Here is a 114,725-nt window from a genome sequence, read left to right as displayed (position 1 = left end):
GCACGACGCTGTTCGCCGTACCGACCACGATGTTCGAGCCGATACCGACCGAGTTCTGGTTGCCGACCGACACGCCGCTACCAATCGCGACGGCATTTGCCGCGCCAGTGTTGACTTCGGTGCCGTTGCTACCGATAGCGACGGAGTTCTCCGATGCGACCGAGGTCGCAACACCGATCGCCACGGCCGAATCCGCGCCTACTGCGATGTTCTGGCCGACGGCGACTCCGTTCGAGCCGAGCACGCTGACGTTCTGGCCGGCAGCGACAGCGTTGTCTGCGTTGGCGTGGGAGTTCAAGCCGATTGCAATGGCGTTTCTGCCACTGGCGTCGGTTGGCGTCGACAGCGAGGTCGGACCCGAGACGATGAGTTGATCGGGCGTTTTGCTTGACTGCGTCGCGCCGAGCATCATCGTCGAAGCGCCGAGCATGCCATTATTTTTCACGCCGTTGCTGACGATCGCTGCACCAATGGCCGTGTTCATCTGGCCAAGCGTGACCGCATCGCTGACGCCGGTTGCGTCAGCGACGTTCACAATGCGGCGCCTGGACGTGCTGGAGCCTACTGCGAAAGTGTTGGCTTGCGTGGTGGACGAACCGTAGCCGATTGCGACTGCATTCGAAGCGATGGCGCGAGCGTTGGCACCGATCGCGAGCGCGTTGTCACCCATTGCCTGGGAAAGGCCGCCGATGGCGACTGCATTGAGACCGGAAGCATTTGCGTCGGGCGCTGAGGTCTCACCGAATTTGATGTACTTGAGCTTCTCGGCGAGACCGTCGGCCCCGGCCGACGTGGCATTGGTAATGCGCGTGTCGAGCGCGCTAACCGCGCCATCGACGCCACTGACCGAGTTGCCGCCTACGGTGTATGACGGCTTGGAAATGGTGCCGTTTGCGTTGACTACGGAGCCGCCACCCATGGCATTTGCCTGGCTTGCGGCGAGTGCATAGAGTTGCGAGCCATTCACCGCGTCATTGCTCGACGAATTAATCGCGCCTGCTTTCAGGTTTGCAATCCTGGTGCCGTTCGTACCGCCATTGAGCGTCACGGTGCCTTTAGTCGAATCATCGTAGGTGACGAACGAGTTCGTCACTTTGCCCAACGTGTCGACGTTCAGACCCGCTGCTCTCAGCTGCGAGACGTTAACTGCGTCTTTGTCAGCTGAACCTGAACCCACATTTGTGACTTTGTTACCGGACATGCTCAAAGTGTCGTACATGGTCACAGCGCCGTACAAGGCCGATTTTCCGGATGTCATCACATCACCGTACAACGCGATTCCAGCATTACCATAAAGCGCAAGCGAACCAGATTTGTAACCCAGAATACCCGCTGTCATGGCACCGGATGCCAACCCTCCGGTTCCATCCGAGTTTCCATTGTTGGACATACCAAACGCAGTCACACTACCGTTACCACCGGTATTACTGTTACAGTCGGTGCTACCGTAAGTCACGCTCTTTGCGGCACCGAAAAAGTTACCCGAAGTCCCGTTACACACCCACATCGTACCGTTTCCATTCGCAGCGGCAGCGGCGTTCACCATGTGCCCCAACAGGCTCACGCCCAAAACACCGGCGATCGTAGTAGTGACTAATCTTTTCGAGGAAGCTCCGCCCTTTTTCTTTCCACTTGCATTTTCCTGCACAGCGACCCACGTACCGGTGGACTCATTCCAAACTGACCGATAAGACTTATTCATCACACAATCCTGAAAATATGGGGATTTTTCAAGCGTCAAAGTGTGAGGATTAACCACACGAAAAAGACGCAAAAACATCCCACGGCGCCGATTTAGCGGCACCTTTTGACTAATAAAAATGAACACTTCAGACCGGCCTCGGGACACGAGAACTCGTGCTCCGCTTTCGCGTGTCAATCGGCCGAAGCCGGCAGTTGGGATAGGAGAAATTTGGAATAGAGAGAAATCGCCAAGCCCACCAACCGTGATGTGAACTTTATTTGTCGCAGTCTTAAGCGCATATCGGACTAGTCCGAATCGATAGCTGTCAGGCCTAAAACCGCACGTAGGATGAGGAGAATTCCGATGGATACAAGCCGCAAGCCGATGGTATGCAAACAGAGCTCATGGCCAGAGCGATGTGAATAGAGACGTCGCAGACCAGATGCGTCTGCGTCGATAGTCTAGAGAGGTGGGGGGAAAACGAGACGCCCGAGCGTCTTTCAGACAGCGGCGATCAGACGGACCGGCAGCAGAAGAAGATGGGAATTGAAAAACAAGATGTACAACAGAACGCGCAAGGAAAACAAACTCCTCGCACCAAACAAGGCAGCGCGTTCGCACGCCGCTGCCCGGACATCATCAAACTAAAACGGCTTGATCACCACCAACGCCACTGCCGCTAACATCCCCAGCACCGGCAGTTCATTAAACATCCGATACCACTTATGCGAGCGACGGTTTTCCCCGCGCTCGAAGGTCCGCAGCAAGACGCCGCAATACGCGTGATAGATGATCAGCAGCACCACCACGCCAACCTTCGCGTGAATCCACCCTTGCCCGCGCCCGATACCAACCGCGAGCCACAACCACAACCCGCAAGCCAGCGCCGGCACCGCAATAAACGTCATGAATCTGAACAGCTTGCGCGCCATGAGCAGCAACCGGGCAACTGCGGCCGGCTCAGTCTCCATCGCCAGATTCACAAAAATCCGCGGCAAATAAAAGAGCCCGGCAAACCACGAAGCGATCAATACGATGTGAAACGTTTTGATCCAGAGCATCGATAGTCCTTATTCTTCGTTCGAACGCAGCGCTTTATTGGCGACCTTCGCCATGCCCCAGCACAACATATTTCAACGACGTCAAACCTTCGAGGCCAACCGGGCCACGCGCATGCAGTTTGTCGTTGGAAATACCGATCTCCGCGCCGAGGCCGAATTCGAAGCCATCGGCAAACCGCGTCGAGGCGTTCACCATCACGCTCGCCGAATCCACTTCGCGCAGGAAGCGCATCGCACGGTCGTGGTCTTCGGTGACAATTGCATCGGTATGCGCGGACCCGTATGTATTGATGTGCTCGATCGCCTCATCGATACCGTCAACGATTTTCACCGCCAGCACAGGTGCGAGGTATTCGGTACGCCAGTCTTCTTCAGTCGCATCGACAAGCGGTGCGACACCTGCTGCCTCGAGCACCTCGCGCGCCGCGGCATCGACACGCAATTCCACTTCTTTCTCGCGATACAACTTGCCAAGCTTCGGCAACACTTCCGTTGCGATACCACGCGCCACGAGCAGCGTCTCCATCGTGTTGCAGGTGCCGTAACGATGCGTCTTCGCGTTGTCGCAGACATTCATCGCTTTGGCGAAATCCGCGCGATCGTCCACGTACACGTGGCAGATGCCGTCCAGATGCTTGATCATCGGCACGCGCGCTTCTTCCATCAGGCGTGCGATCAGGCTCTTGCCGCCGCGCGGTACGATCACGTCGACGTATTCGGTCATCGTGATCAGCTTGCCTACAGCCGCGCGGTCCGGCGTCGCAACTACTTGCACCGCATCTTGCGGCAACCCCGCCGTATCGAGCCCTTCGCCAATCAGCTTCGCCAGCGCCGTATTGCATTCAAGCGCTTCTGAGCCGCCACGCAAAATCGTCGCATTGCCTGACTTCAGACAAAGCGCCGCCGCATCGATGGTCACATTTGGCCGCGATTCATAGATGATCCCGATCACACCCAACGGCACCCGCATCTGCCCAACCTGAATGCCGCTCGGCCGGTACTTCAGATTGCTGATCTCACCGATCGGATCTGATAGCGCGGCAACTTGCCGCAAACCTTCGACCATCGTCTTCAGTGCTTTGTCCGAAAGCGTCAGCCGGTCGACGAACGCCGCGTCGTGGCCTTTGTCGCGGGCTTTCGCGACGTCGCGTGCGTTCGCTTCTTTGAGCAGCGCGGCATCGCGCTCGATCGCGCGCGCAACTGCTTCGAGTGCGGCATTTTTCGCCGCCGTCGACGCCCGCGCCATCGCACGCGATGCGTGACGCGCGCGGCGGCCGAGGTCGGTCATGTACTGGTCGATATCCATGGTGATTCCCGTCTGTCCGCGCCGATTCGTAGTGCGCGGACCCTGTCAGTTTGCGAATGTTGGATGGATTGTAAGTCGGGTCGAAAATGTCTGCGCCGCGACTCGATGTCTCGCTGGGAAGCACGTGTGGCATGTGCTGCACTCGTGCCGCCTATGTTGCCTTGCAGCGCAAGAAGAAGCGCGCCATCAGCAAAAAGGAACGCCGAAGCGGTCGCTCCCTCAGCATGCATGCTGGGCTTGCGCGAACAGCCGCCTAGGAAGGTCGCCGCGCAGGCGCCGCGGTCGACGGTCGGCCGCCTGCCGCTGGCATTCGTGGGATACCGCCGGCCGCCGGTGCCACAGGCCTCGCAGCGGGCGCAGGCGCCGCCGCAGCAACGGTCATCGCCAGTTCGAACAAGCCGGCCCACGGATCAGGCGGCGGATCGCTCTGTCGCCTGCCCGGCGTACTGCCGGACAGGCCCTTCACCTGCCGATCGAGCTTGGCCGCCAGCACCAGAGCCTTTTCCAGCGCCGCTTCGGTCACGCGCGACAGCGCCGGCCCGATGAGCCGCTCGCGCGGCCCCCAAACCCGGTTCTCGCGCACCAGCATCGCGAGCGGCTTGCCCGCCGCAACGCCTCGTTTGATCCGCAGCAGCGTACGTACTTCTTCGACAACCGCCCACAGCACCAGCACAGCTGCCTCACCTTCACCGCGCAAACCATCGAGCATTCGCGACAGCCGCGCGACATCGCCGGCCAACATCGCTTCATTGAGCTTGAACACGTCATACCGCGCGACGTTCAGCACCGCATCCTGCACCTGTTCAAACGACAGCGCCCCTTCCGGATACAGCAGCCCCAACTTCTGAATTTCCTGATGCGCCGCGAGCAGGTTTCCTTCCACCCGCTCCGCGATGAACTGCAGCGCGCGCCGGCCTTCTTCACCTGCTGCGACGCGCTGCCCTTGCTGCGACAGCCGCTGGCCGACCCAGTTCGCCAATTGCGCGCGCTCGACCGGATCGATCTTCAACGCGACGCCTGCATCCGACAGCGCCGTAAACCAGCCAGATTTCTGCGTCGCTGCATCGAGTCGCGGCAGCGTCACCAAAGTCAGCGTATCGGGATTCACCGCATCGGCGAGTATCTTCAGCGCCTCGGCGCCTTCCTTGCCGGGCTTGCCGGTCGGAATCCGCAATTCGACCAGTTGCTTGTCGCCGAACAGCGACATCGACTGGCTTGCCCCCAGCAGCGAGCTCCAGTCGAAGCCGCGCTCGACCGTGAACACATTGCGGTCAGTGAATCCCGCCGCCCGCGCAGCCGCGCGAATGCGGTCGCACGCTTCCATCGCGAGCAGATGCTCGTCGCCGTACACGACGTACAGGCCGGCAAGACCCTTCGCGAGATGCGTTTCGAGCGCGTCAAGTCGCAGTTGCATGGCTAACGGTTACGAAAATGCGGTGAGTAAGACTGAAAACTGAAACGGCAAACTGCAACCACCGCGCTCAAAGCGGCGGTGGCGGCAACGGTGCACGCGGCGACACCGCCGGCACACCTTGGCCCGGCGCCGGATGCAGCGACTTCACAATCGCCAGCCGTCGCCACAGTTGATCGACCGCATCGCTGCGCATATCCGCGTACAGAATGTCCGCTTCGGCAGACTTCGATTGCGAGAACTGATCGCTATAGGTCATTGCGCGATTCAACGCGATCGCGCTGGGCGGAATCAGCACAGTGCCATCCTTGCCAACGAGCGAGTAGCTCACCCCATAAGTCAGCGCATATTCCTCAACTACACCGAGCGAGTTCAGCGTCAGCACGCTGTTACCCAGCGACTCGCTCACCTGCAGGATCGCATCGGCATTCGCGACCGAATCCACGACGACCGTATCGCTGCCGCCCTGCACAATGCGCGTGAGGCGCGCCGAAAATGCCGGCGGGGCTCCGGAGATGGCGAGGCGCTTGAACGCGTAGTCCTGCTGGCCGCGCAGCTGGAAGCCGCACGCGGACAACATCGCTGCGCTCAACGTCAGCGTCAAAAACGATCTGCGAGTCACATTGGCTCCCGGTTTGCAGCAGTCGATTGCTGGGCGAGCGGCGGCGGGTTGTCTAACGGCATGCCGCTGCTCAGCCACTCCTTCAGTTCCTTCGTTTTGCAACACCGTCATACGACGATGTTGACGAGACGTCCCGGCACAACAATCACCTTCTTCGCCGGCCGGCCTTCGCTGAACTTCGCGAACATCTCGTGTGCCAGTGCGGCCTGTTCGATCGCTTCGCGCGGTGCATCTTTCGCGACGGTCACCGCGCCGCGCACCTTGCCGTTCACCTGCAGCACGAGTTCGATTTCGGCCTGCTCGAGCGCCTTTTCGTCGACCTTCGGCCACGGTGCGTCGAGCAATGCGCCGAATTCGTCCGCGTAGCCTAGTTCCTGCCACAACTGGAACGTGACGTGCGGCACCACCGGATACAGCGCGCGCAACAGAATGCCATAGGTCTCGCGCAGCACGGCCGGTTGCGCATCGCGCGCGCCTTCGATCGCGTTGAGCATCTTCATCGCCGCCGACACCACCGTGTTGTACTGCAGGCGCTGATAGTCGAAATCGGCCTGCTTCAGCACGCTGTGGATTTCGCGGCGCAGTGTCTTGTCGGTATCGGCAAGCGTGGCTGCGTCGAACGGCGCGCGTTCATGCAGCGCTGCCGCGTTGCCATGCGCAAACACCCACAAGCGGCGCAGGAAACGGCTCGCGCCTTCGACGCCCGCGCCCGACCATTCGAGCTGTTGCTCCGGCGGCGCAGCGAACATCGTGAACAGACGCGCCGTATCCGCGCCGTGCTGATCGATCAGCACCTGCGGGTCGACACCGTTGTTCTTCGACTTCGACATCTTCTCGACGCCGCCCAGCACCACCGGCTGGCCATCGCCATTCAGCGTCGCGCCGACCGGACGCCCCTTGTCGTCGTGCGTGACGGTGACGTCGGCCGGGTTGTACCAGGTCTTCTTGCCCGCTTCGCTTTCGCGGTAGAAGGTTTCGTTCAGCACCATCCCTTGCGTGAGCAGATTCTTAGCCGGTTCGCCAAACTTGATGATGCCGAGGTCGCGCGACACCTTCGCCCAGAAACGCGAATACAACAGGTGAAGAATCGCGTGCTCGATGCCGCCGATGTATTGATCCATCGGCATCCAGTAATCGGTGCGCTCGTCGACCATCGACTTCGCGTCAGGCGCAGCGTAGCGGTAGAAGTACCACGACGAATCGACGAACGTATCCATCGTGTCGGTTTCGCGCTTTGCGGCCGCGCCGCATTTCGGGCACGTGCAGTTCACGAACGCTTCGGACTTCGCGAGCGGATTGCCCGTGCCGTCCGGCACGAGGTCTTCCGGCAACACCACCGGCAAATCTGCTTCCGGCACCGGCACGTCACCGCACGAAGGGCAGTGGATGATCGGAATCGGCGTGCCCCAGTAGCGCTGGCGCGAGATGCCCCAATCGCGCAGGCGATAGGTGATCTGCTTGTCGCCGAAGCCGAGCGCCTTCAGATCGGCGGCGATCGCATCGACCGCTTCCGCGTACTTCATGCCGTCGTACTTGCCGCTGTTCACGCAAACAGCGCTTTCCTTGTCGCCGTACCACTCCTGCCATGCGTCGGTCGAATACGTCTGGCCTTCGGCCGTCACCACCTGAGTGATCGGCAAGCTGTATTTCTTTGCGAACGCGAAATCGCGCTCGTCATGCGCCGGCACGCCCATCACCGCGCCTTCGCCGTAGCTCATCAGCACATAGTTGCCGATCCACACTTCGACTTGCTGCTTCGTGAGCGGATGCGTGACGTAGAAACCCGTCGCCATCCCCTTCTTTTCCATCGTCGCCATGTCGGCTTCAGCGACGCCGCCATGCTTGCATTCGTCGATGAATGCCTGCAGCTCCGGCCGGCCCTGCGCGAGGTGCGTGGCAAGCGGATGCTCGGCGGCGACCGCGCAGAACGTGACGCCCATGATCGTGTCGGCACGCGTGGTGAACACGCGCAGCAGCTTCTGCTCGCCGTCGAGTTCGTACGGAAAGCCGAAGTTCACGCCGAAGCTCTTGCCGATCCAGTTCTGCTGCATCACCTTCACGCGCTCGGGCCAGCCGAGACCTTCGAGATCGTTCAGCAGTTCATCCGCGTACTGCGTGATGCGCATGTAGTACATCGGGATTTCGCGCTTCTCGATCACCGCGCCCGAGCGCCAGCCGCGACCGTCGATCACCTGCTCGTTGGCGAGCACGGTCTGGTCGACCGGGTCCCAGTTCACGGTGCCGGTTTTCTTGTACGCAATGCCCTTCTCGAGCATCTTCAGGAACAGCCACTGGTTCCAGCGGTAGTAATCCGGCTTGCAGGTGGTGACTTCGCGCGACCAGTCGATCGCGAGGCCCATCGACTGCATCTGCTTCTTCATGTACGCGATGTTGTCGTACGTCCACTTCGCCGGCGGCACGTTGTTGGCCATCGCGGCGTTCTCGGCAGGCATGCCGAACGCGTCCCAGCCCATCGGCATCAGCGTGTTGTAGCCGTTCATCCGCAGATAGCGGTACATCACGTCGTTGATCGTGTAGTTGCGCACGTGCCCCATGTGCAGCTTGCCCGACGGGTACGGCAGCATCGACACGCAATAGAACTTCGGCTTGCCGGCGGTTTCCGTCGTCCTGTACGCGTCGCTGGCGCGCCATTGCGCCTGGGCGGCGGATTCGACGTCGGAGGGAACGTATTTTTCGTGCATGGTGTGATGGGATCGCGGGTTCGGTGCTGAAGGCACCGGCCGGTGCTGTCCGGCCTGATGAAAATTCGTCGTTTCCCCCTTTTCAGGGGAAAGCGCAGATTATACCGTTCGGTGGAGGGTGTGCCCCAGCCGTTGCGCTAGGGATGTGTAGCTGCCGGCTGGGGTTGCGGTTGCGCGGCGCCGGTATTGGCGCCCTTCGGCGGCTCCGTCACGAAGCCGATTCGCTCGAGCCCCGCCTGTTGTGCCGCGCCCATCACCTGCGCAATCACCTCATAACGCGTCGAGCGCTCCGCACGCAGGTGGATCTCCGGCTGGTCTTGCTGCTTGCCCGCTTCGGTGAAGCGCGTGCGCATCTCGTCGAGCGTGATCGGCTTGTCGTTCCAATATAGCTTGCCGGCTGCGTCGATCGACAGCGTGACGGTCTGCGCGGTCTCGCGCGATTCTTGCGCTGCCACACGCGGCAAATCCAGCCGGATCGCATGCGTGAACAGCGGCGCGGTGATGATGAAAATCACCAGCAGCACCAGCATCACGTCGATCAGCGGCGTCATGTTGATGTCCGCCATCGGCGCAGCCGTCTTGTGCTTGTCGAGTCCGCCGAATGCCATGGGATGCTCCGTTGCGGGTCGTAGTCAGGCGGGGGTTTTAGGCTGCTCGCCCGGCGCACACACATACGCGTGCAGATCATGCGCAAAGCCGTCGAGTTCCTCCGACAGATGCCGCACCATTCGCCCAAGCACGTTATACGCAAGCACCGCCGGAATCGCGACGACCAGGCCGAAGGCAGTCATGATCAGCGCTTCGCCGACTGGCCCGGCGACATTCTCGATCATCGCCTGACCACTCGCCGCGATGCTGCCCAGCGCGTGATAGATGCCCCATACGGTACCAAGCAGCCCGACGAACGGCGCCGTGCTGCCCACCGAAGCCAGCAGCACCTGGCCGAACTCCAGCCGCCGCTGCGACTTGCTGAGCGCGTTGCGCAACGCACGCAGCACGCGTTCGCTGCGTTCGACGCGCGCCAGCAGCGCGCCCGGTGGCTCCGCTTGCGTAACCTGCAGCGCGGCTTCGGCGAGCGGCGCGAACACGCGCTCGCGGTCGACGCGGCGCAACGCGGTCACGCCATCCGAGAGCGTCGACGCCTGCCAGAACAGGGCCAGCGCACGCGGCCCCTGACGCTTTGCGCGCCCAAGCATCCAGCTTTTGACGATCAGGAAGCACCAGCTCGCAATCGACATCGCCGCCAACACATAGGCGACGCCGTGCGTGATCGCGTCACTGGTTTGCAGGTAATGGATGATGCCGGTGCTTGCCATCGGACCTCGCTGTTGAACGACTTAACGCAAGCCGAGCACGTCCTGCATATCGTAAAGGCCCTTCGCATGGCCTTCGAGAAAGCGTACCGCGCGCAGCGCGCCTTGCGCATACGACAACCGGCTCGCCGACTTATGCGTGATCTCGATACGCTCACCGATCCCCGCAAACAGCACCGTATGATCGCCGACAATATCGCCGCCGCGAATCGCGGCAAAGCCGATCGTCGAAGGATCGCGCTCGCCGGTCACGCCTTCGCGACCGTACACCGCGCAATCTTCGAGCTTGCGGCCGAGCGCATTGGCAACCACCTCGCCCATCATCAACGCGGTGCCCGACGGCGCATCGACCTTATGACGGTGATGCGCCTCGACGATCTCGATGTCGTAGCCCTGGTCGAAGTGGCGCGCCGCCAGATCGAGCAGCTTCAATGTGACATTCACGCCGACGCTCATATTCGCGGAGAACACGATGCCGATCTTGTCGGCGGCGGCACGCATGCTCGCCTTCTGCGCTTCGTCGAAACCGGTCGTGCCGACCACCAGCTTCACGCCGTGGCGCTGCGCGGCGTCGAGGTGAACCATCGTGCCCGCAGGCCGCGTGAAATCGATCAGATACTCGGATTGGGCCAGCACCGCGTCGATATCGTCCGACAGCACGACGCCAGTCTGCTTGCCGAGAAACGCACCGGCGTCCTGCCCAAGCTGCGGCGTGTCCGCGCGATCAAGCGCGCCCGAAAGCGTCATGTCGGGTTGGTTCAGAACGGTTTCGATGAGCATGCGGCCCATCCGGCCCGATGCGCCGGCAATGGCAATTTTCATGGCTGACTCGACAACGAACGACGTGGCAAAGGAAGACGTAATTCTCGCCGCGCGACGCGGCACGGCAAACAACGCCGCAAGCTAGCTAATGCGTATGACGCATAGAAAGAACGCACGGACCGCGCGGCGCGCGAAACTCGACGCACGACTTCACGAATGAAACGCGCGCGGCGCGAAGCGACCGCGGCACGCAAGGTGCGGCAGCATGAACGCGGCCTGCACCCTACGACATACGCACCGTAGCGCACCTCAGGAACGGACAACGCAGCGCGTCAGCCGTTCCCTGCATCGATCACGACGCTGGCTGCGTCTGCACCGGCGCCTGCGGGCTACTGCTTTGCGGACCCGTCGGGCCGACCGGATTGCTATCCGGCCCCTGGATCTGCGGCGGCGGCGGGCGATGGAACTGGAATTGCGGCTGGCCTGGCGCCGTCGCGTTCTGCGGCACCCCACCATTCGACTGCGGCGTATTCGCGCGCACCGACGGCGTCGCGCCCGGCGCGGGCGCCTGCACCGCATTCGTCAGCCGGTTGGCCGCCTGCGCAGCCTGCGCGTTCGGATCTTCTGGCGGCAGATTGCCGGCCTGCGACGCATCGGACGAAGGCGTCAACGCGGCATCCGGCACGGTAGGCAGCGCCGGCGCAGCGGCCGCCACGCCAGAAGCTGCAGCCGCGCCCGAAGCACCCGACGGCGCGCTTGCACCGCTAGCCGACAGCAACGCAGCCGCCTTCTTCTTGCCTAAGCGGTCGCCGTCGATATCCGCCAGCAGTTCCAGATTCGACGGCAGATCTTCGCCACCCGACCAGCTGGACACGCGATCGTTCTGAAACAACACGATGAAATCGCGCTGCTGAACAATCGACGTCGACCCGCGCTTGAAATAGAACAGGTAGTCCCAGCGATCCGCGTGGAACATGTCGGACAACAGCGGTGTGCCAAGCAGTTGGCGAACCTGCGCGCGCGACATGCCGACCTGCATCTGCGCCGCCGCTTCCTTCGATACGAAGTTGCCTTGCACGACAGTAATGCGATAGGGCGTAATGCTTTGCGCGATGCGCTGCGTAACGTTATCGTAGGTAGAACATCCTGCAACCAGTGCAACCGCTGCCGCGGCCAGCAAGGTACCCCGCATGCGGCTCCCCCGGTAGAACAATACAGATTTTGGAATCATTTCCCTCACCGTGCGGGCTCCGTGAGCCGCCACTTGACCGCGCAGTTCGCGTCGAAGATGACCGAATCGGCAAATCACATTACTATGAGAACCCTGCATTGTACTCTAGGGATCCCTTGCCATGACCAATCCAGCCGATCTGAAGAATATCGGGCTCAAGGCGACCCTACCGCGCCTCAAGATTCTGGAGATCTTTCAACATAGTGCGGTACGCCACCTGACCGCCGAAGACGTCTACCGCAACCTGCTGCATGAAGAACTCGATATCGGCCTTGCAACCGTGTACCGCGTGCTGACGCAGTTCGAACAGGCGGGCCTCCTCACGCGCAGCAACTTCGAATCGGGTAAAGCCGTTTTTGAGCTGAACGAAGGGACTCACCACGATCACCTCGTGTGCATCGATTGCGGCATCGTCGAGGAATTTTTCGACCCCGAAATCGAAAATCGCCAGCAGGCGATCGCCAAGCAGCGTGGCTTCAAGCTTCAGGAACACGCGCTCGCGCTGTACGGCGCCTGCACCAAGGAAAACTGCCCGCATCGCAAGCATTGAGTCGCTAAGTTTGTGACGCTTCGGCAGGCGTCGCAGCGCAGATCGTAAAAAAACCCGTCTGACGCAAAACGTCAGACGGGTTTTTTGTTGCAGTCGCAGATGCGAGTATTTCTCGTTACACCGCGCGCTGCGCTTTAATTACTTCGCGTTCGCGAACGCCACCGCCGTATCCAGCATGCGATTCGAGAAGCCCCACTCGTTGTCGTACCAGCTCGACACCTTCACCAGACGGCCCGACGCCTTCGTCAGCGTCGCATCGAAGGTCGACGAAGCCGGGTTGTGGTTGAAGTCGATCGACACCAGCGGCGCAACGTTGTAGCCAAGGATGCCCTTCAGCGAGCCTTCCGCTGCTTCCTTCATGATCGCGTTCACTTCCTCGACCGTCGTATCGCGCTTGGCGATGAACGACAGGTCGACGATCGACACGTTGATGGTCGGCACGCGAATCGCGTAGCCGTCCAGCTTACCGTTCAGTTCCGGCAGCACGAGGCCGATTGCCGAAGCCGCGCCGGTCTTGGTCGGAATCTGGCTGTGCGTAGCCGAACGCGCGCGACGCAGATCTTCGTGATACACGTCGGTCAGCACCTGATCGTTCGTGTACGAGTGGATCGTCGTCATCAGGCCGTTTTCGATGCCGATCTTGTCGCTCAGCGGCTTCACCAGCGGCGCGAGACAGTTCGTCGTGCACGAAGCGTTCGAGATCACCGTGTGTTCGGCCTTCAGCGTGTGATGATTCACGCCGTAGACGATCGTCGCGTCGACGTCCTTGCCGCCCGGCGCCGAGATGATCACCTTCTTCGCGCCGCCCTTCAGGTGCGCGCTGGCCTTTTCCTTGGTCGTGAAAAAGCCGGTGCATTCCATCACCACGTCCACGCCGAGATCGCCCCACGGCAGTTCGGCCGGATTGCGGTTCGCCAGCACGCGGATCTTGTCGCCGTTGACGACGAGGTTTTCGCCATCCACCGACACTTCGCCCGGGAAGCGGCCATGTGCCGTGTCGTACTGCGTCAGATGCGCGTTCGTGTTGGCATCGCCAAGGTCGTTGATCGCCACGATTTCGAGGTCATGCTTCTTGCCGTTCTCGTAGAACGCGCGCAGCGTGTTGCGGCCAATCCGGCCATAGCCGTTGATTGCGACGCGAATCGTCATTGCTATCTCCTGTGGACTAAAAAAATCTGCACGTTGCGGCTGAAGACCGCGCCGCGCCGCCGCGGCGCACCTCGTGGGGCGCCCATGTGGCGGCTACGGCGCGAAAACCGTCAGCCCAGCGTGGCCTTGACCGTCTCGACCACCTTCTCGACGGTAAAGCCGAAATACTTGAACAGCACACCCGCGGGCGCCGATTCGCCAAACGTGTCCATACCGATCACGTCGCCTTCGAGGCCTACATACTTGCGCCAGAAATCCTTCACGCCCGATTCGATCGCAACGCGCCGCACGCCAGCCGGCAGCACGCTGTCGCGATACGCCTGATCCTGCCGGTCGAACACGTTGGTCGACGGCATCGACACGACGCGTGCCGCGATGCCTTCAGCCGCCAGTGCGTCGACCGACTTCATCGCCAGTTCGACTTCCGAGCCGGTCGCGATCAGGATGATCTTGCGGGCCGGCACGTCTTCCTTCCAGTCGCGCAGCACGTAGCCGCCCTTCGCGACGTTCGCGATCTGCGCGTCGGTGCGCTCCGAGAACTGCAGGTTCTGGCGCGTGAAGATCAGGCACGACGGGCCCTTGTGCGCGATCGCCTGGGTCCAGGCCACCGCGGTTTCGACTGTATCCGCCGGACGCCACACCGTCATATGCGGAATCAGACGCAAACTCGCAGCATGTTCGACCGACTGGTGCGTCGGGCCGTCTTCGCCGAGACCGATCGAATCGTGGGTGAACACGAAAATGGTCGGCGCCTTCATCAGCGCGGCGACGCGCAGCGCGTTGCGGCTGTAGTCGGAGAAGGTCAGGAACGTGCCGCCGAACGCCTTGTAACCGCCGTGCAGGTCCAGACCGTTCAGCGCGCCGCTCATGCCGAATTCGCGCACGCCGTAGTTGATGTGGTTGCCCCACTGGATGCCGCTCGAACCTTCCTTGCGTGCGCGCACCGGCTTCGACGTCTTCCAGTTGGTGAGGTTCGAACCGGTCAGGTCAGCAGAGCCGCCGAGCAGTTCCGGCAGCGCCGCGGCCAGGCCGTCGAGCGTTTGCTGCGAAGCCTTGCGTGTGGCGATGGTTTCCTTGCGCTCGTTCGCGCCGGCGATAATCGCCTGGGCTTTCTGCGCCCAGTCGTCGGGCAGCTTTTTCGCCATGCGGCGCTCGAATTCGGCCGCTTCCTTCGGATACTTCGCCTTGTAGTCGGCAAAGCGCTGGTTCCACTCGCCTTCTGTCTTCGCGCCCGATTCCTTCGCATCCCAGGCCGCGTAGACTTCCGGCGGAATCACGAACGGCTCGTAGTGCCAGCCGATCGCGTCGCGGGTTGCCTTGATTTCGTCCGGGCCGAGCGGCGAGCCGTGCGCATCGTGCGAACCCGCCTTGTGCGGCGAACCTTCACCGATGATCGTCTTGCAGCAGATCAGCGTGGGCTTGTCGGATTGTTTGGCTTGCTTGATCGCGGCGTCGACTGCGTCGACGTCGTCGCCCTTCACGGCGCGGATCACGTTCCAGCCATAGGCTTCGAAGCGCTTGGGCGTGTCGTCGTGGAACCAGTTGACCACTTCGCCGTCGATCGAAATGCCGTTGTCGTCGTAGAACGCGATCAGCTTGTTCAGCTTCAGCGTGCCGGCAAACGAACAGGCTTCATGCGAGATGCCTTCCATCAGGCAACCGTCGCCGACGAACACGTACGTGTGGTGATCGACGATCTTCGCGTCCGGCTTGTTGAATTCTTCCGCGAGCAGCGCTTCCGCAAGCGCCATGCCGACCGAATTCGACAGGCCCTGGCCGAGCGGGCCGGTGGTCGTTTCCACGCCCGCGGTGATCCCATACTCCGGGTGGCCCGGCGTCTTCGAATGCAGTTGACGGAAATTCTTCAGCTCTTCCAACGGCAGGTCGTAGCCGGTCAGATGCAGCAGCGAGTACAGCAGCATCGAGCCGTGCCCGTTCGACAGCACGAAGCGGTCGCGATCGGACCACAGCGGATTGGTCGGGTTGTGGCGCAGATGGCGCGACCACAGCGCGACACCGATCTCGGCCATGCCCATCGGCATGCCGGGGTGACCCGAGTTGGCTTTCTGAACGGCGTCCATGGCTAGCGCACGGATTGCGTTGGCCATCAGGGAGGTAGGAGCGGGAGAGGAGGTCGTCATGTCGAGTTCCGGGAACGAGTCCAAAAAACGAGGAGCGGGCGAGCGATCCGGAAGCTTGGCCGCCAGTCAGCCTCGGCGCAGTGCAGCGCCCAGAATTGCGAATCTGGACAGAAAACAGAACAGCCAGGCAATCGGACGAGGCTAGAAAGCGGAATATTCTAACAGAGGATCAGCGTAATCCCTTGCCAGCAAGCGGCTTCCAGCCAAAGCACGGCCTCTATAATCCGCTCATTCGCCACTTGATGCGCATGACCTGCGCGCCGCCCAGCCGTGAGCGCTTCGCTTCTTTTCGCCCCCACGCCCGATGTCGTTTACGGTTTTCCGAACGCGCGTCGCATCGCGCACGTCGATTCGCCGTTTCAGCGCATCGAAGTCTGGGACACCGAGCAACTCGGGTGCCTGTTCACGCTCGACGGCCGGCCGATGACATCGACGGGCGATGAATTCATCTATCACGAATGCATGACGCACCCTGCCGCGCTCGCGCATCCGGCGCCGCGTGCGGCGCTGGTGCTGGGCGGCGGCGACGGCGGCGCGGCGCGCCAGTTGCTGGCGCACCGGTCGATTGAGCGCATTGTGGTCGCGGAACTGGATGCCGAGGTGGTGCGCCTGACGCGCGATCATTTGCCGCAGGTACATGGCGGTGCGTTCGACGATCCGCGCGTGGAGCTGGTGATCGGCGATGCTGCGCAGTATGTCGAGCGTGCGCAAGCTACATTCGATCTTGTCGTGTTCGACCTGACGCCGCCGGATTCGCCCGCCGCGGGGCTGTACACGCCTGCGTTTTACGCGCGTCTGAAGCGCCTGCTGGCGCCGCAATCGGCGATCTCGCTGCATCTGGGCTCGCCGTTTTTTCACGCGGAGCGCATCGCTGCGTTGCTGGGCGATCTGCGGCAATCGTTCGTGATTGTCCGGCCGCTCGCCGCATACGTGCCGCTCTATGGGTCGTTGTGGCTGATGGCCGTCGCGAGCGACACACTGGATGCGGCCGCCATCGCGCAGGTCGAGCTCGCTGAGCGCACCGCGCAACGCGGCCTGCAGGCGCTGCGCTTCTACGATGCGTCGCTGCACGCTGCGCTGTTTGCCGCACCGTACGCGGTGCGCGATAAACTAGGCCGATTCTTAAATCCGTTGCCGTGACAGTCATGCACAATGCCCCGCTGCGCGCTTCGCCGAGCCGCGGCACGCTCACGCGCGGGGCGCTGATGCGCGAGGCGTTATCGTATCGGGCACCGATGCACGGGGTGCCGATGCACGAGGCGTTGTCGCATCGGGAGCCGATGCGCGGTGTGCCGACGCACTGGGCACCGATCCACTGGATGCCGATGCACCGGGAACCGGTGCGTGGAGCGCCGCCGCATCGGGCACCGCAGCACTTCCGGCCGCGCATGACGACAACAGCAACGACGACACACCCAAGGTTCAGGAGAGCACCATGACTTCCCCACGCCCCGCCGGAGTGCCGTGGTTGACCCCTTATCTGACGGTGCGCAACGCGCGCACGTCGATCGGATTCTACGAAACCGCGTTCGGTTTTCGCGTGCGCGACAGCATGCATGAAGACGGCGCACTGATGCACGTCGAGATGACGTATCAAGACCAGCTGATCGTGATGTTCGCGCCGGAAGGCGCGTTCGGCTCGACGGCCAGAACGCCGAAAAGCGCGAATGCCCTCGCGCCGCAATCTTTTTATCTGTATGTCGACGATGTCGACGCGGTCTATGCTCGCGCGATCGCCGCGGGCGCGAAATCGCTGAGCGAGCCACAGGATCAGTTCTGGGGCGACCGCTTTGCGCAGATCGAGGACCCGGACGGCTATCGTTGGGCGCTCGCGCGCCACCTGTCATGATTCGATGAGAACTTCGCTTATGCCCCGCTTTTTCGTCGGCACGCCGCTCGCGTGCGGCGACGTGATTCAACTGCCCGATGACGTGAACCGGCACGTTCAGGTACTGCGTCTGCAACCCGGCGACACCATCACGCTGTTCAACGGCAATGGCGGCGAATTCAGCGCTGAAGTCGTCGATATGGAGCGACGCGGCTCGACGGTGCGTATCGACGATTTCCGCGACGCGGAAGCCGAGCCGCCGTATCAGCTGACGCTCGCCCAAGGCATCGCCGGCAGCGACAAGATGGACTGGTTGATCGAGAAGGCGGTCGAACTCGGCGCGTCCGCGTTTGCGCCGCTGACCACCACGCGCAGCGTCGTGCGCCTGTCCGGCGAGCGCGCGCAACGGCGCCAGGTGCACTGGCAACGGATCGTGCAGTCGGCGTGCGAGCAATGCGGACGCAACCGGCTGCCGGAAGTGCTGCCGACCCGCGAACTCGCGACATGGCTCGGCACGATGCCGAAGACACCCGAAGACGGCGAGTTGCGGCTGCTGTTGTCGCCGCGCGCGAGCGTGCCGTTCGCCGCGCTGACCACCGAGCCGCCGAAGCTGCGCGCGCTGGTGCTGATCGGCCCGGAAGGCGGTTTTTCGGCTGCCGAGGAAGCGGCCGCGACGAGTCACGGCTTCACCGCCGTCGGCCTCGGCCCGCGCGTATTGCGTACCGAGACGGCCGGCATCGCGGTACTGGCCGCGCTGGCAGCTCGCTGGGGCGGCTGGTAAGCCGTAGCGGAAGCGGCCTACGCGCACCACTTCGCCTCAAAAAGATAAAGCCTGCCGGTGCACAGCAGGCTTTATCTTGATCAAGACACAACCGGGCGGTTCAACCACTCAACCGCTCAGGTTCACGCAGAACCTGGCGCAACCGGCGCGTTTCACGCAAACGAGTAAAAAACCCGGAACGTCACCTTGCGCTCGGCCCAGAACTCGGCCGCCTCGCGGAACACGTCGAGCAGCGTCTCGCGCCCTTCCTTGTCGAACTTCTGCGCCACCGGCAGCGCCTCGAGCACGATCACGAAGCCCGGCTGCGCGCCGGCCTTATGCACGAGATCGGTCAGACAGTCGTATAGCGCGTCGTAATTTTTGCCGAAGTGCTTCGGAAACAGGAACGACGTCGCGATGGTTTCCATCACTTCCTGTTTGCTCTGCGCATTCGCGCAGAACGCATACAGGAAATGCTGGTTGAGCTTGCTCGCTTCGTCGGCGAGATCCTGTACGCGGAACGCGCGAATCGACTGCACGATGTTCGGTCGTACGGTCGCGAAAAGATCCATGGATCCCTCGTTCGATGAAGGCGGCATGCTGGCTTCGTTCTCGGTAGGGCGGTCTTGTCCGGCATCGCGCATCTGCATGACGCGCTGGAACAGATTGCCGTCGCCGGCCGCAAAGAGATCTCTCGCGACTTTGCGGTCGTGCGCGTAGATGTTGTCGCTCATGCCGTATGTCCCGATGTCATTCAATGATGCGATTAAAACTGGCGTAGTGATCGTCGCTGTAGTAACAGTTGTCGGTTTGCCTCAACGGACCGCCGCAAACGATGCGGCGCGCCCCCCGATTGCGGGCACGCGGCGTGGGAACAGTGTATTCGTGGTAGTAGCCGCGCTGGCGCGAAGGCAGCAACCGCTCGCGGTTGCCGAACACGACGCCATCCTTTTCATACGGGTAAGGCCCGCCGGCCGCGATCAAGTTCAATGTCTTGACCGCCTGCGGCGGCAACTGCGCCACCGCGACGGTGCCCGGCTGCACGAACTCGCGGCCGAATGCCTCAGGAGCCAAACCGCTGCACAGAGCGCCGACCGACAGGACGGCGATCAGCACGCCGTTGCGAAGCCACCTGCGTGCCATGAATCAGGGTTCCCGCTGTTAGATCACGAGTTTGACGACCATGAAAGTCGTAAGGGTATCGCTAATGGACCCCAGAAGCAACGTTCGTGCGGGAAATGAAAGGTTTAGCGACGATTTACGCTGCAAGTTGCGTGCAACGCGCGGCTTCCGCGCGGTTTGTCATTTGACAACTCTTTACAGATAGATTTAGCTTGATCAAGATAAAATTAGCCCAAGGCGAGATGCGGGGCAAAACCTCATGCCTCCTTGTCCCCGGCGTTCTGCAAAACGGAGTGCCAGCATCCGGCCTTTTTGGGTGGCTAATCCCCTGCGCACCCTGAGGGCGTGCCCGTTGCGGGCACGCCCTTTTTTTCAGGGCAAGGCGGTGCTGAAAAGAGACGTGAAACTTAGCGCGTCGCGGCGGCGACGTCGGCGACCAGCAGCGCGGTCATGTTGACGATGCGGCGCACCGTCGCCGAAGCGGTCAGCACGTGCACCGGCTGGGCCGCGCCGAGCAGCATCGGACCAATCGCGATGTTGTTGCCGGCCGCCGTCTTCAGCAGGTTGTACGAGATGTTCGCGGCGTCGATGTTCGGCAGCACGAGCAGGTTCGCGTCGCCTTCGAGCGTCGAGTCCGGCAGGATCTCGCGACGCAGATTCGCGTCGAGTGCGACGTCGCCGTGCATTTCGCCGTCCACCTGGAGGTCCGGCGCGCGCTCTTTCAGCATCGCCAGCACCGTGCGCATCTTCTGCGCGGAAGGCGCGTGGCTCGTGCCGAAGTTCGAATGCGACACCAGCGCGATCTTCGGCTCGATGCCGAAGCGGCGCACTTCTTCAGCGGCCATCAACGTGATTTCGCACAGCTGTTCCGGCGTCGGATCGACGTTCACGTGCGTATCGACGAGGAATATCTGACGGTTCGGTAGCACCAGCGCGTTCATCGCCGCGTACACGCTGCAGCCTTCCTTCTTGCCGATCACCTGATCGACGAAATGCAGATGGCGATGCGTCGTGCTGATCGTGCCGCAGATCATGCCGTCGGCTTCGCCCTTCTTCACCATCATCGAGCCGATCAAGGTGGTGCGGCGGCGCATTTCGAGCTTGGCCATCTGCTCGCTGATGCCCTTGCGCGACATCATCTTCGCGTAGGTTTGCCAGAAGTCGCGATAGCGCTCGTCGTGATCGGTGTTGACCACCGTGTAGTCCTGGCCCGCGACGAGACGCAGACCATAGCGCGTCATGCGCTGCTCGATCACGGCCGGGCGGCCGATCAGGATCGGCTTGGCGAGCTTTTCGTCGACGATGATCTGCACCGCGCGCAGCACGCGCTCTTCTTCGCCCTCGGCGAACACGATGCGCTTCTTCGTTGCCTCGACACTGCGCGCGAGCTGGAAGATCGGCTTCATCGTCGTACCGCTGTGGTAGACGAACTGCTGCAGATGCTGCTCGTACGCGTCCATGTCCTCGATCGGACGGGTCGCGACGCCCGAATCCATCGCAGCCTTCGCGACGGCCGGCGCGACCTTGACGATCAGGCGCGGATCGAACGGCTTCGGAATCAGGTACTCGGGGCCGAACGACAGATCCTGAATGCCATAAGCGGTCGCGACGATATCGCTCTGCTCCTGGCGCGCGAGTTCCGCGATCGCGTTCACCGCGGCGATCTCCATCTCACGCGTGATGGTGGTTGCGCCCACATCCAGCGCGCCGCGGAAGATGAACGGGAAGCACAGGACGTTGTTCACCTGGTTCGGATAGTCGGTGCGGCCGGTGGCGATCACCGCGTCCGGGCGCACTTCGCGCGCGAGTTCCGGCAGGATTTCCGGCGTCGGGTTGGCGAGCGCGAGAATCAGCGGCTTGTCGGCCATCTGCTTGACCATGTCCTGCTTCAGCACGCCGGCAGCCGACAGGCCGAGAAACACGTCCGCGCCGCCGATCACTTCCGACAGCGAGCGCGCGCTGGTTTCGCGTGCGTAGTGCTCCTTGTCCGGATCCATCAGTTCGGTGCGGCCTTTGTAGACCACGCCCGCGAGATCGGTCACCGTGATGTTGTCGAGCGGCAGGCCGAGGTCGACCAGCAGTTCCAGACACGCCAGCGCCGCGGCACCCGCGCCCGACGTCACCAGCTTCGCTTCGCGGATGTTCTTGCCGACCACCTTCAGCCCGTTCAGGATCGCCGCGGCGACCACGATCGCGGTGCCGTGCTGGTCGTCGTGGAACACCGGGATCTTCATCCGCTTGCGCGCTTCACGTTCGACGATGAAGCAATCGGGTGCCTTGATGTCTTCGAGGTTGATACCGCCGAAGGTCGGTTCGAGCGCAGCGATCACGTCGACCAGCTTGTGCGGGTCGGACTCGTTCAGCTCGATGTCGAACACATCGATGCCCGCAAACTTCTTGAACAGCGCGGCTTTGCCTTCCATCACGGGCTTCGACGCGAGCGGGCCGATGTTGCCGAGGCCGAGCACCGCGGTGCCGTTCGTCACGACGCCAACCAGATTGCTGCGCGCGGTGAAGCGCGCTGCGTTCAGCGGGTTCTCGACGATGGCCTCGCACGCGAACGCGACACCCGGCGAATACGCCAGCGCGAGGTCGCGCTGATTGATCATCTGCTTGGTGGGCGAGACGGCGATCTTTCCGGGAGTGGGGAATTCGTGATAGTCGAGCGCGGCTTCACGGAGTTTGCTGTTGGCGGAATTCGACATAAGCGAGCCTGAATTGGCGGATTAGAATAGATGTTCGACGGGCATTGTAGCGCCAATCCCACAATTCAAGCCTTTCATTCGAGGTACAGGGGCCGCGACTGAAACCCCGCTGAACGCGCGCCGCCGCGCATCGCAGTGCAGCATTTTCAGGACATCGTGCTGCAATCTTTTTGCAAACAAGCGGCTTCGTTTGCCTAACGTCTTCCGAACCAATCGACATGCTTTCCGAGTTCTCGCTGATCGACCGCTTCTTTGCGCGCCGTGCGTCGCGCACGCGTCCGGGGTCCGCCGCCGCGCTTGGCATCGGCGACGATTGCGCGCTGATCACGCCGCCTGCCGGCGAATTGCTCGCGATATCGACGGACATGCTGGTCGAAGGCCGGCACTTTTTCGCCGACGTCGATCCACATGCGCTTGGTCACAAAGCGCTTGCAGTGAACCTGTCGGATCTCGCCGCAATGGGCGCGCGGCCGCAAGCATTCACGCTCGCGTTCTCGCTGCCGCGCGCCGACGAAGCGTGGCTATCGGCATTCAGCGATGGCCTGTTCGAGATCGCCGAGCGGTTTGGCTGCGAACTGATCGGCGGCGATACGACGGGCGGTCCGCTGAACCTTTGCATAACCGTGTTCGGCTCGGTGCCGGCACAAGTCGCACTACGCCGCGACGCAGCAAAAGCGGGCGATGACATCTGGGTTTCGGGCGTGCTCGGCGATGCGCGCGCGGGCCTCGGCGTGCAGCGCAAAGAATGGAACGCCGATGCCGAAGACACCGTGGCATTTCGCCGCGCCCTCGAGCGGCCGGAACCGCGTGTCGCACTCGGGCTCGAACTGCGCGGTCTCGCGCATGCGGCACTCGACCTGTCGGACGGACTGGCGGGCGACCTGCTGCATATCCTCGAACGCTCGCAGATGAACGCGACCGTCGATGCCGATGCACTGCCACGCTCAGCCGCGCTGTCGCGTCTGCCGCGCGACGTGCAGTTGCGCTGCACGGCGGCCGGCGGCGACGACTATGAACTGTGCTTCACTGCTTCGGCCACCGCGCGGGCGTCAATTGAAAAAGTCGGTGACAAGCTGGGTGTGCCGGTAACCCGCATCGGTACAATAAGCGCTCCGGAATCGGCCGCAGCCGTACCGGCCATCGCGTGGCGCGATGCGGCCGGCACTCCGCTTACATTGACGTTGCAAGGCTTCGATCATTTCCATGCAGACTGAACCCTCGCTCGGCTCCGACGACGGTCGTGCAGCTGGCGTACCGGCCACCGGCGTGCCGGCCACCGGCGCCGCCGCACCCGACGGCCCAGCCTCCGGCGCCGCGGCGAGCCGCTATCCGAACGACATCGGCGGCCCCGGCCCGCGCGAGCCGCAGCCGCGCCGTGCCACCGCTCGCTTCATGTTGTCGCACCCGCTGCATCTGCTGTCGCTCGGCTTCGGCAGCGGCCTGTCGCCGATCATGCCGGGCACCGTCGGCACGCTGTTCGCGTGGGCTTCATTTGCGGCGTTCAGCAATCGTCTTACCGTCATCGAATGGGCTGTGCTGATCGTTGCGGGGTTCTTCGGCGGCATCGCGGTCTGCGCGTTCACGGCGAAGCGGCTCGGCACCGACGATCCGTCGCCGGTCGTGTGGGACGAGATCGTCGCGTTCTGGCTCGTGCTGCTGATGGTGACCCCCGCCACGTTTACCGGCCAGCTATGGGCCTTCATCGTGTTCCGCTTTTTCGACATGCTGAAACCTCCGCCGATCCGTTACTTCGACCGCAGACTGAAAGGCGGTTTCGGCATCATGTTCGATGATCTCGTCGCCGCGTTCTTCACGTTGCTCGTGATCGCGCTGTGGCGCATGTCGGTCTGACCGGCGCTGATTGCGCCACCTGCAAGTCCATAACCGCGGACCCCTCGCATGCCTACCGCTACCGTCGTTCATCAACTCGCCATCCGCGTCGGCAACCGCCTGCGCGACGAACGTCTGATGCTGGCGACCGCCGAGTCCTGCACGGGCGGCATGGTCGCGATGGCGATCACCGATATTTCGGGCAGCAGCGGCTGGTTCGAACGCGGCTTCGTCACGTACTCGAACCAGGCGAAGAGCGAAATGATCGGCGTGCCGGCCGACATGATCGAGAAGCACGGCGCGGTCAGCGAACAGGTGGCGCGCGCGATGGCCGACGGCGCGCTGCGCAACAGCCGCGCGCAGGTATCGCTGTCGATCACCGGCATTGCCGGGCCGGGCGGCGGCACGGAGACCAAGCCGGTCGGCATGGTGTGCTTCGGGTGGAGCAACCGGCTGCATACGCTGGTCGAGACGCACGTATTCAAAGGCGACCGCGAACGGATTCGCGTGCAGGCCGCCGAGCAGGGCTTGCGCGGACTGCTGAAATTGCTGGATGAACGCGAGCGCTGAAGCGTTCTGTTCGATGTTGCGTTTTCTTCGTGCGCCGTGCACGGCTCAACCATGCCGACCATCAATCAAACCCAGCTTTCCAAAGAAGACCTGATCCGCCGCTTCGAACTGATTCCGCATCCGGAAGGCGGGTACTACCGTGAAACTTATCGCGCCACGCAGACCGTGCATCGCGCGGGCGCCGACGAACCGCGTTCGGCATCGACCGCGATTTACTACATGCTGTGCGACGGTGCGCACTCGACGTGGCATCGGCTGAAGTCCGACGAGGCGTGGCATTTCTATGCCGGCACGCCGCTACTCGTGCACGTGCTCGATCGGGACGGCAAGCTGACGACGCACCGGCTCGGCAATGCGCTGACGCATGCAGATACGGTGTTTCAGGCGATCGTGCGGGCCGGCGACTGGTTCGCCGCCGAATGCGAGGATCCGCAGAGTTTCGCGGTGGTCGGCTGCACAGTGGCGCCGGGCTTCGAGTTCAGCGAATTCGAAGTGGGCGATGTGGCCGCACTGCAAGCGCAATATCCCGCGCATCGGGAGTTGATCGCGCGGCTTGGTCCGGCGGCTTAACGCCGCCAATACCGCGCTCACTCGAACGAACCGTTGCGGGCCTTGAAGTCGCGCGTGGCGGTTCGAATCATTTCGCGGCTGCGATCGCTTCAACGATATGCGTTGATCGTATCGCGCGTCTTCTGCGCAGCCTGCGCCGCGGCCTCCGCATAGTGGTCATCCTTGCCCGCGTAGATGATCGCCCGCGACGAGTTGATCAGCATCCCCGTTCCTGCTGCCGTGCGCCCGGCGTGCACCGTCGCTTCGACGTCCCCGCCCTGCGCGCCGATGCCCGGAATCAGCAGCGGCATATCGCCGACGATCCCGCGCACCACCTCGATTTCCTTCGGGAACGTCGCGCCGACCACCAGACCCAGTTGCCCGCTGGCATTCCACTTCTGCGCCGCGAGCCGCGCCACCGTCTGATACAGCGGCTGCCCGCCCGTCTCCAGGAACTGCAGATCGGAGCCGCCCGGATTCGACGTGCGGCACAGCACGATCACGCCCTTGCCTTGATGTTCCAGATACGGCTCGATCGAATCGAAGCCCATATACGGATTCACCGTCACCGCATCCGCGCGATAGCGGTCGAACGCTTCGCGCGCGTACTGCTCGGCGGTGCTGCCGATATCGCCGCGTTTCGCGTCGAGAATCACCGGCAGTTGCGGGTGCTTCAGATGGATATGCGCGATCAACTGCTCGAGCTGGTCTTCGGCGCGATGCGCGGCGAAATACGCGATCTGCGGCTTGAACGCACACGCATACGGCGCCGTGGCATCGACGATCTTGCGGCAGAAATCGAAGATCGCATCCGAACGGTTGGCGAGTGCGCCCGGAAATTTCGCGGGCTCGGGATCGAGCCCGACGCACAGCAGCGAGTTCGTGTTTTGCCAGGCGAGATTGAGCGTCTGAATGAAGGAGGACATGATGAGACCCGCAGCGGGCGTGAGGAGCAGATGAGGCGCGTATTTTACTCGCGTCTTTCATCTGCGCCCGTCGCCGGGTCGCGCGGGCGGCACGCACACGCATCACATCCACCGCATGAAGCACGCCGCTGCCGCCACGCGGCACCTGGCGCCATCCTCACGACTGCCGCTTCGCACCGCGCCCACCGGCTACCGCGCGCAGCCCGGTATGTTCGACCGTGAAGCGGAACGTGCGCGACAGGCGCGCGCCGCGCGCCAGCATCGTCATGCCGTGTTCGGCCGCGCCGCCCGGCAGGTTCATCGCGTTGATCGGATGATCGACCGGCTCGAAGCAGAAGAAGTCCTTGCCCGGCGGCGTGTACAGCACGTAGTAGTCGGTATCCGACGACACCGTCAGCGACAGCCGCCGCTTCGGCCAAACGATCGTCGCGCGGCCGCTCCACTCGGTGAACGCGTGATTGACCAACGTGTCCGGCAACGGATACGCAACGCCAAACTGCCAGGCCGGCGGCACCGGCACATGCCGCACCGGCAGCCAGTCGTCGTCGGACAGCCACAAGCCAGCGGCGGCCGCCGCCAGTTGCGTATCGGCATCGCGCACGAGGAACGGATGCACGCCGAGACCGAACGGCATCAGCTCGCGCCCGACATTTTCGACTTCGAGCGTCATCACGAGCGTCGGCCCGTCGAGCGCATAAGTCTGCGTGGCGCGAAATGCATACGGCTTGCCGTCGCTGCGATCGAGCGTCAGCCGTACGCTGTGCTGGTCCGCATCGGCAATCTGCCAGGCGGCGAGCCAGCCGTCGCCATGCAGCGGCAGCTCTTCGCCGGCGCGGTTGCACGGCACCTCGACCGTGCGCGCGCCGACGCTGAAGCGTCCGCCGCCGATCCGGTTCGAATACGGCAGCAGCGCGTAGCACGCGAGTTCGTTCGCATCGGTATCCGCGCCCAGATGGCGGCAGCGCCGGAATACCGGCACCAGATTGCCGTCGCTGCGCCAGTCGAAGCGGGTCACGCCGCCACCTAAGCGAGGCGCGACGTCGAGCCGCAAATGGATATTGGCGAGCGTCACGCACGCAAGCTCGCCGGCGCTGGCCGCGCCGATGGCCACCGCCGACGTGCTCGGTCCAGCTAACACCGGATGCGCGGCCGCTTCGAGCCGCGCCTGGCGGGTTCGTACAGGTGAAGAAGACGGCACAGCAGAATTCGCCACAGTCATATCAAGCTCCCTCGAGAGGCATCGAATGTCGCCGTCGATTGCCGACGGCTGCTTCTGTGCGGGCAGCGCGGGAAACCGGCCACCTCTTTGGGTCTGTGCTGCATGCTGCGAACTGCCCTGCTTCTGGCGATCAAACCAACACAAGCGGTTAAAGCACGGCGGCACAGTGCGCACCGCCGAAAAAACGTCGGCACGCTACGCGATAGCGCGCGTGGTGGGCGCGCCTGCGAAAAGCGGTTCTGGCACACCGCGGCGCGCGGGCGTCGCGATGAATACCGCGCCGGCGCGCGAATCGTCGCGCAGCGCGGCGGCGTCCAGCCCGACGCGCGCGCTCGTTACGTAAAGCGTGCCGAGCCGGGCGCCGCCCAGCGCGACGCAGCTCGGCTGCGCGGTGGGCACCAGCACGCGCTCGGTCTCGGTGCCATCCGGCGCGTAGCGCACCACCCGGCCACCGCCCCAGTGCGCATTCCACAAGCCGCCTTCGGTATCGACGGTCGAGCCGTCGGGCTCGCCGGTCGGGTCGGCCAGCTTCACGAACAGCCGGTCGTTGCGTACGCTGCCGTCAGCGCCGTAATCGCAGGTGCGGATTTCGCGGGTCGGCGAATCGCAGTAGTACATCGTCGCGCCATCGGGACTGAACGCAATACTGTTCGAGATTGCCGGCGCCGGCAATGGCAAGCGCTCGAGCGTCAGGTCGCGATTGAGCCGGTAGAAGCCGCCGATCGGCTGCACCGGCGCGGCTTCGTCCTTGGTACCGAACACAAAACGGCCCTGGCGATCGCAGCGGCCGTCGTTGAGACGTGTATTCATACCGGGTTCGACGTCGACGATAGGCTCGATCTCGCCAGTCGCCAGATCGAAAAACGCCAGCCGCGACGCAAGCCCAAGCAGCAAATAATGCGGATCGGCGCACAGCGCGAAACTCGCAAGCCGCTCAGGCATCGGCCAGAACGTACTGCGCCCGTCGCGCGGATCGTAGCGCCACAAGCGCGCGCCTTCGATATCGGTCCAGTAGAAGCGGCCGCTTCTCGCACACCACGTCGCGCCTTCGCCCAGCTTGCATTTGACGTCGATCGCGAGCGCCGCCACCTGTTGCCGCGCGGCGCCGCTCATGCCCAGCCTCCGTCGACGATCAGATCCTGCGCGGTGATCATCCGGCTGTCGTCCGCGGCGAGGAACAACGCCATGCGTGCGAGATCGTCCGGCATCAGCTCCGCATCGAGGCACTGCCCTTCCTTGATCGCGCGGCGTCCCGCATCGGTGAGCCACAAGCGCTGCTGTTTTTCGGTCATCACCCATCCCGGCACGAGTGCATTCACGCGAATATGAAACGGACCGAGTTCGCGCGCAAGCCCCTTCGTCAAACCTTGCACCGCGGCTTTCGCCGTCACGTACACCGGATAGTTGCCGTTTTTCAACATCCAGCTGATCGAACCGAGATTGATGATCGAGCCGCCGCCGGAAGCTTTCATATCGTCAGCTACGGCCTGTGCGGCGAAAAACTGATGCCGCAGGTTCACTGCGATGCCTGCATCGAACGATTCCGGCGTTACTTCGGCCAGCGTGTGGCGGCGGTCGTTCGCCGCGTTGTTGACCAGCACCGCAAGCGGTCCGACGGCCGCGCGCACGTCGTCGACCGCTTTTTTCAGCGCATCGAGATCGGTCACGTCACAGCGCACAAACAGCGGCTTGTGGCGCGCATCGCCGAGCTGATCGGCCAGCGCCTCGGCGGCGCTGTCGTCGATATCGACGAACGCGACGCGCGCGCCCTGCGCGACGAAGTGCTCGACGAACGACGCGCCGATGCCCGTCGCGCCGCCGGTGATCAGTACTGTGCGGTCGGTGAGACTCGGATAGTGCGCGTACGCGCTGGCGGCTTGCCGGGCGTTCGCGTTGGCCGGAGACGACATCGTTCGGTTCCTCAGGTCGGGTTGCAGCGTGCGTATTGAGTCAGCGGCATCAGCGGCAGATGGGCGGCTTCAATCGCGCGAACCGCGGTTCTTCAACTGGTCGAGCAGCACCGCCGCAAGCAGGATCGCACCGCGCACCAGGTACTGATAGAACGCGTCGATGTTCAGCAGGTTCATCACGTTCTCGACGGTGCCCATGATCAGCACGCCGATCACCACGCCGGAAATCGTCGCGCGGCCGCCGAGCAGCGACACGCCGCCCAGCACGCACGCGGAAATCACGTTCAGTTCGAAGCCTTCCGCTGCATTCGGCTGACCCGACGTGATGCGCGACGCGAGAATCACGCCGGCTAGCGCCGTCACCGCGCCCTGGATCAGGAAGATGTACACGCGGGTACGCTCGACGTTGATACCGGCCAGCCGCGACGCTTCCGGATTGCCGCCGATCGCCAGCGTATTGCGGCCGTACACGGTCTGGTTGAGCATCACGCCGAACGCGATGAAGCACAGCAGCGTGACCCAGATCGGCAGCGACACGCCGAAAAGCGACAGGCCGCCGAGCGCGATAAACGTGTCCGACGACACACCCACCGCCTGGCCGTGCGACACGATAAAGCCGAGGCCGCGCACGATTTCCATCGTGGCGAGCGTCGTGATCAGCGCATTGATGCGCAGATACGCGATCACCGCGCCGTTCACGAAGCCGATCGCGGCGCCCGCGCACACCGCGGCGACGATCGCAATGAAGGTATTGCCAGTCGCGTTGAGCACCATCGCGCACAACACGCCGGCGAACGCGACGATCGAGCCGATCGACAGGTCGAAATCGCGCGACGCGAGACAGAACATCATCGTGCACGCCACCATACCGATCTGCGAGATCGACAGCGCGAGACCGAGCATGTTCTCGATCGAGAAGAAGTGCTCGACGGTCAGCGACATCGTGGCGAACATCACGACGAAGATCACGATCAGGCTGTATTCGGTGATCTGCTGCCACCATTTCTGGCGGTCGTTGCCTTGCGGAATCAACGCTTCCGCGGTGCTTTTCGCGGCCTGCTGCGCGAGGTTTTCTCTAGCTTGTTGCATTTGCCTGGCTCCTACCGTTTTGTGCGGTTCGGTCCCGCTTCGTGCCATCGGGCGCGGGTTACCGACCTTCGTATCCGTTCGTCGAATTCACGCGGCCTGTTGGCGGCCAACGCGAGCGTGCAGCTTGCTGCCCTACGATGCCGTCAGGCCGCCTGCGCCGCGGCGGGCGTAGTCGAACTCTGCGGCAACGCGAGGCTCAGCACCGATTGCTCGGTCGCGTCGCCACGCGCCAGTTCGCCGGAAATGCGGCCTTGCCGCATCACGACGATGCGGTCGGACACGCCGAGCACTTCCGGCAGCTCCGACGAAATCATCACGATCGCGCAGCCGCGTTCGGCCAGCTGGTAGATCACGTTGTAAATCTCGTGCTTCGCGCCGACGTCGATGCCGCGGGTCGGTTCGTCGAGAATCACGACTTTCAGGTCCGGTTCAGCGAGCCAGCGCGACAGGATCGCCTTCTGCTGGTTGCCGCCCGACAGGAAGCGGATTTTCTGGCGGCGGCTCGGCGTCTTGATCTTCAGCAGCTTGATGAAGCGATCCGCGGTGGCGGCTTCCTTCTTGCGGTCGAGGAAAATGCCGGCGCGCAGATAGTGGCGCCGGCAACTGATGTTGATGTTCTCCGACACCGAAGCGATCGCGACAATGCCCTCTTCCTTGCGATCTTCCGGGCACAGCACGATGCCCTTGCGGATCGCATCGCCGGCGCTTTTCACCTTGATGGTCCGGCCGTCGAGCATCAGCTCGCCGCCCTTCTTCGGGTCGTCGCCGTAGACCAGATGCATCAGTTCGCTGCGTCCCGCGCCAACCAGCCCGAAGAAGCCGACGATCTCGCCGCGCCGCACTTCGAAGCTGGCCGGCTCGGCGAGCGGTTTTCCTTCGATGCCCTTCGCCGCAAAGCGCACTTCACCGAGCGGCCGCGGCGTGTAGTTGTAGATATCGGAAATTTCGCGGCCCACCATTTCGCTGACGATCGTGTCGCGGCTCACGCCTTCGAGCGTCGCGTGCGAAGCGATCTTGCGACCGTCGCGGAAAATCGTGCACGAGTCGCACAGCTGGTAGATCTCGTCCATCCGGTGCGAGATGTAGATCAGCGCGCGGTTATCGGCGCGCAGGTCGCGCACCAGCTTGAACAGCACCTCGGTTTCGCGGTGCGACAGCGAGCTGGTCGGCTCGTCGAGCGCGATCACGCGCGCATTGCGCATCAGCGCCTTGCAGATTTCCACCATCTGCCGCTGCGCGATCGACAGCTTGCGCAGCTTCGCGTCTGGATTGAGGTCGACGCCCATCGCCGCGAGCTGCTCGCGCACGTGCCGCTTGGCGAAGCGCTTGTTGACGAAGCCGAGCGCGTTCGGCAAACGGCCGAGCAGCAGGTTCTCCGCCACCGTCAGATCCGGCACGTACTGCAATTCCTGGTGAATCACCGCGATGCCGGCCGCAATCGACGCACCCGCACTCGCGAAGTGCACTTCGTTGTCGTCGATCAGCACGCGCCCGGAATCGGGCTGATACTCGCCGCCGAGAATCTTCAGCAGCGTCGATTTACCCGCGCCGTTCTCGCCCATCAGGCCATGCACCTGCCCCGCATGCACGTCGAAGGAAATGCCGTCGAGCGCGCGCACACCTGGGAACACCTTGCCGATATTGTCAAAACGCAGCGTCGCTGACACTTCGCCTCCTGTTGCTTCTGGGGTTACATGAGCGGTTGCATGAGCCATCACACGAACTTCGTTCGCGGCTCATGCAACCGTTCGCACGACACGCGCGGATGCGGAACTGCCCGTGCAAACTGGCGCTTGCCGTTTTGCCGTTCCGCAGTGTGCATCCACGCGTGTTGCGCCTTGCCGTTATGACCTCTTGCGTCGTGCGTTGCCGCCTTAGTTCGACGCGAGACCCATTTCCTTACGCACCGAACCGACGTTGTCGCGCGTGGCCAGCATGCCGCTGGTCAGCGTCAGCTTCGGCGGTTCCTTGCCTTGCGTGATCCACGCGTACATCAGGTCCGAGGTTTCTTCGCCATGGCGCTTCGGGCTGATGATCACCGTGCCGTAGAAGCCGGTCGGCGCTGCCTTCTTGAACTCGTTCAATGCCGAATCCGAACCGCCGATGCCGATGCCGATCATGTTGTCGGCCTTGAAACCACGCGCTTCCGCTGCACGCACGGCGCCCAGCACGGCTTCGTCATTCAGGCCGTAGGCAACCCAGTGCTTGAACTGCGAGTTCTTGGTCAGCGCGATGTTGGCGGCGTTGAATGCGTTTTCCGTGTCGGTCTTCGCTTGCGGCGCAGCGATGACGTTGGCCTTCGGGAAGCCCGCGGCGATCAGCGCGTCGGTCGCGCCGCCGGTGCGGTCATGCGCGGTCGGCAGCTGCTCGTAGGTCACATCGATTGCGCCGACGTCCTTCATGTCCCAGCCGCGCTTCTTGATCTCAGCCGCGATGCCGTCGCCGACCTGCTTGCCGATGTTGTACGCCGAGATGCCCATATGCGGCACCGCTTCGATCGGCTTGCCCGCGCCGTCGACGAGGCGGTCATCCACCGTCATCATCTTCAGGTTGTCGGCCTTCGCCTTCGCGACGATGCCCGGCCCGAGCTTCACGTCCGGCGTGCAGATCACGAAGCCTTGCGCCTTTTGCGCAGCGAGGTTGTCGATTGCGCTCATCACCTTCTCGCCCGACGGCGCGCCGATCTTCACCAGCGTGAAGCCCTTTTCCTTGGCGGCCGCTTCAGCAAACTTCCACTCGTCCTGGAACCACGGTTCTTCGGGTTGCTTCACCAGAAAACCGATCTTGACCGGATCGGCGGCCTGCGCGACCGGTGCATTGAACAGCACGCCGGCTGCCGCTGCTGCGAGCGTGAGGAAGATTCTGCGTTTCATAATGCGTGTCTCCTGAGTAACGAGAAGGTTATTTGGCCGCGTCTTGTACCGGGACTGACACACGCGGCCAGCGCGTCAACCGGTTGATGCTGTGTGCCGCAGTGCGTGCGGCTTGTTGCAGAAGTTCGCGGGGGTGGGAAAGGCTGCACCCGTGAGTACTTGCTGCGCCTCCTTGCTTCAAACTTCTTTAGTCGTGATACAGCGCCGAACGGCCACCGTCGATCGTGATGCAGCTCGCGTTGATGAACGGCGCTTCGTCCGATGCAAGAAATACGGCGGTCATCGCGACTTCTTCCGGCCGGCCGATGCGCTTCATCGGCTGCAGGTCGAGCGTGGCCTGCTGCGCGGCTGCCGGGTCGGGCTGGTTGTCCCACCAGTCGCGCGTCAGTTGTGTTTCGATGTAGCCCGGTGCGATCGCGTTGACGCGCACGCTGCGCGGCGCGTACTCGATGCCGAGCGCACGCGTCAGTCCGATCACGCCGTGCTTGGCAACCGGGTACGGAAAGCAGCCGGGAATGATCTTGAACGAGTGCGTCGATGCGATATTCACGATGCTGCCCCGGCCCCGCTCGACCATCCCCGGCAGCACCGTGCGGCAGCCGTTCCAGACACCGTCGAGGTCGACCGCGAAGCAGCGGCGCCAGTCGTCGTCGCTCATCGTCAGCGGGTCGCAGAACACGTTGATGCCGGCGTTGTTGATCAGTACGTCGAGCGGGCCGAACGCGCGTTCCGCTTCGCTGACTGCCTGCTGGACAGAGGCCGATTGCGTGACGTCGGTGTGCACCGCGAGGACGCGAGCGCCGCTGCCGCCACTGCTACCGCTTTGCGCGCGGATGTGTTGCGCGGTGCGCTCGGCCGTTTCGATATCCAGTTCGGCTAGCACCACCGCGGCGCCCTCGCGCGCGAACGCCAGCGCGATCGCCGCGCCGATGCCGCGGCCGGCGCCTGTCACCAGTGCGACCTTGCCTTGCAGCCGATTCATTTCTTTGCACCCGCACGGGCGATGCGCAGGCCGTTGATGAACGCCTTTGCATGCGACGCCGTCACTGCGGCGCTCTGGCCCGGCTTGAACAGCGCGGAGCCGAGGCCGAAGCCGTTCGCACCGGCGGTGAGGAACGGGCCCATGTTGTCCGGCGTGATGCCGCCCACCGGCAGCAGCGGCACTTCGTTCGCGATTACCGCGCGCCATGCCTTGACGACCTGGCAGCCGAGTTGTTCGGCCGGGAACATCTTCAGCACGTCGGCGCCGTTCTTCAGCGCGATAAAGGCTTCCGTCGGCGTCGCAACGCCCGGCGCACAGGCCATCCCCAGCGACTTCGCCGCGCGCACCACATCCGGGTCCGCATGCGGCATCACGATCAGCTCGCCGCCCGCCTGCTTTACCTCGCGCACGAAGTCGGCCTGCAGCACGGTGCCGGCGCCGACGATCGCGTCCGGCGGCAGCGCCTGACGGATCGCCGCGATGCTGTCGAACGGTTGCGGCGAGTTCAGCGGCACTTCGACGATGCGAAAGCCCGCTTCATAGAGTGCGCGGCCGTGGTCGACCGCGTCGGCGGGCGTCACGCCGCGCAGGATCGCGACCAGCGGACACGCTTCGAAAGCGGCACGCAAACCGGCATGGGGCTGGTACGGACCGGGCAGATTCAGTTGGGCTTGCATGTCGATTCCTTTTTGCTGATTCGTGATGCCGCGTTATCCGACGCGTGCTGCCGGCGCCGCATCCGCGGCCGGCTTGACGAGGCCCGCCTGCACCGCCATGCGCCACAGGCCACGCTCGGTCGCCTGCTTGACGAGTTCGGCCTGCTGGCAGCCGTATTGGGTGAGTGCAAGGCGATAACGCTCGCACAGCGCTTCGTTGCCGATCAGCCGCAGTGCGCGGCCGGCAAGCGTCGATTGCTGGCGTGTCAGCACGGCTTCAAGGCCGTTCAGTTCATGGCCGATCAGCAGGCCGGACAGATAGTCGGGCTGCTCTTCGCGCGCGAGCTGCGCGGTCAGGCCGAGCGTGCGGGTGCTGAAAATGGTCGCGAGCATGCCGGCGTGACCGTGGCTGCGCGCGACGCTGACGCCGCGCAGAAACGCTGCTGTATCGGGGCGATCGGGCGTCGTCATGGTGCGGCCGAGAATCGTATGCTCGGATAGCGCGGCGAATACTTCGCCGGTCATGAACGTGTAGAAGCGCTCGATGCGTGCGTCGCGCACCAGCACCCACTTCGCGTGCGTGCCCGGCAGGCCGATCAGCGCGCCGACGGATGTTTTCGCGGCGTCGGTGGATGCGGCTGCTGCGTTTGCGGCTTCGCTTTTAACCGCGCTTGCCGTTGAAGTCGCATCGACAAGCGCACCGAGAATCTGTGTTTCTTCGCCGCGCATCACGTTCGGCAGTTCGCCGCGCTCGAGCACGCCCGGCAAGATATTCAGCACGGCGCCGCACGCGGTTTGCACACGTACGATGCCGCGCACGATCGCATCCGGGCTGGCCGGGGTTTCGACGTAAGGCGCTTCCTGCCAGCCCTGCGCACTGCCCACCATGCCTGCCGCGACGACCGGTAGCTGCGGCGTGTGCTTGAGCCAGGCGCCGCACACCGCGTCGAACGCGGCGTCGAAGCCGCCGTCTTGCGCCGCCAGCGGCAAATTCATGATGCCCGCGGTCGACGCGCGCGTATCGAGCACCTCGCCCGCTGCATCGAACAGATACGCGCGCAACGCCGTCGTGCCCCAGTCGAGCGCGATCAGCGCCGGCGCGCCGCGCGCCGCCGTGCGCGCGGCCGCACCACCCGGTTCGCCTTCGGCACCCGAGCGAAGCTTGGCCCGCGCCGGAAAGGCGCATGAACCCAGTCCGATCATCGTTTGATCCTGCGGGTTGCCGGTTGCGGCGCACGCCAGCCGAGCTCTTCGGAAATCGCGCGCGCTTCGCGCTGCAACACCGGAATCAGTTCGTCCATCCGTTCGAGCGACATATACGGAATCGTGCTCGCCACCGACAGCGCCGCGACGATCGCGCCCGACGCGTCGCGCACCGGCGCGGCCACACAGCGGATCGACGCCTCGTTTTCTTCGAGGTCGAAGGTGAAGCCCCCTGCCGCGTAGTTCGTCATGCGCTGCATGAAGGTCTGCAGGTCGGGCCGGTTATCCGGCTTGAAGCTGACCTCCGCCAGCGCACGGCGCGATGCATCGAACAGCGAGTTCCAGGCTTCCGGCGCGAGGTCGAGCATCATCGCCTTGCCGATGCCGGTCGACGCGAGCGGCATCCGGTGGCCGACCCGCGAGCGCATTTCGAGGCCGCGCGTGCCGGGAATCTTGTCGATGTACAGCACGTCGTCGCCGTCGCGCACGCCGAGGTGAATCGTGTCGTGCGTCAGTTCGGCGAGCGTCGCGAGGTGCGGATGCGCGACGGCGGTCAGCGGCATCTGTTCAAGCGCAATGGTGCCGAGCTCGATCAGTTTCGGGCCGAGCAGATAGCCGCCCTGCACCTGGCGCAGATAGCGCGCCTGCACGAGGCTGCTGACGAGCCGGTGCGTGGTGCTGCGCGTCGTGCCGAGCGCCGCGCCGAAGGTGCGCAGGTCGCGCACGCCGGCTGCGGCGGCTTCGAGAATCGCGAGGCCGCGCAGCAACGTCTGCGTGCCGGCCTGCTGTGGCGTGATGTCGAGCAGCGTGCTCGGCAGCGCAATCGTGTCGCGGTCGACGGGCGGCAGTGCCGCGCCGTTGGCCGGGCGCGCGACCGGTTTCCTGAGGGTGTCCGCTTCGGACCCGGCGTGAGTAGGCATCGCTTTATTCATGGCGATCGTGCAAACAGGTTGGGGGTTTAGAGCGCGGCGCCGGACAAGCGGCGGGCAGACGCGACGACGAGCGCGATGGCAGACGTTCGGATGCGACTGGCGCACGCGTACTGCCGGAATGGGTATGAGGCCATGGCGGGTTGTCTCCGATTTGTTTTGCGTTTCGTCGCGCCTACGCTGTGGCGGGCGGGCGAAGCTTTTCCGTGTTCTGCCGGAGTGCGCTGGGCACCCCGGTCTAATTGGTGCCGATTGTAGATTGCTTTTTTGGTACACACCAATATGTGAGTGTGGCATTCAGATATTGGGATAACACTCTCGGGCGACAGTCGTGTGATTCCGCTTTGTATCCCAATTTAACGGTGCTACAGTGGCTCAAAACCCAACAAGATAGGTTTTGTATGCTGCTGTGGAAAACTGGAACTGTCGAAATGCGAATCTGGCCGAACGATCATTGCCCACCTCACGTGACGGCGGTATGCCGTCCGGACAGCTGGACTGCCCGCTTCGTGTTCTCAATGCTCACAGACGACGTTTCGCTGTGGGACATCAAGCCGAAGCAGAACGCCCCAAGTTATGGGGTGGTTTGCCAGTTGGCGAATGACATACACGCGAACCGGGTTCAGTGTCGGGAAAGCTGGTGGAAATACCAGCAGCACAACTGCGGCGTGTGCCTCGACAACGTGCCTGTGGTCGGCAAACAAGGCGGAGAGATCGCGTTGTTCGATCAAAACCAGGCCGACGAGCCGGACGGCTCGATCGTTCCCGAGACAGGCATCTATGTGCCCGGCTTAGGCGTCCGCGCTCAAATCAACTGGGGTAATCAGGTGACCACCGAGCTTCTTAAGGAAGTGTGAGCATGCCAGTCAAGATCACCAGCAGTGACTATCAACAAGCCCTCGAACGTGGGCGCCGCGAGCTGGATCGGCCCCACGTTACCGACGCGCGCTATAGCGCATCCGATCGTCTGATGGAGTTGCAATACAGCAGCGGATGGGTGCTGCGTTTCAACCCCAAAGAAATCGAAGCGTTGAAAGCGATCCCGGAAGAGGCCTTGGCTCGCGCCTATGTCACGCCAGGCGGAGACGGCCTGATTTTCGATGACGCGAATGCGTCGATCAGCATTCCCGGCCTCGTCGCGCAGCTGATTCCGCTTGATGTAGCGCGGTCGGTCGTTGCGTCGGCGCGGGGGAAAGTCACATCGGCAGCGAAAGCGGAAGCGGCGCGGCTCAATGGATCGAAGGGCGGCCGACCTCGCAAAGCTGTCGTGTAATTAAGTTTGGAGCATTTGTTATTCGGGCAATTCCGCCGCACCCATGCGTCGCGCGATCACGCGTGCGCGTTGCGTCAGGTAGGCGGAGTTGCGATGCTCATCGAAGTACCTGGGCCGCGGCAGCATCACCGCTAGCCGCGCCGCCTGGGCGATGCTCAGCTTCGCCGCCGGCGTCTTGTAGTAATACTGCGCGGCCGCTTGCGCGCCATACACGCCGTTGCCCCATTCGACGGAGTTCAGATAGATCTCGAAGATGCGCTCCTTATCCATCAGCAACTCGAGCATCCACGTGATGATCAGTTCCTGCCCTTTGCGGATGTAGCTCTTTTCACGCGACAGGAACAGGTTGCGCGCCAACTGCTGCGTGATCGTCGAGCCACCGGCGACGATCTTGCCGCGCGCCTTGTTTTTCTCCCACGCCTGCAGGATCGCGTCGGTTTCGTAGCCGTTGTTGTTGACGAAGTTCGCGTCCTCGGAGGCGATGATCGCGCGTTTCAGATTGCGCGAGATCTGATCGTACGGCACCCAGCTGTGCTGGATCGATTGGCCCGGATGGTCTTCTGCGACGCGCCACGCATCGGAGCGCATGAAGGCGGTCGACTGCGGATCGACCCAGTTCCAGATCGCGATCTGCGCGAAGTAGAACGCCTGCAACGCGAGCCAGGCGACGGCGATCACCGCGGCGACATAGAACGCCCAGCGCCCTGCGCTGACCCGCTCGACGCTTTTCGGGCGGTTCATGGTCGGATAGTCGATCGCCAAGGTCGGAGGTCCGTACGCGACGCGTGAGCGTCAGACGCCGGCTGGCGCAGCAAGCTGCTTGCGCAGTTCGGCAAGCACCGGCGCGCCATCGGGCCGCACGCCGCGCCATACGTAGAACGATTCCGCGGCCTGTTCGACCAGCATGCCGAGGCCGTCGGCGGCGCGTGCGCCGAGCTTTGCCGCATGTTGCATGAAGACCGTTGGCTGCGCGCCGTACATCATGTCGTACGCGAGCGTCTGGGCACCGAATGCGCGATCGTCGCATTCGGGCAGCGCGGCATCGAGGCTGCCGGCGGTCGCATTGACGATCACGTCGTACGCGTGCGCCTGCACGGCTTGCGGGCCACCGCCCGACAACCCGCAAGCGGCATCGCGCGCCGCCTGCGCAAACTGTGCGACGAGCGCCTCAGCCTTCGCGGCGGTACGGTTGACGATCGTAATCGACTGCGGTGCGCGCTCGAGCATCGGCAGCACCACGCCGCGCGCCGCGCCTCCCGCGCCGAGCAGCAGCACGCGCACGCCGCGCAGCGACACGCCGAGATTCACTTCGATGTCGCGCACGAGGCCGAAGCCATCCGTGTTGTCGCTGTAGATACCGTCCGCATCGAAGCGCAGCGTGTTGACCGCACCCGCCGCAGCCGCGCGCGGCGACAGCTGGTCGGCCAGCGCGTGCGCTTCGAGCTTGAACGGCACCGTGACGTTGATGCCGCGGCCGCCCGCCGCGATGAACTCGCGTACGTGCGTGGCGAATCCATCGAGCGGTGCCAGCACGCGGCCGTATTCGATCGGCTCACCGGTCTGCTCGGCGAAGCGCGCGTGAATCAGCGGCGACTTGCTGTGCGCAACCGGATTGCCGATCACCGCGTAACGGTCGCGCGGCAAGTCGGTCGCGTGAGCGGCGCCGGTGGCGTTCATCGGTTGGACTCCGTTGCGTGCTCCTCGCCGGAAACGCCCGATGCACCCGGCGTGTCGGACGCATCCACCGCGCCTTCGTCGCCGTCGGATTCGCCGCTGCTGCTGGCCGCCTGCTCATCCGGCTGCGCCCCGTCACCGTCCAGATCCGCTTCGGCCTGGGCCTCCGCTTCGCTTTCCGCCGATTCGTCAGCCGCGTCGACCGGCTCTTGCGCGCGCTCGTCCGCTTCTTCGGTTTCTTCAGCCTCTTCCGCTTCCGCGCCGCCCGTGACAGTCGGCGCATCGAGCACATTCAACGGCCGCACCGATGCCTCGATCGTCAATTCGTCGACCGACACCACGTCGAGCAGCAGCCGTGTGCCGCGCGCATGCACGCCGAGACCCGGCACATGCAACAGCAGCGGCACTTCTTCGAGCCGCACGAGGTCGCCCTTCACCACCGAAGCCACCACCTGCTTGCGGTTCTCCTGCGTGAGCCAACGCAAGCACCAGAAGTACTCCATGCGGCGCTGGTGATCTGCATACGCGGTGTAGGTGTCGTCGAAGCCTTGCACCACCGCGAACAGGTCTGCGTCCTTCGGCTTGAACGGCGCGGCAAGCTTGGCCGTCACACCGTGCTGCACGCAAGCGAGCAATTGCCACTGGTTGACCAGATCGACGTAGCGCCGTAGCGGCGACGTGCTCCACGCGTACTGCGCGACACCCAGGCCCTCGTGCGGCGCTGCGCTGGTCTGCATGCGGGTGCGCTTCGGGCCGGTCGGCGCGCCGAACGCACGCTGCGAGCGGTAGATACCCGGCACGCCGTGATCGTGCAGAAACGCGCCCCACGTCGAGTTCGCGAGAATCGCCAGTTCCGCGACGATCAGGTCGAGCGGCGAGCCGCGCCGGCGCGGCGTAATCGTGACGTGCTCGCCATCGACGTAGAAATTGAAATCGGTATTGCGCTGCACTTCGCGCTTCAGGCCGAAACTCGCGCGCATCACCTGACGCTTTTCGAACAGCGCCTGCGCGAACGGCCACAGCATCGCGATGTCTTCCTTGTGCGGATACTCGCCGGTGCCGGCTTCGAGCGCGGCTTCGGTCACCTGTTCGTCAAGCGTGTTGTGGCGCAGGTTGCTCTTGACGAACACCATCTCGGCGCGGGTTTCGCTTGCGACGATCTCCTGCGTCTCACGGTTCACGATGCTGTACAGCGACAGTGCCGGCCGCAAACCGCCCTCGGCCAGCGTGAACACGTTGACCACTTCGTCGGGCAGCATCGTGATCTTGTCGCCCGGCATATAAACCGTCGACAGCCGGCCGCGTGCGATCGTATCGACCGCGTCACCGCGCGCGATGCCGAGCGCCGGCGCCGCGATGTGCACGCCGATCCGCACGCGCCCGTCCGACAGATGCTCGACCGAGAATGCATCGTCGATTTCGGTGGTCGTGACGTCGTCGATCGAAAACGCCTGGACGTCGGCCTGCGGCAGATCGTCCGGCAGCGCGCCCGGCATGGCTGGCGGAAAACCGGTGCCGTGCGGGAAGAACTCGGACAGAAAACGCGCCTCGTGCAGGGCGCGCGCCGACGGGATGCCGCCGCAGTCGAGCATCAGCCGCGCCTGCGACATACCGCGCGACGCGGCCGCCGCTTCGAGCGCCTTGTATTCGATCGAGTTCTTGTCCGGCTTCGTCAGCAAGCCGAGCGCCTTGCCGGCGAACGCCTCAGGCAGACGGCCTGCGACCAGTTCCGCTTCGTAGCCGGCCTGCACCAGCGCCTGCTGGCGCTTGCGTTCCAGCGATGCGAGCGCCATCTGCAGTTGCTCGTGCGGCGTACGCTGATACTGGCCACGCCCCTTGCGACGGAAATAGACCGGCGCACCATGCATGCGCAGCACGAGCGCCGCGCGCTCGATCGCGCCGAATGTGGTGCCGAAATACTCGGCGCCGAGCGCGGCAAACGGAAACTCGTCTTCCGGCGCGCACTCCCACAGAAAATCCAGGTCGATCTGCTGCGCAGCCGCGTCGGCCTGCTCCATCAGTTCGCCGGCAGCCGGCTTGTCGAATTCGATCAGCACGTCTTTCGCGCGCACCTTCGCGCGCCGGCCGCCCGGCAGCTCGACCTGGAAGGCGTCGCCCTGCTTCGACAGCACGCTGCCCGCCTTGAAACTGCCCGATTCCTCAAAGAAAACGTTCACTCAATACTCTCGTTCTGGCTTGCATCGTCTGCCGCGGATGGCTTCGCGCTATGCGCTTGCGCATTCGGCGCTGCGCCGCGGCACTAATAGGTGTTCGTGAGAAGGTTCGCTGCGTGGGTCCCGCGTGTCAGTGCTGCGCCGCGCCGCTGCGACCCGCATCCGCCGCGCCCGGTGCCGTGAAGCGTCCGGTCGCGGCCTCGTCGCAAAAGGCAAGCACGTCGTCGACGTATTGCGGAAACTCGCTGATCGAATGATCGCTACCGTCGATCAGCCGGGTGCGCGCGCCCGGATAGTGCGCGAGCATTTCGCGGTAGTCGAGCACTTCGTCGCCGGTGGCCGCAAACAGATAATAGCGTTCGGGCCTCGTGACCGATGTGACGGCGAGCGCGCGCAGTTCATCCAGATGCTGCGGTTCGACGACGATGCTGCCGCCGCCGCTGTAGCGCTTCTGCTCGCCGAGATAGCCGGACAGATCGCGCTGCGGCATGACCGCCGGGTTCAGCAGGATGGCCGGCCAGCCGTGCTTTTCGGCCAGATGCGTGGCGAAGAAGCCGCCCAGCGAGCTGCCGATCACCGTGACCTGCGCGGGCCCGGCTTCCTTGACCAGTGCTTCGGCCAGTGCAATCGTCTCGAACGGCGAGACCGGCAGCAGCGGGCAACACCACTCGGCGCTGCGGCCGAGCGCTGCCAGCCGTTCGGCGAGCAGGCGCGCCTTGAACGAATCCGGCGACGATAGAAAACCGTGCAGATACAGGATCATGCGGCGCCTCGCGCATCCGCGGGGCGCGCCGACAGCGCATCGAGCAGCTTCTGGTGCACGCCGCCGAAGCCGCCGTTGCTCATCACGAGCACGTGGTCGCCCGGCCGTGCCGCGGCGACCACGGCCTGCACCAGCTGGCCGAGATCGTCGAACGCGCGCGCCTTGTCGCCGAGCGGGGCGAGCGCTTCGGCCAGATCCCAGCCCAATGCGTCGCGGCCGGTCGGTGCGCCGTAGCCGAATACGAGGTCGGCATCCGTAAGCGCGGACGGCAGTTGCGCCTTCATCACGCCGAGCTTCATCGTGTTCGAACGCGGCTCGAGCACCGCGAGAATCCGGGTGCGCTCGCGGCCCACGCGCGTGCGCAGGCCGGCGAGCGTCGTGTCGATCGCGGTGGGGTGATGCGCGAAGTCGTCGTAGACGGTCACGCCGTCGACGCTGCCGCGCACTTCCATCCGGCGCTTCACGTTGCGGAAAGTTGCGAGCGACTGCGCCGCCTGCGCGGGCGGCACGCCGATGTGGCGCGCCGCGGCAATCGCGGCGAGCGCGTTTTGCCGGTTGTGCTCGCCCTGCACCAGCCAGTCGACTACGCCGACACGTTCGCCCTGATGGTAAACAGCGAAGCGCGCGTCGACCGGCACGCCGTCTTCCGCGGGCAGTGCCTGCCAGCCGCCGTCGACCCCGAAACGCTCGATCTCGCTCCAGCAGCCGCGCGTCAGCACACGATCGAGCGAAGCCTCGCGGCCGTTGGTCACGATCCGGCCGATGCCCGGGATGGTACGCACCAGGTGATGAAATTGCGTTTCGATCGCGGCGAGATCCGGGAAGATATCGGCGTGATCGAACTCGAGATTGTTCAGGATCGCCGTGCGCGGCCGGTAGTGGACGAACTTCGAACGCTTGTCGAAGAACGCGGTGTCGTACTCGTCGGCTTCGATGACGAAGAAACTCGAATCGGTGAGCCGCGCCGACACGCCAAAGTTCAGCGGCACGCCGCCGATCAGAAAGCCCGGGTTCATGCCGGCGTCTTCGAGCAGCCATGCGAGCATCGAACTCGTCGTGGTCTTGCCGTGCGTGCCGGCTACCGCCAGCACCCATTTGCCGTTCAGCACGTGCTCGCCGAGCCATTGCGGGCCCGACACGTAAGGCAGGCCGCGGTCGAGAATCGCTTCCATCAGCGGATTGCCGCGCGACACCACATTGCCGATCACGAACAGGTCCGGCTGCAGATCGACCTGCCCGGCGTCGTAACCTTCGATCAGACCGATGCCTTGCGCCTCGAGCTGCGTGCTCATCGGCGGATAGACGCCGGCGTCGCAACCGGTCACCTTGTGGCCGGCGCTGCGCGCCAGCACCGCCAGTCCGCCCATGAACGTGCCGCAGATGCCGAGAATGTGAATGTGCATAAAAAAGCTGTCGCGCCGCGAAAGGCGTAGTTGCTGCGTCGGAGAGTAGGACGGAGGGCTGAGGCTTCGGTGCCCGGATTCGCGAGACCGCGCGCGACCGCGGTCGTCACGAAGGCCCCGGCGAGATTAAGCGTATAAGGCTATTTCAAGCCGTATCAGGCTATTGTACCCGACGGTCCGCACCATCCCGGTACGCATGCGCGCGCTCGCGAGCGCGGTCGTCCGACGACCCTGGCGAGGTTAGTCATATAAGGTGAGTTCTAGCTACGATTGAGTATTGACCCGACGGGTCCGCACCGCGCGGCGCACATGCCGGGCCTCTCTACGGCGCCGCGAAACACCCCTGCCCGGGGCCGGAAGAGCCCCCGACATTCTCTAGTATGATTGCCGGATGGTCCGCAAACTACACTTCGACCCGACCCGCGTGCGCGAGGAAATTGCCATGGCGGCCGCGCGAATGATCGCGGAAGACGGTCTCGACTACGCGACGGCCAAGCGCAAAGCTGCGCGGCAAGTCGTCGGGGAGCCGCGCGTTTCCGGCGAATGGCTGCCGGATAACGACCAGATCGAAGCAGAAATTCGCGAATACCAGTCGCTGTTCCAGGGCGACACGCAGCCCGTGGTGCTGCGGCGGCTGCGCGAAATCGCGCTCGACTGGATGCAGCGGCTCGCGCCGTTCAACCCGTATCTGACCGGCGCGGTGCTGGGCGGCACAGCAGGCGAACACTCGGACATCCATTTGCAGATGTTTTGCGACGATCCGAAAGAAGTCGCCATTTACCTGCTCAATGGCAACATGCAGTACGACGTTTCTGAAACAAGGCATTTTGCTGGCCGCGGCTACGTCGAGACGCTCAGCTTCATGTGGCGTCCGCCCAGCGAAGGACGCGACGCGGAACCGGTCGGCATTCACGTCGCGCTGTACGGTACCGACGACCTGCGCGGCGCGGTGCGCGCCGATGCGAAGGGCCGGCTCGCGCGTGCCGGCATCCAGACGGTGCAGGCGCTGCTCGACAAGAGCGACGCCGCGCCTTCCACCAATTGAACAGACCTCAGATGAACACGAAGCGTTTTCTGGCAGGCGTAACGGTCGCCCTCGTAGCGGGCATCGGCGGCACGGTGGCGAGCCATTGGTTGCTCGGCACCACCTTGACCGAAGTCGCGCATGCGGCGACGCCGGCCTCGCCGAGCCCGGTCGACCAGCTGTGGTCGGCCACCGTCACCAATGCCGACGGCAAGCCGCAATCGCTGAGTCTGCTGAAGGGCCACCCGATCGTCGTGAATTTCTGGGCGTCGTGGTGCGGCCCGTGTGTCGAGGAAATGCCGTCGCTGAGCGCACTTCACCGCGAGTACGCGAAAAAAGGCATCGAGTTCGTTGGCCTTGGCGTCGACTCGGACAAGAACGTAAAGAATTTCCTGCAAAAGGTCCGGGTGGACTATCCGGTGTACGTGATCGGCTTCGGCGGCGCCGACCTCGCGCGTGCGTTCGGCAACAGCGCCGGTGCTTTGCCCTTCACCGTTGTAATTGATGCAAAAGGCGTCGTACGGTCGACAAAATTGGGGCAGATTCAGCCAAATGAGCTGAAGGCAACCCTCGACGCGCTCTGATCCCGACAATTTATCGACGTTTAATTAAGGTCGGAACGGCGCGATTTATGCACTAATCGACTGAAAATGAGAGAAGTTGCCCTGCGGCGCGTGATCCCGCCTGCACGCCGGAGCAGTCCGTGCGTTCGAGAAACTAGACAAATTTCTCTAATCAGCGCTAAAGTGCGCCGAATTCCACGGAAATGAAGCGACCATGACGCGACTGCTGGTTCTGCACGGCCCCAACCTCAACCTTCTCGGCACCCGGGAACCGGAGGTATATGGTCGTGTTACGCTACCGCAGATCGATCAGGCGCTGGCCGACCGTGCAGCAGAAGCCGGCGCGCAACTCGCATCCTTCCAGAGCAATCACGAAGGCGCGCTCGTCGACCGGATTCAAGCCGCACGCACCGAAAACACCGATTTCATCCTGATCAATCCCGCTGCGTATACGCATACCAGCGTGGCAATCCGGGATGCATTGGCGGGCGTCGGCATTCCGTTCGTCGAGGTTCACCTGTCGAACATACATCGCCGCGAAACGTTCCGGCATCACTCGTATTTGTCCGAGCTGGCTGAAGGCGTGATTTGCGGCCTCGGCTGGAAAGGATATCTGTACGCACTCGAATTCGCGCTCGACCGGCTCGCCCCTGCGGCTGCCGGTTCGCCGCGCAGCTGACTCCAGAACACGAATCGAGCGCCGGCCGCGGTAGCGGCGGCGCACCACGCATTGAAAGGGGTATGCCCATGGATCTACGTAAACTGAAGACTCTGATCGACCTCGTCTCCGAGTCAGGTATTTCGGAACTTGAAGTGACGGAGGGCGAAGGTAAAGTGCGCATCGTCAAGAACGCGCCGCCGGTTTACGTGCAGCAGCAGCCCCAGTACGCGCCGCAAATGGGGATGGGCGGGATGGGCTATCCGACCGGCCCGGCCGCCGAGGCGCCCGCTGCAGGCGCACCGGCCACGCCGGCCGCCGTTGCACCGCAAGGCCATGTCGTCACGTCACCGATGGTCGGCACGTTCTACCGCGCGCCGTCGCCGGGTGCCGATCCGTTCGTGCAGATCGGCGATACGGTCAAGGAAGGCCAGACCATCTGCATCATCGAAGCCATGAAGCTGTTGAACGAGATCGAATCCGACGCGGCCGGCGTGATCAAGGAAATCCTCGTCGACAACGGGCAAGCCGTCGAATACGGCCAGCCGCTCTTCGTGATCGGCTGACGCGGCGCGACACCGCATAGTCCGCGCGCGCCGCCTTCCCTTTAGCGCAGCGCGCCACCGGTCCAGAGGGGCCGCCGCCGGCCACCAACCCGCCGCGGCGCCCCATAGATGAGTCGAATATCCGCCATGTTTGAAAAAATCCTCATTGCCAATCGCGGTGAAATCGCGCTACGAATCCAGCGCGCGTGTCGCGAGCTGGGCGTCAAGACGGTCGTCGTCTATTCGGAAGCCGATAAGGAAGCCAAGTACGTGAAGCTCGCCGACGAGGCGGTCTGCATCGGCCCGGCTCCGTCGCCGCTCAGCTATCTGAATATGCCGGCGCTGATCAGCGCGGCCGAAGTGACCGACGCCGAAGCGATCCACCCCGGCTACGGTTTTCTGTCCGAGAACGCGGACTTCGCCGAGCGCGTCGAGCAGTCCGGCTTCGTGTTCATCGGCCCGCGTCCGGAAACGATCCGGATGATGGGCGACAAGGTGACCGCCAAGCAGACCATGATCAAGACCGGCGTGCCGTGCGTGCCGGGTTCGGAAGGCGCGCTGCCGGACGATCCGAAAGAGATCGTCAAGATCGCGCGCGCGGTCGGCTATCCGGTGATCATCAAGGCGTCGGGCGGTGGCGGCGGGCGCGGCATGCGCGTCGTGCACACCGAAGCGGCGCTCGTCAACGCGGTCAACATGACGCGTGAAGAAGCGGGCCGCGCGTTCGGCAACCCGCAGGTCTATATGGAGAAGTACCTCGAGAACCCGCGCCACATCGAAATCCAGGTGCTCGCGGATTCGTTCAAGAATGCGCTGTGGCTCGGCGAGCGCGACTGCTCGATGCAGCGCCGCCACCAGAAGGTGATCGAGGAAGCGCCGGCGCCGGGCATCGCGCGCCGTCTGATCGACCGTATCGGCGACCGCTGCGCGGACGCGTGCAAGAAGATGGGCTATCTCGGCGCGGGGACCTTCGAGTTCCTGTATGAGAACGGCGAGTTCTACTTCATCGAGATGAACACGCGCGTGCAGGTCGAGCATCCGGTCACCGAGCTGATCACCGGCATCGATATCGTGCAGGAGCAGATCCGCATCGCGGCGGGCGAGAAGCTCGCGTTCCGTCAGCGCGACATCCAGTTCCGCGGCCACGCGATCGAATGCCGGATCAACGCGGAAGATCCGTTCAAGTTCACGCCGTCGCCGGGCCGGCTGACGTCGTGGCATATGCCGGGCGGCCCCGGCATCCGCGTCGATTCGCATGCGTATAACGGCTACTTCGTGCCGCCCAACTACGATTCGATGATCGGCAAGCTGATCGCCTACGGCGCGACCCGCGAGCAGGCGATCAAGCGGATGCGCATCGCGCTGTCCGAGATGGTGGTCGAAGGGATTCAGACCAACATCCCGCTGCACCGCGAACTGATGCTCGATGCGAAGTTCGTCGAAGGCGGCACGAGCATTCACTACCTCGAAAACCGGCTCGCCGCGAAGCAGCAGGTCGCGCCGGAAGAAGCGTAAGCAATGAGCTATCGGGAACTGATCGTCGAGCTGGCGCGCGAGCACGCGGAGGCATTGTCCGACGCGCTGCTGGAACTGGGCGCGCTGTCGGTGTCCGTCGAAGATGCGGATGCCGATACGCCCGACGAGCAGCCGCTGTTCGGCGAGCCCGGGCTCACGCCCGAGCGCACCGCGTGGCAGCATTCGCGCGTGATTGCGCTGCTTGCCACCGAGCACGATCCGGCGCTGCTGCTGACGGCGGCGGCCAACGAGCTTAAGCTCGCGCCGACGCCGTCGTTCACCGTGCGTGACGTCGAAGACCAGGACTGGGTGCGGCTCACGCAGTCGCAGTTCGATCCGATCCCGATCGGCAAGCGCATCTGGGTGGTGCCGTCGTGGCACGCCGCGCCCGATCCCGACGCACTCGTGCTCGAACTCGACCCGGGCCTCGCGTTCGGCACCGGCAGTCATCCGACCACGCGGTTGTGCATGGAATGGCTCGAAGAGGCGGTCGCGCCGGGGCAATCGGTGCTCGACTATGGCTGCGGCTCCGGCATCCTCGCGATTCTCGCGAAGAAGTGCGGCGCGAACCCGGTGGTCGGCATCGACATCGATCCGCAAGCGGTTGAATCAGCGCAGCACAACAGCGCGCGCAATCACGCGGACGTGACATATGGCCTGCCTGCCGACTGTCCGGCCGAGGCCTTCGATATCGTCGTCGCGAATATCCTGTCGAACCCGCTGAAGCTGATGGCGTCGATGCTCGCGTCGAAGGTGAAGCCCGGCGGACGCATCGCGCTGTCGGGCGTACTTGCGCGGCAAGCGGACGAAGTGGCGAGTGCCTACACGCCGTGGATCGACATCGTCGTCTGGCGCGAATACGACGGCTGGGTGTGCCTTGCCGGGACGCGCCGAGAAAGCCATTAGAATAGGGCATATTTTCCACCTACAGCCCTGCGCGGCCCCCTGCACGATATGGTTCTTGCGACGCGCTGTCCCTTTTGCGAAACGGTCTTCCGGCTACAGTCGGCACAGCTTGCGCTGCGTCGCGGGCTGGTGCGCTGCGGCCATTGCCGCGAAGTCTTCGATGCATCGAGCAGCCTGTTTGAACTCGGCGACGGCGGGGATTTCAATTCGGCCAAGCCGATCACGGCGGACTCGGTTGCCAATCTGATCGCGCAGGCGGAGCTTGAGGCGCAAGGTGGGGCGGCTTCGGCGGCGAGCGGTGTGGCTGTGGCCGCGGGCGGCGCGGCTGTGGCGGCAGGCGCCGGCGCGGTGGTAGACGGCGCGGCAACTGCTGCTGACGAAACAGCGACGCCTGCATCGGCAGCACCGGCATCTCAAACACCTGCGCCGCAAACATCTGGATCGGCACCGCCGGCATCTGCACCGCATGCGCCGACGGCAGAAATGCCGGCATCGCCAGAACCGTCCGCGACATCCGCTGCGGGCGACCCCACCACTGATCCGCACGCCGGCACGCCACCGGACTTCCGCGCCGAGTCGTGGAACCCGTGGGCGCCCGCGCCGGACGCATCGGTCGACCGGCGCATCCGTCAAAACGCCGCGACGATTCCCTACAAGCCGGTCACGATTCCCCCCGATGCCCAGCCGAAGCTGAAGCTCGAGTTCACGGAAGGCACGGACCTGCATCTCGAGAACGCCGCGGCGCGACCGATAGAACCGTCGTTTAAGACGCCGCCCGCACCGGACACGGCACCCGACATTCCCGTGCCGCCGCCCGCGCCGGTATGGCGTCGCGCGCAAACGCGGCCGGAGCCGTCGCTCGAACCCGATGACCGCACGATGGTGCCGCCCGCGATACCCGACAACGAACCGCATTTCGGGCCCGCGCCGGGCGCAGCGTCTGCTGCTGCTGCCTCCCCCTTCGCCGCCGAACCGTCGAGCGCCGCGTCGTTTACAGCCGAGCCGTTCGCCACCACGCCGGCGCGCGACGACGATCCGTTCGCCGTGATCCGCGAGAAGCGCGCGCCCGAACCGCGCCGTCTCGGCTTGCGCATCTTCGGCGGTGTGATCGCGTTTTTGCTGGTGCTGCTGCTGATCGCGCAGCTCGCCTGGTGGCAGCGCGAACGGGTGATGGTCTACGCGCCCAGCACGCGCATGGTGTTCGCGCAGGCGTGCGCGCAGCTCGGCTGCACGTTCTCACCGCCGCGCGACATCGACGGCCTGCAGGTCGAGCCGTCGGACTTGCGGCAGGTCGACGGTCCGCACAAGCTCGAGCTGAAAATGCCGCTGCACAACCGCTACAACGTCGCGCTCGCGTATCCGGCCGTCGAGCTGACGCTGCTCGACGAGCACAACAACATCGCGATCCGCCGCGTGCTGTGGCCGCAAGACTATGTGCGACCCGGTACGCCGATCGCCGCGGGTCTCGCGCCGCGCTCGACCGAAACGATGTACGTACGGCTCGACACCGGCCCAGCCACCGCGACCAATTTCCGCGTGCAGATTTTCTATCCGTAACATGCCGGCCGTGGTGCGGCCGGCGCAGTTGCAAGCTGGCACGCATCGCATGCTTTGCACGCACGGCACTTAACGTTTTTCCCTTCGATCCATCACGAATCTTCGGAGCACAAACATGAGTCAAGTCACGCTAGGCGGTAACCCGATCGACGTAGGCGGCACGTTCCCGGCGGTGGGTCAGGGCGCGCCCGCTTTCTCGCTGGTCGGCAAGGATCTGAAGCCCGTCACGCTCGCCGATTTCGCCGGCAAGCGCAAGGTGCTCAACATCGTGCCGAGCCTCGACACGCCGACCTGCGCAACCTCGACGCGCAAGTTCAACGAAGCGGCGGGCAAGCTCGCCAACACCGCGGTGATCGTGGTTTCCGGCGATCTGCCGTTCGCTGCATCGCGCTTTTGCACGACCGAAGGTCTCGCCAACGTGGTCACCGCATCGACGTTCCGCGGCCACGAGTTCGCGCAGGCGTACGGCGTGAACGTAACGAGCGGCCCGTTGACCGGCCTGACGGCGCGCGCAGTGGTGGTGATCGACGAAAGCGATAAGGTCGTGCACGCGCAGCTGGTCGGCGAGATCAAGAACGAGCCGGACTACGATGCGGCGCTTGCAGCGCTGAAGTAAGTCCGGCGTTTTCGCCGGGCGTCGGTACGCCGGCGTCGGTACGCCGCACGTCGACACGCCGGGTGTTGCTTCGCCGGGCGTCGGTACGCCGGGCTTCGCTACATCGGCGGCGGCGCGCCAGGCGTGTTGATATGCCCGGTACGCCGGCAGCGGCAGCTGGATTGCCGCTACGCGGCGCATCATTGCGCCGCGCCATCGCCTCATGCCGCGCATCGCAGCGCCGCGCGCGAGCCGTCAGACGGCCGGCAGCGCGGCGCTGTCACATCCGTAACGCGCTTTTTATCTCTTCTTCGATTTCTTTAGGACGCTCGCTGTGGCTACGCTGATTTGCGGTTCGCTCGCCTACGACAACATCATGACCTTTGAAGGCCGGTTCCGGGAGCACATCCTGCCGGAGCAGGTCCACATCCTGAACGTCAGCTTCCTCGTGCCGACGATGCGCCGCGAATTCGGCGGCTGCGCAGGCAATATCGCGTACGCGCTGCATCTGCTCGGCGGCGATGCGCGCATCATGGCGACGCTCGGCGCGGTCGACGCGCAGTTGTACATCGACCGCCTCGACCGCCTCGGTCTCGCGAAGAGCCACGTGCGCGTGCTGCCGGACACGTACTCCGCGCAGGCGATGATCACCACCGATCTCGAGAACAACCAGATCACCGCGTTCCACCCGGGCGCGATGATGCAGTCGCATCTGAACCGCGCCGATGAAGCGCCGGGCATCAAGTTGGGCATCGTCGCGCCGGACGGCTTCGACGGCATGATCCAGCATTCCGAACAATTCGCCGCGAAGGGCGTGCCGTTCATCTTCGATCCGGGCCAGGGGCTGCCGCTGTTCGACGGCGCGTCGCTGCGGCGCATGATTGAACTTGCCACTTACGTTGCTGTCAACGATTACGAAGCCAAGCTGGTGAGCAACAAGACCGGTTGGTCGATCGAAGAAATCGCCAGCCACGTCGATGCGCTGATCATCACGCGCGGCGAGCACGGCTCGCAGATCCACCATGCGGGCGGCATCGAAGAAATTCCGGCAGTACAGGCACAGCGCGTTCTCGACCCGACCGGTTGCGGCGACGCGTTCCGCGGCGGCCTGCTGTACGGCATCGAAAAAGGTCTCGGCTGGGCAACGTCCGGTCGGCTCGCGAGCCTGATGGGCGCGCTGAAAATCGAACATCAGGGGCCGCAGAACTACGCGCCGTCGCGCGCGGAAATCAACGAGCGTTTCAAGCAGGCATTCGGTTACGAACTGGCCGCCTGAAACGCTCACGCATCATGCGCTCGGGGAGAGCGCGCAGGGAGTGTAAAAAGATGAAAACAATCAATCATCCAGGCCATCGCCTGATCGCCGCCGTGCTGGCCGGCGCCACGCTGCTGGCGATGACCGGCTGTGCGTACAACAGCAGCTCTGCGGATGTCTACACGGCGTCGCAGGCGCAGCGCGAAGAAACCGTGCGTATGGCCACCATCGATAGCGTGCGCGCCGTGAAGATCAGCTCCAACAACGGCCAGCCGACCGGCCTCGGCCTGCTCGGCGGCGGCGCGCTCGGCGCGGTGGCCGGCAGCGCGATCGGCGGCGGCACCGGCTCGATCGTCACCGGCATCGTCGGCGGCCTCGCCGGTGCGGTGGCGGGCAATGCAGTCGAGAATGGCGTGGCGATGCGCGACGGCGTCGAGCTCACCGTGCGCCTCGACAACGGCGACATGCGCGCGATTACGCAAAGCGCGACCGGCGAGATCTTCCGCGCCGGCGACCGGGTGCGCCTGCTGTCGAGCGGAGGCGTCACACGCGTCACTCACTAACCTCCCTTTGACTGGCCCGCGGCGCGCGCAACTGCCGCCGCTGCCAACCTCACGCGCATGCCCTCCCCTGTGCATGCGTTTTTTTTCGCCAGCGGCTTTCGCTTCGCGACGGTCCTTCGCTTACGCGGTGGACGCGCAGCGCTCGCGCCAGCCAGGCTCAGAACCTCCGGACGAAAAAAATCCCGTCGCCAGAACCCGGCGACGGGATTGTTCGAAGATTGAGTAGCGCTACTCAACCGAGTCGACACACGCGTGTCGTGCCGACTCCTACTGCGCGATGCTATTACGGACGCGGACCGGTCGGAAACGGCCATGCAGCAGCCGGGTTCAGCGCAGTCTTCACCGTCGAAGCAGGCGCCGCCGACGCAGCGGTCGCAGCCGGAGCAGGGGCGGCCTTCTTCGCGACAGCCTTCTTCGCGGGGGCAGCCTTCTTCGCAGGGGCAGCGGCCTTTTTCGCGGCAGCCTTTTTCGCAGGGGCAGCTTTCTTGGCTGCAGCCTTTTTCGCAGGCGCCTTCTTCGCGGCCGTCTTCGCTACTTTCTTGGCAGCGGCTTTCTTCGCCGGCGCTTTCTTGGCAGCGACCTTCTTCGCGGCAACCTTCTTCGCTACGACCTTCTTCGCCGGTGCGGCCTTCTTCGCAGCAACCTTCTTCACCGCGACTTTCTTCGCAGCAACCTTCTTCACTGCAACCTTCTTCGCAGCGACTTTCTTCGCAGCAACCTTCTTCACTGCGACTTTCTTCGCTGCAACCTTCTTCACTGCAACTTTCTTCGCAGCTGCCTTCTTAGCCGGCGCTGCCTTCTTTGCAGCAACCTTCTTCACTGCTGCCTTCTTTGCAGCAGGCTTCTTCTTGGCCATTGCCATGATTTGCTCCTTCAGGTTTCAAGATGAGAGTTAATTCAAACAACACCCTTCGTCATCAAAACCCGTTTCCCGCGGACGCTTTTCAGGGCGCGCGCTACGAAGCGGGCTATTCATCGGCGTACGCCTAACACACGCGCTTACGCTAATGAATACGGTAAGGCGCGCGGTGCCCCGTGGCACCGCGCGCCAAGTCCAGTCAGCGTCGGTTCCCGACGCCGGCAAGCGTTTGATCGGGCCGTCGGCGCGCGGTAGTCCACGCCAGCCAACGGCCTTTCGTAAGGGGAAGTTTGCCCATCCCACTGAAGGGTTCGCAAAGTGCCTCTGATCTCGAGGGGTTCCTATCGGCAAGGCAACCCCGGTACCGGCACGCTCTGCATCAGGCAGTCATACTCCTAACCATATATGCCGCGGCCCTTGCCGGCGGCATCCCCATCAATCTCATACGCAGCACGCGCCGGGCCTACTCCCACGTCAGCGCGCCGCCAGTCTGATATTCGATCACCCGCGTCTCGAAGAAGTTGCGTTCCTTCTTCAGATCGATCATCTCGCTCATCCACGGGAACGGGTTTTCCTCGTTCGGGAACAGCGCATCGAGGCCGATCTGCTGGCAACGACGGTTGCAGATGAAGCGCAGGTAGCTCTTGAACATCGACGCGTTCAGACCGAGCACGCCACGCGGCATCGTGTCTTCGGCGTAGCGATACTCGAGCTCGACTGCCTGCTTGAAGATCTCGCGGATTTCGGCGCGGAACTCAGCCGTCCACAGGTGCGGGTTTTCGAGCTTGATCTGGTTGATCAGGTCGATGCCGAAATTGCAGTGCATCGACTCGTCGCGCAGGATGTACTGGTACTGCTCCGCCGCGCCGGTCATCTTGTTCTGACGGCCGAGCGCCAGAATCTGCGTGAAGCCGACGTAGAAGAACAGGCCTTCCATCACACAGGCGAACACGATCAGCGACTTGAGCAGCTTCTGGTCTGCTTCGAGCGTGCCGGTCTTGAAGGCCGGGTCGGTCAGCGTATGGATGAACGGAATCAGGAATTCGTCTTTGGCTCGGATCGACGAGACTTCGTGGTACGCGTTGAAGATCTCGCCCTCGTCGAGCCCGAGCGACTCGACGATGTATTGGTAAGCATGCGTGTGGATCGCTTCTTCGAACGCCTGGCGCAGCAGGAACTGGCGGCATTCGGGCGCCGTGATGTGGCGGTAGGTGCCCAGCACGATGTTGTTGGCGGCCAGCGAGTCGGCCGTCACGAAGAAGCCGAGGTTGCGCTTGACCACACGACGCTCGTCCTCGGTCAGCCCGTTCGGGTCTTTCCACAGGGCGATGTCGCGCGACATGTTGATCTCTTGCGGCATCCAGTGGTTCGCGCAGCCAGCCAGATACTTCTCCCACGCCCACTTGTACTTGAACGGCACCAGCTGGTTGACGTCGGTCTGGCCGTTGATGATGCGCTTGTCGGCGACATTCACGCGCGCTTCGGAAACAGCGGCAGTGACCTGGCCGGGTTGCGATGCGACAGCGCCGGCAGCGGTAGGCGCGGTGTTCTGATTAGCAAGACGGGTGACAGCGGGAGCGACGGCAACGTCGCCCGCGAAGATGTCTTGTGCGGAGGGAGCTTGATGAGCGGAACGCGTTTCGACTTGCGAACCGACAACCGTTGCTGCGGCGTTGCGCAACACGTTTTGTTGCGTAGCGCTCGACGGAGTTACGGCAGTGATCTCGTCATCCCAGTTGAGCATATATGTCACCATCAATTTAGATCGGTTTGTACCATCTTTTCACGAGCGTTAAAAGGGCTCGCTCATGAAAATTCGTGTTTTCGATTCTCGTTGCGACCTTCATACAACACTTTGTTCAACAGACTGTGAAGGTCTCTGTGTGCAACGTGATCAGAAGAGGTGTCGACGACGTGCTGTTGTTGATCGTCGAGCGTCGCTTCGATGATGCTGCGAGGTCTCGTTTGCAGGCGCTTCGAAGTGACGTCGAGATCGCGTGATGCAGTCGCGTGAAGCTTTATCTACTACGTTGCCGTGCTGTGTTCTTGCTGCGCGTTTTCGCGTTGCGCTGCCATGTGCGGCAGACCACAAAAGCTCTGCGATGCTGACGGGGAACAGCGCTTGCGGCCTGTTGCCTTGCTGCTTGCAGTTCGCTTCGTCACTTGCCGCCTGGCGGCGCGTGGTGTGGCTACTGCATTGCTTCGAATTCAATACATCGAGTTGCGCGCGACGCCGGCGGAAGCAGCGGAGCGACTGCCGCCGGCGCGTTACTGCGTGTTACTGGCAAGCCTCGCACTCGTCGAAGCCCGGATCGCCCGGACGCATCATGCACACCGGACCATCCGCTTCCGGCGCTGCCTCAACCGCAACGGCAGCCGCAGCCGATGCCTGCAGACCGCCGCCCGACGCAATGCCGCCGCCGTTCGCGCCGAAGCCCGTTACGCCACCTGCACCACCCGCGCCGCCGGCACCGCTGCCGCCGTCGTTGCTCGGCACCGAGTTCAGCGCGCCGTGCGCCACCGTCGACTTCTCGACGTGCGTCGCCGCCATCGTGCGCAGGTAGTAGGTGGTCTTCAGGCCGCGCAGCCACGCAAGCTTGTAGACCTCGTCGAGTTTCTTGCCCGACGCGCCGCCCATGTAGATGTTCAGCGACTGCGCCTGGTCGATCCACTTCTGACGGCGCGAGGCGGCCTCGACCAGCCACTTCGGATCGACTTCGAACGCGGTCGCGTAGATCGCGCGCAGGTCGCCCGGGATCCGGTCGATGCGCGACGGCGAGCCGTCGAAGTACTTCAGGTCGGCGATCATCACCTCGTCCCACAGGCCGCGCGCCTTCAGGTCGCGCACCAGGTAGTCGTTGACCACCGTGAATTCGCCCGACAGGTTCGACTTCACATACAGGTTCTGGAAGGTCGGCTCGATACACGCCGACACGCCGATGATGTTCGAGATCGTTGCGGTCGGCGCGATCGCGATGCAGTTCGAGTTGCGCATGCCGTACGTTGCAATGCGGGAACGCAGCGAGGTCCAGTCCATCGATTCGCTGGTGTCCACCTCGACGTAGCCGCCGCGCGCCTCTTCCAGCAACTTCAGCGTGTCCTGCGGCAGGATGCCGCGGTCCCACAGCGAGCCGCGGTAGCTCGAGTAGCGGCCGCGCTCTTCGGCGAGTTCGGTCGATGCGTAGTACGCGTAGTAGCAGACCGCTTCCATCGAACGGTCGGCGAACTCGACCGCATCCATCGACGCGTACGGCGTGCGCAGCAGGTGCAGGCAGTCCTGGAAGCCCATGATGCCCATACCGACCGGGCGGTGCTTCAGATTCGAGTTACGCGCCTTGGCAACCGCGTAGTAGTTGATGTCGATCACGTTGTCGAGCATGCGCATCGCGACGCTGATCGTGCGCTTCAGCTTGTCGTGGTCGAGCGCCAGCGTGCCGTCGGCCTGCTCTTTCAGGTGCGCGACGAGGTTCACCGAGCCGAGGTTGCAGACGGCGATTTCGGTGTCGCTGGTATTGAGAGTAATTTCGGTACAGAGGTTCGACGAGTGCACCACGCCGACGTGTTGCTGCGGGTTGCGGATGTTGCACGGATCCTTGAAGGTGATCCACGGATGGCCGGTTTCGAACAGCATGCCGAGCATCTTGCGCCACAGCTGGGCAGCCGGCAGCTTCTTGAACAGCTTCAGCTCGCCGCGCGCGACCTTGTCTTCGTAAGCGGTGTAAGCCTTTTCGAACTCGGCGCCGAACTTGTCGTGCAGGTCCGGGCAGGTGGACGGCGAGAACAGCGTCCAGTCGCCGCCTTCGTGAACACGCTTCATGAACAGATCAGGAATCCAGTTCGCGGTGTTCATGTCGTGCGTGCGGCGGCGGTCGTCGCCGGTGTTCTTGCGCAGCTCGAGGAATTCTTCGATGTCGAGGTGCCACGACTCGAGGTACGCGCACACCGCGCCCTTGCGCTTGCCGCCCTGATTGACTGCGACGGCCGTGTCGTTGACCACCTTCAGGAACGGCACCACGCCTTGCGACTTGCCGTTGGTGCCCTTGATGTGCGAGCCGAGTGCGCGCACGCGGGTCCAGTCGTTGCCGAGGCCGCCGGCGAACTTCGACAGCAGCGCGTTTTCCTTCAGCGCTTCGTAGATGCCGTCGAGGTCGTCGTCGACTGTGGTCAGGTAGCACGACGACAGCTGCGAGCGGCGCGTGCCGGAGTTGAACAGCGTCGGCGTCGAGCTCATGAAGTCGAAGCTCGACAGCACGTTGTAGAACTCGATGGCGCGCGCTTCGCGGTCGATCTCATTCAGCGCGAGACCCATCGCGACACGCATAAAGAATGCCTGCGGCATTTCGATGCGCGTGCCTTCGACGTGCAGGAAGTAGCGGTCGTACAACGTTTGCAGGCCGAGGTAGCCAAACTGCAGGTCGCGGTTCGCGTCGAGCGCGGCACCCAGACGCTTCATGTCGTACTGCAGCAGCTTGTCGTCGAGCAGTTCGGCCTGCACGCCGCGCTTGATGAACAGCGGGAAGTATTCGGCGTAACGCTCGGCCATCTGCTCCTGCGTTACTTCGTCTTCGAGGATCTCGCGGCGGATCGTGTGCAGCAGGATGCGCGCGGTGGCCTGGCTGTACGCCGGGTCTTTCTCGATCATCGTGCGGGCGGCGAGGATGGCCGAGTCGTACACCTGGCTCATCGGCACGCCGTCGTACAGATTCTTTACCGTCTCCGCGACGATCGGTTCCGCGCTAACCGCATCGCCGAGGTTCACGCAGGCCGATTCGATCAGCGAGCGCAGCGCCTGCAGGTCGAGCGGACGCGTGACGCCATTGTCCGTTACGTTCAGGCCGGACTCGGCGGCCTGCTCGACGGCATGGCCGCGCTCCTGGGTGCGCTTCTCGCGATACAGCACGTAGGCGCGCGCGACATTGTGCTCGCCGCCGCGCATCAGCGCGAGTTCGACCTGATCCTGAATGTCTTCGATGTGGAACGTGCCGCCGTTCGGCCGGCTGCGCAGCAACGCGCGCACGACCGACTGCGTCAGTTGCTCCACCAGTTCGCGCACGCGCGCCGACGCTGCGCCTTGACCGCCATTGACGGCCAGAAAAGCCTTCGTCACCGCGATGGCGATTTTCGAAGGCTCGAACGACACGACGCTGCCGTTACGACGGATCACCTTGTGGTCGGCATAAGCTGCCGACGCGAGCGCCTGTGCGCTCTCTGTCTGGCCGTTCAGCGGAAGGCCAGTGGGTGCGCCCTCGTACCGGGTCGTCACGTTGTCGGTCGTTTGCATGTGCAAAAGCTCCTGGTCTGGGAATGGTGCGGGGGTGAGCCGCGGTTAAAACAATCGCTGCGCCGGCGCGGACGCGAGCGAAGTACGAATCGATGGGAAACTGCTTTGGGGATTGCCGTGCGGGCGGCTACGGGACCAGCGGGACGCGATGAGAGACTCGGACTCACCACCCTTGCGCGAACGCGAAGCGGTGTGGACGAGCCTCTTCATCATGCGTGTTGCGATCACTGGCTGGTCCCTGTTTTTTGAAGTCTGCCTGGCGCGCCCGACCCACAAGAGACGCGCCGCTTCTGCGTTTTTTCAATGCCGGTAATACGTTCGGCACCCTGCTCGTGAAGCTGGGTACCTTGCCCCGAACAACACAACATGTTGTGGAAAACTGCTTTAACGGCACCAAGTATAGTGGACTTTAGGCTCTTATCAAATTGAATTATTTGGCCTGCCCGGGTTGACTTTTCGCCTGGTCGCTTGCGCGCTGGCATTGCGCCAAGAAGCAAGCCGGCTGGTGCTTTGCGCGATCGGCAAGCAGCCGCGTGGTTGCTGCGTCGAGCGTTGCGGCAAGCTACAGATAGGGGAAATACTGAGCTGGAAATGAAGTTTCGCGCTGCAGGCGAGCCCAGTCGAAATGCGGACCCGGATCGGTCTTGCGGCCAGGTGCGAGATCGGAGTGACCGGCGAGTGCGTCGATCGGATAGCGAGCAGCGAGCGCCTGTGCGAGTGCGCTCAACGTGTCGTATTGCGCGGCTTCGAATGCGCTCGAGTCGCTGCCTTCCAGTTCGATACCGATCGAGAAGTCGTTGCAGCGCTCGCGGCCGAAGAAGTTCGACGCGCCCGCATGCCATGCGCGCTCGTCGCACGATACGAACTGCTCGAGCGTGCCGTCGCGGCGAATCACGAAGTGCGCGGACACGCGCACGCCGCGCAGATGCGCGTCGTAGTACGGGTGCGCATCGCAGTCGAGACGGTTCAGGAACAGCTCGGCAATTGCCGCGCCGCCGAATTCACCCGGCGGCAGGCTGATGTTGTGCACGACCAGCAAGGTCGGCACCGCGCCCGCCGGGCGCGCTTCGAAGTTCGGCGACGGCAGTTTGCGCGCGGCTGAGACCCAGCCGTGAGCGCCGACCGTGAAGCGGTGCTGCTTCATCGACCGTCGCGACCTCGGGCCTGCGCGACGCGCGCCGCGTAGCGCTGCGCGTGGTCGCTACAACAGAACACTTCGCCGCCCGACGACACCGAATCGCTTTGCGGCGCATGCACGCCGCACTCGGCGCAGCGGATCATCGGTTCGGCGAGCAGGCGCGGCGCCGCGCCACGCGCGCCGCCAGGCGCGCCGTTGGGTGCACTGCCGGGTGCGCGTCCGGCGCCCGGCGCACCGGACGTTTGACGCGCATTGCCGGCCGCATCCGGACGCTGCGCGGTGCGCGCATCCGCGCGACGCAGCGCCTTGACGAGCCATTGGCCGACCACGAATAACAGAACCAGTAAAAGAATTTGCCGCATGGGGACACTCAGACGACGGGACGGTGCAACAGCACCTGGAAGACGAAACGGCTGCCGATATAGGCCAGCAATAATGCGACGAACGCCGCGAGCACCCAGCGCAGCGCTGCACGGCCGCGCCAGCCGGACACCTTGCGCGCCGTGAGCAGCGCGCCGAACATCAGCCACGACAGGATCGCGAACACGGTCTTGTGATCGAGCTTCAGCGCGCGGTCCATCAGTTGCTCGTTGAACAGCATGCCGGAAATCAGCGTCAGTGTGAGCAGCACAAAGCCCGCACTGATCAGCCGGAACAGCAGCTTCTCGAGCGTCAGCAACGGCGGTAGCGCGTCGAGCCAGCTCGACAGCCAGCCGTCGCTGGCTGCATTGTGCCGCTGCAACGCGCCGCCGCGGCCGCGCATCGCGTGCAGGCGGCGCTCGACCAGCAGCATCAGCACCGCGTGCAACGCAGCGATCGCGAACAGCCCGTACGCGACGTTCGCGATCAGGAAGTGCAGCTTGAACAGCGGCGCGGCCGCGTAAGACAACACATGCACGCCGCCGAACGCGAGCGGCAGCAGCGACGCGACGCACGCGAGCGGCAGCAGCAGCAGACGCAAACCATCGAGCGGGAAGAAGAAGCTCTCGATCCAGTAGATGCCGGCGCCAAGCCAGAACATCGCGGACAGCGCGAACGCAAAGCCGAACACCATCGCGTCGTGCGGGAAGATCGTGGTGTGCAGCAGCAAGCCGTGCAGCAGCAGCGCGAGCAGCAGCAGCAGCCGCGCCGGCAGCGACATGCCGGGCGCCGCGCTGCGCGCGTCCGCGCGCAGCGGCACGGCGTCGAGCGTTGCCTGCAGATTGCCGCTCATGCCGCCGCTGATGCGCCCACCCGCGGCTACGGGCGGCATGCTCCCGGGGGCCGGCCGCAACGCCGACTGCCGATGCGAGCGCCAGCCCGCGACGGCGAGTCCGCCGTACAGGAGAGCAGTCAAGGCATACAGTACAATGTCCATGTTCGAAGTTTACACTAGGCCCCTCGGCCGCGACGCCAGCTTATGCGCGTTGCGCGCATTCCAAGCGAGCTGGGCCGCACTGCTCATCGCTCCCCATGCTCGACAATCTCACTCAACGGATGGCGCGCGTCGTCAAGACGCTGCGCGGCGAAGCCCGGCTCACCGAAGCCAATACGCAGGAGATGCTACGCGAAGTTCGCCTCGCGCTCCTCGAAGCCGACGTGGCGCTGCCGGTCGTGCGCGAATTTATCGCGAAGGTGAAGGAAAAGGCGCTCGGCGAAGAAGTGCTGAGCAGCCTGTCGCCAGGCCAGGCGCTGGTCGCGGTAGTCCAGCGCGAGCTGACCGCGGTGATCGGCGGCGATTACGAAGGCAAGGCCGTCGAGCTGAATCTCGCCGTCACGCCGCCCGCGGTGATCCTGATGGCCGGCTTGCAAGGCGCCGGTAAAACCACCACGGTGGGCAAGCTCGCCAAGCTGCTGCGCGAAAAGTACAAGAAGAAAGTACTGACCGTGTCGTGCGACGTGTACCGCCCCGCCGCTATCGCGCAGTTGAAGACGGTGACCGAGCAGGTCGGCGCCGACTTCTTCCCGTCCGAACCCGATCAGAAGCCCGTGGAGATCGCGCGTGCCGCGGTCGACTGGGCGAAGCGCCACTACCACGACGTGCTGATCGTCGATACGGCCGGCCGGCTCGGTATCGACGAAGCGATGATGCAGGAGATCACCGCGCTGCACAGCACGCTCAATCCGGCGGAAACGCTGTTCGTCGTCGATGCGATGCTCGGCCAGGACGCGGTGAACACGGCGAAGGCGTTCAACGACGCGCTGCCGCTCACCGGCGTCGTGCTGACCAAGCTCGACGGCGACTCACGCGGCGGTGCGGCGCTGTCGGTGCGGCATGTGACCGGCAAGCCGATCAAGTTCGTCGGCGTCGCGGAAAAGCTCGACGGCCTCGAGATCTTTTATCCGGACCGCATGGCGAACCGGATCCTCGGCATGGGCGACATTCTCGCGCTGGTCGAAGAGGCGCAGCGCGGCGTCGATGTCAAAGAGGCGCAGAAGCTCGCCGACAAGGTCAAGAAGGGCGGCGACTTCGACCTCAACGACTTCCGCGCGCAGCTGTCGCAGATGAAAAACATGGGCGGCCTGTCGTCGCTGATGGACAAGCTGCCCGCGCAGTTCCAGCAGGCTGCGGCGGGCGCGGACATGGGCCAGGCCGAAAAGCAGATGCGCCGCATGGAAGGCATCATCAACTCGATGACCCCGCAGGAACGCGCAAAGCCTGATCTGATCAAGGCGACCCGCAAGCGCCGTATCGCGGCGGGCGCAGGCGTGCAGGTTCAGGAAGTGAACCGCATGCTCAATCAGTACGACCAGATGCGCACGATGATGAAAAAGCTGAAGGGCGGCAATCTGCAAAAGATGATGCGCGGCATGAAGGGGATGCTGCCGGGTATGCGCTGACTGGGTGCGCGTGCCGGAACGCCGGCACGCCTTCCGCATGCGCGAGCGCAGTGCGCGCCGCTGCTTTGGCCGCAGCAACTGGCCGGGCCGCGGCTGTTTCGATGCTGCGCGCCGCCTCGCGGCACACAACGCGGTACACACGGCGGTTATTGCCGGGTTTATGCTGTAGCGCCCGCTGCCGTTGTCTTTCAAACTACGTTTACAGTTACCGCCCGCCGAACGTCATGAATCGCGAAGAAGCCCTGCATATTTTCAGCCACTCCGAAGAAATCGTTTCGGCTGCGCAAGTCGATGCGTCGATCGCGCGGATGGCCGGTGAGATCCGCGCCGAGATGAACGGTGAGTTTCCACTGGTGCTTTCCGTAATGGGCGGCGCCGCGGTGTTCACCGGCATGCTGCTGCCGCATCTCGACTTCCCGCTCGAGTTCGATTACATCCACCTGACCCGCTATCGCAACACCACACACGGCAGCCACGATATGCAATGGCGCGTCGCACCGGCTGAATCGGTGAAGGACCGCGCGGTGCTGGTGCTCGACGACATCCTCGACGAAGGCGAGACGATGGCCGCGATTCGCGATCGTATCGTGGCAATGGGTGCCAAACGTTTCGCTAGCGCGGTGCTGTGCGAGAAGATCATCGCGAAGTCGAAGCCGCTGCGGCCGGACTTCTGCGGCGTCGAGGTGCCGGACCGCTATGTGTTTGGTTGCGGGATGGATGCGAAGGGGTATTGGCGTAACTTGCCGACGATCCGCGCGTTGACTGACGGCGCGTAGGGGCGAGTCGCAGGGGTAGAGAGCGTAACGGTGCCCGCATGCAAGGGCCTACTTTAAGAGCCCCGCTTCAACGCCCACCGCAAGGGCCTATCGCGATGCCCCGCCGCAACGGCGGGGCCCGCCCGTCAGAGTTGATGGACGAAAGTGCGAATCCCGCCCAGCATCATTTCCACTGAAATGGCTACCAGCACGAGCCCCATCAGCCGCTCGAATGCGGTAACGGCGGCCACGCCGAGCCATTGCTGGATTCGCTCCGCCATCACCAGCACGATCGCGCAGACCACCATCGTCACGGTCAGCGCACCGATCCATTCGAGCATCTTGCCGGGCGCCTGAGACGTCAGCAGCATCACCGTCGCCAGCGCCGACGGCCCCGCCAGCGCGGGAATCGCGAGCGGCACGATCAGCGGTTCGCCGCCGCGCTGGGCGCCGGTCAAGCCGTCCGGATGCGGGAAGATCATGCGTAGCGCAATCAGGAACAGCACGATCCCGCCGCCGATACGCAGCGACAGATCGGTCAGGCTCATCATGCGCAGGAAGCGATCGCCGGCCAGCATAAACGTGAGCAGGATGCCGAAAGCGATCGCTACTTCACGCAAGATCACAATCGCGCGACGATGCGGCGTCACGCCCCTCAGAACGCTAATGAAGAGCGGGATGTTGCCGAGCGGATCCGTGATCAGAATCAGCAGGATCGTCGCGGACACGAAGTTATACTCCACGCCCGCTCCGCTTAGTGTTGTGCAAGCGCGGCCTTGATCTTGTCGACGACATGCTGCGCGGCGTCCGCAACCGGCAGCAGTGTCGGTTCAGCATCGCGGCGCCCCTGATATTCGATCTTGCCGTCTTTCAGGCCACGCTCGCCGATCACGAGGCGATGCGGCACGCCGATCAGTTCCCAGTCGGCGAACATCACGCCGGGGCGCTCGCCACGATCGTCGAGAATCACGTCGATGCCGGCTGCCAGCAGTTCCTCGTACAGCTTGTCGGCCTGCTCGCGCACGGCTTCGCTGCGATCGTAAGCCATCGGGCACAGCACGACCTGGAACGGCGCGATCGATTCCGGCCAGATGATGCCCTTGTCGTCGAAATTCTGTTCGATCGCCGCGCCCAGAATGCGCGTGACGCCGATGCCGTAGCACCCCATGATCATCGGCTTCGGCTTGCCGGACTCGTCGAGGTAGGTGGCGTTCATCGCAACCGAATAACGGTCGCCCAGCTGGAACACGTGGCCCACTTCGATACCGCGGCAGATGTCGAGCACGCCCTTGCCGTCCGGCGACGGATCGCCCTTCTTCACATTGCGGATATCGGCGACAACCGGCTCCGGCAGATCGCGGCCCCAGTTCACGCCGGTCGTGTGATAGTCGACCTCGTTCGAGCCGACCACGAAGTCGCTCATGTTCGCGACCGTGCTGTCCGCGACCACCTTCACCGGCTTCTTCGTGTTCAACGGCCCAAGGTAGCCCGGCGGCGTGCCGAACCATTCGACGATCTCCGCTTCAGTTGCGAAACGGAAGTCGGCGAGGCCCGGCAGCTTGCTTGCCTTGATCTCGTTCAGGTCGTGGTCGCCGCGCAGCATCAGCAGCCAGATGGTCGGGGGAGCGCCTTCATTTTCCGTAGCGAGCACGATCGACTTGATTGTGCGTTCGAGCGGGATGTTCAGGAGTTCGGCAACCGCCTCGCACTTCGCCTTGCCCGGCGTCGCGGTTTTTTGCAGTGCCTCGGTGGGGGCAGCGCGCTGTGCGATCAGCGGTAATGCGTCGGCGGCTTCGACGTTGGCCGCGAAATCGGAAGTCGGGCAATAGGCGATCGCGTCCTCGCCCGTATCGGCGATCACGTGGAATTCGTGCGAGCCGCTGCCGCCGATCGAGCCGTTATCGGCCGCCACCGCGCGGAACTCGAGGCCGAGACGCGTGAAGATGCGCACGTACGCGTCGTACATCTTCCGGTACGACTCTCGCAGGCCGTCCATGTCCTTGTCGAACGAGTACGCGTCTTTCATGATGAACTCGCGGCCACGCATCACGCCGAAACGCGGACGGATTTCATCGCGAAACTTCGTCTGCACCTGATAGAAGTTCACCGGCATCTGCCGGTAGCTCTTGATCTGGTTGCGCGCGATATCGGTAACGACCTCTTCGTGCGTCGGCCCGAGCACGAAGTCGCTTTGCTTGCGATCCTTGAAGCGCAGCAGCTCCGGGCCGTACTTGACCCAACGCCCCGATTCCTGCCACAGCTCGGCCGGCTGCACCGACGGCATCAGCAATTCGATTGCGCCTGCCCGGTTCATTTCTTCGCGCACGATGGCCTCGACCTTGCGGATCGAGCGCAGGCCGACTGGCAGATAGTTATAGATGCCCCCTGCAACGCGACGGATCATGCCCGCGCGCACCATGAGCTTGTGACTGACGATTTCGGCGTCGGCAGGCGCTTCCTTCAGCGTGCCGATAAAGAAACGGGAGGCTTTCATTCAGAAGTTTTCCAAAAGCGGCGGCACCCGGTCTGGGCCGCCCAAAGAGATGAAACGGTAGCATTTGCGGACGCGTTCGCCAATTCCGCGTTCGATATAGGCCGAAAGGACGTGGACGATGCGTGGATCCAGCGGTGCTTGCGCGACCCAAACTGCCCGCAAGCCGTGCACAAACTGACCAGTTACGCTGGAACCGGATCTGCCCGCTTCAGGTGCACCGCACCAATGCAAATTGCGCCGGATGATGCCAAGCGGGTGCGTCGGGTCCGTTATCTGTTTATAATCAAAGCAATTTTAAAGGATTCGAAGGTGGTTGTATGCTGGATCGTGAAGGCTTTCGCCCGAACGTCGGCATCATCCTCTTGAACGCGCACAACGAGGTGTTTTGGGGTAAGCGGCTCCGTGAACATTCCTGGCAGTTTCCGCAAGGGGGCATCAAGTACGGCGAGACCCCCGTGCAAGCGATGTATCGGGAGTTACACGAAGAAACCGGGCTGCTTCCCGAGCACGTCAAGGTAGTCGGTCGCACGCGCGACTGGTTGCGCTACGAGGTGCCGGACAAGTTCATCAAGCGTGAAGTACGCGGCCATTACCGCGGCCAGAAGCAGATCTGGTTCCTGCTCCGGATGGTCGGGCGCGATTGCGACATCTGTTTGCGCGCCACCGATCACCCCGAGTTCGATGCGTGGCGCTGGAACGAGTACTGGGTGCCGCTCGACTGTGTGATCGAGTTCAAGCGGGATGTTTATCAGATGGCGCTGACGGAGCTCTCCCGTTTCCTGCGCCGTGCTGAGCCGCGTACGGAAAGACCAGGCGGGCATCATGGGCAGCGCTATCCGCGGATGGCGTCGTCGGTGAATGTCCAGCCTCGCTCGTCGGGCAACGGTGTCGCCTCGGCGGCGACGGTGGTGAGCGTGACGACGGTAACCGTCGAAGCGACACTGCATGTGTCGGTCGGTTCTGACTGCGCGCCGGCCGAAGATGCTATCGTGCGCGGGCCGGGTTTGCACGACTAAACTCCGGTACCAGACATGTGCGGCGCTGCGCGCCGCTTCTGCCGGTGCGGTGCGCATGCACCCGCACCGGCGTTTCCGTTTCGGGGAAACCAATTTGAAAGTGTTTGCTCTCGCCGCGGCGTGCGTTGCCGCAGGCGCCCTACTGGCCGGCTGCTCCAGCACCGGCAAGCAGCCGGAACCCAACAAGGATGCCGACTTCCGCTATCTGCTGGACATGCCAACCAACTGGACGGAGAACAAGGTCGACAAACTGCCGCCACTGCCTGACGCGGGTGATCTGCTGCCGTTCGAGGTTTCGCAGAACACGCAGCTCAATTTCCTTGTTGACGCGAAGTCGATTGCGGTTGGATCGGATGGTGTGGTGCGCTACAGCGTCGTGATCACCAGCCCGAGCGGTGCACGCAACGTGAACTACGAAGGGATTCGCTGCGACAACTACACGTGGCGGCTGTATGCGAGTCTCAACTCGGAGCACGACGGGTGGGATCGCGGCGTCGAGAACGACTGGTCGCGCATCGAGAACGGCAACTTGAATGCGTATCGCGCTTCGCTGTATCAGGATTACTTTTGCGCGAACCGCCTGCCTACCGGGACGGCGGATACGATCGTCAACAACATTCGTTATAAACGGGTAGCGGGCGCGATGAATCGTTGAGCGCCATCTTGTTTTCCAGTGCACTGTGTGTGCCCCCTGCAAGGCAGGCGCAGTGCCGGAAGCGGTTGACGCATGCTCCGTCGCACACGCGGGTGCGGCGACTAGACGAGCACCAGATTATCGCGATGGATCAGTTCCGGTTCGAGCATATAGCCGAGTACGGATTCGATGTCGGTGCTTGAACGGCGCTGGATCAGTTTCGCCTCCGCGCTGCTGTAGTTCGTCAAACCGCGCGCGACTTCGCGCCCCGCGGCACTCACACAAGCGATGACTTCGCCGCGCGCAAACGCGCCCTGCACACCGACAACACCAATCGGCAGCAGACTCTTGCCGCCCGACGTGAGCTTCTCTACCGCGCCGTCGTCGATTACGACGTGCCCGCGCACCTGCAGATGGTCGGCCATCCATTGTTTGCGCGCTGTCATGCGCGCCGTGCGCGCGATCAGTTGCGTACCGATCGCTTCACCCGATGCGAGCCGCGTGAGTACGTCCGCTTCGCGTCCGCTCGCAATCACGGTATCCGCGCCGCTGTGCGCGGCGCGCTTCGCAGCAAGGATCTTGGTCAACATGCCGCCGCGGCCGATGCTCGAGCCCGCGCCGCCCGCCATTGCTTCCAGCTCCGGCGCGCCCGCGTCGGCCTCGCGAACCAGTGTCGCATTGGCGTCCTTGCGCGGGTCCGCGGTGTAGAGGCCCTGCTGATCGGTCAGAATGATGAGCGCATCGCCCTCGATCAGATTCGCAACCAGCGCACCCAGCGTATCGTTGTCGCCGAACTTGATCTCGTCGGTGACCACGGTGTCGTTCTCGTTGATGATCGGCACGACGCCAAGACGTAGCAGCGTCAACAAGGTCGAACGCGCATTCAGATAGCGTTCGCGGTCGGCGAGATCCGCATGCGTGAGCAGAATTTGCGCGGTGCGGATCGAATGCTCGGCGAAGCGGCTTTCATATACTTGCGCAAGCCCCATCTGCCCGACCGCAGCAGCCGCCTGCAGTTCGTCGATCACGCGCGGCCGTTTGGTCCAGCCCAGACGCTGCATGCCTTCGGCAATTGCCCCGGAACTGACAAGCACGACCTCCTTGCCCTGTTCGCGCAGCGCGGCGATTTGCGCAGCCCAGCGGCCGATCGCCGCATGGTCGAGACCGCGCCCGTCGTTGGTGACGAGGCTCGAGCCGACTTTCACTACCAATCGCCTGGAATCTGCGATGACGGAACGCATTGTGCGCGGTCTCCAAGGAAATGCGGGAGACTGACGCACCCGGTTCCGGGCGCGCCAGCCTTGGTGTTCGGCGTTAGCCTTGCGGCGCGGACGAGGCGCCGCTCGCGGTGCCGTCGGCTTCGTCGCGGAATCTGACGTCGGCAGCCAGATCTTCCGCTTCGGCCGCGCGCTGCGCATCCGAGTGCTCGGCAAGATAGTCGTAGATCGCGTAGCACAGGTTTTCGCAGCCTTGACCGGTCAGCGCCGAAATCTGGAAAACCGGGCCGTCCCATTCGAAGCCTTTCAGAAAGGCTGCGACACGCTCTTCGCGCTCATCTTCCGGGACCATATCCAGCTTGTTCAGCACCAGCCAACGCGTTTTTGCGTGCAGGAGTTCGTCGTACTTGCGCAGTTCGTTGACGATCGCCTTGGCTTCGACCACCGGGTCGACGGCTTCGTCGAACGGTGCGAGATCGACGATGTGCAGCAACAGGCCCGTGCGCTGCAAATGCCGCAAAAACTGGTGCCCAAGGCCCGCACCTTCCGCGGCACCCTCGATCAGCCCCGGGATATCCGCGATAACGAAACTGCGGCTCGGCCCGACACGCACCACGCCAAGATTCGGCGCCAGCGTCGTGAACGGGTAGTCGGCGATTTTCGGCCTCGCGTTCGACACGGACGATATGAACGTCGACTTGCCCGCGTTCGGCATACCGAGCAGCCCGACATCCGCGAGCACCTTCAGCTCGAGGCGCAGCATGCGCCGTTCGCCCGGCTTGCCGTCGGTTTTCTGACGCGGCGCCCGGTTCGTACTCGACTTGAAATGCAGATTGCCAAGGCCGCCTGCACCGCCCTTCGCGACCAGCACCTCCTGGTTGTGTTCGGTCAGGTCGGCGATCAGTTCGCCGGTGTCCAGATCCGTAATGATCGTGCCCACCGGCACGCGCAACGTGATGTCGTCGCCGCCTTTGCCATAGCAGTCGGCGCCGCGCCCGTTTTCGCCATTGCGGGCCTGATGCTTTTTCGAATAGCGGTAGTCGATCAGCGTGTTGATATTGCGATCGGCGATTGCGAGGACGCTGCCTCCGCGGCCACCATCTCCGCCGTCCGGGCCGCCAAACGGGACGAATTTCTCGCGGCGCATCGACGCGCTGCCATCCCCCCCGTCGCCGGCGATGACTTCGATCTTCGCTTCGTCAATGAACTTCATGCGTTACTCCGTCCCGTGTAATCCAATGCGTACTGCCGCTATTCTGCCGCGCGGCGTACGCCTTCAACAATCTGCCGATTGGCCAGTTGCGGCCGCGGCCAACGCGCGCTCAGCGATGACTGCCAATGCCTTGCCGGAAAGCGGCCGACATTCGGTCAATGAGCGGCCAATAAGCGGCCAATAAAAAAGGCCCCGCTAACTTCGCGGGGCCTTTGTTCCGGTCCTGAAGCCCGTGCCTGATTAATTTCAGGCTGCTGCCGGGACGACGTTGACCGTGTGCTTTCTGGCTGCGCCCTTGGTGGCGAACTGGACGTGGCCGTCAGTCAGCGCGAACAGCGTGTGGTCCTTGCCGATGCCGACGTTCAGGCCCGGGTGCAGACGCGTACCGCGCTGGCGAACGATGATGCCGCCCGCGAGGATCGCCTGGCCGCCGTAAACCTTGACGCCGAGTCGTTTCGATTCGGAGTCGCGGCCATTCCGGGAAGAGCCGCCTGCCTTTTTGTGTGCCATTTGATTGCTCCTTGCTCGATGCGCTTACGCGTTGATCGCGTCGATGCGCAGCTCGGTATAGTTCTGGCGATGGCCGCCATGCTTTTGGTAGTGCTTCCGGCGACGCATCTTGAAGATGGTCACTTTGGCGTGCCGACCTTGCGACACAACAGTAGCCTTGACGGAAGCCCCACTGACCAGCGGCGTACCGAACTTAATCGATTCGCCTTCGCCCACTGCGAGAACCTGGTCGAGCGTGATTTCTGCGTCAATGTCTGCCGGTATCTGTTCTACTTTAAGTTTTTCGCCGACAGCAACCTTATACTGCTTGCCGCCGGTTTTTATGACCGCGTACATTGAGAACCTCACTCTGGATTTCATTTTTCCTGCGCACCACGCGCGGAAACCCGTGATTATACATAGAGTTAGCAGCTCGGTCAAAACCCTGCGACAAACTCGCCAGGCAGCGCCCAAATCCCCGCGAAACATCGTCCAGATGGCCAATACGGGCCCGGTTTCGGGGGTGGTCGGCGCGGAAACGGCCCGATTCGCCTTATAATCCGCCGCACTACCCCTTATTGCCGCCATGTCGTCGACCGCCACCTCCGCCCCGAACGCCGCCAACCTGCTCGCACCCATTGCCGAAGACATGCAGCAGGTCAACCGTGTCATCCGGCAACGTCTGGCGTCCGAGGTGATGCTGATCAACCAGATTTCCGAGTACATCATCAGCGCCGGGGGCAAGCGTCTGCGCCCCGCGCTGCTGCTGCTCGTGGCGGGCGCACTGGGGGAAAAGACGGGTCAGCGCCACGAACTCGCGGCGGTCATCGAATTCATTCACACCGCCACGCTGCTGCACGACGACGTAGTCGACGAGTCGGACCTGCGGCGCGGCCGCCAGACAGCCAACGCGCTGTTCGGCAATGCCGCGAGCGTGCTGGTAGGCGATTTCCTGTACTCGCGGTCGTTCCAGATGATGGTCGGCGTCGGCAAGATGCGCGTGATGGAAATTCTTTCGGAGGCGACCAACATCATCTCCGAAGGCGAAGTGTTGCAACTGCTGAACATGCACGACGCGGACGTCGACGAAGCGCGCTACATGCAGGTGATCCGCTACAAGACGGCCAAGCTCTTCGAAGCTGCCGCACAACTGGGCGCCGTGCTGTCAGGCTCGAACCCGCAGATCGAAGCGGACGCAGCCGAATTCGGGCGGCGCATCGGCACGTCGTTCCAGATCATGGACGACTGGCTCGACTACACCGGCACGGCTGAATCGATGGGCAAAAACGCCGGCGACGATCTGCGCGAGGGCAAACCGACTCTTCCGCTCATTTATCTGATCGAGCGCGGCACGCCGGAGCAGGCGGCGCTTGCGCGCGAAGCAATCGAACAGGGTGGCACCGATCGTTTCGAAACAATTTTCGAAGCGATCACCCGTTCCGGTGCGCTGGATCACACGCTGCAATGTGCAAAGCAGGAAGCGCAGGCGGCCGCAGCGGCAATTTCTTCGTTTCCTGATTCCATTTACAAAGAAAGCCTGCTAGAATTATGTTCTTACTCGACGACGAGGCAGTCTTAAACAAGACTAAATTGGCGGAAGAGTCCAGAAGTTGTAATACCAAAATCGGGGTGTAGCTTAGCCTGGTAGAGCGCTACGTTCGGGACGTAGAGGCCGGAGGTTCGAATCCTCTCACCCCGACCAGATTTTTGAAGAAACCGCGCAACGTAGCGCGGTTTTTTTTCGCCTGTACTTTTTGCCTGCGCACTTTTCGCCCGCATCAGGCCGGTACCTTTTCTTTGCCCGCATCCTTGCTTCGTCAGCATCCCCGGCCGCTCCGATACCGCGGCCGACGGCAGCACGACGGGAGCAATCCGGACCCTCTGCTATATTCTCCCCATCCCCTCCCCTTTTACCTCACACGCGTGGAACACCTTCCCTTATGGGCGCAGGTAGGCGCCGTCGTTGTGCTTCTGATCTGCTCGAGCTTCTTTTCGATTTCCGAAACGGCGATGATGGCGCTCAACCGCCATCGGCTGAAGCACCTGTCCAACAAAGGCGTGCTCGGAGCAAAGACGACTCAAGGGCTTCTATCGCGCACCGATCAGTTGCTCAGCGTGATCCTGATCGGCAACAACCTGTTCAACACGATCATTCCGGTGCTGACCACGTCGATCGCGCTGCACACGTTCGGCAGCAATAACCTCGTGCTGTCGGTCGCGACCGGCATCGTCGCGTTTCTGATTATCGTGTTCGCCGAGATTGCACCGAAGATCGTCGGCGCAACTTATCCCGAAAAGATCGCGCTGCCGGCGAGCCTGCTGATCGCGCCAATGATGCGCATTGCGAAGCCGTTGATCTGGTTCGTCAACCTGTTCGCCAACGGCTTCTTGCGCCTGCTGCACATCAACACGGGCGGCGCGCGCGACCAGCGCCTGTCGACCGAAGAGCTGCGCACCATCGTGCTCGAATCGGGCAGCTTCATGCCGACCAAGCACCGCAGCATCCTGCTGAACCTGTTCGACCTCGAGAACATCTCGGTCGACGATGTGATGATCCCTCGCCGGCGCATCGAGGCGCTCGACTTCGACGCGCCGTTCGACCAGATCCTGCACCAGCTGGAAACCTGCTATCACAACAAGCTGATCGTCTATCAGGGCGACATCGACCGCGTGCTCGGCGTGCTGCACGTACGCAAGACGCTGTCCGCGCTGCACAACCAGGAGCTGGAACGCGAAACCCTGCGCGAACTGCTCGCGGAGCCTTACTTCGTGCCGACCGGCACGCCGGTCTTTCAGCAACTGCAATACTTTCAGGAAAGCCGCCACCGCACCGCCCTCGTCGTCAACGAATATGGCGAGTTGCAAGGGCTCGTCACGCCGGAAGACATCATCGAAGAGCTGATCGGCGAGTTCACCACCTCCGTGCCGCGTAGCGCGAACTCGCGCGGCGGCTGGGATGAAGCCGGCGAGTGCATCGTGGCGGGCAGCATGCCGCTGCGCGAACTGAACCGCTGGCTGCAACTGCGCCTGCCGACCGACGGCCCGAAGACGCTGAACGGCCTGATCCTCGAAATTCTCGAAGAGATTCCCGAAGGCGATGTGTGCGTGCAGATCGCCGGTGTAAAGCTCGAGGTGATGCGCAGCGACGACCAGGCGATCAGAACCGTCAAGCTGTTCCGCCCGGGGCCGAAACCGGGCGCCAAGTCCACCCGGCTGCTGCACAGCTGACGAAGCACGCCAGGCATCCTACTCGAATCGGCTGCGGCGCACACCTGGCCGAATGGCTGAATGGCGGGAGCGACCGCCATCCCGGATCATGTGACGTCTTGTTGCACAGGCGGCTCATGGCCGGTATCCGATGACTCATCCCTCTTCATTCGCTTCGCCGTTGGCTGCGCCCTCGAACGCGAGCGGCGCGGCTGCTCACGCGCCACTTCATGCATCCGTACCCGGTGTCGAACCGCTGCAGGGTCCGATGCGTGCGCTTTCGTTCACCAGTGCAGCACAAACCGGAGCCGGCACTCAGGATGACGCCACCGGCGCGCCAGCTGTGCGCTTGCTCACCGAGACGCTGCAGGAAGCGGCTCGCCGCGATGCGTCCGACCTGCATATCGAGCCGCAAGAGCAAGGCTGGCGAATCCGCCTGCGTATCGACGGTGTGCTGCACGAAGCGACGAAGCCACCGGCGCATTTGCGCGACGCGTTCATCACGCGCGTAAAAGTGCTCGCGCGCATGGACATCGCCGAACGCCGCATCCCGCAAGACGGGCGGCTGCGCATTGCGGCCGGCGCCGGGCGCAGCGTCGACTATCGCGTGAGCTCGCTGCCTACGCTGTACGGTGAGAAGCTTGTGCTGCGGCGGCTCGATGCGTTGCCGGCAAACCTGACGCTCGAATCGCTCGGCCTCGCGCCTGGCCAGCGTGACACGGTCGAGCAGGCGATCCGCGCGCCGCACGGGCTCGTGCTGGTCACGGGCCCGACCGGAAGCGGCAAGACGCAATCGCTGTATTGCTTCTTGCAAATGCTGAACTCCGCGTCGCTGAATCTTTGCTCGGTCGAGGATCCAGCGGAAATCCAGCTCGCCGGCATCAATCAGGTCAGCGTACGTGAGAAAGCAGGCCTGACTTTCGCTGTCGCGCTGCGCGCGTTCCTGCGCCAGGATCCGGACGTCATCATGGTTGGCGAAATCCGCGACGAGGAAACCGCCGACGTTGCCGTCAAGGCCGCGCAGACCGGCCACCTGGTGTTGTCGACGCTGCACACGAACGACGCGCCGGCCGCCATCGCGCGCCTGATCGACATCGGCGTCGAGCCGCACAATCTGGCGGCTGCGCTGCGCATGGTGAGCGCGCAACGGCTCGTGCGCAAGCTATGCGCGCATTGTCGCGAACCCGCGCAGCAGGCCGCCGCGGCCTTGCGCGCAGCGGGCGTCACCGATGCTCAGATCGACACGTCGCACCTTTATGTGCCTGTCGGGTGCAGCGCATGCCACGGCATCGGCTACCGTGGGCGCGTCGGCGTCCATCAGGTGATGCCGATCTCGGAAACGATGCGCGAGCTGATCGTCGCGCGCGCCAGCACTCAGGCACTCGCGAAGCAAGCTCGTGCCGAAGCCGTCGGCGCATTACGCGAAGCGGCGCTTGCACGTGTGCTCGACGGCACCACGAGTCTCGCCGAAGCGTTGTCCGCAATCGAAATTCACTGACGGGCGGCGCCATGAGAAATACATTGCAGGAGCAGCGCTTCAGGTGGCGCGGCATCGAGGCGGACGGCATTCAGCGCAGCGGTTCGGTGATTGCACCGAACTTCGCGGTAGCGCGTGCGAAGATCCGCCGCGACGGCCTTTTCATTATCGAGCTGACCGCGCGCGGACCGGCCCCTCGCCCCAACGCAAGTCCAGCCGAAGTCACGCGCTTCACGCGCCAGCTGGCGAGCCTGCTGCGCGCCGGCCTGCCGCTTGCGCAATCACTGGAATTACTCGCACAAGCACCCGCGTCGAAGCGGCGCGACGGTATGGCCCGCATCATCGGTGCGTTGGCGCGCGACATCACCTCGGGAGCAAGCTTCTCGCAGACGCTGCGCGATCGCACCGACTACTTCGGTGCGATGTACTGCCAGCTCGTCGCGGTTGGCGAGGCGTCGGGCTCGCTCGACCAGGTGCTCGCGCGCATTGCGGACGACCGCGAACGCGCCGCCGCGCAACGCGCGAAAGTGCGTGCCGCGCTGACCTATCCGTTTGCGATTCTGCTGCTAGCCACAGCAATCACCGCAGCGCTGCTGGTCTGGGTCGTGCCGACCTTCAAGCAGATTTTCGACGGCTTCGGCGCGGCGTTGCCGGCACCCACGCGCATGGTGCTGGCGCTGTCCGCATCGCTGTCGAAGTGGGGCCTCGCGCTTGGCGCGATCGGCGTACTGGCGACAGCCGGCTTCGGCAGGCTGCTGCGTGTATCGGCTGCTGCCCGCCTGTGGTGCGCGAGAACCACGCTCGCCATGCCGATCATCGGAGCGCTGCTGACATCGCTTTGCGCCGCGCGCTGGAGCCGTGCCCTGGGCACCCTGCTGTCTGCCGGCACTCCGCTCGCCGACGCGTTCCAGTCGCTCACGCGTGCCACGGGCAACGCGTACTTCGATCAGGCCACCGGCGGGATTGCCGCACGCCTGCAGCACGGCGAGCGGCTCGCCGCCTCGATGCAGGCGGCGCGCTGCTTCCCCACCGAGGTCGTGCAGCCGGTCGCGGTTGCGGAAGAATCCGGCACGCTCGATACGATGCTGCTCGACATCGCGTCGCTATGCGATCGTCAGGTTGACGAAAAGATCGGCGCGCTCGCGAGCCTGTGCGAACCGCTGGTGATCATCGTGCTCGGGTTGCTCGTCGGCGGCCTCGTGATTGCGATGTATCTTCCCATCATTCAACTCGGCAACGTGGTGTAGCATCGCAGCCGAACCCACCCCATTTATCATGCAGGCCGCCTACAGCCCCGTGTCGGATCACCTTTTCAACATGCCGCCCGAATTGCTCGGCAATCTCGTCGCCAACGTCGGCGCGACGTTTGGCCTTTTGCCGTTCGCCGCACAGATCGCGTTCGCGGTGGCATTCGGGCTGGTGGTCGGCAGCTTTCTGAATGTCGTCGCGCACCGGCTGCCGATCATGCTCGAACGCGCATGGCGCGAAGAAGTGACCGACGCCACCGGCCAGCCGTTCGAGGACGACGGCCTGCCAGCGCGCTACAACCTGTGGCTGCCGCGTAGCGCATGCCCGCATTGCGGCCATGTGCTGCATGCATGGGAAAACGTGCCGGTATTCAGCTATCTGATGCTGCGCGGTCGCTGTTCACAATGCAAAGCGCGAGTAAGCCTGCGTTACCCGCTAATCGAAATCGCCAGCGCCGGCTGCGCAGCGGTATCGTTGATCGTGTTCGGCCCGGGCATCACCGCACTCGCCGCATTCGGACTTTGCGCAAGCCTGATCGCGATGAGCGCAATCGACATCGACACGCATCTGCTGCCCGACTCGTTGACGCTGCCGCTGTTGTGGTGCGGTCTCATCGTCAACTTCGGCAACCTGTTCGCCACGCTGCACGACGCGGTGCTCGGTGCCATCGCCGGTTATCTGGCGCTGTGGTGCGTGCACTGGGTGTTCAAGCTGGTGCGCGGCGTCGAAGGAATGGGATACGGCGATTTCAAGCTGCTCGCCGCACTGGGAGCATGGCTCGGCTGGGCCGCGCTGCCGCAAATCATCCTGATTGCCGCCGTGGCGGGCGCGGTGATCGGGCTCTTGGCGACGTGGCGTGGCCGCATGCGCTTCGAAGAGCCACTGCCGTTCGGCCCGTTTCTCGCGGCCGGCGGCGCGCTCACGCTGTTTCTCGGCACCCCGCTGTATATGGCGATCGGAGGCTGATGCATGTTTGCTGTTGGATTGACAGGCGGAATCGGCAGCGGCAAGTCGTTTGTCGCGGACCGCTTCGCGGCGCACGGCGTGCCGATCGTCGACACGGATGCGATCGCGCATCGCATCACGGCGGCGCATGGCGTCGCGATGCCGGCCATTGCGCGCGAATTCGGCGCGTCGTTCGTTGCCGCCGACGGCTCGCTCGATCGGCCCCGCATGCGTGAACTCGTGTTCAGCGACGAGACTGCACGCCGCCGTCTCGAAGCGATCACCCATCCGTTAATTCGCACTGAGACCGAGCGCGAGTGGCAGCAAGCCGCAGGCCCGTACGTGATCGTCGTCGTACCGTTGCTGATTGAATCGGGCATATGGAAGAAGCGCGTCGATCGGGTGCTTGTCGTCGATTGCAGCGTCGACACGCAGATCGAGCGCGTGATGCGCCGTAACGCGTTCAACCGCGCGCAGGTGCTCGCGATCATCGCGCGCCAGGCCACGCGTGAGGCGCGCCTCGCGGCCGCGGACGACGTGATCGTCAACGACTCCAGTACTGGGGTGGCTGGTGCTGGTGCTGGTGCTGGTGCTGGCGCCGACGCACCCGACGCCGCCAACGCAGCCGCAGCCACCACCCCCACCAACACAGCTCACGCCCCCCATACGCTCGAAGCCCGCATCGCCGAGCTGCACCGTCAATATCTGTCATATGCAGGTCATTGATGCGCACGTCGCCGCCATACGCATCAAAAGTGCCGATCGACAGTGCAAAATGAAGGTAGTGCGCCGCGATCTTGCAGTAACCAAAGCGAAACCATTGCGAACGGGACGGAATCAGTGTTTCATTGCCAGGGGTAAGTCACGGCATTAGAATGTCCTGCAATCCCGTCACCGACCACGCGCGAGGCGAGTCCGCTTGATTCTTTACGAGTATCCCTTCAACGAGCGAATCCGGACGCTGCTGCGCCTCGAAGATCTGTTCGAGCGTTTCACGTTCTTTTTGACTCAGGAAGATCCGCGGGAACACCACGTTGCGCTTATCACGCTGTTCGAAATCTCCGAGGTCGCTGGCCGCGCAGATTTGAAATCGGATCTGATGAAGGAACTCGAGCGGCAGCGTCAAACTCTGGCGCCGTTCCGCGGCAATCCCGGTATCGAACAGAATGCGCTCGAAGCGGTGCTTGGCGAGATCGAGCAAACGCTTGCTGGCCTCGCGCAAATGCAGGGCAAGACCGGTCAACATCTGGCCGACAACGAATGGCTGTCGAGCATTCGCAGCCGCGCAATCATTCCGGGTGGCACCTGCAGGTTCGATCTTCCGTCGTACTACGCATGGCAGCAAACCCATCCGGACCAGCGTCGCCATGACATCGCGAAGTGGGTAACGCCGTTGCTGCCGCTGCGCGATGCCGCGGCCATCGTGTTGCGCCTCGCACGCGAATCCGGGCAGGCGTCGAAGGTGATGGCAATGCAGGGCAGTTATCAGCAGATGCTGTCCGGCCGCACCTATCAGCTGATGCAAGTGCGTGTGGTACCGGAATTGCGCGTCATACCGGAAGCAAGCGCCAACAAATATATGCTGTGGGTGCGCTTCACCGTGCAGGATGGCGACCTGCGGCCGCGCTCGGTGGATGTCGACGTACCGTTCCAGCTCACGCTGTGCAGCCTGTGAGCGTCACCGCCAGCGCTGTCGTCAGTCAACCACGTCGCCGGATCAACAAGTCGATAAGAACGCGCGGCGAAGTGTGACAGACAGATACCGAATGACGCGATCGCCAGCGCACATCGAGCAAATTACCGCCGACCTGCTTTAAGCTAACGCAAACGTCCCCAGATTGGACGCTCGTCCCGTTCAACCAAGACCGCTATTGTCAGAATGAGCCCCGTTGTCAAATGCCCGACCTGCGGCAAGGATGTCCGTTGGGTGCCTGAAAGCCGTTTCCGTCCGTTCTGTTCGGAGCGCTGCAGGCAAATCGATCTTGGCGCATGGGCCGCCGAGAAGTATCGGATCGGCGGCACCGATGATGAGCCGCCTGCTGATGACGCGCCTGACCAAGGCGCACCGCCGTCGCATTGAAGCGAAAGCCAAAGCAAAAGCCCAAAGCTAAAGCGCAGCGCAAAACCTCACCGAAGAGCCAACACCGGCCGCAACGCGCACGCCGACCGCGAGCGTGCACTCACTTAGCCGACGCACTTCGCCGATGCACCTGGCTGGCTCATCGAGCCAGCCTACCCAGCCTCCGCGGCCAGCCACTCCAACACAGGAATCGTCGCCGGCAACAAAGGCTCGACATCCGCCGGCAACGTCTGCCAGACGAAGGCCTGACCTTCGCGCCCATGCGGTTCTCCGCTCCACGCGGTCACCTTGCAGAAGTAGAGCCGCACATAGGCGTGCGGATAGTCATGCTCGAGCGTGTGCCACCGATGGCACGCCTCGACGTCGATACCGAGTTCCTCATGCAACTCGCGCACGAGCGCCGCTTCGACCGTCTCACCCGGCTCGAGCTTGCCGCCCGGAAACTCCCAATAGCCTTCGTAGGGCTTGCCCGCCGGCCGTTGCGCGAGCAGATATCGGCCATCGGGCTGCACCAGCACCCCAACCGCGACTTCGGTAACCGGGCGCGCCGTCTGCGCGCCAGCGCCAACACCCGAGCTCGCGTCGCCAGCGCCGGCACTCATGCCGGCGTCCGCCGACCCGACCAGTCGCGCGCGAATTGCCACGCAACGCGTCCCGAGCGCGAGCCACGTTCAAGCGCCCACACCAGCGCATCGCCGCGCGCCGCTTCGACACCCGCTGCATCGCAGCCGAAATGCTGCAGCCAGTGCGCAACGATCGCGAGGTAATCGTCCTGCTTGAACGGATAGAAGCTGACCCACAGCCCGAAGCGCTCGGACAGCGAGATCTTCTCTTCGACCACTTCGCCCGGATGGATCTCGCCATCGGAGGTGTGCTTGTACGACTCGTTGTCGCTCATGTACTCGGGTAACAGATGGCGGCGGTTCGACGTCGCATAAATCAGCACGTTGTCCGATTGCGCCGCCACCGAGCCGTCGAGCGCAACCTTCAGCGCCTTGTAGCCCGACTCGCCATCTTCGAACGAGAGATCGTCGCAAAACACGATAAAGCGTTCTGGCCGCCCCGCGATCAGATCGACGATATCGCCGAGGTCGTGCAGATCGTCCTTGTCGACTTCGATCAGGCGCAGGCCGTCTTTCGCATACGCGTTCAGGCACGCCTTGATCAGCGACGACTTGCCGGTGCCGCGCGCGCCGGTCAGCAGCACGTTGTTGGCCGGCTTTTCCAGCACGAACTGGCGTGTGTTCTGTTCGATCAGCGACTTCTGCCGTTCGATGTTCTGCAGGTCGTCGAGTGCGATCGACGAGATCGACGGCACCGGCTGCAGGAAGCCGCGCCCCTGCCGTTTGCGCCAGCGGAACGCGACTGCGGCGGACCAGTCGATGTCCGGTGCGGCGGGAGGCAACATTGCTTCGAGGCGGACCAGCACCGCTTCGGCGCGAGTCAAAAACTGTTCGAGTTTATCCATGGCGACCATCAAATACGAATCGAAGGCCGGCGCCATGCGCCGGCCGCTTGCGAAACAATCAACCGCCGATCAGGAACGGTAATCGGCGTTGATGCTGACGTAATCGTGCGACAGATCGCAGGTCCAGATCGTCGCCTGCGCGTCGCCGCGGCCTAGCAGCACGCGAATGCCGATCTCGCTTTGCTTCATCACGCGCTGGCCGTCTTCCTCGCGATACTCGGGGTTGCGGCCGCCCGCCTTCGCGACCAGCACGTCGTCGAGGTACAGGTCGATCTTGTCGACGTCGAGGTCGTTCACGCCCGCATAACCGATCGCCGCGAGAATGCGGCCGAGGTTCGGATCGGACGCGTAGAACGCAGTCTTCACCAGCGGCGAGTGGCCGATCGCATACGCGATCTGGCGACACTCGGCGACGCTGGTGCCGCCTTCCACCTGCACCGTCATGAACTTAGTCGCTCCTTCGCCGTCGCGCACGATCAGTTGCGCGAGGCTCTGCGCGACCTCGGTTACCGCGTCGCGCAGTGCGGCGTAAGCGGGGGAATCGGTCGACGTGATCGCCGGCAGGCTCGACTTGCCCGATGCGATCAGGATGAACGAGTCGTTGGTCGACGTATCGCCGTCGATCGTGATGCAGTTGAACGAACGGTCCGCGACATGTTTGACGAGCGCGTCGAGCACCGGCTGGGCGAGCGTCGCGTCGAACGCGAGGAAACCGAGCATCGTCGCCATGTTCGGCTTGATCATGCCGGCGCCCTTGCTGATGCCGGACAACGTGACCGTGTGGCCGTCGATCGACACCTGGCGCGACACGGCTTTCGGCAGCGTGTCGGTGGTCATGATCGCCTGCGCGGCGTCGTACCAATGCGCGGCCTGACGGTTTTCGAGCGCAGCAGGCAAGCCCGCCTTCAGGCGCTCGACCGGCAACGGCTCCAGAATCACGCCGGTCGAAAACGGCAGCACCTGCTCCGGCGCGATGCCGATCAGTCGGGCGAGCTCGACGCAGGTCTCACGCGCATGCGCGAGGCCCGGCTCGCCGGTGCCCGCGTTCGCGTTACCGGTATTCACGACCAGCGCGCGAATGCCTTTACCGCCGGCCCGCACACGCTCGAGATGCTCGCGGCACACGGTCACGGGCGCCGCGCAAAAGCGGTTCAACGTGAATACGCCGGCCACCGTCGCGCCTTCGTCGACGGAAATCACGAGCACGTCCTTGCGGTTGGGCTTGCGGATATGCGCCTCGGCCCAGCCGAGCGTCACGCCGGGAACGGGATGGAGTTGAGCGGGTTCGATCGAAGGGAAATTGACAGCCATGGTGGCGACCTGTCGAAGCTGAAATGCCGGCGGGCGCCGGCATTGGGATCATAACTGGCAACCCGGCGGGGCGCCGGATTGCCGCGAATTCACCTGCAGACCTGCATGAACACTATCGTATGCGGCATCAAGACCGCATAAACGGCGCGGCGCGCCTGAAGCGCGCCGCCCGCCGTGGGGCGACCGTCAGGCGATCTTGCCGTGGCACTGCTTGTATTTCTTGCCGCTACCGCACGGGCACGGGTCGTTGCGGCCGACCTTCGGCACCGCGTCGGCCGGCGCTCCGGCGCCAGCCGGATGTGCGCTCTGGCTCATCGCGTTGCCGATCATCGCAGCGGCAGCGTCGGCGGCGACCGGCGCCGCGGCAACCGCCGTGGCCGCGTTCGAGTCCGAATAGTCCGCGTGGCGGAACTCGACGTTGTCCAGATGGCTGCCCTGCTCTTCGTACTGCTCGGCCGCCTGCTCCAGCTGTTCCGGCGACTGGATCTGCACGTTCATCACGATGCGCGTGACTTCGAGCTTCACCGCGTCGAGCATCGCGGCAAACAGTTCGAATGCCTCGCGCTTGTATTCCTGCTTCGGATTCTTCTGCGCATAGCCGCGCAGGTGAATGCCCTGACGCAGGTGATCGAGTGCGGCGAGGTGTTCGCGCCAGCTGCGGTCGAGCGTCTGCAGCATGATCGAACGTTCGAACCCGCTGAACTGCTCGCGGCCCGCCTGCGTGACCTTCGACTCGTAGGTTTCGTCGGCAGCCGCGGTGACGGCGTCGAGAATCTCGTCGGCGTCGATCGACTGCGACTCGTTGATCATTTCCTGCACCGCGAGGTCGAGCTGCCAGTCGTTGCGCAGCACTTCCTCGAGTTCCGGCACGCTCCACTGCTCTTCGATGCTGCCTGCCGGCACATACTGGCGGACGATGTCCGACACCACGCCGTGCCGCATCGCGCCGATCGTTTCGGTGATGTCGTGCGCTTCGAGCAATTCGTTGCGCTGCTGGTAGATCACCTTGCGCTGGTCGTTCGACACGTCGTCGTATTCGAGCAGCTGCTTGCGGATGTCGAAGTTGCGCGCTTCGACCTTGCGCTGCGCCGATTCGATCGAGCGCGTGACGATGCCCGCTTCGATCGCCTCGCCTTCCGGCATCTTCAGGCGGTCCATGATCGCGCGCACGCGGTCGCCGGCGAAGATGCGCAGCAGCGGATCTTCCAGCGACAGGAAGAAGCGCGACGAACCCGGATCGCCCTGACGGCCCGCACGGCCGCGCAGCTGGTTGTCGATACGGCGCGATTCGTGACGCTCGGTGCCGATAATGTGCAGGCCGCCCGCGGCTTTCACGCGGTCGTGCAGCGCCTGCCATTCGTCGTGCAGCTGCTGGATGCGGCGCTGGCGCTCGTCAGCCGGGATCGACTCATCGGCTTCGATGAACGTGGCTTGCTTCTCCGCATTGCCGCCGAGCACGATGTCGGTGCCGCGGCCGGCCATGTTGGTCGCGATCGTGATGCGTTGCGGCCGCCCCGCTTCGGCGACGATCGCTGCTTCGCGTTCGTGCTGCTTCGCGTTGAGCACCTCGTGCGGCAGCCCTGCCTGCTTCAGCAGATGCGACAGCACTTCCGAGTTCTCGATCGACGTCGTGCCGACCAGCACCGGCTGCCCGCGCTCGTAGCATTCGCGGATATCGCGAATCACGGCGTGGTAGCGCTCCTGCGCGGTCTTGTAGATCTGATCCTGACGGTCGATCCGCTTCGGCGGACGGTTGGTCGGGATGACCACCGTTTCGAGGCCGTAGATCTCGTTGAATTCGTACGCTTCGGTATCGGCCGTACCGGTCATGCCGGACAGCTTCGCGTACATGCGGAAGTAGTTCTGGAACGTGATCGAGGCGAGCGTCTGGTTTTCGCTCTGGATCTTCACGTGTTCCTTTGCCTCGACCGCCTGGTGCAGGCCGTCGGACCAGCGTCGGCCGGCCATCAGACGGCCGGTGAATTCGTCGACGATGACCACTTCGCCGTTCTGCACCACGTAGTGCTGGTCGCGATGGAACAGCGTGTGCGCGCGCAGTGCGGCGTACACGTGGTGCATTAGCGTGATGTTTTGCGGCGCATACAGGCTCTCGCCTTCGCCGATCAGGCCCCACTCGGCGAGCAGACGCTCGGCCTTTTCGTGGCCCGATTCGGTGAGGAACACCTGACGCGCTTTTTCGTCGAGGGTGTAATCACCCGGCTTTTCGACGCCGGTGCCGTCGGCCTTTTCCTCGCCGATCTGCCGCTCGAGCAGCGGCGGCAGCGCATTCATGCGCACGTACAGCTCGGTGTGGTCTTCGGCCTGGCCGGAGATGATCAGCGGCGTACGCGCTTCGTCGATCAGGATCGAGTCCACTTCGTCGACGATCGAGAAGTTCAGCGCCCGCTGCACGCGCGCCTCGGTCTCGTAGACCATGTTGTCGCGCAGATAGTCGAAGCCGAACTCGTTGTTCGTGCCGTACGTGATGTCCGCCGCGTAGGCCTCCTGCTTCAGGCCGTGATCCATCTGCGACAGGTTGATACCCACCGACAGGCCGAGGAAGTTGTACAGCCGGCCCATCCATTCGGCATCGCGCTGCGCCAGATAGTCGTTGACGGTGACCACATGCACGCCGCGGCCCGACAACGCATTCAGATACGCCGCGAGCGTGGCGACCAGCGTCTTGCCCTCGCCGGTGCGCATTTCGGCGATCTTGCCGTAGTGCAGCACCATGCCGCCGATCAGCTGGACGTCGAAGTGGCGCATCTTCAGCACGCGCCGGCTGGCCTCCCGGCACACGGCAAACGCTTCCGGCAACAGCTTGTCGAGCGATTCGCCGCCGCCGACGCGTTGACGGAACTCATCCGTTTTCGCGCGCAACTGGTCGTCCGTCAGTTTTTCGATCTGCGGCTCGAGCGCATTGATCGACACGACGGTCCTTTGATATTGCTTGACGAGGCGCTGGTTGCGACTGCCAAAAATCTTTTGTAGAAAACCGGTACTCATCGGGTCGGTGTCTCTGCGTCGCGGCTTCGGCAGCGGAGCGGCTGGGGTGTTGCCCCTGCTGGCCCGGTTGGAAGTGCCTCGGCGGCTTGTCCAGGAGTGAATTCGAATCGTGGATTTTAGCACGCGCCCCACGACGCGCCGGTGACGGTATTGGCCGCGCCGGCGCCGGCTCGTAGATGCCCCGCGGATGCCCGTTGGATAGTGGTTCGGGCATCTGTGGCGCAGGCGTGTTGCCGGACGTGCACGCTACGGTCTATTCAGCACCGCATCGGCCAGACAGTACACCACGCGCGCACGGTACAATCCCTAAACTTATTGGCGCGCCGGCCTGCGGCGTACCGTCATCATCAGACATGAGCCGTCCTTCGTCGTTTTCAAGGCCGTTTTCCGCACATAAAGACGCGCGACGTCCGCAGCGGCTGTCGGACGTGCTCGCGCGTACCGATGCGTTCGCGCAGCTGCGCGCGGGTGTCGAGCAGATCACCGCGCTCGAGCGCGACCTTGCCCAATTACTGCCCGACTATCTGGCGACCAGCGTCGAAGCCGGCTTTATCAAGGAAGGCGTGCTCGCGCTGTTCGCGGCGCATAACGCGCTCGCCGCACGCTTGCGTCATCTGGAGCCGCGCCTGTTGAGCGAGTTGCAGCAGCGCGGCTGGGCGGTCGAATCGCTGAGAATCCGCGTGCGGCCGCAGTCGATCAAACCGCCGCCGCCGGTCAAGGAAGCACGCATGACTCGGGTCGGTGCGCAAACGCTGCAGGCGCTCAGCGAGTCGCTGGCGCCTTCGCCGTTGCAGATCGCACTTGCCCGCATGGCGGCGCGTCATCTGAAGAAGTGATCGCGCACGAGTAATCACGGACAAAGCGTGCGGATAAACGCGCTCGCATAAAAAAAGCGGCCCATCGGGCCGCTTTCTTCATCAGCGCTGGCTGGGGGCTCTACCGCCGCACAACCAGACCAACTGCTGTACTCACGTTACGCAAACGCCGTCTGCGTGTCATACGCAAAACCACGCGGCGCCTTCTGCGGATCGTCGAACGTGACGATCTCATACGCATCCTCATGCGCCAGCAACTCGCGCAACAACGCGTTGTTCAGCCCGTGCCCCGACTTGTACGCATCGTACGAAGCCAGCAGCGGATGCCCAACCACATACAGATCGCCGATCGCATCGAGCATCTTGTGTTTGACGAACTCGTCGTCATAACGCAGGCCGTCGTTGTTCAGGATGCGGTATTCGTCGAGCACGATCGCGTTATCGAGGCTGCCGCCGCGCGCGAGGCCTGCTTCGAGCATCATTTCCATTTCATGCGCAAAGCCGAACGTACGGGCACGCGCGATCTCGCGCACATACGACGTATTGGCGAAATCGACTTCCAGCGCCTGCCCGGTCTTGTCGATCGCCGGATGACGAAAATCGATCGTGAACTTCAGCTTGAAACCGAAAAACGGTTCGAGACGCGCGAACTTGTCGCCGTCGCGAATTTCGACCGGCTTCTTGACCTTGATGAACTTCTTCGCGGCATTCTGTTCTTCGATGCCGGCAGACTGGATCAGGAATACGAACGACGAAGCGCTGCCGTCCATGATCGGGATTTCTTCGGCGGTCACGTCGACATACAGATTGTCGATCCCGAGACCGGCACATGCGGACATCAGATGCTCGACGGTCGAGACGCGTGCGCCGTCTTTCTGCAGCACCGACGCCAGCCGCGTATCGCCCACGGCCATCGCCGAGGCGGGAATGTCGACCGGCGTGGGCAGATCCACGCGCGAGAACACGATGCCAGTATTCGCGGCAGCCGGGCGGAGCGTGAGCTCCACCTTGCGGCCCGAATGCAAGCCGATGCCGACCGTCTTGACGATCGATTTGATAGTGCGCTGCTTCAACATGGTGATCTTCTTTTCGATTGAAAATCCCAATCGGGACTTTTAAGCCATAGGGCGAAGTATACTCTATCCGCCCACGGCTCGCCGCCGGCTGGTCGTATCAATCTGTTTCGTGACGTTACGCAAACCACGCAAGTCACGAGGTAGTGCGGGCCGACACACCGGAATGGAGGCGTTCCCGGCTGTCGGCCCTGCTGGGACGGCCACCTATGACGCGTAATACGACACATCCGCGTCAAGTAATGGCCTGTCACAAAGACGTCATGCTGCCGTTGCCGCGGCGCAACAGAATACGCCCAACTGCAGCTTCACGCCATCGCGACTATTTCAACGTCGCGAGAATCGACTGCGCATCGCTTACTTCGAACTTGCCGGGTGCCTCGACGTTCAGCGTCTTGACCACGCCGTCGTCGATCACCATCGCGTAGCGCTGCGAGCGGATGCCCATGCCGCGCGCCGACAAATCCTGATCCAGACCGAGCGCTCTGGTCAGCGCTGCACTGCCGTCCGCCATCATGCGTACCTTGCCCGAGGTTCGCTGATCGCGTCCCCACGCGCCCATCACAAACGCGTCGTTGACGGACACGCACCAGATCTCGTCGATACCCGCGGATCGCAACTTCTCCGCCGCTTCGACATAACCCGGTACATGCTTGGCCGAACAGGTCGGCGTGAAGGCGCCCGGCAATCCGAAGATCACCACGCGCTTGCCCGCCGTTTCCTTGCGAACGTCGAAACTGTTCGGTCCGATCGTGCAGCCTGCCCGTTCTTCCTCGATCATTTCGAAGACGGTTGCTTCGGGCAGTTTTTCACCAGTTTTGATCATGCTCGTTCCTTCACTCGATGATGCGGGAGCCTGCTCGCACGTTGCCATGCCAGGTGGGTAACTGATCCGGCAACAGTGATCCGCACCGCTTCATAAAAACGAAGAGGGCACCTGTCCTGACCGCGCGCTAACCAGAAAAACGCGGTCTGCCTGAGCTGTTCCACCTGTCACGCTGGTGCATTCGTGCGGGCGCAACCCTCTGCGCCGCAACGAAAGCCCGCTCCTCGCGTGTCAGTCCGCCTGCTTGCGCAGGAAAGCCGGGATGTCGTACGTGTCGACGCCCTTTTCCTGCAGCGCCTGCACATGCGAAGCCGCGGTATCGCGCGACGTGCGCCACACGGCCGGCGTATCCAGCGAGCCGTAATCGGCTGCCGTCTGCGCAGGTTGCGTGACGTAGCCGTGTTGCAGCGTGTGGCCGACCGGGGCGTTGTCGGTACCGGTGCGCAGCAGCGTCATCGGTGCCGATTGTTGCTTCTTGGCGGTGCGGCCAAGGCCGGTTGCCACGACGGTTACGCGCAGCGCATCGCCCATCGCGTCATCGTACACGGCTCCGAAGATCACCGTTGCGTCCTCGGCTGCGTAGCTCTTGATGGTGTTCATCACTTCGCGCGTTTCCGACAGACGCAGCGAACGGCTCGACGTGATGTTGACCAGCACGCCGCGCGCGCCCGACAGATCGACGCCTTCGAGCAGCGGGCTCGCGACGGCCTGTTCAGCCGCCAGACGTGCGCGATCGACACCGGCAACCGTCGCCGTGCCCATCATCGCCTTGCCCTGCTCGCCCATCACCGTCTTAACGTCTTCAAAGTCGACGTTGACCAGACCGTCGACATTGATGATTTCGGCGATACCGGCCACTGCGTTGTTCAGCACATCGTCAGCACACTGGAAGCACTTGTCCATCTCGGCGTCGTCGCCCATCACGTCGAACAGCTTGTCGTTCAGAACGACGATCAGCGAGTCGACGTGATCCTCCAGTTGCTGCGAACCTGCTTCGGCGACGCGCATGCGCTTGCCGCCTTCGAATTCGAACGGCTTGCTGACTACGCCGACCGTCAGAATCCCCATTTCCTTTGCGATCTGTGCGACCACGGGTGCCGCACCCGTGCCGGTGCCGCCACCCATACCTGCGGTGATGAACACCATGTGCGCGCCACGCAGTGCATCGGCGATGCGCTCACGTGCTTCTTCGGCTGCCGCACGACCCATTTCCGGCTTGGCGCCTGCGCCGAGACCGGTCCGGCCGAGCTGGATCACCTCGGTCGCGCGCGAACGCGACAGCGCTTGCGCGTCGGTGTTCATCACGATGAAGTCGACGCCTTGCACGCTGCGGTTAATCATATGCTGCACGGCATTGCCGCCAGCACCACCCACGCCTACCACCTTGATGATGGTGCCGTTGGTTTCCGTTTCCAGCATCTGGAATTCCATATTGCCTCCGTCAAGAAAAAAGTCTTAATCGGCCGTTATTCGGCAGGAGATCGGGCAACCCCCTGTCGCGCGCCGGCCGCCGGCACCGGCGCGAATTTCGATTCGTTAAAAGTTGCCGAGGAACCAGTCCTTCATGCGCGTGAACACCTGGCCCATCGAGCCGGACTGCACAGCAACCTTGCGGCCGCGCATCCGTTGCGAGCGTCCTTCGACCAGAAGGCCCATCGCCGTCGAGTAGCGCGGATTGCGCACTACGTCAGCGAGGCCGCCTGCGTATTCAGGCACGCCAATGCGAACCGGCTTCAGAAAGATGTCCTCGCCGAGCTCGACCATGCCGGGCATCATCGATGCGCCGCCGGTCAGCACCACACCGGAGCTCAACAGTTCCTCGTAACCCGACTCGCGCACCACCTGCTGCACGAGCGAAAACAGTTCTTCGACACGCGGCTCGATCACCGCCGCCAGCGCCTGGCGCGACAGCGTGCGCGGACCGCGCTCGCCCAGACCCGGCACTTCGATCATCTCGTCCGGATCGGCCAGCGCCTGCTTCGCAATGCCGTAGCTGACCTTGATGTCTTCCGCATCCGGCGTCGGCGTGCGCAGCGCCATCGCGATGTCGCTCGTCACCTGATCGCCGGCGATCGGAATCACCGCGGTATGGCGAATCGCGCCTTCGCTGAAAATCGCGATATCCGTCGTGCCGCCGCCGATATCGACCAGCACCACGCCCAGTTCCTTTTCGTCGTCCGTCAGCACCGCCAGCGAAGACGCGAGCGGCTGCAGGATCAGATCGTTCACTTCGAGCCCGCAACGGCGCACGCATTTCACGATGTTCTGCGCCGCGCTCACCGCGCCGGTCACGATATGCACCTTCACCTCGAGCCGGATGCCGCTCATCCCGATCGGCTCGCGCACGTCTTCCTGGCCGTCGATGATGAATTCCTGGGTCAGGATGTGCAGCACCTGCTGATCCGTCGGGATGTTGATCGCCTTCGCGGTTTCGATCACGCGCGCGACATCCGCCTGAGTCACTTCCTTCTCTTTGATCGCCACCATCCCGCTCGAATTGAAGCTGCGGATATGGCTGCCGGCGATGCCGGTAAACACATTCGTGATCTTGCAGTCGGCCATCAGCTCCGCTTCTTCGAGCGCCCGCTGAATAGACTGCACTGTGGCCTCGATGTTCACCACCACGCCTTTCTTGAGCCCCTTCGACTCGCTCTGGCCGAGGCCGATCACCTCGTAGTGCCCTTCCCCTTTCAGCTCGGCGACGATAGCCACGACTTTCGCCGTCCCGATGTCGAGGGCAACCAGCAGATCTTTATAGTCTTTACTCATAGCGTGCTCATTGCGAGTGATGTCCTGTTACTTCTTGCCCTTGTCGGGTTCCGTAATGAAGCGCATGCCAGCTGCACGAATCGCAAAACCATTCGGATAACGCAAGTCCGCATATTCGATGTCCTTACCCCAGCGTTGCGTGACCGCGGACCACGCCGCGGTGAGGCGCTTGCTGCGATCCATCAGCGTGTCCTGATTGCGCTCGCGGCCGAACTCGACCTGCATGCCATTCGACAGCTTCACCGTCCACGCATAGCGCGGCGACAGCGTCACTTCATCCGGCGTGGCGCCAATCGACGCAAACCACTTCTGAAAATCGTGATACCGCGCGACCACTTCTTTCGCCGATCCATCTGGGCCGTCGAACGCGGGCAGGTCGTCGTCCAGCTCGCCCTGGTTCGCGGTGAACAACTCGCCGTCGACGCTCACCAGCTGATCGGTGCCCCACGTGCCGAGCGGCCGGTACTCTTCGAGCGTCACCGCCAGCGCGTTCGGCCATACGCGACGCACGCTCGCATGACGCACCCACGGCATCTGCTCGAACGACTGGCGCGCCGCGTCCAGATCGACGGTGAAGAAATTGCCCTTCAGCCGCCCTACTACCGTCGTGCGCACCGTCGGCGAGTTGATGTGCTCGGTGTCGCCGTCGATACGGATCTCGCGCAGCGCGAAACTCGGGCGCTGCGTCAGCCAGTACGCGCCGGCTGCCAGCAGCACGAGCAGCAACAACGCATGCAGTGCGTTGGCGGCGAGATTGAGCTGGCGTACGTTGTTCCACATGAGCGGTCGATCAGTCCTTCAGCGTCAGCGACAACACCTTCACCACCAGCTCCGAATAGCTGATGCCGACTGCGCGCGCCGCTTTCGGCGGCAGCGAGTGATCGGTCATCCCCGGCGCGGTGTTCACTTCCAGGAAATACGGATTGCCTGCCGCGTCCAGCATGAAATCGGCACGGCCCCAATCGGTGCATCCCAACACGTCGAATGCGCGGCGCGACAGCGCCCTCAGCTTTGCTTCTTCAGCCGGCGCGATACCGCACGGAATCAGGTACTGCGTGTTATCCGCGACGTACTTCGCGTGATAGTCGTAGAACTCGCCGGCCGGCACGATGCGGATCAGCGGCAGATCGAGATCGCCGCACACGCACGCGGTGTATTCGCCGCCGCCTTCGATGCTCTGTTCGACCACGACGATCTTGTCGTACTGCGCCGCTTCTTCGAGCGCGGCGACCAGCGCGTCGCCCGCCTTCACCTTGATTACCGCGACGCTGGAACCTTCGCTAGCCGGCTTCACGAACAGCGGCAAGCCGAGCTTCGCGACGATATCCTTCGCGCGCGCCGCGTAGTCGTCGCCGCGTAACACCGCTTCGAACGGCGGCGTCGGCACGCCGAGCTGTTGCCACACGAGCTTGGTGCGGAACTTGTCGAGACCGAGCGCCGATCCCAGCACGCCGCTGCCCGTATAGCGGATACCGTAGAAATCGAGCGCGCCCTGAATCTGCCCGTTTTCGCCATAACCGCCGTGCAGCGCGTTGAACGCGCGCGCGAAACCTTCATCCTTCAATGCCGCGAGTTCGCGCTCCGCCGGATCGAACGGATGCGCGTCAATGCCCGCGTCGCGCAGGCCTTGCAACACCAGACGACCGGAGTTCAGCGACACTTCGCGCTCAGCGGACACGCCGCCGAGCAACACCGCCACCTTGCCGAAAACCTTCGGATCTACACTGCTCATTTCACACCTTCATTTGCTGCGGCAAGCCGACCCGGCACGCCGCCGATCGAACCCGCACCCATCGTGATCACCACATCGCCCGGCCGCACGACGGCGGCGAGCGCATCCGGCACTTCATCAACCGTTTCGACGAACACCGGTTCGATCTTTCCTGCTACACGCAGCGCGCGCGTCAACGCACGACCATCCGCAGCGACGATCGGCGCTTCGCCGGCCGCATAGACTTCGGTCAGCACCAGCGCATCGACGGTCGACAGCACCTTCACGAAGTCTTCGAAGCAGTCGCGCGTGCGCGTGAATCGATGCGGCTGGAACGCGAGCACCAGACGCTTGTCCGGAAACGCACCGCGCGCCGCGGCCACCGTCGCGGCCATTTCGACCGGGTGATGCCCGTAGTCGTCGACCAGCGTGTACGCGCCGCCGTTTGCGATCGGCACTTCGCCATATCTTTGAAAACGCCGGCCGACGCCATTGAATTCCGCCAGCGCTCGCTGGATATCGGCATCTTTCACTTCAAGTTCAGTCGCAATCGCAATTGCGGCGAGCGCGTTCTGCACGTTGTGCGTGCCGGGCAGGTTCAACACGATGTCGATCGGCGCCGCGTCTTCGCGCATCGCGGTGAAATGCATGCAGCCTTCGCGCGCCACCACGTTCACCGCGCGCACCTGCGCATCGGGCGCGAAACCGTAACGAATGATCGGCTTCGACACGAACGGCAGGATTTCCTTCACGTTCGGATCGTCGACGCACAGCACCGCGATGCCGTAGAACGGCAGCCGGTGCGTGAACTCGATAAACGCCTGCTTGAGCCGCGCGAAGTCGTGGCCGTAGGTGTCCATGTGATCGGCGTCGATGTTCGTGATGACTTCGATTACCGGGAACAGGTTCAGGAACGACGCATCGGATTCGTCCGCTTCGGCGACGATGAAGTCGCCCGTGCCCAGACGCGCATTCGCGCCGGCGCTGATGAGCCGGCCGCCAATCACGAAGGTCGGATCGAGCCCGCCGGCCGCGAGCACGCTCGCCACCAGCGAGGTGGTCGTGGTCTTGCCGTGCGTGCCGGCAATCGCGATGCCCTGCTTCAGGCGCATCAGTTCCGCCAGCATCACCGCGCGCGGCACGATCGGGATGCGGCGATGACGCGCCGCGAGCACTTCCGGGTTGTCGCTGCGCACTGCCGTGGACACCACCACCGCGTTCGCGCCTTCAATGTTGTCTGCGTCGTGCCCGATCGCGATGCGCGCGCCGAGCGCAGCCAGACGCTCGGTCACCGCGTTGCGCGCGAGATCCGAACCGCTGACCTGATAGCCGAGATTGACCAGCACCTCCGCGATGCCGCTCATACCGGCGCCGCCGATCCCGACGAAATGAATATGTTTGACGATGTGTTTCATGATTGCCTTCCTTCCAGGCTCGCGCTCGACGTTACCCCTGCGACAGTCGCGCAGATCTGCGCGACCTGTTCAGTCGCATCCGGTTTCGCGAGCGAGCGCGAACGCTCTGCCATTTGCGCGAGGGTCGCCCGCGTCTGGCTGCGCAGCCAGTCGGCGAGCTTTTCCGCCGACAGGTCGCGTTGTTGCATGAGCAGCGCCGCGCCGTGGTCGGCGAGAAACGCTGCGTTGGTTGTCTGGTGATCGTCGACGGCATGCGGGAACGGCACGAAGAACGCCGCCACGCCCACCGCCGCGATCTCGGCGACTGTCATCGCGCCCGAACGGCAGATCACCAGATCGGCATTCGCGTAGGCGCTCGTCATGTCGTCGATGAACGGCACGAGTTGCACGTCGTCGCCGCTTGCAATGCCGGCAGCCTCGTAGTGCGCGCGCAATGCGTCGATGTGTTTTGCGCCCGCCTGATGCACGATGCGCGGCCGCTGTTGCGGCGCGAGCAGCGCCAGCGCGCGCGGCACCACTTCGTTCAGCGCGGCGGCGCCCAGACTGCCGCCCACCACCAGCACGTTCAGCGGACCGCTACGTGCCGCGTACCGTGCGTTAGGTGTCGGCGCGCGCGCAAGTTCCGCACGAATCGGATTGCCGGTCCATTGCGCGTGCGGCAGCGCGTCCGGAAACGCGACCAGCACGCGCTTCGCGAATTTCGCGAGCACCTTGTTCGCGAGACCGGCGATCGAATTCTGTTCGTGCAGCACCAGCGGCCGGCCCGACAGCCAGGTCATCACGCCCGCCGGGAACGTGATGTAGCCGCCCATGCCGAGCACCACGTCCGGCTTCACCTTGCGCAGCACCGCGAGACTTTGCGTGCACGCGCGCAGCAGGTTCACCGGCAGCATCAGCTTGGTTTTGAGGCCCTTGCCGCGCAGGCCGCCGAAACGCACGAACTCCATCGGAATGCCGTGCTTGGGCACCAGCGTCGCTTCCATGCCGGACGGATTGCCGAGCCACACGACGCGCCACCCCCACGCCTGCATCAGGTGCGCGACCGCAAGCCCCGGGAACACGTGTCCCCCGGTGCCACCGGCCATCACCATCAGCGTGCGCGAAGCGGTGACGTCACGCGTCATACTTTTCCTCCGCGCATCAGCACCCGGTTTTCATAGTCGACGCGCATCAGCACTGCAACCGCGAGGCAGTTCAGCAAAATGCCCGAGCCGCCGTAGCTGACGAGCGGCAAGGTCAAACCCTTGGTCGGCAGCAGGCCGAGGTTCACGCCCATGTTGATAAAGGTCTGTGCGCCGAACCAGATGCCGATGCCCTTCGCGACCAGCCCCGCAAACGTGCGGTCGAGCGCGAGCGCCTGACGGCCGATTTCGAACGAACGGCGCACGATCCAGTAGAACATCAGGATCACCACCATCACGCCGACAAAGCCGAGCTCCTCGCCGATCACCGCGAGGATGAAGTCGGTGTGAGCTTCAGGCAGGTAGTTGAGCTTTTCGACGCTGCCGCCCAAGCCCACGCCGAACCATTCGCCGCGGCCGAACGCGATCAGCGAGTGCGTCAGCTGATACGCCTTGCCTTGCGCGTAGCGGTCGTCCCACGGATCGAGATACGCGAAGATCCGCTCGCGGCGCCACGGCGACGCCCACACCAGCAGCGTGAAGGTGCCCACCGCGGTGGCGACCAGGCCGCCGAAAATCTTGCCGTTCACGCCGCCGAGAAACAGCAGGCCCATCGCGATCGCCGCGATCACCATGAACGCGCCCATGTCCGGCTCGAGCAGCAGCAGCATGCCGACCACGCCGACCGCGAAGCCCATCGGCAAAAATCCTTTGGCGAAGCTGTGCATGTACTCCTGCTTGCGCACCGTGTAGTTCGCGGCGTAGATCGTCACCGCCAGCTTCATGATTTCCGACGGCTGCATGTTCGTGATACCGAGCGGAATCCAGCGGCGCGCGCCGTTCACGCCCTTGCCGACGTGCGGAATCAGCACGATCACCAGCGCCACCAGCGCGATCAGAAACAGCTTCGGCGCGTACTTGTCCCACGTCGAAATCGGAATGCGGAACGCGATCACGCCGGTCACCGTGCCGAGCCCGACGAACAGGATCTGTCGCACGAGGAACGCGTAGTCGCGGTACGACGCGTACTTCGGCGAATCGGGCATCGCGATCGACGCCGAGTACACCATCACCACGCCGAGGCCGAGCAGCGCGACCACGACCCACAGCAGCGAATGGTCGTAATCGAGCATGCGCGAGCGCAGCGGCCGCACGCCATTGACGGCGCTCGCCAGACCACCGCCCACGCCGCCCGCGGCGCGTCCGCCCGCCGCCGACGCGCTGCCTACCGACGCACCCACCGAGCCGCGCTGCCCGGACAGGCGCGATCCAAAGCGTTCAGACCAGCTCATATCATCGTCCCCCGTTCGGCCGCGATCTCTTCGACCGTGCTGCGGAACACCGCCGCACGGTGCGCGTAACCCTTGAACATGTCGAAGCTCGCGCAGGCCGGCGACAGCAGCACTGCGTCGCCGGGTTGTGCAAGCGTGCTCGCCGCACGTGTCGCTTCTTCGAGCGTCGCGTGATCGTGTAGCGCAATGCCGGTATCGGCGAGTGCGGCGCGCAGCAGCGGTGCGTCGCGGCCGATCAGCATCACCGCACGGCACCAGCGCGTGACCGGTGCGGCAAGCGGTTCGAATTCCTGGCCCTTGCCGTCGCCGCCGGCGATCAGCACGACGCGCTGCGCGAGGCCATCGAGCGCGGCGACCGTCGCGCCGACGTTGGTGCCCTTGCTGTCGTCGACGTAGTCGATGCCTTCGATCGATGCGATCAGTTCGACGCGATGCGGCTCGCCGTGGTATTCGCGCAAACCGTGCAGCAGCGGCGCGCCCGGCAGGCCGATGGCGCGCGCCAGCGCAAACGCGGCCAGCGCGTTGGTGGCGTTATGCAGACCGCGGATGCGCAACGCGTCGGCGGGCATCAGGCGCTTCAAGCCGATGTTCGGCGGAATCGCGGCTTCGTTCTTGCGGCGACGGGTCGGCGTCGGATCGTCGGTGGCGTCGCGGTCTTGTGCTTCGGTCAGCCAGATCATGCCGTTGTCGCGCAGCAAACCGAAGTCGCCGTCGCGCGCCGGCTCGCCGGTGCCGAACGTGACCATCGTTTGCGCGCCGCTCGCCGCGGATGGCGCGAGCGCCATCACGCGTGCGTCGTCGCGATTGAGCACGCGCACGGTATTCGCGCCGAAGATGCGGCCCTTCGCCGCCGCGTAAGCATCGAGCCCGCCGTGCCAGTCGAGATGGTCTTGCGTGATGTTCAACACGACCGCCGCATCCGGTGCGAACGTATGCGCGGTTTCCAGCTGGAAGCTCGACAGTTCGAGCACCCAGATATCGGGCAACGCGGTGTTGTCGATTGCTTCAGTCAGTTTGTCGAGCGCGGCCGGGCTGATGTTGCCGGCCACCGCGACCGTCTTGCCGGCGCGCGCGCATAGCAAGCCGGTGAGGCTGGTCGTCGTGGTCTTGCCGTTGGTGCCGGTGATCGCGATCACCTTCGGCGCGTAGCCGCTTTCGCCGAGCGTTTTCAGCGCCTGCGCGAAGAATTCGAGTTCGCCCCACACCGGAATGTCGCGCTCGCGCGCCGCCGCGATCAGCGGCACCAGATCCGCTGCAAGCGGCGACAAGCCCGGGCTGATCGCCACCAGTTCGACGCCTTCGAGCAAGACCGGCGAGAACGCGCCGCCGACGAAATCGGCGTCGATGTTGTGCTGCGCGAGCGCGGCCAGACCCGGCGGCACCTCGCGGGTGTCGGCGATACGCAGGCGGCAACCGTGCCGCGCGCACCAGCGCGCCATCGCGAGGCCCGATTCCCCGAGCCCCAGCACGAGCACCATCGGCTTTTGCCGATCCCTGAACTTCTCGCCGAACATCGCTTGCTTTCCTTTCTGCTGCTCAGCGCAACTTGAGCGTGGACAAACCGAACAGGCACAACATCAACGTGATGATCCAGAAGCGCACCACCACCTGCGTTTCCTTCCAGCCGGACAGCTCGAAGTGGTGATGCAGCGGCGCCATCTTGAAGATGCGCCGGCCTTCGCCGAAGCGACGCTTCGTGTATTTGAACCACGTGACCTGCAGCATCACGGAAAGCGTTTCGGCGACAAAGATGCCGCCCATGATGAAAAGGACGATCTCCTGGCGCACGATCACCGCGACGGTGCCCAGCGCGCCGCCGAGCGCCAGCGCGCCGACGTCGCCCATGAACACCTGCGCCGGGTGCGTGTTGAACCAGAGGAAGGCAAGCCCCGCCCCGCCGATCGCGGAACAGAAGATCAGCAGTTCGCCTGCGCCGGGAATGTGCGGGAACAGCAGATATTTCGAGTACACCGCGCTGCCCATCACGTACGCGAACACGCCGAGCGACGCGCCGACCAGCACGACCGGCATGATCACGAGGCCGTCGAGGCCGTCGGTGAGGTTCACCGCATTGCTCGAGCCGACGATCACCAGATAGGTCAGTGCGATGAAGCCCCAGACGCCGAGCGGATAGCTGATCGACTTGAGGAACGGCAGCATCAGGTCGGCGCGTGCCGGCAGGCCCATCGAAAGGCCGCTGCGCACCCACGCCATGAACAGGTCGAATACGCGCACGTTGCTCGCTTCGGACACGCTGAACGCCAGATACACCGCTGCGAACAGGCCGATCACCGATTGCCAGAAATACTTCTCGCGCGACGACATGCCGCGCGGGTCCTTGTAGACCACCTTGCGGTAATCGTCGACCCAGCCGATCAGCCCAAAGCCGAACGTCACCAGAATCACGATCCAGATAAAGCGGTTGGTCAGGTCGGCCCACAGCAACGTCGACACAGCGATGCCGAGCAGGATCAGCACGCCGCCCATGGTCGGCGTGCCCGATTTGACGAGGTGCGATTGCGGACCATCCTTGCGCACCGCCTGGCCGACCTTCATCGCGGTCAGCGTGCGGATCACCCACGGACCACAGACCAGCCCGATCAGCAGCGCGGTAATCGTCGCTGCGACCGCGCGAAAAGTCAGATAACTGATCACGCGCAAGAAGCTTGCGTCATTCTGCAGCCATTGCGCCAGCGCCAGTAGCATGCCTGGTTTCCTTCTCTTTCAATGTGCGACGGGCGCTTGGCCCACCGCATCGGGTTGTGGACTTGTCAAGGCGTCCACCACGCGCTCCATCTGCATGAAGCGCGAGCCTTTCACCAGAAACGTGGTTGATGCGCCGTAGTTCGCCTGCTGCAACTGCGCGACGAGGCTTGCGACGTCGTCGGCGTGATGGGCGGCGGAACCGTAGGCGCTGCATGCGTCGCGTGCGGCTTCGCCCATCGCGTAGAGCGCGTCGATGCAGCACTCCTGCGCATAGGCGCCGATTTCACGATGGAACGCCGGGCCTTCGTCGCCGACTTCGCCCATGTCGCCCATCACGAGCACGCGCGGCGACGGCTGGCTGGCCAGCACGTCGATCGCGGCGCGCATCGAATCGGGATTCGCGTTGTAGGTGTCGTCGATTACCGTGGCGCCGGCCAGCGCGCCGAGCGTCGCGTGCTTCACCTGCAGGCGGCCTTTCACGGCGCCGAACGCTTCGAGGCCGCGTTTGATCGCGTCGAGCGCGACGCCTGACGCGAGCGCGGCGGCTGTCGCGGCCAGTGCGTTATGTGCGTTGTGCGTGCCGAGCACTTGCAGCGTTACGTCGATGTGGCCGTCGGGTGTATCGATATGCAGCACGCCATCGTCGAAAGTGCCGGTCACGGCCGCTTCGGTGATGCACTCGTCCGAGTTCAGCGCGAAATCGATTACGCGGTTGCCCGTCGCAGCGACGCGCCAGATGCCGGCGTATTCGTCATCGGCGGGGAAAACCGCGATGCCGTCCGGCGTCAGCGCGTGAATCACCGTTGCATGCTCGAGCGCCACCGCTTCGACGGTTGCCATGAACTCCTGGTGCTCGCGCTGCGCGTTATTCACCACCGCCACCGTCGGCTCGGCGATCTTGCCGAGCAACTGCGTTTCGCCCGGATGGTTCATGCCGAGTTCGACGACCGCGAGCTGGTGCGCACTGTTCAGGCGGAACAGCGTCAGCGGCAGGCCGACGTCGTTGTTGAAGTTGCCCGCCGTGGCGAGCCGCGACGCTTCGCCGACCGCCGCCGCGAAAATCGACGCGATCATTTCCTTGACCGTGGTCTTGCCGTTGCTGCCCGTCACGGCCACGAGCGGCATCGTGAAACGGCGGCGCCAGCCGTGTGCGAGCGCGCCGAGTGCGACACGCGTGTCTGTTACGCGCAGCGTGGGCACTTGCCAGTCACCGGGAGTGCGTGTGGCGAGTACAGCGCCGACCTTGCGGACCGCGACGTCAGAGAGAAAGTCGTGCGCATCGAAACGCTCGCCCTTCAGCGCGACGAACAGATCGCCGGGGCCGGCGCTGCGGCTGTCGGTCGACACACGCTCGAATGTCACCGTGTCGTCGCCCAGTACTGTGGCGCCCGGAATCAGCGCGGCCGCTTCGCGCAGCGAAAACATCGTCATTCGCCCCCCCCGCGAGCCTGTGTTGCACGCGCGGCCAAGGCCAGCCGGGCGTGATCCTGATCCGAAAATGTGCGCTTCTTGCCCATCACTTCCTGGGTGGCTTCGTGTCCTTTGCCTGCCAGCACGATCACGTCTTCGCGCGCCGCGCTGCGCACCGCCTGCAGGATCGCGCTCGCGCGGTCTTCGATCGCACGCGCTTTCGCGCCCTGCTGCATGCCGGCGACGATCTGGTCGATGATCGTATGCGGGTCTTCGGTGCGCGGGTTGTCGCTGGTCACGACCACGCCATCCGCGAGACGCTCGGCGATCGCGCCCATCAGCGGACGCTTCAGCGCATCGCGGTCGCCGCCGCAGCCGAACATGCAGATCAGTTCGCCGCCGCGCGCCTGGGCGATCGGGCGCAGCGCACTCAGCGTTTTTTCGAGTGCGTCCGGCGTGTGCGCATAGTCGATAACGACCAGCGGTTCGTCGTTTTGCAAACGGCCACCGAGACGTTGCATGCGACCGTTCACCGGTTCGAGCTTCGCAAGCTCCGCGAGCGCGGCGTCGAACGGCACGTCTGCGGCGAGCAACGCGCCGAGCACGCCGAGCAGGTTGCTCACGTTGAATGCGCCGAGTGTGCCGACTTCGACGTCGGCGTTGCCCCAGTCGGATTCAAGATGGAATGCGGTACCGGTCGCGGTCGCGCGTACCCTGGTGGCGAGCAGCGTCTGGTCGGCCAACGGTGCGATCGTGCGCGTGGCGGCAGCCGGGCCGCTTGCTTCGAGCGCGTAAGCGATCGTGCGCGCGTGACCTTTGGTGCTGGCGAGCAGGCGCAGGCCGGCTTCGTCGTCGGCGTTGATCACCGCGGCGCGCAGTTCCGGCCATGCGAACAGGCGTGCCTTCGCCGCTTCGTATGCAGCGAACGTGCGGTGATAGTCCAGATGGTCTTGCGTCAGGTTCGTGAACACGGCGATGTCGAACGCGGTGCCGTTCACACGGCCCTGATGCAGCGCATGCGACGACACTTCCATCGCCACCGCCTGCGCGCCGGCAGCGCGCAATTGCGCGAGGCTGCGCTGCAGTTGCGGCGCGTCGGGCGTCGTGAAACCGGTGTGCGTCAGATGCCCCGGCATGCCGCTGCCGAGCGTGCCGATCAGCGCGCACGGCGTGCCATGCGCGGACAGCGCGGTGGCAATCCACTGCGTGCACGACGTCTTGCCGTTGGTGCCAGTCACGCCGATCACGCGCATCGCGTCGCTCGGGTCGCCATACCACGCGCTCGCAATCGTGCCGGCGAGCTCATTCAGCGCGGGCACCGCGTGCGCGTTCGCCGGATCGGGTGTGCCCGTGTAGTTTTCCGGCTGATATAGCACGCCGGCTGCGCCGCGCGTCAATGCGCTTTCGATGTGCGGCCGGTTGTCGGCGCCGTCCACCGCGTACGCGAGAAAAGCGTCGCCGGCGCCCAGCGTGCGCGTATCAGCATGCAGTTGCGCGCCCGGCTGCAGGTGCGCGCGCAGCCATGCGAGCGCATCCGCAACCTGACGGTGCGCCGGGTGGGAACCACGCAGCGAGCTCATCGCACGACTCCAGGATGCGTCTTCGAGTTGCTCGAGATCGTCAGCTTTTTCGCCGTGACGGCAGTGGACAGCTTCGCGGCAAACTTTTTCGGGCCGGCCGGGCTCGCGCCCTTCGTAGCCGCTGGGCCGCTTGCGGCCGATGCCACCGCCGCACCATTGATCTCGTCGGACACGACCATCTGCTTGACCGGCATATCGGGCGGCACGTTCAGCGAGCGCAGCGTATCGCCGACGATCGACGAGAACACCGGCCCCGACACCTGGCCGCCAAAGTGGCTGCCGGCAGTCGGCTCGTCGACCGACACCGCAACGACGATGCGCGGATTCGGCATCGGCGCCATGCCGACGAAGGAAGCGCGATATTTCGATTTGTCGTAGCCGCGGCCCGAATGCTTGTACGCGGTGCCGCTCTTGCCGCCGACGCGGTAGCCCGGCACCGCCGCATCCGGCGACGTGCCCTGCGTCGACACCACCGCTTCGAGCATCGTGCGCACTTCGCGCGCGGTGGTCGGCGCAAACACCTGCGGACCGACGGCGACCGGCTGGTCGCCCGGTGCGCGGAAAATCGAAATCGGCAGGAACTGGCCGTCGTGCGCGATCGCGGTGTACGCGCGCGCCAGCTGGAACAGCGACGCCGACAGGCCGTAGCCGTACGACATGGTCGCCTGTTCGATCCGGCGCCAGCTCTTCCACGGCCGCAGGCGGCCTGCCGCCGCGCCCGGGAAACCGACCTTCGGCGCCTGGCCGAGACCGATGCTGGTATACATGTTCCACATCTCTTCGGGCTTGAGCGTCATCGCGATCTTGGTCGCGCCGATGTTGCTCGACTTCTGGATCACACCGCCGACTGTCAGCGTGCCGAACGCGCTGTCGTCGGTGATCTGTGCGCCGTCGAGGACAAAGCGTCCCGGCCCCGTATCCACCAGTGTAGTCGGCGATACGCGGTGCAGATCGAGCGCGAGCGACACCGTGAACGGCTTCATGATCGAGCCCGGCTCGAACACATCTGTAAGGATGCGGTTGCGCAGCTGCTCGCCGGTCAGGTGCGAGCGGTCGTTCGGGTTGTAGGTCGGATAGTTGACCAGTGCCAGCACCTCGCCGGTACGCACGTCGACCACCATCGCCGCGCCCGCTTTCGCCTTGAACTTCTGCACCGCGGCTTTCAGGTTCGTGTAAGCGATGTATTGAATCTTGCTGTCGATCGACAGATCGACATCCTGACCATTGTGCGGCACGACCGTTTCGTCCACATCTTCGACGATGTGGCCCATCCGGTCCTTGATCACGCGGCGGCTGCCCGACATGCCGGCCAGCGACTTCTGGTCGCCCAGTTCGACGCCTTCCTGGCCTTCGTCTTCGACGTTGGTGAAGCCGATCAGATGCGCAGTGATCTCGCCTTCCGGATAGAAGCGCTTGTATTCGTTGCGCTGATAGATACCGGGAATGTCGAGCGCGGCCACCTGCCCGGCGACGTCGACCGGCACCTGGCGCTTCACGTACACAAAGGTCTTGTCTTCCGACAGCTTCGCGCGCAGCTCTTTATCCGACATATCGAGCAGCTTGCCGAGATCTTTCAGCTTGTCCGCGCCGAGATCGTCCGGCACTGCTTCGGGAATTGCCCAGATCGCGCGCACCGGCAAACTCGTGGCCAGCACGAGGCCGTTACGGTCGAGAATCTTGCCGCGCGTGGCTGGCAGTTCGAGCGTGCGCTGATAGCGGCTCTCGCCCTGCTTCTGATAAAACGCGTTGCCCGGCCCCTGAATCCAGAACGCGCGCCCGGCGAGCGCGACAAACGCCATGAACAGCAGGAACACGACGAGCTTCGAACGCCACATCGGCAGCCGCACCGACAGGATCGGATTGGCCGAAAACGCGACGCTCTTGCGGTTCGACGCTTTGCCTTTCTTGATCATCGCGTGGCTCCCCGCTTGTTGGTCGCGGCCGGCGCCGAGGCGGGCGCCGCAGTCGGGATCGGCGCGTCTTCGGCCTTCACGGCGCCGGGGTCGAGCGTCAGGTATTGCGTGCGGCCGGTGGTGGCGGACTGCATCTTCAGCGAGTCGGTGGCGATCTGCTCGATGCGCGATGTCTTCGACAGCGCGCTCTGCTGGTATTGAAGCTGCGAATAGTCCTGCTGCAGCTGACGCTCCTGCGATTGCGCGCGCTGCAACTGGATAAAGAACTGGCGCTGCTGATTGGTTGCGTTCACCACGGAAAGCGCGCAACCCATCACGAGAATCAGCAGGAAGATGTTGATGCGGTTCATGGCGCGATCCGCTCCGCAATGCGCATTACAGCGGAACGCGCGCGCGGATTGGCGGCGACTTCAGCGTCGCTCGCGAATACGCGGCCAATCAGTTTTAACGGGGGGCTCGGCAGATCTACCGCGCGAATCGGCAGACGGCGGTCCACCACAGGCGACGTAGCGTGCGCCTGCATGAATCGCTTGACGATTCTGTCTTCGAGCGAATGAAAGCTGATCACGACCAGCCGCCCCCCTTGCTCCAGCAACGCTAGCGCTGCCTCTAGTACGACTTGCAGCTCCGCAAGCTCTTGATTGACGTGAATCCGTATAGCCTGAAAGGTGCGGGTTGCCGGGTCCTTACCCTTCTCACGGGTTTTGACGGCGTTAGCCACGATTTGGGCAAGCTCGCCCGTGCTTGCGAGAGGCCCAATACGGTCGGACTCTGCCCGGCGAGCAACAAGCGCCTTTGCAATCTGAAAAGCAAACCGTTCTTCCCCATAATCTCTGATCACCTCCGTCAATTCCTGCAACGAGGCCCGCGCGAGCCAATCCGCGGCGGATTCACCGCGCGTCGGGTCCATCCGCATGTCGAGCGGGCCATCGGCGCGGAAACTGAAGCCGCGCTCGGGGTCGTCCAGTTGCGGCGACGACACCCCCAGGTCCAGCAATACCCCCGACACACGCCCTACCCCACGTGACGTCAGCGCGTCACGCAGTGATGCGAAACTCTCATGCTCGATTTCAAAACGCGGATCGGCGATTTGCTGCGCCGTCTGGATCGCAAGCGGATCTTTATCGAATGCGATCAGCCGGCCGGCCTCTCCCAGCTTGCCCAACACTGCTCGACTGTGACCGCCGCGCCCGAACGTGCCATCTATATAGATACCGTCCGTGCGCGTGACCAGCGCGTCGACCGCCTCCTCCAGCAGCACCGTGCGATGCTGCATTTCAGCTCCCATCGCAGGCGCCATTTAGTTCACCCGCGGTCAGAACGTGAAATTTTTCAGCGCGTCGGGCATGCCCTGCGCCATCGCCTGTTGCTCCTTCGCGTTGTAGGTCTCTGCGTCCCACAACTCGAAGTGACTACCCATCCCTAACAGCATCACGTCTTTTTCCAGCGCCGCGGCGAGCCGCAATTCAGGCGACACCAGCACGCGCCCAGCCGTGTCGAGCTCGACGTCGGCCGCATTGCCGAGGAAGATCCGCTGCCACCACTTGGCTTCCATCGGCAGCGCCGCGATCTTGGTGCGAAAGACTTCCCATTCGGGGCGCGGAAACAGCAACAGGCAGCCGTCCGGGTGCTTGGTGATCGTCACCCGGCCTTCTGCCTGTCCTTGCAGCGCGTCACGATAGCGAGAGGGGATCGACATCCGCCCTTTCGCATCGAGTGTCAGCGCCGACGCCCCTTGAAACACTTCGCTCCCCTTTCTGAACGCGCGCGAAAGACGCCGCCCGGTTCTGAAAACTTACCGGAAATTGGCCGGTAGATCACACAAAAATACACTTTCTCACACTGTCTCCCACTTTAGAGTAACCCCCAACACCGGTCAAGGGATGCGCCGCGATTTTTAACGAAATTTGTTTGCTAGAACAAGGACTTAGCGACAGTCCTTCATGTCGGACGTAAACGGGAAAGTCGTTATAAATGAATCAGATAGTGAAACTAGTGAATGTAATACTTGAGAAGTCTGGAGGAACCGCAGGGAGGATGGGCGTTTTGCGGGAGGGATCAGGCGGGGATAGCGGTAAGTTTGGGACCTGCGGCCAGTGAAGGTGGGACGGCACGTGTGGCGCCGTCCCACTGCAATGCAGTTGCGCTTCTAATGGGCGCTTTCAGATGCTTCAAATGCTCTTTCCCGGATGCGTTCAGATGCGGTAGGCGGTCGTGGTCATCACCTTCGATGCCGCCCGCATCAGCGCGCGCGCCGGGAACGGCAATTCGATCCCGCCGGCATCGAGCGCGGCTTTGCCGTGCGCCGCTTCGTCGGCGCGCATCTGCTCGACGATCGCGCGCGATTCGTGATCGGCGGCAGGCAGCGCGTCCATATGGCCGTCCAGATGCCGTTCGACCTGACGCTCCGTCTCGGCCATAAAGCCGAGGCTGACGCGGTCGCCGAAACGGCCCGCGACGAGGCCAATCGCCAGCGCACCGGCGTACCACAGCGGATTGAGCAGGCTCGGCCGGGCATCCAGCGCTTCAAGGCGCTTCGACGTCCATGCGAGGTGATCTTCTTCTTCGCGTGCCGCGCGTTCGAACGCCTCTTTCAGCACAGGTGAGCGCGTCGCGAGCTTTTGCGCCTGATACAGCGCCTGCGCGCAAACCTCTCCGACATGGTTCACGCGCATCAGCGCGGCCGCGTGCGCGCGGTCCTGCGCGGACAATTCCGCCGGCTCGGCTACCTCAGCCGGTTGCGGCATCGGTCGAGTCATTCTCGACACGCCCGTCATTGATCGTAAACCCCGATCAAACTCGGTAATCAACTCGTCAAGCAGCATCCAGGCCCTCCGGTTCAGCCATGAATCCAACACTTCAGCCGGTCCGCGCCACAAGCGTTCGCGGCCCGCAATCGACGCCCTGGAGGCCCGAAAACAGGGGCCTTTCGGCGAACAAAGATCGATTTTAGACCATGTTGCGTAAACGAAACAGCCACCTTTCAGCCGCCCCCTTTTGCTTTGTCAGGGTTAAGCCTTTTGCTACATTACCCGACGACTTCCTTAGAAGTTAATTGCAAGGTTGCAGCAGCCCATAACAATTTACCTTGCTTAAAAAAAATTCGTATTCCTTGGAGATCTTCAATGAAAAAGTCGCTAGTCGCTCTGGCGGCATTGGGCGCGTTCGCGTGTGCAGCCCATGCGCAGAGCAGCGTCACGCTGTACGGCATTATTGACGAAGGCTTCAACATCAACACCAACGCCGGTGGCGCCCATCTGTACAACCTGTCGAGCGGTGTGCTGCAGGGCAGCCGTTGGGGCTTGCGCGGCACCGAAGATCTGGGCGGCGGACTGAAAGCGGTGTTCGTGCTGGAAAACGGTTTCGACGTGAACAGCGGCAGGCTCGGTCAGGGCGGTTTGATGTTCGGACGCCAGGCGTATGTGGGTCTTGGCAGCAGCCAGTTCGGTACCGTCACGCTCGGCCGCCAGTACGACTCGGTGGTCGACTACGTCGGGCCGCTTGAAGTGGGCGATCAGTGGGGCGGCTATATCGCCGCTCACCCGGGCGACCTCGACAACTTCAACAACGCGTACCGCACCAACAACGCGATCAAGTTCACCAGCGTCAACTATGCGGGCCTGACGTTCGGCGGCATGTATAGCGTCGGTGGCGTAGCGGGCGACTACTCGCGCAATCAGACGTGGTCGTTGGGTGCCGGTTATACGAATGGGCCGCTGGTGTTGGGCATCGCCTATTTGAACGCGCGCACGCCGAATACGAGCGGTGGCCTGTTCGGTAACAACACCACTTCGACTGCGTCCGTCGTGACCTCGCCGGTCTATGCGGGCTTCGCTTCGGCCAGCACCTATCAGGTGATCGGCGCAGGTGGTGCGTACACGTTCGGTGCGGCAACCTTCGGTGCGACGTACTCGAATATCCGCTTCAACGGCATCGGCAGCACCAGCCCGTCGGCTCTGATCGCCGGCCAGCACGCGACCTTCAACAACGGCGAAATCAGCGTCAAGTATCAGATCACGCCGGCCCTGCTGGTGGGCGCCGCGTATGACTATACGAAGGGCAACGACGTCGGTCCGGTGGACGGCGCCAAGTATCACCAGGGCATGCTGGGCGTCGACTACTTCCTGTCGAAGCGCACCGACGTGTACGTCACCGGCGTGTATCAGCACGCTTCGGGCGAACAGATCTCGGCGAACGGCGCGACTGTCTCGCAGGCTCACGCTTCGATCAACGGCTTGACCCCGTCGTCGAACAGCAATCAGTTCACCGCGCGGGTCGGTATCCGCCACAAGTTCTAAGCGCTTCCAGCTTCTAATAAGCAGTGAACGTGTAGTTCGGTTCAAAGGCGCCTGCGGGCGCCTTTTTTTATTGGCAGTGTGAGTGGGTCGTTATTTTATGCGCGCCCGTCGCGCAATTCGCGGCGCAGGATCTTGCCGACATTGGTCTTCGGCAATTCGTCGCGGAACTCGATCAGCCTCGGCCGCTTGTAGTTGGTCAGCTGTTCCTTGCAGAACGCCAGAACGTCGGCGTCGGTGAGCGACGGGTCCTTCCTCACGATGAACAGCTTCACCGCTTCACCGGTGTTCTGGTCCGGAATGCCCACCGCCGCTACTTCGAACACGCCCGGATGTTTGGCGACCACGTCTTCGATCTCGTTCGGATAGACATTGAAGCCGGACACCAGAATCATGTCCTTCTTGCGGTCCACGATCTTGATATAGCCGCGCTCGTCCATCACGCCGATGTCGCCCGAGCGCAGGAAGCCGTCGGCAAACATCACTTTCGCGGTTTCGTCCGGACGATTCCAGTACCCCGCCATCACCTGCGGGCCGCGAATGCAGACCTCGCCGCGCTCGCCGAGCGGGACTTCGTTGCCGTCGTCGTCGCGGATCGAGATTTCGGTCGACGACACCGGCAGCCCGATCGTGCCGTTGTACGCGCTCGCCGTGACCGGGTTGCAGGTGGCCGTCGGCGAGGTTTCCGACAGGCCGTAGCCTTCGATGATCGGCGTCTTCGTCTTCTCGTACCAGCGCGTCGCGACCGCCTCCTGAATCGCCATGCCGCCGGCGTTCGCGATGATCAGCTTCGACAGGTTCAGCTTCGGTAGATCCGGGTGGTTCAGCAGCGCGTTGTAGAGCGTGTTGACCGCGGGGAACGTGGTGATTGCATAGTGCTGCAGCGTGTCGATCATGCCGCCGACGTCGCGCGGGTTCGGAATCAGCACGCCCAGGCCGCCGGTGCGGATCGTTAGCAGGCCGCAGACCGTCAGCGCGAACACGTGGTACAGCGGCAGCGCAACGACCGTGATGGTTTGATCGATGTCCGGACGCGCGTCGCGTGCCGGCGCGAGCCATGCCTGCGATTGCATCACGTTGGCAATCAGGTTGCGGTGCAGTAGCGTTGCGCCCTTCGCGACACCGGTCGTGCCGCCCGTGTACTGCAGGAACGCGATGTCGTCAGGGCCTTGCTGCACCGGCTTGAAGGTCTGCCGTTTGCCGGCGGCGAGTGCGTCGTTGAATTTCACGTGGCCCGGCAGGTTCCATGCGGGCACCAGCTTCTTCTTGTGGCGCACGACATAGTTGACCAGCAGTCCTTTCAGCCCGAGCAGATCGCCCATCGACGCGACGATCGTGTGCCGGATCGCGGTATTGCGCAGCACCTTTTCTACGGTCGACGCGAAATTCTCCAGCACGATGATCGCTTCCGCGCCGCTGTCCTTCATCTGATGCTCGAGCTCGCGCGGCGTGTAAAGCGGATTCACGTTCACCACGACGTAGCCGCCGCGCAGCAGCGCCGCCAGCGCCACCGGATATTGCAACACGTTCGGCATCATGATCGCGACCCGCGCGCCGCGTGCAATCCCCTTCGACTGAAACCATGCAGCCAGATGGCGCGACATGGCGTCGAGTTCGCGGTAGGTGATTTCCTTGCCCATGCACGCGAACGCCGCCTTCTCGCGGTACTTGCCGAAGCTCTCCTCAAGTAGATCGGCCACCGATGCATATTGCGTCGGATCGATCTCAGCCGGCACGCCCGGCGGATACGATTTCAGCCAGATCTTTTCCATGCGGCGCTTCTCCTTTGTTTTCGAATGATCGTGCTAAAAAAGCGCATCGTAGCACGCGGTCATCGGCGGTCTGGGTCGGGAAACCACCGTGTTAGACGGTAGTCTCGAATAGGTAGAACACGTGCGTTGCGCGAGCATTCCGTCGCGTGGTGTGGGCGCGTGCATATGTGCTCGCACGTGCGCATAGTCAGCCGCGGCGTCGGGCAGGTCACGCGGGCGCGACTTCGACGAGGCAGTCGTAGAAGGTGGCCGAGTTGCCGAGGTCGGTCAGCGCCTGGCTTGTCACCTGATTGGCATTGCGGCCGTCAGGGGCGAGTTTTTTCCACCAGATCGACAGGCCCACGACGAGGCCTTCGCGCGCTTTGTCTGTGACGCGCGCGCGGGCTTGCATCGAGCCGCGGTCGTTGAAGATGCGCACGGGGGCGCCGTCGACGATGCTGCGCTGTGCCGCATCGGCGGGATGGATGTCGAGGTGCGGTTCGCCTTCGGTTGCGCGCAGGCTCTCGACATTCACGAAGGTGCTGTTCAGGAAATTGCGCGCCGGCGGCGAGATCATCGCAAGTGGATAGCGCGCGGCAAGCTCGGGCGCATTTTCCGCCGACTCGTGCGGCGGCAAGTAGTCGGGCAGCGGGTCGAGGCCCTGTTGCGCAAGCCGCGCGCTGTAGAACTCGCACTTGCCGGACGGCGTGCGAAAGCCGCCGTTGGCGAACGGCGCGTCGGCGATGTTCAGCTTCGCCCAGCCGACGCGCTTCAAGGTCTGCCAGTCGACGCCTTCAAGCGCCGCGTCGTCCCAGCGGAATGCGGCTGCCGCGACGGTTTCGTCGCTTTCATATAGTGCGGGCTCGGTTAGACCCATCGCGCGGGCGATGCCGCGGAAAATCTCCGTGTTGGGCCGCGCCTGCCCGACTGGCTCGATCGCCGGCAGGTTCGCCATCACGTGCGTGTGACCGTATGACTTGTGCGCATCGAGATGCTCGAGCTGTGTGGTGGCCGGCAGCAGCAGGTCTGCGTAGTCGGCGGTATCGGTCTGGAAGTGCTCGAGCACGATCGTGAACAGATCTTCGCGCGCAAAACCTGCGGCGACCCGCTCGGAATCGGGCGCGACCGCGACCGGATTCGAGTTGTATACGACGATCGCCTCGATTTTCGGGCCGAATGCGGCGTCGCCCGGGTTCAACAGCGCGTTGCCGATCTCGTTCATGTTAACCACCCGCGGTTGAACCGATGGCCAGCCGGGCATCAGGTCGGGGCGCATCAACGCGAAAGAATCGACCGGCGCCCATCCTGAGGACGACAATAGCGCGCCGCCCGCGCGCTCGCGCCATGCGCCGGTCAGCGACGGCAAGCTGGCGATCGCCCGGACTGCGTTGCCGCCGCCACGGACGCGCTGCATGCCGTAGTTCAGCCGGATCGCGGCCTTGCGCGTGCTGCCGTATAAGCGGGCGAGATCGACGACGGTTTGCGGGTCGATGCCGCAAATCTGCGCGACGCGTGCCGGTGGATAGGTGAGTGCGCGAGCCTTCAGCTGCTCGAAACCCAATGTATGTTCGGCGATGTACGCGTGATCGAGCAGGTCTTCGCTGATCAGCACCTGCATCATGCCGAGCGCCAATGCGCCATCGGTACCGGGCTTCAGCGCAATATGCTGATGACATTTCTCCGCGGTCAGCGAACGGTACGGGTCGATTGCGATCAGCCGCGCGCCGTTGCGCTTGGCTTCCTGCGCGCGCGTCCAGAAATGCAGATTCGACGCGATCGGATTGGCGCCCCAGATCAGGATCACCTCGCTCTCGGAGTAGAACTCCGTCAGCATGCCGAGGCCCGCGCCGTACGTGTATTTAAGGCCCGCTGCGCCAGCCGATGCGCAGATCGCGCGATCGAGTTGCGAAGCGCCGAGCTTATGGAAGAAGCGTTGCGCGATGCTGTCGCCTTGCACGAGGCCCATCGTCCCGGCATAGCTGTAGGGCACGATCGCTTCCGGCGCGCGAGCGGCGATTTCGGACAGCTTCGCGCCCGCAAGCGCACAGGCCTCGTCCCATGTGATCGGCTCGAAGCGGCCCTCGCCCTTCTTGCCGACCCGCTTCATCGGCATTGTTAGCCGGCGTGGGTGATATACGCGCTCTGCGTAGCGGCTCACCTTGGTACACAGCACACCTTGCGTGGGCGGGTGATCGGGCTCGCCCGTCACCTTGATGGCGCGACCGTTCTCGACGGTCACGCGCATTGCACAGGTGTCCGGGCAGTCGTGCGGGCAAACGGTACGGGCGAATTCGGTGGGGGCGTTCATAAAACCTGATTGTCTGGCTGGTGGCGGATGCGCCAAAAACCGATTTTATTATGTTCGGCGCTCGAGGTTGCCGGCGCGTGGCGAGATTATCGACGGGCGTAGAATCAAGGCAGTTCAAGTCAGCAGCTTGCAGCCTGACGCCGCCCCTAACTATCTTTCAACGGCTAAGCGCAACTCTCATCATGAAACTCATTCCTGAAATACAGTCGGCGCGTGGCGAGATCCAGTCGCTTCGACGAACGATCCACGCCAATCCTGAACTCCGCTACGAGGAAACACAAACCGGCGAGCTGGTTGCCAGAACACTCGAAGGCTGGGGAATCGAAGTGCACCGGGGGTTGGGAAAAACAGGTGTGGTCGGCGTGTTGAAGCGCGGTTCCGGCACGCGGTCGATTGGACTGCGTGCCGATATGGATGCGCTGCCGATCCAGGAAGTGAACACGTTCGAGCATCGCTCTCACAATCAAGGGAAGATGCACGCCTGCGGACATGATGGGCACACTGCCATGCTGCTGGGCGCCGCGCGCTATCTGGCGAAGCACGGTGATTTCGACGGCACCATCGTGTTTATATTTCAACCAGCCGAAGAAGGCGGCGCGGGCGCGCGGGCGATGATCGAGGACGGCCTGTTCTCGCGGTTTCCGGTGGATGCGGTGTTTGGCATTCACAACTGGCCGGGTCTGCCGGCGGGGAAATTCGCGGTTGCTGAAGGGCCGTTCATGGCTTCAAGTAACGAGTTTCGCATTGAGATCAAGGGAATCGGCGCACATGCGGCGATGCCGCACAATGGCCGCGATCCGGTATTCACTGCGATGCAGATCGCCAATGGCTTGCAAAGCGTGATTACACGCAACAAGAAACCTATCGATGCAGCGGTGTTGTCGATTACGCAGATTCACGCAGGCGATGCGGTGAACGTGGTGCCGAATGAGGCCTGGCTGGCAGGTACGGTTCGCACGTTCACCGTAGAGACCCTCGAGCTGATTGAGTCGCGTATGCGCAAGATCGTCGAGAGTGTGGCTGAGGCGTACGAATGCTCGGTGCAGTTCACGTTCAAGCGAAACTATCCGCCGACCATAAACAGCAAGGATGAGACGCGCTTCGCAGTGGAAGTGATGAAGGAGATAGCCGGCGAGGATAAAGTCGACGATGAATTCGAACCGACTATGGGCGCTGAGGATTTCTCGTTTATGTTGCTTGAGAAGCCGGGATGCTACGCGTTTCTCGGCAACGGCACCGGTGGGCATCGCGAAATTGGGCATGGCGACGGCCCGTGCATGCTGCATAACGCGAGCTATGACTTTAACGACGATCTGCTGCCGATTGGCTCGACTTATTGGGTCAGGCTCGCGCAGCGGTTTTTGTCGAGGTGATGTTTGCTGCGGACCACGGTTTAATTGCCGTGGGTTTGTGCGTCGTTTTTCTGGGCCGTAAACGCACAAACCCCGCCATTTATGGGGCGGGGTTTGTGGTGCTGCATAAGGAGCCTGACGATTACCTACTTTCACACGGGCAATCCGCACTATCATCG

At 63.6% G+C, this 114,725-nt stretch carries 103 protein-coding genes and 1 tRNA gene (1 of these 104 running past the window's edge); 36 read left to right on the top strand and 68 right to left on the bottom strand.

What is annotated here, in order from left to right; translation table 11 throughout:
* From ACYVNQ_RS26255 to ACYVNQ_RS26210, 10 genes are all read right to left on the bottom strand, one after another.
* On the bottom strand, positions 1–1,780 hold part of the coding region annotated (locus tag ACYVNQ_RS26255; RefSeq protein WP_460906325.1) for an ESPR-type extended signal peptide-containing protein (this coding region is incomplete at its 3' end). 754 nt of the annotated region lie to the left of the window's left edge; 1,780 of 2,534 annotated nt are visible.
* A gap of 548 nt (positions 1,781–2,328) precedes the next feature.
* Entirely contained in the window at positions 2,329–2,745 is a 417-nt protein-coding gene (locus tag ACYVNQ_RS26250) for a CopD family protein (RefSeq protein ID WP_460906323.1), read from the bottom strand.
* 34 nt (positions 2,746–2,779) lie between these two features.
* The gene (locus tag ACYVNQ_RS26245) at positions 2,780–4,051 is read right to left on the bottom strand and encodes a glutamate-5-semialdehyde dehydrogenase (RefSeq protein ID WP_460906321.1); all 1,272 of its coding nucleotides are present in this window, start codon (positions 4,049–4,051) and stop codon (positions 2,780–2,782) included.
* 253 nt (positions 4,052–4,304) lie between these two features.
* Complete coding sequence (gene holA, locus ACYVNQ_RS26240; RefSeq protein WP_460906319.1) at positions 4,305–5,465, bottom strand: DNA polymerase III subunit delta; 1,161 nt, start codon at positions 5,463–5,465, stop codon at positions 4,305–4,307.
* 67 nt (positions 5,466–5,532) lie between these two features.
* Positions 5,533–6,084, bottom strand: a complete 552-nt coding sequence (locus ACYVNQ_RS26235; protein ID WP_460906317.1) for an LPS-assembly lipoprotein LptE — start codon at positions 6,082–6,084, stop codon at positions 5,533–5,535.
* A 107-nt stretch (positions 6,085–6,191) separates the two neighbouring features.
* Positions 6,192–8,786 carry a leucine--tRNA ligase gene (gene leuS / locus ACYVNQ_RS26230; protein ID WP_460906315.1) on the bottom strand — a complete coding sequence of 865 codons (2,595 nt, stop codon included), beginning with the start codon at positions 8,784–8,786 and terminating at the stop codon, positions 6,192–6,194.
* 137 nt (positions 8,787–8,923) lie between these two features.
* Positions 8,924–9,394, bottom strand: coding sequence for an ExbD/TolR family protein (locus ACYVNQ_RS26225; RefSeq protein ID WP_460906313.1), 471 nt, complete (start codon positions 9,392–9,394; stop codon positions 8,924–8,926).
* 24 nt (positions 9,395–9,418) lie between these two features.
* Positions 9,419–10,102 carry a MotA/TolQ/ExbB proton channel family protein gene (locus ACYVNQ_RS26220; protein WP_460906311.1) on the bottom strand — a complete coding sequence of 228 codons (684 nt, stop codon included), beginning with the start codon at positions 10,100–10,102 and terminating at the stop codon, positions 9,419–9,421.
* 21 nt (positions 10,103–10,123) lie between these two features.
* A complete protein-coding gene (gene dapB / locus ACYVNQ_RS26215) occupies positions 10,124–10,921 on the bottom strand; it encodes a 4-hydroxy-tetrahydrodipicolinate reductase (RefSeq protein WP_460906310.1) in 798 nt (265 codons plus the stop codon).
* Between the two features lie 292 nt (positions 10,922–11,213).
* Complete coding sequence (locus tag ACYVNQ_RS26210; protein WP_460906308.1) at positions 11,214–12,053, bottom strand: outer membrane protein assembly factor BamE; 840 nt, start codon at positions 12,051–12,053, stop codon at positions 11,214–11,216.
* Positions 12,054–12,213: 160 nt separating this feature from the next.
* Between ACYVNQ_RS26210 and fur the strand changes: the two genes are divergently transcribed.
* On the top strand, positions 12,214–12,642 hold the full coding sequence (gene fur / locus ACYVNQ_RS26205) for a ferric iron uptake transcriptional regulator (protein WP_460906306.1): 429 nt from the start codon (positions 12,214–12,216) through the stop codon (positions 12,640–12,642).
* Positions 12,643–12,780: 138 nt separating this feature from the next.
* Here the strand turns inward: fur and gap are convergent, their stop codons facing one another.
* The gene (gene gap, locus ACYVNQ_RS26200; protein ID WP_460906304.1) at positions 12,781–13,791 is read right to left on the bottom strand and encodes a type I glyceraldehyde-3-phosphate dehydrogenase; all 1,011 of its coding nucleotides are present in this window, start codon (positions 13,789–13,791) and stop codon (positions 12,781–12,783) included.
* Between the two features lie 110 nt (positions 13,792–13,901).
* Positions 13,902–15,932, bottom strand: a complete 2,031-nt coding sequence (tkt, locus tag ACYVNQ_RS26195) for a transketolase (RefSeq protein ID WP_460906302.1) — start codon at positions 15,930–15,932, stop codon at positions 13,902–13,904.
* A 270-nt stretch (positions 15,933–16,202) separates the two neighbouring features.
* Between tkt and speE the strand changes: the two genes are divergently transcribed.
* The 3 genes from speE to ACYVNQ_RS26180 all read left to right on the top strand — a co-directional run bounded on the left by speE (position 16,203) and on the right by ACYVNQ_RS26180 (position 18,541).
* Positions 16,203–17,072 carry a polyamine aminopropyltransferase gene (gene speE / locus ACYVNQ_RS26190; protein ID WP_460906300.1) on the top strand — a complete coding sequence of 290 codons (870 nt, stop codon included), beginning with the start codon at positions 16,203–16,205 and terminating at the stop codon, positions 17,070–17,072.
* A gap of 295 nt (positions 17,073–17,367) precedes the next feature.
* Positions 17,368–17,781, top strand: a complete 414-nt coding sequence (locus tag ACYVNQ_RS26185) for a VOC family protein (RefSeq protein WP_460906298.1) — start codon at positions 17,368–17,370, stop codon at positions 17,779–17,781.
* Positions 17,782–17,800: 19 nt separating this feature from the next.
* The gene (locus tag ACYVNQ_RS26180) at positions 17,801–18,541 is read left to right on the top strand and encodes a 16S rRNA (uracil(1498)-N(3))-methyltransferase (RefSeq protein WP_460906296.1); all 741 of its coding nucleotides are present in this window, start codon (positions 17,801–17,803) and stop codon (positions 18,539–18,541) included.
* Positions 18,542–18,693: 152 nt separating this feature from the next.
* On the opposite strand, the gene ACYVNQ_RS26175 is transcribed toward ACYVNQ_RS26180, so the two are convergent.
* From ACYVNQ_RS26175 to ACYVNQ_RS26165, 3 genes are all read right to left on the bottom strand, one after another.
* Positions 18,694–19,254 carry a barstar family protein gene (locus ACYVNQ_RS26175; protein WP_460906294.1) on the bottom strand — a complete coding sequence of 187 codons (561 nt, stop codon included), beginning with the start codon at positions 19,252–19,254 and terminating at the stop codon, positions 18,694–18,696.
* A gap of 16 nt (positions 19,255–19,270) precedes the next feature.
* Complete coding sequence (locus ACYVNQ_RS26170) at positions 19,271–19,663, bottom strand: ribonuclease (RefSeq protein ID WP_460906292.1); 393 nt, start codon at positions 19,661–19,663, stop codon at positions 19,271–19,273.
* Positions 19,664–20,049: 386 nt separating this feature from the next.
* Positions 20,050–22,347 carry an NADP-dependent malic enzyme gene (locus tag ACYVNQ_RS26165; RefSeq protein WP_460906290.1) on the bottom strand — a complete coding sequence of 766 codons (2,298 nt, stop codon included), beginning with the start codon at positions 22,345–22,347 and terminating at the stop codon, positions 20,050–20,052.
* 218 nt (positions 22,348–22,565) lie between these two features.
* Here ACYVNQ_RS26165 and thiL point away from each other — a divergent pair, with 218 nt between their 5' ends.
* From thiL to ACYVNQ_RS26145, 4 genes are read left to right on the top strand one after another with little or no spacing between them, the layout of a single operon-like run.
* Complete coding sequence (gene thiL / locus ACYVNQ_RS26160) at positions 22,566–23,561, top strand: thiamine-phosphate kinase (protein WP_460906288.1); 996 nt, start codon at positions 22,566–22,568, stop codon at positions 23,559–23,561.
* On the top strand, positions 23,551–24,198 hold the full coding sequence (locus ACYVNQ_RS26155) for a phosphatidylglycerophosphatase A family protein (RefSeq protein WP_460906286.1): 648 nt from the start codon (positions 23,551–23,553) through the stop codon (positions 24,196–24,198). The genes thiL and ACYVNQ_RS26155 overlap by 11 nt, the downstream gene beginning before the upstream one ends.
* A 48-nt stretch (positions 24,199–24,246) precedes the next feature.
* Positions 24,247–24,747, top strand: coding sequence for a CinA family protein (locus ACYVNQ_RS26150; RefSeq protein ID WP_460906284.1), 501 nt, complete (start codon positions 24,247–24,249; stop codon positions 24,745–24,747).
* Between the two features lie 51 nt (positions 24,748–24,798).
* The gene (locus ACYVNQ_RS26145; protein WP_460906282.1) at positions 24,799–25,317 is read left to right on the top strand and encodes a cupin domain-containing protein; all 519 of its coding nucleotides are present in this window, start codon (positions 24,799–24,801) and stop codon (positions 25,315–25,317) included.
* A gap of 89 nt (positions 25,318–25,406) precedes the next feature.
* Here ACYVNQ_RS26145 and pyrF read toward each other — a convergent pair whose 3' ends face one another.
* From pyrF to ACYVNQ_RS26090, 11 genes are all read right to left on the bottom strand, one after another.
* Entirely contained in the window at positions 25,407–26,222 is an 816-nt protein-coding gene (pyrF, locus tag ACYVNQ_RS26140) for an orotidine-5'-phosphate decarboxylase (RefSeq protein WP_460906280.1), read from the bottom strand.
* A 157-nt stretch (positions 26,223–26,379) separates the two neighbouring features.
* Positions 26,380–27,441, bottom strand: a complete 1,062-nt coding sequence (locus tag ACYVNQ_RS26135) for an aldose 1-epimerase (RefSeq protein ID WP_460906278.1) — start codon at positions 27,439–27,441, stop codon at positions 26,380–26,382.
* 195 nt (positions 27,442–27,636) lie between these two features.
* Entirely contained in the window at positions 27,637–28,554 is a 918-nt protein-coding gene (locus ACYVNQ_RS26130) for an SMP-30/gluconolactonase/LRE family protein (protein WP_460906276.1), read from the bottom strand.
* Positions 28,551–29,351, bottom strand: a complete 801-nt coding sequence (locus ACYVNQ_RS26125; RefSeq protein WP_460906274.1) for an SDR family NAD(P)-dependent oxidoreductase — start codon at positions 29,349–29,351, stop codon at positions 28,551–28,553. Before ACYVNQ_RS26125 ends, ACYVNQ_RS26130 begins: the two co-directional genes overlap by 4 nt.
* Positions 29,352–29,420: 69 nt before the next feature.
* Complete coding sequence (gene araH / locus ACYVNQ_RS26120) at positions 29,421–30,440, bottom strand: L-arabinose ABC transporter permease AraH (protein WP_460906272.1); 1,020 nt, start codon at positions 30,438–30,440, stop codon at positions 29,421–29,423.
* A 143-nt stretch (positions 30,441–30,583) separates the two neighbouring features.
* Positions 30,584–32,107, bottom strand: a complete 1,524-nt coding sequence (gene araG / locus ACYVNQ_RS26115) for an L-arabinose ABC transporter ATP-binding protein AraG (RefSeq protein ID WP_460906270.1) — start codon at positions 32,105–32,107, stop codon at positions 30,584–30,586.
* A 207-nt stretch (positions 32,108–32,314) separates the two neighbouring features.
* Entirely contained in the window at positions 32,315–33,313 is a 999-nt protein-coding gene (locus ACYVNQ_RS26110; RefSeq protein WP_460906268.1) for an arabinose ABC transporter substrate-binding protein, read from the bottom strand.
* 187 nt (positions 33,314–33,500) lie between these two features.
* Positions 33,501–34,295 carry an SDR family oxidoreductase gene (locus tag ACYVNQ_RS26105; RefSeq protein WP_460906266.1) on the bottom strand — a complete coding sequence of 265 codons (795 nt, stop codon included), beginning with the start codon at positions 34,293–34,295 and terminating at the stop codon, positions 33,501–33,503.
* Entirely contained in the window at positions 34,292–34,972 is a 681-nt protein-coding gene (locus ACYVNQ_RS26100; protein WP_460906264.1) for a 2-dehydro-3-deoxy-6-phosphogalactonate aldolase, read from the bottom strand. Before ACYVNQ_RS26100 ends, ACYVNQ_RS26105 begins: the two co-directional genes overlap by 4 nt.
* A 33-nt stretch (positions 34,973–35,005) precedes the next feature.
* Positions 35,006–36,154 carry a 2-dehydro-3-deoxygalactonokinase gene (locus ACYVNQ_RS26095; RefSeq protein ID WP_460906262.1) on the bottom strand — a complete coding sequence of 383 codons (1,149 nt, stop codon included), beginning with the start codon at positions 36,152–36,154 and terminating at the stop codon, positions 35,006–35,008.
* Positions 36,151–37,086, bottom strand: coding sequence for an IclR family transcriptional regulator (locus ACYVNQ_RS26090; protein WP_460906260.1), 936 nt, complete (start codon positions 37,084–37,086; stop codon positions 36,151–36,153). Before ACYVNQ_RS26090 ends, ACYVNQ_RS26095 begins: the two co-directional genes overlap by 4 nt.
* A 398-nt stretch (positions 37,087–37,484) precedes the next feature.
* Between ACYVNQ_RS26090 and ACYVNQ_RS26085 the strand changes: the two genes are divergently transcribed.
* Together ACYVNQ_RS26085 and ACYVNQ_RS26080 are read left to right on the top strand one after the other, a co-directional pair.
* Positions 37,485–37,940: a hypothetical protein gene (locus ACYVNQ_RS26085; RefSeq protein ID WP_460906258.1), complete on the top strand. Its 456-nt coding sequence runs from the start codon at positions 37,485–37,487 to the stop codon at positions 37,938–37,940.
* Positions 37,941–37,942: 2 nt separating this feature from the next.
* Complete coding sequence (locus tag ACYVNQ_RS26080; protein WP_460906256.1) at positions 37,943–38,356, top strand: DUF2442 domain-containing protein; 414 nt, start codon at positions 37,943–37,945, stop codon at positions 38,354–38,356.
* 18 nt (positions 38,357–38,374) lie between these two features.
* Here ACYVNQ_RS26080 and mtgA read toward each other — a convergent pair whose 3' ends face one another.
* The 5 genes from mtgA to mpl all read right to left on the bottom strand — a co-directional run bounded on the left by mtgA (position 38,375) and on the right by mpl (position 44,370).
* Complete coding sequence (gene mtgA / locus ACYVNQ_RS26075) at positions 38,375–39,097, bottom strand: monofunctional biosynthetic peptidoglycan transglycosylase (protein ID WP_460906254.1); 723 nt, start codon at positions 39,095–39,097, stop codon at positions 38,375–38,377.
* A 51-nt stretch (positions 39,098–39,148) separates the two neighbouring features.
* Positions 39,149–40,033, bottom strand: coding sequence for a shikimate dehydrogenase (aroE, locus tag ACYVNQ_RS26070; RefSeq protein ID WP_460906252.1), 885 nt, complete (start codon positions 40,031–40,033; stop codon positions 39,149–39,151).
* Positions 40,030–42,207: a ribonuclease catalytic domain-containing protein gene (locus ACYVNQ_RS26065; protein WP_460906250.1), complete on the bottom strand. Its 2,178-nt coding sequence runs from the start codon at positions 42,205–42,207 to the stop codon at positions 40,030–40,032. Before ACYVNQ_RS26065 ends, aroE begins: the two co-directional genes overlap by 4 nt.
* A gap of 127 nt (positions 42,208–42,334) precedes the next feature.
* Positions 42,335–42,967 carry a YqiA/YcfP family alpha/beta fold hydrolase gene (locus ACYVNQ_RS26060; protein ID WP_460906248.1) on the bottom strand — a complete coding sequence of 211 codons (633 nt, stop codon included), beginning with the start codon at positions 42,965–42,967 and terminating at the stop codon, positions 42,335–42,337.
* Complete coding sequence (mpl, locus tag ACYVNQ_RS26055) at positions 42,964–44,370, bottom strand: UDP-N-acetylmuramate:L-alanyl-gamma-D-glutamyl-meso-diaminopimelate ligase (RefSeq protein WP_460906246.1); 1,407 nt, start codon at positions 44,368–44,370, stop codon at positions 42,964–42,966. The genes ACYVNQ_RS26060 and mpl overlap by 4 nt, the downstream gene beginning before the upstream one ends.
* A gap of 391 nt (positions 44,371–44,761) precedes the next feature.
* On the opposite strand from mpl, the gene ACYVNQ_RS26050 reads away from it, so the two are divergent.
* From ACYVNQ_RS26050 to ACYVNQ_RS26005, 10 genes are all read left to right on the top strand, one after another.
* Positions 44,762–45,415 (top strand): UDP-N-acetylmuramate--alanine ligase, encoded by a 654-nt coding sequence (locus ACYVNQ_RS26050; RefSeq protein ID WP_460906244.1) that lies wholly within the window; start codon positions 44,762–44,764, stop codon positions 45,413–45,415.
* Positions 45,416–45,426: 11 nt separating this feature from the next.
* Complete coding sequence (locus tag ACYVNQ_RS26045; RefSeq protein WP_460906242.1) at positions 45,427–45,978, top strand: TlpA family protein disulfide reductase; 552 nt, start codon at positions 45,427–45,429, stop codon at positions 45,976–45,978.
* 193 nt (positions 45,979–46,171) lie between these two features.
* Positions 46,172–46,636 (top strand): type II 3-dehydroquinate dehydratase, encoded by a 465-nt coding sequence (gene aroQ, locus ACYVNQ_RS26040; protein ID WP_460906240.1) that lies wholly within the window; start codon positions 46,172–46,174, stop codon positions 46,634–46,636.
* Between the two features lie 68 nt (positions 46,637–46,704).
* On the top strand, positions 46,705–47,181 hold the full coding sequence (gene accB, locus ACYVNQ_RS26035) for an acetyl-CoA carboxylase biotin carboxyl carrier protein (protein WP_460906238.1): 477 nt from the start codon (positions 46,705–46,707) through the stop codon (positions 47,179–47,181).
* Positions 47,182–47,307: 126 nt separating this feature from the next.
* Positions 47,308–48,675, top strand: coding sequence for an acetyl-CoA carboxylase biotin carboxylase subunit (gene accC, locus ACYVNQ_RS26030; RefSeq protein WP_460906236.1), 1,368 nt, complete (start codon positions 47,308–47,310; stop codon positions 48,673–48,675).
* A gap of 3 nt (positions 48,676–48,678) precedes the next feature.
* Complete coding sequence (gene prmA, locus ACYVNQ_RS26025; protein WP_460906234.1) at positions 48,679–49,581, top strand: 50S ribosomal protein L11 methyltransferase; 903 nt, start codon at positions 48,679–48,681, stop codon at positions 49,579–49,581.
* Between the two features lie 48 nt (positions 49,582–49,629).
* Complete coding sequence (locus tag ACYVNQ_RS26020) at positions 49,630–51,138, top strand: zinc-ribbon and DUF3426 domain-containing protein (RefSeq protein ID WP_460906232.1); 1,509 nt, start codon at positions 49,630–49,632, stop codon at positions 51,136–51,138.
* 115 nt (positions 51,139–51,253) lie between these two features.
* Positions 51,254–51,754, top strand: a complete 501-nt coding sequence (gene tpx, locus ACYVNQ_RS26015; protein WP_460906230.1) for a thiol peroxidase — start codon at positions 51,254–51,256, stop codon at positions 51,752–51,754.
* Positions 51,755–52,067: 313 nt separating this feature from the next.
* The gene (locus tag ACYVNQ_RS26010; protein ID WP_460906228.1) at positions 52,068–53,009 is read left to right on the top strand and encodes a carbohydrate kinase family protein; all 942 of its coding nucleotides are present in this window, start codon (positions 52,068–52,070) and stop codon (positions 53,007–53,009) included.
* A gap of 50 nt (positions 53,010–53,059) precedes the next feature.
* Positions 53,060–53,551, top strand: coding sequence for an outer membrane lipoprotein (locus tag ACYVNQ_RS26005; protein ID WP_460906226.1), 492 nt, complete (start codon positions 53,060–53,062; stop codon positions 53,549–53,551).
* A gap of 283 nt (positions 53,552–53,834) precedes the next feature.
* Here ACYVNQ_RS26005 and ACYVNQ_RS26000 read toward each other — a convergent pair whose 3' ends face one another.
* From ACYVNQ_RS26000 to ACYVNQ_RS25970, 7 genes are all read right to left on the bottom strand, one after another.
* On the bottom strand, positions 53,835–54,413 hold the full coding sequence (locus ACYVNQ_RS26000; protein ID WP_460906224.1) for a histone H1-like DNA-binding protein: 579 nt from the start codon (positions 54,411–54,413) through the stop codon (positions 53,835–53,837).
* A gap of 30 nt (positions 54,414–54,443) precedes the next feature.
* Positions 54,444–54,761: a hypothetical protein gene (locus tag ACYVNQ_RS25995; RefSeq protein WP_460906222.1), complete on the bottom strand. Its 318-nt coding sequence runs from the start codon at positions 54,759–54,761 to the stop codon at positions 54,444–54,446.
* A gap of 112 nt (positions 54,762–54,873) precedes the next feature.
* Positions 54,874–56,154 (bottom strand): ribonucleotide-diphosphate reductase subunit beta, encoded by a 1,281-nt coding sequence (locus tag ACYVNQ_RS25990; RefSeq protein ID WP_460906220.1) that lies wholly within the window; start codon positions 56,152–56,154, stop codon positions 54,874–54,876.
* A 534-nt stretch (positions 56,155–56,688) separates the two neighbouring features.
* Entirely contained in the window at positions 56,689–59,691 is a 3,003-nt protein-coding gene (locus tag ACYVNQ_RS25985) for a ribonucleoside-diphosphate reductase subunit alpha (RefSeq protein WP_460906217.1), read from the bottom strand.
* Positions 59,692–60,253: 562 nt separating this feature from the next.
* Positions 60,254–60,835 carry a 1,6-anhydro-N-acetylmuramyl-L-alanine amidase AmpD gene (ampD, locus tag ACYVNQ_RS25980; protein WP_460906215.1) on the bottom strand — a complete coding sequence of 194 codons (582 nt, stop codon included), beginning with the start codon at positions 60,833–60,835 and terminating at the stop codon, positions 60,254–60,256.
* Complete coding sequence (locus ACYVNQ_RS25975) at positions 60,832–61,191, bottom strand: PP0621 family protein (RefSeq protein WP_460906213.1); 360 nt, start codon at positions 61,189–61,191, stop codon at positions 60,832–60,834. The genes ampD and ACYVNQ_RS25975 overlap by 4 nt, the downstream gene beginning before the upstream one ends.
* 8 nt (positions 61,192–61,199) lie before the next feature.
* Positions 61,200–62,186, bottom strand: coding sequence for a cytochrome C assembly family protein (locus ACYVNQ_RS25970; RefSeq protein WP_460906211.1), 987 nt, complete (start codon positions 62,184–62,186; stop codon positions 61,200–61,202).
* Between the two features lie 95 nt (positions 62,187–62,281).
* Between ACYVNQ_RS25970 and ffh the strand changes: the two genes are divergently transcribed.
* Both ffh and ACYVNQ_RS25960 read left to right on the top strand, forming a co-directional pair.
* Positions 62,282–63,649, top strand: coding sequence for a signal recognition particle protein (ffh, locus tag ACYVNQ_RS25965; protein WP_460906209.1), 1,368 nt, complete (start codon positions 62,282–62,284; stop codon positions 63,647–63,649).
* Between the two features lie 224 nt (positions 63,650–63,873).
* Positions 63,874–64,425 carry a hypoxanthine-guanine phosphoribosyltransferase gene (locus ACYVNQ_RS25960; RefSeq protein WP_460906207.1) on the top strand — a complete coding sequence of 184 codons (552 nt, stop codon included), beginning with the start codon at positions 63,874–63,876 and terminating at the stop codon, positions 64,423–64,425.
* A gap of 125 nt (positions 64,426–64,550) precedes the next feature.
* Here ACYVNQ_RS25960 and ACYVNQ_RS25955 read toward each other — a convergent pair whose 3' ends face one another.
* Positions 64,551–65,147, bottom strand: a complete 597-nt coding sequence (locus tag ACYVNQ_RS25955) for a MarC family protein (protein ID WP_460906205.1) — start codon at positions 65,145–65,147, stop codon at positions 64,551–64,553.
* 11 nt (positions 65,148–65,158) lie between these two features.
* Positions 65,159–66,898 (bottom strand): proline--tRNA ligase, encoded by a 1,740-nt coding sequence (locus tag ACYVNQ_RS25950; RefSeq protein WP_460906203.1) that lies wholly within the window; start codon positions 66,896–66,898, stop codon positions 65,159–65,161.
* 317 nt (positions 66,899–67,215) lie between these two features.
* Between ACYVNQ_RS25950 and ACYVNQ_RS25945 the strand changes: the two genes are divergently transcribed.
* Both ACYVNQ_RS25945 and ACYVNQ_RS25940 read left to right on the top strand, forming a co-directional pair.
* Entirely contained in the window at positions 67,216–67,914 is a 699-nt protein-coding gene (locus ACYVNQ_RS25945) for an RNA pyrophosphohydrolase (RefSeq protein ID WP_460906201.1), read from the top strand.
* A 94-nt stretch (positions 67,915–68,008) separates the two neighbouring features.
* Positions 68,009–68,569 (top strand): CNP1-like family protein, encoded by a 561-nt coding sequence (locus tag ACYVNQ_RS25940; RefSeq protein ID WP_460906199.1) that lies wholly within the window; start codon positions 68,009–68,011, stop codon positions 68,567–68,569.
* Between the two features lie 101 nt (positions 68,570–68,670).
* Here ACYVNQ_RS25940 and proB read toward each other — a convergent pair whose 3' ends face one another.
* From proB to rplU, 4 genes are all read right to left on the bottom strand, one after another.
* Positions 68,671–69,789, bottom strand: a complete 1,119-nt coding sequence (gene proB / locus ACYVNQ_RS25935; RefSeq protein ID WP_460906197.1) for a glutamate 5-kinase — start codon at positions 69,787–69,789, stop codon at positions 68,671–68,673.
* A gap of 73 nt (positions 69,790–69,862) precedes the next feature.
* On the bottom strand, positions 69,863–70,978 hold the full coding sequence (cgtA, locus tag ACYVNQ_RS25930) for an Obg family GTPase CgtA (RefSeq protein WP_460906195.1): 1,116 nt from the start codon (positions 70,976–70,978) through the stop codon (positions 69,863–69,865).
* A gap of 246 nt (positions 70,979–71,224) precedes the next feature.
* Positions 71,225–71,488 (bottom strand): 50S ribosomal protein L27, encoded by a 264-nt coding sequence (gene rpmA, locus ACYVNQ_RS25925; protein WP_460906193.1) that lies wholly within the window; start codon positions 71,486–71,488, stop codon positions 71,225–71,227.
* Between the two features lie 24 nt (positions 71,489–71,512).
* Positions 71,513–71,824, bottom strand: coding sequence for a 50S ribosomal protein L21 (rplU, locus tag ACYVNQ_RS25920; RefSeq protein WP_007180329.1), 312 nt, complete (start codon positions 71,822–71,824; stop codon positions 71,513–71,515).
* A 229-nt stretch (positions 71,825–72,053) separates the two neighbouring features.
* Between rplU and ACYVNQ_RS25915 the strand changes: the two genes are divergently transcribed.
* The 9 genes from ACYVNQ_RS25915 (at position 72,054) to ACYVNQ_RS25875 (ending at position 80,424) form a co-directional block, all read left to right on the top strand.
* Positions 72,054–73,046, top strand: a complete 993-nt coding sequence (locus tag ACYVNQ_RS25915; protein ID WP_460906189.1) for a polyprenyl synthetase family protein — start codon at positions 72,054–72,056, stop codon at positions 73,044–73,046.
* A 46-nt stretch (positions 73,047–73,092) separates the two neighbouring features.
* Positions 73,093–73,169: transfer RNA gene (locus tag ACYVNQ_RS25910), tRNA-Pro, on the top strand.
* A gap of 221 nt (positions 73,170–73,390) precedes the next feature.
* Positions 73,391–74,695 carry an HlyC/CorC family transporter gene (locus ACYVNQ_RS25905; protein WP_460906187.1) on the top strand — a complete coding sequence of 435 codons (1,305 nt, stop codon included), beginning with the start codon at positions 73,391–73,393 and terminating at the stop codon, positions 74,693–74,695.
* Positions 74,696–74,942: 247 nt separating this feature from the next.
* Positions 74,943–76,172 carry a GspE/PulE family protein gene (locus ACYVNQ_RS25900; protein WP_460906185.1) on the top strand — a complete coding sequence of 410 codons (1,230 nt, stop codon included), beginning with the start codon at positions 74,943–74,945 and terminating at the stop codon, positions 76,170–76,172.
* An 11-nt stretch (positions 76,173–76,183) separates the two neighbouring features.
* The gene (locus ACYVNQ_RS25895) at positions 76,184–77,398 is read left to right on the top strand and encodes a type II secretion system F family protein (protein ID WP_460906183.1); all 1,215 of its coding nucleotides are present in this window, start codon (positions 76,184–76,186) and stop codon (positions 77,396–77,398) included.
* Positions 77,399–77,468: 70 nt separating this feature from the next.
* Positions 77,469–78,365 carry a prepilin peptidase gene (locus ACYVNQ_RS25890; protein WP_460906181.1) on the top strand — a complete coding sequence of 299 codons (897 nt, stop codon included), beginning with the start codon at positions 77,469–77,471 and terminating at the stop codon, positions 78,363–78,365.
* Positions 78,366–78,368: 3 nt separating this feature from the next.
* Positions 78,369–79,070, top strand: coding sequence for a dephospho-CoA kinase (gene coaE, locus ACYVNQ_RS25885; protein WP_460906179.1), 702 nt, complete (start codon positions 78,369–78,371; stop codon positions 79,068–79,070).
* Between the two features lie 193 nt (positions 79,071–79,263).
* On the top strand, positions 79,264–80,019 hold the full coding sequence (gene zapD / locus ACYVNQ_RS25880; RefSeq protein WP_460906177.1) for a cell division protein ZapD: 756 nt from the start codon (positions 79,264–79,266) through the stop codon (positions 80,017–80,019).
* Positions 80,020–80,223: 204 nt separating this feature from the next.
* Positions 80,224–80,424: a DNA gyrase inhibitor YacG gene (locus tag ACYVNQ_RS25875; RefSeq protein WP_460906175.1), complete on the top strand. Its 201-nt coding sequence runs from the start codon at positions 80,224–80,226 to the stop codon at positions 80,422–80,424.
* Positions 80,425–80,576: 152 nt separating this feature from the next.
* On the opposite strand, the gene mutT is transcribed toward ACYVNQ_RS25875, so the two are convergent.
* The 4 genes from mutT to secA all read right to left on the bottom strand — a co-directional run bounded on the left by mutT (position 80,577) and on the right by secA (position 86,209).
* On the bottom strand, positions 80,577–81,026 hold the full coding sequence (gene mutT, locus ACYVNQ_RS25870; RefSeq protein WP_460906173.1) for an 8-oxo-dGTP diphosphatase MutT: 450 nt from the start codon (positions 81,024–81,026) through the stop codon (positions 80,577–80,579).
* A complete protein-coding gene (locus ACYVNQ_RS25865; RefSeq protein WP_460906171.1) occupies positions 81,023–81,892 on the bottom strand; it encodes an ATP-binding protein in 870 nt (289 codons plus the stop codon). The genes mutT and ACYVNQ_RS25865 overlap by 4 nt, the downstream gene beginning before the upstream one ends.
* A gap of 69 nt (positions 81,893–81,961) precedes the next feature.
* Complete coding sequence (gene argJ, locus ACYVNQ_RS25860) at positions 81,962–83,203, bottom strand: bifunctional glutamate N-acetyltransferase/amino-acid acetyltransferase ArgJ (RefSeq protein ID WP_460906169.1); 1,242 nt, start codon at positions 83,201–83,203, stop codon at positions 81,962–81,964.
* 186 nt (positions 83,204–83,389) lie between these two features.
* Complete coding sequence (gene secA, locus ACYVNQ_RS25855) at positions 83,390–86,209, bottom strand: preprotein translocase subunit SecA (RefSeq protein WP_460906167.1); 2,820 nt, start codon at positions 86,207–86,209, stop codon at positions 83,390–83,392.
* A gap of 353 nt (positions 86,210–86,562) precedes the next feature.
* Here secA and ACYVNQ_RS25850 point away from each other — a divergent pair, with 353 nt between their 5' ends.
* The gene (locus ACYVNQ_RS25850; RefSeq protein ID WP_460906165.1) at positions 86,563–87,045 is read left to right on the top strand and encodes a DciA family protein; all 483 of its coding nucleotides are present in this window, start codon (positions 86,563–86,565) and stop codon (positions 87,043–87,045) included.
* A gap of 137 nt (positions 87,046–87,182) precedes the next feature.
* Here the strand turns inward: ACYVNQ_RS25850 and lpxC are convergent, their stop codons facing one another.
* The 18 genes from lpxC to coq7 form a co-directional block, all read right to left on the bottom strand.
* The gene (gene lpxC / locus ACYVNQ_RS25845) at positions 87,183–88,100 is read right to left on the bottom strand and encodes a UDP-3-O-acyl-N-acetylglucosamine deacetylase (RefSeq protein ID WP_460906163.1); all 918 of its coding nucleotides are present in this window, start codon (positions 88,098–88,100) and stop codon (positions 87,183–87,185) included.
* A gap of 319 nt (positions 88,101–88,419) precedes the next feature.
* Complete coding sequence (locus tag ACYVNQ_RS25840; RefSeq protein WP_460906161.1) at positions 88,420–88,923, bottom strand: redoxin family protein; 504 nt, start codon at positions 88,921–88,923, stop codon at positions 88,420–88,422.
* 231 nt (positions 88,924–89,154) lie between these two features.
* Complete coding sequence (gene ftsZ, locus ACYVNQ_RS25835; protein ID WP_460906159.1) at positions 89,155–90,354, bottom strand: cell division protein FtsZ; 1,200 nt, start codon at positions 90,352–90,354, stop codon at positions 89,155–89,157.
* A 105-nt stretch (positions 90,355–90,459) separates the two neighbouring features.
* Entirely contained in the window at positions 90,460–91,692 is a 1,233-nt protein-coding gene (gene ftsA / locus ACYVNQ_RS25830; RefSeq protein WP_460906157.1) for a cell division protein FtsA, read from the bottom strand.
* Positions 91,693–91,719: 27 nt separating this feature from the next.
* Positions 91,720–92,472 carry a cell division protein FtsQ/DivIB gene (locus ACYVNQ_RS25825; RefSeq protein WP_460906155.1) on the bottom strand — a complete coding sequence of 251 codons (753 nt, stop codon included), beginning with the start codon at positions 92,470–92,472 and terminating at the stop codon, positions 91,720–91,722.
* A gap of 10 nt (positions 92,473–92,482) precedes the next feature.
* A complete protein-coding gene (locus tag ACYVNQ_RS25820) occupies positions 92,483–93,424 on the bottom strand; it encodes a D-alanine--D-alanine ligase (protein ID WP_460906153.1) in 942 nt (313 codons plus the stop codon).
* On the bottom strand, positions 93,421–94,818 hold the full coding sequence (gene murC / locus ACYVNQ_RS25815) for a UDP-N-acetylmuramate--L-alanine ligase (RefSeq protein ID WP_460906151.1): 1,398 nt from the start codon (positions 94,816–94,818) through the stop codon (positions 93,421–93,423). Before murC ends, ACYVNQ_RS25820 begins: the two co-directional genes overlap by 4 nt.
* Positions 94,815–95,942 carry an undecaprenyldiphospho-muramoylpentapeptide beta-N-acetylglucosaminyltransferase gene (murG, locus tag ACYVNQ_RS25810; protein ID WP_460906149.1) on the bottom strand — a complete coding sequence of 376 codons (1,128 nt, stop codon included), beginning with the start codon at positions 95,940–95,942 and terminating at the stop codon, positions 94,815–94,817. The genes murC and murG overlap by 4 nt, the downstream gene beginning before the upstream one ends.
* On the bottom strand, positions 95,939–97,231 hold the full coding sequence (ftsW, locus tag ACYVNQ_RS25805) for a putative lipid II flippase FtsW (protein WP_460906147.1): 1,293 nt from the start codon (positions 97,229–97,231) through the stop codon (positions 95,939–95,941). The genes murG and ftsW overlap by 4 nt, the downstream gene beginning before the upstream one ends.
* Positions 97,228–98,745 (bottom strand): UDP-N-acetylmuramoyl-L-alanine--D-glutamate ligase, encoded by a 1,518-nt coding sequence (gene murD, locus ACYVNQ_RS25800; protein WP_460906145.1) that lies wholly within the window; start codon positions 98,743–98,745, stop codon positions 97,228–97,230. Before murD ends, ftsW begins: the two co-directional genes overlap by 4 nt.
* A gap of 22 nt (positions 98,746–98,767) precedes the next feature.
* On the bottom strand, positions 98,768–99,937 hold the full coding sequence (gene mraY / locus ACYVNQ_RS25795) for a phospho-N-acetylmuramoyl-pentapeptide-transferase (RefSeq protein ID WP_460906143.1): 1,170 nt from the start codon (positions 99,935–99,937) through the stop codon (positions 98,768–98,770).
* 18 nt (positions 99,938–99,955) lie between these two features.
* Positions 99,956–101,368 (bottom strand): UDP-N-acetylmuramoyl-tripeptide--D-alanyl-D-alanine ligase, encoded by a 1,413-nt coding sequence (locus ACYVNQ_RS25790; protein ID WP_460906141.1) that lies wholly within the window; start codon positions 101,366–101,368, stop codon positions 99,956–99,958.
* Complete coding sequence (locus ACYVNQ_RS25785; RefSeq protein ID WP_460906140.1) at positions 101,365–102,927, bottom strand: UDP-N-acetylmuramoyl-L-alanyl-D-glutamate--2,6-diaminopimelate ligase; 1,563 nt, start codon at positions 102,925–102,927, stop codon at positions 101,365–101,367. The genes ACYVNQ_RS25790 and ACYVNQ_RS25785 overlap by 4 nt, the downstream gene beginning before the upstream one ends.
* On the bottom strand, positions 102,924–104,840 hold the full coding sequence (locus ACYVNQ_RS25780; protein WP_460906138.1) for a peptidoglycan D,D-transpeptidase FtsI family protein: 1,917 nt from the start codon (positions 104,838–104,840) through the stop codon (positions 102,924–102,926). The genes ACYVNQ_RS25785 and ACYVNQ_RS25780 overlap by 4 nt, the downstream gene beginning before the upstream one ends.
* Complete coding sequence (gene ftsL, locus ACYVNQ_RS25775) at positions 104,837–105,190, bottom strand: cell division protein FtsL (RefSeq protein ID WP_460906136.1); 354 nt, start codon at positions 105,188–105,190, stop codon at positions 104,837–104,839. The genes ACYVNQ_RS25780 and ftsL overlap by 4 nt, the downstream gene beginning before the upstream one ends.
* Positions 105,187–106,140 carry a 16S rRNA (cytosine(1402)-N(4))-methyltransferase RsmH gene (rsmH, locus tag ACYVNQ_RS25770; RefSeq protein WP_460906134.1) on the bottom strand — a complete coding sequence of 318 codons (954 nt, stop codon included), beginning with the start codon at positions 106,138–106,140 and terminating at the stop codon, positions 105,187–105,189. Before rsmH ends, ftsL begins: the two co-directional genes overlap by 4 nt.
* Positions 106,141–106,155: 15 nt before the next feature.
* The gene (mraZ, locus tag ACYVNQ_RS25765; protein WP_460906132.1) at positions 106,156–106,584 is read right to left on the bottom strand and encodes a division/cell wall cluster transcriptional repressor MraZ; all 429 of its coding nucleotides are present in this window, start codon (positions 106,582–106,584) and stop codon (positions 106,156–106,158) included.
* A gap of 451 nt (positions 106,585–107,035) precedes the next feature.
* Positions 107,036–107,665 carry a 2-polyprenyl-3-methyl-6-methoxy-1,4-benzoquinone monooxygenase gene (gene coq7, locus ACYVNQ_RS25760; protein WP_460906130.1) on the bottom strand — a complete coding sequence of 210 codons (630 nt, stop codon included), beginning with the start codon at positions 107,663–107,665 and terminating at the stop codon, positions 107,036–107,038.
* Positions 107,666–107,965: 300 nt separating this feature from the next.
* Between coq7 and ACYVNQ_RS25755 the strand changes: the two genes are divergently transcribed.
* Positions 107,966–109,138, top strand: coding sequence for a porin (locus ACYVNQ_RS25755; protein WP_460906128.1), 1,173 nt, complete (start codon positions 107,966–107,968; stop codon positions 109,136–109,138).
* 95 nt (positions 109,139–109,233) lie between these two features.
* Here the strand turns inward: ACYVNQ_RS25755 and ACYVNQ_RS25750 are convergent, their stop codons facing one another.
* Complete coding sequence (locus ACYVNQ_RS25750; RefSeq protein ID WP_460906126.1) at positions 109,234–110,907, bottom strand: long-chain-fatty-acid--CoA ligase; 1,674 nt, start codon at positions 110,905–110,907, stop codon at positions 109,234–109,236.
* Positions 110,908–111,115: 208 nt separating this feature from the next.
* Complete coding sequence (locus ACYVNQ_RS25745) at positions 111,116–113,194, bottom strand: molybdopterin-containing oxidoreductase family protein (protein WP_460906124.1); 2,079 nt, start codon at positions 113,192–113,194, stop codon at positions 111,116–111,118.
* A 182-nt stretch (positions 113,195–113,376) separates the two neighbouring features.
* On the opposite strand from ACYVNQ_RS25745, the gene ACYVNQ_RS25740 reads away from it, so the two are divergent.
* A complete protein-coding gene (locus ACYVNQ_RS25740) occupies positions 113,377–114,567 on the top strand; it encodes a M20 aminoacylase family protein (protein ID WP_460906122.1) in 1,191 nt (396 codons plus the stop codon).
* The last annotated feature ends 158 nt before the right edge of the window (positions 114,568–114,725 follow it).

The sequence above is a fragment of the Paraburkholderia jirisanensis genome, assembly GCF_054782355.1.
Note: the sequence above shows the minus strand (reverse complement) of the source record. Positions and strands in the feature narration are given on the sequence as shown.

Excerpts from the sequence above, each read along its gene's own strand:
- ACYVNQ_RS26250 (WP_460906323.1), bottom strand. The coding sequence starts at position 2,745 with ATGCTCTGGATCAAAACGTTTCACATCGTATTGATCGCTTCGTGGTTT.
- ACYVNQ_RS26245 (WP_460906321.1), bottom strand. The coding sequence starts at position 4,051 with ATGGATATCGACCAGTACATGACCGACCTCGGCCGCCGCGCGCGTCAC.
- holA (WP_460906319.1), bottom strand. The coding sequence starts at position 5,465 with ATGCAACTGCGACTTGACGCGCTCGAAACGCATCTCGCGAAGGGTCTT.
- leuS (WP_460906315.1), bottom strand. The coding sequence starts at position 8,786 with ATGCACGAAAAATACGTTCCCTCCGACGTCGAATCCGCCGCCCAGGCG.
- ACYVNQ_RS26225 (WP_460906313.1), bottom strand. The coding sequence starts at position 9,394 with ATGGCATTCGGCGGACTCGACAAGCACAAGACGGCTGCGCCGATGGCG.
- ACYVNQ_RS26220 (WP_460906311.1), bottom strand. The coding sequence starts at position 10,102 with ATGGCAAGCACCGGCATCATCCATTACCTGCAAACCAGTGACGCGATC.
- dapB (WP_460906310.1), bottom strand. The coding sequence starts at position 10,921 with ATGAAAATTGCCATTGCCGGCGCATCGGGCCGGATGGGCCGCATGCTC.
- ACYVNQ_RS26210 (WP_460906308.1), bottom strand. The coding sequence starts at position 12,053 with ATGCGGGGTACCTTGCTGGCCGCGGCAGCGGTTGCACTGGTTGCAGGA.
- fur (WP_460906306.1), top strand. The coding sequence starts at position 12,214 with ATGACCAATCCAGCCGATCTGAAGAATATCGGGCTCAAGGCGACCCTA.
- gap (WP_460906304.1), bottom strand. The coding sequence starts at position 13,791 with ATGACGATTCGCGTCGCAATCAACGGCTATGGCCGGATTGGCCGCAAC.
- tkt (WP_460906302.1), bottom strand. The coding sequence starts at position 15,932 with ATGACGACCTCCTCTCCCGCTCCTACCTCCCTGATGGCCAACGCAATC.
- ACYVNQ_RS26185 (WP_460906298.1), top strand. The coding sequence starts at position 17,368 with ATGACTTCCCCACGCCCCGCCGGAGTGCCGTGGTTGACCCCTTATCTG.
- ACYVNQ_RS26180 (WP_460906296.1), top strand. The coding sequence starts at position 17,801 with ATGCCCCGCTTTTTCGTCGGCACGCCGCTCGCGTGCGGCGACGTGATT.
- ACYVNQ_RS26175 (WP_460906294.1), bottom strand. The coding sequence starts at position 19,254 with ATGAGCGACAACATCTACGCGCACGACCGCAAAGTCGCGAGAGATCTC.
- ACYVNQ_RS26170 (WP_460906292.1), bottom strand. The coding sequence starts at position 19,663 with ATGGCACGCAGGTGGCTTCGCAACGGCGTGCTGATCGCCGTCCTGTCG.
- ACYVNQ_RS26165 (WP_460906290.1), bottom strand. The coding sequence starts at position 22,347 with ATGTCGAATTCCGCCAACAGCAAACTCCGTGAAGCCGCGCTCGACTAT.
- thiL (WP_460906288.1), top strand. The coding sequence starts at position 22,566 with ATGCTTTCCGAGTTCTCGCTGATCGACCGCTTCTTTGCGCGCCGTGCG.
- ACYVNQ_RS26155 (WP_460906286.1), top strand. The coding sequence starts at position 23,551 with ATGCAGACTGAACCCTCGCTCGGCTCCGACGACGGTCGTGCAGCTGGC.
- ACYVNQ_RS26150 (WP_460906284.1), top strand. The coding sequence starts at position 24,247 with ATGCCTACCGCTACCGTCGTTCATCAACTCGCCATCCGCGTCGGCAAC.
- ACYVNQ_RS26145 (WP_460906282.1), top strand. The coding sequence starts at position 24,799 with ATGCCGACCATCAATCAAACCCAGCTTTCCAAAGAAGACCTGATCCGC.
- pyrF (WP_460906280.1), bottom strand. The coding sequence starts at position 26,222 with ATGTCCTCCTTCATTCAGACGCTCAATCTCGCCTGGCAAAACACGAAC.
- ACYVNQ_RS26135 (WP_460906278.1), bottom strand. The coding sequence starts at position 27,441 with ATGACTGTGGCGAATTCTGCTGTGCCGTCTTCTTCACCTGTACGAACC.
- ACYVNQ_RS26130 (WP_460906276.1), bottom strand. The coding sequence starts at position 28,554 with ATGAGCGGCGCCGCGCGGCAACAGGTGGCGGCGCTCGCGATCGACGTC.
- ACYVNQ_RS26125 (WP_460906274.1), bottom strand. The coding sequence starts at position 29,351 with ATGTCGTCTCCGGCCAACGCGAACGCCCGGCAAGCCGCCAGCGCGTAC.
- araH (WP_460906272.1), bottom strand. The coding sequence starts at position 30,440 with ATGCAACAAGCTAGAGAAAACCTCGCGCAGCAGGCCGCGAAAAGCACC.
- ACYVNQ_RS26110 (WP_460906268.1), bottom strand. The coding sequence starts at position 33,313 with ATGAAACGCAGAATCTTCCTCACGCTCGCAGCAGCGGCAGCCGGCGTG.
- ACYVNQ_RS26105 (WP_460906266.1), bottom strand. The coding sequence starts at position 34,295 with ATGAATCGGCTGCAAGGCAAGGTCGCACTGGTGACAGGCGCCGGCCGC.
- ACYVNQ_RS26100 (WP_460906264.1), bottom strand. The coding sequence starts at position 34,972 with ATGCAAGCCCAACTGAATCTGCCCGGTCCGTACCAGCCCCATGCCGGT.
- ACYVNQ_RS26095 (WP_460906262.1), bottom strand. The coding sequence starts at position 36,154 with ATGATCGGACTGGGTTCATGCGCCTTTCCGGCGCGGGCCAAGCTTCGC.
- ACYVNQ_RS26090 (WP_460906260.1), bottom strand. The coding sequence starts at position 37,086 with ATGAATAAAGCGATGCCTACTCACGCCGGGTCCGAAGCGGACACCCTC.
- ACYVNQ_RS26085 (WP_460906258.1), top strand. The coding sequence starts at position 37,485 with ATGCTGCTGTGGAAAACTGGAACTGTCGAAATGCGAATCTGGCCGAAC.
- ACYVNQ_RS26080 (WP_460906256.1), top strand. The coding sequence starts at position 37,943 with ATGCCAGTCAAGATCACCAGCAGTGACTATCAACAAGCCCTCGAACGT.
- mtgA (WP_460906254.1), bottom strand. The coding sequence starts at position 39,097 with ATGAACCGCCCGAAAAGCGTCGAGCGGGTCAGCGCAGGGCGCTGGGCG.
- aroE (WP_460906252.1), bottom strand. The coding sequence starts at position 40,033 with ATGAACGCCACCGGCGCCGCTCACGCGACCGACTTGCCGCGCGACCGT.
- ACYVNQ_RS26060 (WP_460906248.1), bottom strand. The coding sequence starts at position 42,967 with ATGATCCTGTATCTGCACGGTTTTCTATCGTCGCCGGATTCGTTCAAG.
- mpl (WP_460906246.1), bottom strand. The coding sequence starts at position 44,370 with ATGCACATTCACATTCTCGGCATCTGCGGCACGTTCATGGGCGGACTG.
- ACYVNQ_RS26050 (WP_460906244.1), top strand. The coding sequence starts at position 44,762 with ATGGTCCGCAAACTACACTTCGACCCGACCCGCGTGCGCGAGGAAATT.
- ACYVNQ_RS26045 (WP_460906242.1), top strand. The coding sequence starts at position 45,427 with ATGAACACGAAGCGTTTTCTGGCAGGCGTAACGGTCGCCCTCGTAGCG.
- aroQ (WP_460906240.1), top strand. The coding sequence starts at position 46,172 with ATGACGCGACTGCTGGTTCTGCACGGCCCCAACCTCAACCTTCTCGGC.
- accB (WP_460906238.1), top strand. The coding sequence starts at position 46,705 with ATGGATCTACGTAAACTGAAGACTCTGATCGACCTCGTCTCCGAGTCA.
- accC (WP_460906236.1), top strand. The coding sequence starts at position 47,308 with ATGTTTGAAAAAATCCTCATTGCCAATCGCGGTGAAATCGCGCTACGA.
- prmA (WP_460906234.1), top strand. The coding sequence starts at position 48,679 with ATGAGCTATCGGGAACTGATCGTCGAGCTGGCGCGCGAGCACGCGGAG.
- ACYVNQ_RS26020 (WP_460906232.1), top strand. The coding sequence starts at position 49,630 with ATGGTTCTTGCGACGCGCTGTCCCTTTTGCGAAACGGTCTTCCGGCTA.
- tpx (WP_460906230.1), top strand. The coding sequence starts at position 51,254 with ATGAGTCAAGTCACGCTAGGCGGTAACCCGATCGACGTAGGCGGCACG.
- ACYVNQ_RS26005 (WP_460906226.1), top strand. The coding sequence starts at position 53,060 with ATGAAAACAATCAATCATCCAGGCCATCGCCTGATCGCCGCCGTGCTG.
- ACYVNQ_RS26000 (WP_460906224.1), bottom strand. The coding sequence starts at position 54,413 with ATGGCAATGGCCAAGAAGAAGCCTGCTGCAAAGAAGGCAGCAGTGAAG.
- ACYVNQ_RS25990 (WP_460906220.1), bottom strand. The coding sequence starts at position 56,154 with ATGCTCAACTGGGATGACGAGATCACTGCCGTAACTCCGTCGAGCGCT.
- ACYVNQ_RS25985 (WP_460906217.1), bottom strand. The coding sequence starts at position 59,691 with ATGCAAACGACCGACAACGTGACGACCCGGTACGAGGGCGCACCCACT.
- ampD (WP_460906215.1), bottom strand. The coding sequence starts at position 60,835 with ATGAAGCAGCACCGCTTCACGGTCGGCGCTCACGGCTGGGTCTCAGCC.
- ACYVNQ_RS25975 (WP_460906213.1), bottom strand. The coding sequence starts at position 61,191 with ATGCGGCAAATTCTTTTACTGGTTCTGTTATTCGTGGTCGGCCAATGG.
- ACYVNQ_RS25970 (WP_460906211.1), bottom strand. The coding sequence starts at position 62,186 with ATGGACATTGTACTGTATGCCTTGACTGCTCTCCTGTACGGCGGACTC.
- ffh (WP_460906209.1), top strand. The coding sequence starts at position 62,282 with ATGCTCGACAATCTCACTCAACGGATGGCGCGCGTCGTCAAGACGCTG.
- ACYVNQ_RS25960 (WP_460906207.1), top strand. The coding sequence starts at position 63,874 with ATGAATCGCGAAGAAGCCCTGCATATTTTCAGCCACTCCGAAGAAATC.
- ACYVNQ_RS25950 (WP_460906203.1), bottom strand. The coding sequence starts at position 66,898 with ATGAAAGCCTCCCGTTTCTTTATCGGCACGCTGAAGGAAGCGCCTGCC.
- ACYVNQ_RS25945 (WP_460906201.1), top strand. The coding sequence starts at position 67,216 with ATGCTGGATCGTGAAGGCTTTCGCCCGAACGTCGGCATCATCCTCTTG.
- proB (WP_460906197.1), bottom strand. The coding sequence starts at position 69,789 with ATGCGTTCCGTCATCGCAGATTCCAGGCGATTGGTAGTGAAAGTCGGC.
- cgtA (WP_460906195.1), bottom strand. The coding sequence starts at position 70,978 with ATGAAGTTCATTGACGAAGCGAAGATCGAAGTCATCGCCGGCGACGGG.
- rpmA (WP_460906193.1), bottom strand. The coding sequence starts at position 71,488 with ATGGCACACAAAAAGGCAGGCGGCTCTTCCCGGAATGGCCGCGACTCC.
- rplU (WP_007180329.1), bottom strand. The coding sequence starts at position 71,824 with ATGTACGCGGTCATAAAAACCGGCGGCAAGCAGTATAAGGTTGCTGTC.
- ACYVNQ_RS25915 (WP_460906189.1), top strand. The coding sequence starts at position 72,054 with ATGTCGTCGACCGCCACCTCCGCCCCGAACGCCGCCAACCTGCTCGCA.
- ACYVNQ_RS25900 (WP_460906185.1), top strand. The coding sequence starts at position 74,943 with ATGCGTGCGCTTTCGTTCACCAGTGCAGCACAAACCGGAGCCGGCACT.
- ACYVNQ_RS25895 (WP_460906183.1), top strand. The coding sequence starts at position 76,184 with ATGAGAAATACATTGCAGGAGCAGCGCTTCAGGTGGCGCGGCATCGAG.
- ACYVNQ_RS25890 (WP_460906181.1), top strand. The coding sequence starts at position 77,469 with ATGCCGCCCGAATTGCTCGGCAATCTCGTCGCCAACGTCGGCGCGACG.
- coaE (WP_460906179.1), top strand. The coding sequence starts at position 78,369 with ATGTTTGCTGTTGGATTGACAGGCGGAATCGGCAGCGGCAAGTCGTTT.
- ACYVNQ_RS25875 (WP_460906175.1), top strand. The coding sequence starts at position 80,224 with ATGAGCCCCGTTGTCAAATGCCCGACCTGCGGCAAGGATGTCCGTTGG.
- mutT (WP_460906173.1), bottom strand. The coding sequence starts at position 81,026 with ATGAGTGCCGGCGCTGGCGACGCGAGCTCGGGTGTTGGCGCTGGCGCG.
- ACYVNQ_RS25865 (WP_460906171.1), bottom strand. The coding sequence starts at position 81,892 with ATGGATAAACTCGAACAGTTTTTGACTCGCGCCGAAGCGGTGCTGGTC.
- argJ (WP_460906169.1), bottom strand. The coding sequence starts at position 83,203 with ATGGCTGTCAATTTCCCTTCGATCGAACCCGCTCAACTCCATCCCGTT.
- secA (WP_460906167.1), bottom strand. The coding sequence starts at position 86,209 with ATGAGTACCGGTTTTCTACAAAAGATTTTTGGCAGTCGCAACCAGCGC.
- ACYVNQ_RS25850 (WP_460906165.1), top strand. The coding sequence starts at position 86,563 with ATGAGCCGTCCTTCGTCGTTTTCAAGGCCGTTTTCCGCACATAAAGAC.
- lpxC (WP_460906163.1), bottom strand. The coding sequence starts at position 88,100 with ATGTTGAAGCAGCGCACTATCAAATCGATCGTCAAGACGGTCGGCATC.
- ACYVNQ_RS25840 (WP_460906161.1), bottom strand. The coding sequence starts at position 88,923 with ATGATCAAAACTGGTGAAAAACTGCCCGAAGCAACCGTCTTCGAAATG.
- ftsZ (WP_460906159.1), bottom strand. The coding sequence starts at position 90,354 with ATGGAATTCCAGATGCTGGAAACGGAAACCAACGGCACCATCATCAAG.
- ftsA (WP_460906157.1), bottom strand. The coding sequence starts at position 91,692 with ATGAGTAAAGACTATAAAGATCTGCTGGTTGCCCTCGACATCGGGACG.
- ACYVNQ_RS25825 (WP_460906155.1), bottom strand. The coding sequence starts at position 92,472 with ATGTGGAACAACGTACGCCAGCTCAATCTCGCCGCCAACGCACTGCAT.
- ACYVNQ_RS25820 (WP_460906153.1), bottom strand. The coding sequence starts at position 93,424 with ATGAGCAGTGTAGATCCGAAGGTTTTCGGCAAGGTGGCGGTGTTGCTC.
- murC (WP_460906151.1), bottom strand. The coding sequence starts at position 94,818 with ATGAAACACATCGTCAAACATATTCATTTCGTCGGGATCGGCGGCGCC.
- murG (WP_460906149.1), bottom strand. The coding sequence starts at position 95,942 with ATGACGCGTGACGTCACCGCTTCGCGCACGCTGATGGTGATGGCCGGT.
- ftsW (WP_460906147.1), bottom strand. The coding sequence starts at position 97,231 with ATGAGCTGGTCTGAACGCTTTGGATCGCGCCTGTCCGGGCAGCGCGGC.
- murD (WP_460906145.1), bottom strand. The coding sequence starts at position 98,745 with ATGTTCGGCGAGAAGTTCAGGGATCGGCAAAAGCCGATGGTGCTCGTG.
- mraY (WP_460906143.1), bottom strand. The coding sequence starts at position 99,937 with ATGCTACTGGCGCTGGCGCAATGGCTGCAGAATGACGCAAGCTTCTTG.
- ACYVNQ_RS25790 (WP_460906141.1), bottom strand. The coding sequence starts at position 101,368 with ATGACGATGTTTTCGCTGCGCGAAGCGGCCGCGCTGATTCCGGGCGCC.
- ACYVNQ_RS25785 (WP_460906140.1), bottom strand. The coding sequence starts at position 102,927 with ATGAGCTCGCTGCGTGGTTCCCACCCGGCGCACCGTCAGGTTGCGGAT.
- ACYVNQ_RS25780 (WP_460906138.1), bottom strand. The coding sequence starts at position 104,840 with ATGATCAAGAAAGGCAAAGCGTCGAACCGCAAGAGCGTCGCGTTTTCG.
- ftsL (WP_460906136.1), bottom strand. The coding sequence starts at position 105,190 with ATGAACCGCATCAACATCTTCCTGCTGATTCTCGTGATGGGTTGCGCG.
- rsmH (WP_460906134.1), bottom strand. The coding sequence starts at position 106,140 with ATGGCGCCTGCGATGGGAGCTGAAATGCAGCATCGCACGGTGCTGCTG.
- coq7 (WP_460906130.1), bottom strand. The coding sequence starts at position 107,665 with ATGCTGCTTGACGAGTTGATTACCGAGTTTGATCGGGGTTTACGATCA.
- ACYVNQ_RS25755 (WP_460906128.1), top strand. The coding sequence starts at position 107,966 with ATGAAAAAGTCGCTAGTCGCTCTGGCGGCATTGGGCGCGTTCGCGTGT.
- ACYVNQ_RS25750 (WP_460906126.1), bottom strand. The coding sequence starts at position 110,907 with ATGGAAAAGATCTGGCTGAAATCGTATCCGCCGGGCGTGCCGGCTGAG.
- ACYVNQ_RS25745 (WP_460906124.1), bottom strand. The coding sequence starts at position 113,194 with ATGAACGCCCCCACCGAATTCGCCCGTACCGTTTGCCCGCACGACTGC.
- ACYVNQ_RS25740 (WP_460906122.1), top strand. The coding sequence starts at position 113,377 with ATGAAACTCATTCCTGAAATACAGTCGGCGCGTGGCGAGATCCAGTCG.